The 115343-nt window shown below is 34.9% G+C and carries 97 protein-coding genes and 6 pseudogenes (2 of these 103 cut by a window edge); 53 read left to right on the top strand and 50 right to left on the bottom strand.

Annotated features, from left to right (window positions below):
• Window positions 1-2221: the 5' portion of a PAS domain-containing hybrid sensor histidine kinase/response regulator gene (locus tag LEP1GSC059_RS14235; protein ID WP_020980971.1), read on the bottom strand. Its footprint begins 833 nt before the window's first position; the window shows 2221 of its 3054 coding nt (coding positions 1-2221); its start codon is at window positions 2219-2221; its stop codon lies beyond the left edge, outside the window.
• Window positions 2222-2503: 282 nt separating this feature from the next.
• On the opposite strand from LEP1GSC059_RS14235, the gene LEP1GSC059_RS14230 reads away from it, so the two are divergent.
• Both LEP1GSC059_RS14230 and LEP1GSC059_RS14225 read left to right on the top strand, forming a co-directional pair.
• Window positions 2504-3928 carry a sensor histidine kinase gene (locus tag LEP1GSC059_RS14230; RefSeq protein ID WP_420323979.1) on the top strand — a complete coding sequence of 475 codons (1425 nt, stop codon included), beginning with the start codon at window positions 2504-2506 and terminating at the stop codon, window positions 3926-3928.
• 42 nt (window positions 3929-3970) lie between these two features.
• Window positions 3971-5842, top strand: coding sequence for an ABC-F family ATP-binding cassette domain-containing protein (locus LEP1GSC059_RS14225; RefSeq protein ID WP_020980959.1), 1872 nt, complete (start codon window positions 3971-3973; stop codon window positions 5840-5842).
• A gap of 216 nt (window positions 5843-6058) precedes the next feature.
• Here the strand turns inward: LEP1GSC059_RS14225 and LEP1GSC059_RS14220 are convergent, their stop codons facing one another.
• The 3 genes from LEP1GSC059_RS14220 to LEP1GSC059_RS14210 are packed head-to-tail and all read right to left on the bottom strand — an operon-like array spanning window position 6059 to window position 12141.
• Window positions 6059-7186 (bottom strand): LIC11435 family protein, encoded by a 1128-nt coding sequence (locus LEP1GSC059_RS14220; RefSeq protein WP_017214361.1) that lies wholly within the window; start codon window positions 7184-7186, stop codon window positions 6059-6061.
• On the bottom strand, window positions 7176-9293 hold the full coding sequence (locus LEP1GSC059_RS14215; RefSeq protein ID WP_017214360.1) for a FecR family protein: 2118 nt from the start codon (window positions 9291-9293) through the stop codon (window positions 7176-7178). Before LEP1GSC059_RS14215 ends, LEP1GSC059_RS14220 begins: the two co-directional genes overlap by 11 nt.
• Window positions 9277-12141 (bottom strand): adenylate/guanylate cyclase domain-containing protein, encoded by a 2865-nt coding sequence (locus LEP1GSC059_RS14210; RefSeq protein WP_017214359.1) that lies wholly within the window; start codon window positions 12139-12141, stop codon window positions 9277-9279. The genes LEP1GSC059_RS14215 and LEP1GSC059_RS14210 overlap by 17 nt, the downstream gene beginning before the upstream one ends.
• A gap of 200 nt (window positions 12142-12341) precedes the next feature.
• On the opposite strand from LEP1GSC059_RS14210, the gene LEP1GSC059_RS14205 reads away from it, so the two are divergent.
• The 3 genes from LEP1GSC059_RS14205 (at window position 12342) to LEP1GSC059_RS14195 (ending at window position 16039) form a co-directional block, all read left to right on the top strand.
• Complete coding sequence (locus LEP1GSC059_RS14205; RefSeq protein ID WP_002177540.1) at window positions 12342-12800, top strand: peptidylprolyl isomerase; 459 nt, start codon at window positions 12342-12344, stop codon at window positions 12798-12800.
• A gap of 733 nt (window positions 12801-13533) precedes the next feature.
• The gene (locus LEP1GSC059_RS14200) at window positions 13534-14565 is read left to right on the top strand and encodes a sensor histidine kinase (protein ID WP_020980952.1); all 1032 of its coding nucleotides are present in this window, start codon (window positions 13534-13536) and stop codon (window positions 14563-14565) included.
• Window positions 14566-14587: 22 nt separating this feature from the next.
• Window positions 14588-16039: a sensor histidine kinase gene (locus LEP1GSC059_RS14195; protein ID WP_017214357.1), complete on the top strand. Its 1452-nt coding sequence runs from the start codon at window positions 14588-14590 to the stop codon at window positions 16037-16039.
• Window positions 16040-16384: 345 nt separating this feature from the next.
• On the opposite strand, the gene LEP1GSC059_RS14190 is transcribed toward LEP1GSC059_RS14195, so the two are convergent.
• From LEP1GSC059_RS14190 to LEP1GSC059_RS14180, 3 genes are read right to left on the bottom strand one after another with little or no spacing between them, the layout of a single operon-like run.
• Entirely contained in the window at window positions 16385-16816 is a 432-nt protein-coding gene (locus LEP1GSC059_RS14190; protein WP_002177544.1) for an LIC13259 family plasminogen/vitronectin/complement-binding protein, read from the bottom strand.
• A 14-nt stretch (window positions 16817-16830) separates the two neighbouring features.
• Window positions 16831-17289 (bottom strand): four-helix bundle copper-binding protein, encoded by a 459-nt coding sequence (locus LEP1GSC059_RS14185; protein WP_020980970.1) that lies wholly within the window; start codon window positions 17287-17289, stop codon window positions 16831-16833.
• Between the two features lie 52 nt (window positions 17290-17341).
• The gene (locus tag LEP1GSC059_RS14180) at window positions 17342-17713 is read right to left on the bottom strand and encodes a hypothetical protein (protein ID WP_017214356.1); all 372 of its coding nucleotides are present in this window, start codon (window positions 17711-17713) and stop codon (window positions 17342-17344) included.
• 133 nt (window positions 17714-17846) lie between these two features.
• Between LEP1GSC059_RS14180 and LEP1GSC059_RS14175 the strand changes: the two genes are divergently transcribed.
• Entirely contained in the window at window positions 17847-18839 is a 993-nt protein-coding gene (locus tag LEP1GSC059_RS14175; protein ID WP_002177550.1) for a GGDEF domain-containing response regulator, read from the top strand.
• Between the two features lie 176 nt (window positions 18840-19015).
• Here the strand turns inward: LEP1GSC059_RS14175 and LEP1GSC059_RS14170 are convergent, their stop codons facing one another.
• Window positions 19016-20359 carry a glycerate kinase type-2 family protein gene (locus LEP1GSC059_RS14170; protein WP_017214354.1) on the bottom strand — a complete coding sequence of 448 codons (1344 nt, stop codon included), beginning with the start codon at window positions 20357-20359 and terminating at the stop codon, window positions 19016-19018.
• Window positions 20360-21300: 941 nt separating this feature from the next.
• Here LEP1GSC059_RS14170 and LEP1GSC059_RS14165 point away from each other — a divergent pair.
• The gene (locus tag LEP1GSC059_RS14165; protein WP_002177480.1) at window positions 21301-22188 is read left to right on the top strand and encodes an alpha/beta fold hydrolase; all 888 of its coding nucleotides are present in this window, start codon (window positions 21301-21303) and stop codon (window positions 22186-22188) included.
• A 408-nt stretch (window positions 22189-22596) separates the two neighbouring features.
• The gene (locus tag LEP1GSC059_RS14160; protein WP_002177573.1) at window positions 22597-23049 is read left to right on the top strand and encodes a hypothetical protein; all 453 of its coding nucleotides are present in this window, start codon (window positions 22597-22599) and stop codon (window positions 23047-23049) included.
• A gap of 561 nt (window positions 23050-23610) precedes the next feature.
• Here the strand turns inward: LEP1GSC059_RS14160 and LEP1GSC059_RS14155 are convergent.
• Window positions 23611-24375, bottom strand: a complete 765-nt coding sequence (locus tag LEP1GSC059_RS14155; protein ID WP_002177520.1) for an exodeoxyribonuclease III — start codon at window positions 24373-24375, stop codon at window positions 23611-23613.
• 99 nt (window positions 24376-24474) lie between these two features.
• Here LEP1GSC059_RS14155 and hisD point away from each other — a divergent pair, with 99 nt between their 5' ends.
• From hisD to hisF, 10 genes are read left to right on the top strand one after another with little or no spacing between them, the layout of a single operon-like run.
• Window positions 24475-25758 (top strand): histidinol dehydrogenase, encoded by a 1284-nt coding sequence (hisD, locus tag LEP1GSC059_RS14150; protein ID WP_002177450.1) that lies wholly within the window; start codon window positions 24475-24477, stop codon window positions 25756-25758.
• A 30-nt stretch (window positions 25759-25788) separates the two neighbouring features.
• Window positions 25789-26646, top strand: a complete 858-nt coding sequence (gene panC, locus LEP1GSC059_RS14145; RefSeq protein ID WP_017214352.1) for a pantoate--beta-alanine ligase — start codon at window positions 25789-25791, stop codon at window positions 26644-26646.
• The gene (gene mfd / locus LEP1GSC059_RS14140) at window positions 26643-30194 is read left to right on the top strand and encodes a transcription-repair coupling factor (protein WP_020980969.1); all 3552 of its coding nucleotides are present in this window, start codon (window positions 26643-26645) and stop codon (window positions 30192-30194) included. The genes panC and mfd overlap by 4 nt, the downstream gene beginning before the upstream one ends.
• A gap of 46 nt (window positions 30195-30240) precedes the next feature.
• Complete coding sequence (locus LEP1GSC059_RS14135; RefSeq protein WP_017214351.1) at window positions 30241-30960, top strand: lipoprotein LipL31; 720 nt, start codon at window positions 30241-30243, stop codon at window positions 30958-30960.
• Between the two features lie 6 nt (window positions 30961-30966).
• A complete protein-coding gene (locus LEP1GSC059_RS14130; RefSeq protein WP_020980950.1) occupies window positions 30967-31806 on the top strand; it encodes an undecaprenyl-diphosphate phosphatase in 840 nt (279 codons plus the stop codon).
• Between the two features lie 23 nt (window positions 31807-31829).
• A complete protein-coding gene (locus LEP1GSC059_RS14125) occupies window positions 31830-34805 on the top strand; it encodes an LPS-assembly protein LptD (protein WP_002177537.1) in 2976 nt (991 codons plus the stop codon).
• Window position 34806: 1 nt separating this feature from the next.
• Window positions 34807-36222, top strand: a complete 1416-nt coding sequence (locus LEP1GSC059_RS14120) for an undecaprenyl-phosphate glucose phosphotransferase (protein ID WP_017214350.1) — start codon at window positions 34807-34809, stop codon at window positions 36220-36222.
• Between the two features lie 26 nt (window positions 36223-36248).
• A complete protein-coding gene (gatC, locus tag LEP1GSC059_RS14115) occupies window positions 36249-36539 on the top strand; it encodes an Asp-tRNA(Asn)/Glu-tRNA(Gln) amidotransferase subunit GatC (protein ID WP_002155495.1) in 291 nt (96 codons plus the stop codon).
• Window positions 36536-37999, top strand: a complete 1464-nt coding sequence (gene gatA, locus LEP1GSC059_RS14110) for an Asp-tRNA(Asn)/Glu-tRNA(Gln) amidotransferase subunit GatA (RefSeq protein WP_017214349.1) — start codon at window positions 36536-36538, stop codon at window positions 37997-37999. The genes gatC and gatA overlap by 4 nt, the downstream gene beginning before the upstream one ends.
• Complete coding sequence (gene hisF / locus LEP1GSC059_RS14105) at window positions 37996-38766, top strand: imidazole glycerol phosphate synthase subunit HisF (protein WP_002177568.1); 771 nt, start codon at window positions 37996-37998, stop codon at window positions 38764-38766. The genes gatA and hisF overlap by 4 nt, the downstream gene beginning before the upstream one ends.
• 365 nt (window positions 38767-39131) lie before the next feature.
• Here the strand turns inward: hisF and LEP1GSC059_RS14100 are convergent, their stop codons facing one another.
• From LEP1GSC059_RS14100 to LEP1GSC059_RS14085, 4 genes are all read right to left on the bottom strand, one after another.
• A complete protein-coding gene (locus tag LEP1GSC059_RS14100) occupies window positions 39132-40241 on the bottom strand; it encodes an esterase/lipase family protein (protein ID WP_017214348.1) in 1110 nt (369 codons plus the stop codon).
• A 720-nt stretch (window positions 40242-40961) separates the two neighbouring features.
• Complete coding sequence (locus tag LEP1GSC059_RS14095; protein WP_020980953.1) at window positions 40962-41849, bottom strand: alpha/beta hydrolase; 888 nt, start codon at window positions 41847-41849, stop codon at window positions 40962-40964.
• Between the two features lie 785 nt (window positions 41850-42634).
• Window positions 42635-44134 (bottom strand): di-heme oxidoreductase family protein, encoded by a 1500-nt coding sequence (locus LEP1GSC059_RS14090; RefSeq protein ID WP_036057643.1) that lies wholly within the window; start codon window positions 44132-44134, stop codon window positions 42635-42637.
• A gap of 9 nt (window positions 44135-44143) precedes the next feature.
• Window positions 44144-45661: an RCC1 domain-containing protein gene (locus tag LEP1GSC059_RS14085; protein WP_002177579.1), complete on the bottom strand. Its 1518-nt coding sequence runs from the start codon at window positions 45659-45661 to the stop codon at window positions 44144-44146.
• Between the two features lie 167 nt (window positions 45662-45828).
• Here LEP1GSC059_RS14085 and LEP1GSC059_RS14080 point away from each other — a divergent pair, with 167 nt between their 5' ends.
• From LEP1GSC059_RS14080 to LEP1GSC059_RS14070, 3 genes are all read left to right on the top strand, one after another.
• Window positions 45829-47283, top strand: coding sequence for an NADase-type glycan-binding domain-containing protein (locus LEP1GSC059_RS14080; RefSeq protein ID WP_017214344.1), 1455 nt, complete (start codon window positions 45829-45831; stop codon window positions 47281-47283).
• Between the two features lie 45 nt (window positions 47284-47328).
• A complete protein-coding gene (gene lsa20 / locus LEP1GSC059_RS14075; protein WP_020980981.1) occupies window positions 47329-47922 on the top strand; it encodes an LIC11469 family lipoprotein adhesin Lsa20 in 594 nt (197 codons plus the stop codon).
• A 1130-nt stretch (window positions 47923-49052) separates the two neighbouring features.
• Window positions 49053-49946 carry an IS982 family transposase gene (locus LEP1GSC059_RS14070; RefSeq protein ID WP_017213615.1) on the top strand — a complete coding sequence of 298 codons (894 nt, stop codon included), beginning with the start codon at window positions 49053-49055 and terminating at the stop codon, window positions 49944-49946.
• Window positions 49947-50324: 378 nt separating this feature from the next.
• Here LEP1GSC059_RS14070 and trxB read toward each other — a convergent pair whose 3' ends face one another.
• Entirely contained in the window at window positions 50325-51272 is a 948-nt protein-coding gene (gene trxB / locus LEP1GSC059_RS14065; protein ID WP_017214342.1) for a thioredoxin-disulfide reductase, read from the bottom strand.
• A 927-nt stretch (window positions 51273-52199) separates the two neighbouring features.
• Here trxB and LEP1GSC059_RS14060 point away from each other — a divergent pair.
• Together LEP1GSC059_RS14060 and LEP1GSC059_RS14055 are read left to right on the top strand one after the other, a co-directional pair.
• Window positions 52200-53540 (top strand): LA_2490 family SGNH/GDSL-type esterase, encoded by a 1341-nt coding sequence (locus LEP1GSC059_RS14060; protein WP_020980973.1) that lies wholly within the window; start codon window positions 52200-52202, stop codon window positions 53538-53540.
• Window positions 53530-54966: an MBOAT family O-acyltransferase gene (locus LEP1GSC059_RS14055; protein WP_002177471.1), complete on the top strand. Its 1437-nt coding sequence runs from the start codon at window positions 53530-53532 to the stop codon at window positions 54964-54966. Before LEP1GSC059_RS14060 ends, LEP1GSC059_RS14055 begins: the two co-directional genes overlap by 11 nt.
• Window positions 54967-55012: 46 nt before the next feature.
• On the opposite strand, the gene LEP1GSC059_RS14050 is transcribed toward LEP1GSC059_RS14055, so the two are convergent.
• The 3 genes from LEP1GSC059_RS14050 to LEP1GSC059_RS14035 all read right to left on the bottom strand — a co-directional run bounded on the left by LEP1GSC059_RS14050 (window position 55013) and on the right by LEP1GSC059_RS14035 (window position 57808).
• Window positions 55013-55549: a DUF1564 domain-containing protein gene (locus LEP1GSC059_RS14050; RefSeq protein WP_036057641.1), complete on the bottom strand. Its 537-nt coding sequence runs from the start codon at window positions 55547-55549 to the stop codon at window positions 55013-55015.
• Between the two features lie 234 nt (window positions 55550-55783).
• A complete protein-coding gene (locus LEP1GSC059_RS14045; RefSeq protein ID WP_017214340.1) occupies window positions 55784-56812 on the bottom strand; it encodes an LA_2486 family SGNH/GDSL-type esterase in 1029 nt (342 codons plus the stop codon).
• Between the two features lie 276 nt (window positions 56813-57088).
• On the bottom strand, window positions 57089-57808 hold the full coding sequence (locus LEP1GSC059_RS14035) for a tetratricopeptide repeat protein (protein ID WP_017214338.1): 720 nt from the start codon (window positions 57806-57808) through the stop codon (window positions 57089-57091).
• A 97-nt stretch (window positions 57809-57905) separates the two neighbouring features.
• On the opposite strand from LEP1GSC059_RS14035, the gene xerD reads away from it, so the two are divergent.
• The 4 genes from xerD to LEP1GSC059_RS14015 all read left to right on the top strand — a co-directional run bounded on the left by xerD (window position 57906) and on the right by LEP1GSC059_RS14015 (window position 60427).
• Complete coding sequence (gene xerD, locus LEP1GSC059_RS14030; RefSeq protein ID WP_002177553.1) at window positions 57906-58802, top strand: site-specific tyrosine recombinase XerD; 897 nt, start codon at window positions 57906-57908, stop codon at window positions 58800-58802.
• Between the two features lie 387 nt (window positions 58803-59189).
• Window positions 59190-59618, top strand: coding sequence for an ATP-binding protein (locus tag LEP1GSC059_RS14025; RefSeq protein ID WP_017214337.1), 429 nt, complete (start codon window positions 59190-59192; stop codon window positions 59616-59618).
• A complete protein-coding gene (locus LEP1GSC059_RS14020; protein WP_017214336.1) occupies window positions 59615-60013 on the top strand; it encodes an LA_2478/LA_2722/LA_4182 family protein in 399 nt (132 codons plus the stop codon). The genes LEP1GSC059_RS14025 and LEP1GSC059_RS14020 overlap by 4 nt, the downstream gene beginning before the upstream one ends.
• Before the next feature lie 48 nt (window positions 60014-60061).
• Entirely contained in the window at window positions 60062-60427 is a 366-nt protein-coding gene (locus LEP1GSC059_RS14015; RefSeq protein ID WP_002176135.1) for a TfoX/Sxy family protein, read from the top strand.
• A 309-nt stretch (window positions 60428-60736) separates the two neighbouring features.
• Here LEP1GSC059_RS14015 and LEP1GSC059_RS14010 read toward each other — a convergent pair whose 3' ends face one another.
• The 11 genes from LEP1GSC059_RS14010 to LEP1GSC059_RS13960 form a co-directional block, all read right to left on the bottom strand.
• Entirely contained in the window at window positions 60737-62431 is a 1695-nt protein-coding gene (locus LEP1GSC059_RS14010) for a DUF342 domain-containing protein (RefSeq protein ID WP_002176131.1), read from the bottom strand.
• Window positions 62432-62513: 82 nt separating this feature from the next.
• Window positions 62514-63230 carry a sulfite exporter TauE/SafE family protein gene (locus LEP1GSC059_RS14005; protein WP_017214334.1) on the bottom strand — a complete coding sequence of 239 codons (717 nt, stop codon included), beginning with the start codon at window positions 63228-63230 and terminating at the stop codon, window positions 62514-62516.
• The gene (ccoS, locus tag LEP1GSC059_RS14000; protein ID WP_002176158.1) at window positions 63220-63399 is read right to left on the bottom strand and encodes a cbb3-type cytochrome oxidase assembly protein CcoS; all 180 of its coding nucleotides are present in this window, start codon (window positions 63397-63399) and stop codon (window positions 63220-63222) included. Before ccoS ends, LEP1GSC059_RS14005 begins: the two co-directional genes overlap by 11 nt.
• Entirely contained in the window at window positions 63396-65840 is a 2445-nt protein-coding gene (locus tag LEP1GSC059_RS13995; protein ID WP_036024994.1) for a heavy metal translocating P-type ATPase, read from the bottom strand. Before LEP1GSC059_RS13995 ends, ccoS begins: the two co-directional genes overlap by 4 nt.
• 5 nt (window positions 65841-65845) lie before the next feature.
• On the bottom strand, window positions 65846-66340 hold the full coding sequence (locus tag LEP1GSC059_RS13990) for a FixH family protein (protein WP_036024991.1): 495 nt from the start codon (window positions 66338-66340) through the stop codon (window positions 65846-65848).
• A 10-nt stretch (window positions 66341-66350) separates the two neighbouring features.
• Window positions 66351-67673 (bottom strand): cytochrome c oxidase accessory protein CcoG, encoded by a 1323-nt coding sequence (gene ccoG, locus LEP1GSC059_RS13985; RefSeq protein WP_002176148.1) that lies wholly within the window; start codon window positions 67671-67673, stop codon window positions 66351-66353.
• Between the two features lie 6 nt (window positions 67674-67679).
• Window positions 67680-68213, bottom strand: a complete 534-nt coding sequence (locus tag LEP1GSC059_RS13980; protein WP_002176137.1) for a cbb3-type cytochrome c oxidase N-terminal domain-containing protein — start codon at window positions 68211-68213, stop codon at window positions 67680-67682.
• A 4-nt stretch (window positions 68214-68217) separates the two neighbouring features.
• Window positions 68218-68364 (bottom strand): hypothetical protein, encoded by a 147-nt coding sequence (locus tag LEP1GSC059_RS13975; RefSeq protein WP_002151304.1) that lies wholly within the window; start codon window positions 68362-68364, stop codon window positions 68218-68220.
• Window positions 68365-68372: 8 nt separating this feature from the next.
• Window positions 68373-69062, bottom strand: a complete 690-nt coding sequence (locus LEP1GSC059_RS13970) for a cbb3-type cytochrome c oxidase subunit II (RefSeq protein ID WP_002176127.1) — start codon at window positions 69060-69062, stop codon at window positions 68373-68375.
• Entirely contained in the window at window positions 69059-70495 is a 1437-nt protein-coding gene (gene ccoN / locus LEP1GSC059_RS13965) for a cytochrome-c oxidase, cbb3-type subunit I (protein ID WP_002176175.1), read from the bottom strand. The genes LEP1GSC059_RS13970 and ccoN overlap by 4 nt, the downstream gene beginning before the upstream one ends.
• Window positions 70496-70773: 278 nt before the next feature.
• Window positions 70774-71481, bottom strand: a complete 708-nt coding sequence (locus tag LEP1GSC059_RS13960) for a Crp/Fnr family transcriptional regulator (RefSeq protein ID WP_002176149.1) — start codon at window positions 71479-71481, stop codon at window positions 70774-70776.
• A gap of 150 nt (window positions 71482-71631) precedes the next feature.
• Here LEP1GSC059_RS13960 and LEP1GSC059_RS13955 point away from each other — a divergent pair, with 150 nt between their 5' ends.
• Together LEP1GSC059_RS13955 and LEP1GSC059_RS13950 are read left to right on the top strand one after the other, a co-directional pair.
• Window positions 71632-72228, top strand: a complete 597-nt coding sequence (locus LEP1GSC059_RS13955; RefSeq protein WP_002176159.1) for an LIC_11485 family protein — start codon at window positions 71632-71634, stop codon at window positions 72226-72228.
• Window positions 72225-73220 carry a tetratricopeptide repeat protein gene (locus LEP1GSC059_RS13950; RefSeq protein ID WP_020980967.1) on the top strand — a complete coding sequence of 332 codons (996 nt, stop codon included), beginning with the start codon at window positions 72225-72227 and terminating at the stop codon, window positions 73218-73220. The genes LEP1GSC059_RS13955 and LEP1GSC059_RS13950 overlap by 4 nt, the downstream gene beginning before the upstream one ends.
• 180 nt (window positions 73221-73400) lie before the next feature.
• Here the strand turns inward: LEP1GSC059_RS13950 and LEP1GSC059_RS13945 are convergent, their stop codons facing one another.
• The 3 genes from LEP1GSC059_RS13945 to LEP1GSC059_RS13935 all read right to left on the bottom strand — a co-directional run bounded on the left by LEP1GSC059_RS13945 (window position 73401) and on the right by LEP1GSC059_RS13935 (window position 76706).
• The gene (locus LEP1GSC059_RS13945; protein ID WP_002176136.1) at window positions 73401-73958 is read right to left on the bottom strand and encodes a hypothetical protein; all 558 of its coding nucleotides are present in this window, start codon (window positions 73956-73958) and stop codon (window positions 73401-73403) included.
• Between the two features lie 949 nt (window positions 73959-74907).
• Window positions 74908-75372, bottom strand: coding sequence for a chemotaxis protein CheX (locus LEP1GSC059_RS13940; RefSeq protein WP_001167022.1), 465 nt, complete (start codon window positions 75370-75372; stop codon window positions 74908-74910).
• Window positions 75372-76706: a SurA N-terminal domain-containing protein gene (locus LEP1GSC059_RS13935; protein ID WP_017214328.1), complete on the bottom strand. Its 1335-nt coding sequence runs from the start codon at window positions 76704-76706 to the stop codon at window positions 75372-75374. Before LEP1GSC059_RS13935 ends, LEP1GSC059_RS13940 begins: the two co-directional genes overlap by 1 nt.
• 3 nt (window positions 76707-76709) lie before the next feature.
• On the opposite strand from LEP1GSC059_RS13935, the gene LEP1GSC059_RS13930 reads away from it, so the two are divergent.
• Window positions 76710-77435 carry an LIC_11490 family protein gene (locus LEP1GSC059_RS13930; RefSeq protein ID WP_002176176.1) on the top strand — a complete coding sequence of 242 codons (726 nt, stop codon included), beginning with the start codon at window positions 76710-76712 and terminating at the stop codon, window positions 77433-77435.
• Between the two features lie 287 nt (window positions 77436-77722).
• Here the strand turns inward: LEP1GSC059_RS13930 and lmtA are convergent, their stop codons facing one another.
• The 7 genes from lmtA to LEP1GSC059_RS13895 form a co-directional block, all read right to left on the bottom strand.
• Window positions 77723-78475: a lipid A Kdo2 1-phosphate O-methyltransferase gene (lmtA, locus tag LEP1GSC059_RS13925; RefSeq protein ID WP_002176160.1), complete on the bottom strand. Its 753-nt coding sequence runs from the start codon at window positions 78473-78475 to the stop codon at window positions 77723-77725.
• Window positions 78476-78891: 416 nt separating this feature from the next.
• Window positions 78892-79902 (bottom strand): DUF4340 domain-containing protein, encoded by a 1011-nt coding sequence (locus LEP1GSC059_RS13920; protein ID WP_017214326.1) that lies wholly within the window; start codon window positions 79900-79902, stop codon window positions 78892-78894.
• On the bottom strand, window positions 79899-81605 hold the full coding sequence (locus LEP1GSC059_RS13915; protein ID WP_020980976.1) for a Gldg family protein: 1707 nt from the start codon (window positions 81603-81605) through the stop codon (window positions 79899-79901). Before LEP1GSC059_RS13915 ends, LEP1GSC059_RS13920 begins: the two co-directional genes overlap by 4 nt.
• A complete protein-coding gene (locus LEP1GSC059_RS13910; protein ID WP_020980960.1) occupies window positions 81602-82348 on the bottom strand; it encodes an ABC transporter permease in 747 nt (248 codons plus the stop codon). The genes LEP1GSC059_RS13915 and LEP1GSC059_RS13910 overlap by 4 nt, the downstream gene beginning before the upstream one ends.
• Window positions 82335-83267: an ABC transporter ATP-binding protein gene (locus tag LEP1GSC059_RS13905; RefSeq protein WP_020980962.1), complete on the bottom strand. Its 933-nt coding sequence runs from the start codon at window positions 83265-83267 to the stop codon at window positions 82335-82337. The genes LEP1GSC059_RS13910 and LEP1GSC059_RS13905 overlap by 14 nt, the downstream gene beginning before the upstream one ends.
• Window positions 83268-83326: 59 nt before the next feature.
• Window positions 83327-83623, bottom strand: coding sequence for an STAS domain-containing protein (locus LEP1GSC059_RS13900; protein WP_002176143.1), 297 nt, complete (start codon window positions 83621-83623; stop codon window positions 83327-83329).
• 73 nt (window positions 83624-83696) lie between these two features.
• Complete coding sequence (locus LEP1GSC059_RS13895; RefSeq protein ID WP_017214324.1) at window positions 83697-84476, bottom strand: class I SAM-dependent DNA methyltransferase; 780 nt, start codon at window positions 84474-84476, stop codon at window positions 83697-83699.
• A 244-nt stretch (window positions 84477-84720) separates the two neighbouring features.
• Here LEP1GSC059_RS13895 and LEP1GSC059_RS13890 point away from each other — a divergent pair, with 244 nt between their 5' ends.
• From LEP1GSC059_RS13890 to LEP1GSC059_RS13875, 4 genes are all read left to right on the top strand, one after another.
• Window positions 84721-88128: a SpiroCoCo family coiled-coil protein gene (locus LEP1GSC059_RS13890; protein WP_017214323.1), complete on the top strand. Its 3408-nt coding sequence runs from the start codon at window positions 84721-84723 to the stop codon at window positions 88126-88128.
• A 284-nt stretch (window positions 88129-88412) separates the two neighbouring features.
• Entirely contained in the window at window positions 88413-88607 is a 195-nt protein-coding gene (locus tag LEP1GSC059_RS13885; protein WP_002176128.1) for a hypothetical protein, read from the top strand.
• Window positions 88608-88613: 6 nt separating this feature from the next.
• Window positions 88614-89372: a type I methionyl aminopeptidase gene (gene map, locus LEP1GSC059_RS13880; RefSeq protein ID WP_002176166.1), complete on the top strand. Its 759-nt coding sequence runs from the start codon at window positions 88614-88616 to the stop codon at window positions 89370-89372.
• A gap of 10 nt (window positions 89373-89382) precedes the next feature.
• A complete protein-coding gene (locus LEP1GSC059_RS13875; RefSeq protein ID WP_002176130.1) occupies window positions 89383-90300 on the top strand; it encodes a DUF350 domain-containing protein in 918 nt (305 codons plus the stop codon).
• A gap of 509 nt (window positions 90301-90809) precedes the next feature.
• Here LEP1GSC059_RS13875 and LEP1GSC059_RS13870 read toward each other — a convergent pair.
• Window positions 90810-91247 (bottom strand): LIC_11502 family protein, encoded by a 438-nt coding sequence (locus LEP1GSC059_RS13870; RefSeq protein WP_017214318.1) that lies wholly within the window; start codon window positions 91245-91247, stop codon window positions 90810-90812.
• A gap of 20 nt (window positions 91248-91267) precedes the next feature.
• Here LEP1GSC059_RS13870 and queG point away from each other — a divergent pair, with 20 nt between their 5' ends.
• The 5 genes and pseudogenes from queG (at window position 91268) to LEP1GSC059_RS24550 (ending at window position 96177) form a co-directional block, all read left to right on the top strand.
• Window positions 91268-92206 carry a tRNA epoxyqueuosine(34) reductase QueG gene (gene queG / locus LEP1GSC059_RS13865; RefSeq protein ID WP_020980965.1) on the top strand — a complete coding sequence of 313 codons (939 nt, stop codon included), beginning with the start codon at window positions 91268-91270 and terminating at the stop codon, window positions 92204-92206.
• Between the two features lie 233 nt (window positions 92207-92439).
• Window positions 92440-94029 carry a leucine-rich repeat domain-containing protein gene (locus LEP1GSC059_RS13855; protein ID WP_017214316.1) on the top strand — a complete coding sequence of 530 codons (1590 nt, stop codon included), beginning with the start codon at window positions 92440-92442 and terminating at the stop codon, window positions 94027-94029.
• A gap of 213 nt (window positions 94030-94242) precedes the next feature.
• Window positions 94243-94469 (top strand): annotated as a pseudogene (locus tag LEP1GSC059_RS24345) (hypothetical protein); the annotation flags it as partial.
• A gap of 5 nt (window positions 94470-94474) precedes the next feature.
• A complete protein-coding gene (locus tag LEP1GSC059_RS13850; protein WP_020980985.1) occupies window positions 94475-95443 on the top strand; it encodes an LA_2444/LA_4059 family outer membrane protein in 969 nt (322 codons plus the stop codon).
• Window positions 95444-96042: 599 nt separating this feature from the next.
• Window positions 96043-96177, top strand: coding sequence for a hypothetical protein (locus LEP1GSC059_RS24550; RefSeq protein WP_017214315.1), 135 nt, complete (start codon window positions 96043-96045; stop codon window positions 96175-96177).
• Between the two features lie 336 nt (window positions 96178-96513).
• On the opposite strand, the pseudogene LEP1GSC059_RS24340 reads toward LEP1GSC059_RS24550, so the two are convergent.
• Window positions 96514-96843 (bottom strand): annotated as a pseudogene (locus LEP1GSC059_RS24340) (LIC_13246 family protein).
• A 394-nt stretch (window positions 96844-97237) separates the two neighbouring features.
• Here LEP1GSC059_RS24340 and LEP1GSC059_RS24335 point away from each other — a divergent pair.
• The 4 genes from LEP1GSC059_RS24335 to LEP1GSC059_RS13820 all read left to right on the top strand — a co-directional run bounded on the left by LEP1GSC059_RS24335 (window position 97238) and on the right by LEP1GSC059_RS13820 (window position 100055).
• Window positions 97238-97639: a transposase gene (locus tag LEP1GSC059_RS24335; RefSeq protein WP_081099855.1), complete on the top strand. Its 402-nt coding sequence runs from the start codon at window positions 97238-97240 to the stop codon at window positions 97637-97639.
• Between the two features lie 183 nt (window positions 97640-97822).
• Complete coding sequence (locus LEP1GSC059_RS13830) at window positions 97823-98140, top strand: hypothetical protein (protein WP_017214312.1); 318 nt, start codon at window positions 97823-97825, stop codon at window positions 98138-98140.
• Complete coding sequence (locus tag LEP1GSC059_RS13825) at window positions 98140-99048, top strand: transposase family protein (RefSeq protein WP_002177898.1); 909 nt, start codon at window positions 98140-98142, stop codon at window positions 99046-99048. Before LEP1GSC059_RS13830 ends, LEP1GSC059_RS13825 begins: the two co-directional genes overlap by 1 nt.
• Window positions 99049-99335: 287 nt before the next feature.
• On the top strand, window positions 99336-100055 hold the full coding sequence (locus LEP1GSC059_RS13820) for an HNH endonuclease (RefSeq protein ID WP_017214310.1): 720 nt from the start codon (window positions 99336-99338) through the stop codon (window positions 100053-100055).
• 58 nt (window positions 100056-100113) lie between these two features.
• On the opposite strand, the gene LEP1GSC059_RS13815 is transcribed toward LEP1GSC059_RS13820, so the two are convergent.
• From LEP1GSC059_RS13815 to LEP1GSC059_RS13805, 3 genes are read right to left on the bottom strand one after another with little or no spacing between them, the layout of a single operon-like run.
• Window positions 100114-100767 (bottom strand): hypothetical protein, encoded by a 654-nt coding sequence (locus tag LEP1GSC059_RS13815; RefSeq protein ID WP_017214309.1) that lies wholly within the window; start codon window positions 100765-100767, stop codon window positions 100114-100116.
• Window positions 100727-101053 (bottom strand): HNH endonuclease, encoded by a 327-nt coding sequence (locus LEP1GSC059_RS13810; RefSeq protein WP_017214308.1) that lies wholly within the window; start codon window positions 101051-101053, stop codon window positions 100727-100729. Before LEP1GSC059_RS13810 ends, LEP1GSC059_RS13815 begins: the two co-directional genes overlap by 41 nt.
• On the bottom strand, window positions 101050-102108 hold the full coding sequence (locus tag LEP1GSC059_RS13805) for a transposase (protein ID WP_020980961.1): 1059 nt from the start codon (window positions 102106-102108) through the stop codon (window positions 101050-101052). Before LEP1GSC059_RS13805 ends, LEP1GSC059_RS13810 begins: the two co-directional genes overlap by 4 nt.
• Before the next feature lie 107 nt (window positions 102109-102215).
• Between LEP1GSC059_RS13805 and LEP1GSC059_RS23165 the strand changes: the two are divergent.
• Window positions 102216-102989: pseudogene (locus LEP1GSC059_RS23165) on the top strand (IS5 family transposase).
• Window positions 102990-103004: 15 nt separating this feature from the next.
• On the opposite strand, the pseudogene LEP1GSC059_RS24330 reads toward LEP1GSC059_RS23165, so the two are convergent.
• The 6 genes and pseudogenes from LEP1GSC059_RS24330 to LEP1GSC059_RS13765 all read right to left on the bottom strand — a co-directional run.
• A pseudogene (locus LEP1GSC059_RS24330) lies at window positions 103005-103355 on the bottom strand (transposase); the annotation flags it as partial.
• A 307-nt stretch (window positions 103356-103662) separates the two neighbouring features.
• A complete protein-coding gene (locus LEP1GSC059_RS13785; RefSeq protein ID WP_002176133.1) occupies window positions 103663-103935 on the bottom strand; it encodes a BrnA antitoxin family protein in 273 nt (90 codons plus the stop codon).
• Complete coding sequence (locus LEP1GSC059_RS13780) at window positions 103922-104218, bottom strand: BrnT family toxin (RefSeq protein ID WP_002176140.1); 297 nt, start codon at window positions 104216-104218, stop codon at window positions 103922-103924. The genes LEP1GSC059_RS13785 and LEP1GSC059_RS13780 overlap by 14 nt, the downstream gene beginning before the upstream one ends.
• A 142-nt stretch (window positions 104219-104360) precedes the next feature.
• Entirely contained in the window at window positions 104361-104774 is a 414-nt protein-coding gene (locus LEP1GSC059_RS13775) for a hypothetical protein (RefSeq protein ID WP_002176157.1), read from the bottom strand.
• Window positions 104771-105304, bottom strand: a complete 534-nt coding sequence (locus tag LEP1GSC059_RS13770; RefSeq protein WP_017214307.1) for a hypothetical protein — start codon at window positions 105302-105304, stop codon at window positions 104771-104773. Before LEP1GSC059_RS13770 ends, LEP1GSC059_RS13775 begins: the two co-directional genes overlap by 4 nt.
• 117 nt (window positions 105305-105421) lie before the next feature.
• A complete protein-coding gene (locus LEP1GSC059_RS13765; protein ID WP_420323978.1) occupies window positions 105422-106294 on the bottom strand; it encodes a transposase family protein in 873 nt (290 codons plus the stop codon).
• Between the two features lie 132 nt (window positions 106295-106426).
• Here LEP1GSC059_RS13765 and LEP1GSC059_RS13760 point away from each other — a divergent pair, with 132 nt between their 5' ends.
• The 4 genes and pseudogenes from LEP1GSC059_RS13760 to LEP1GSC059_RS23160 all read left to right on the top strand — a co-directional run bounded on the left by LEP1GSC059_RS13760 (window position 106427) and on the right by LEP1GSC059_RS23160 (window position 110101).
• Window positions 106427-107287 carry a DUF5677 domain-containing protein gene (locus tag LEP1GSC059_RS13760; protein WP_017214304.1) on the top strand — a complete coding sequence of 287 codons (861 nt, stop codon included), beginning with the start codon at window positions 106427-106429 and terminating at the stop codon, window positions 107285-107287.
• A 271-nt stretch (window positions 107288-107558) separates the two neighbouring features.
• Entirely contained in the window at window positions 107559-108371 is an 813-nt protein-coding gene (locus tag LEP1GSC059_RS20860) for a GIY-YIG nuclease family protein (RefSeq protein WP_017214303.1), read from the top strand.
• Between the two features lie 32 nt (window positions 108372-108403).
• Window positions 108404-108693 (top strand): annotated as a pseudogene (locus tag LEP1GSC059_RS24325) (hypothetical protein); the annotation flags it as partial.
• 259 nt (window positions 108694-108952) lie between these two features.
• Window positions 108953-110101 (top strand): annotated as a pseudogene (locus LEP1GSC059_RS23160) (IS3 family transposase).
• Between the two features lie 297 nt (window positions 110102-110398).
• Here the strand turns inward: LEP1GSC059_RS23160 and LEP1GSC059_RS13735 are convergent.
• Window positions 110399-111520, bottom strand: a complete 1122-nt coding sequence (locus tag LEP1GSC059_RS13735; RefSeq protein ID WP_017214300.1) for an XRE family transcriptional regulator — start codon at window positions 111518-111520, stop codon at window positions 110399-110401.
• A 314-nt stretch (window positions 111521-111834) separates the two neighbouring features.
• Between LEP1GSC059_RS13735 and LEP1GSC059_RS13730 the strand changes: the two genes are divergently transcribed.
• From LEP1GSC059_RS13730 to LEP1GSC059_RS13720, 5 genes are all read left to right on the top strand, one after another.
• A complete protein-coding gene (locus tag LEP1GSC059_RS13730) occupies window positions 111835-112245 on the top strand; it encodes a C40 family peptidase (protein ID WP_017214299.1) in 411 nt (136 codons plus the stop codon).
• Window position 112246: 1 nt separating this feature from the next.
• Window positions 112247-112456, top strand: coding sequence for a KTSC domain-containing protein (locus LEP1GSC059_RS22175; RefSeq protein WP_017214298.1), 210 nt, complete (start codon window positions 112247-112249; stop codon window positions 112454-112456).
• A gap of 21 nt (window positions 112457-112477) precedes the next feature.
• Window positions 112478-113332, top strand: a complete 855-nt coding sequence (locus LEP1GSC059_RS24320) for an SAVED domain-containing protein (RefSeq protein WP_017214297.1) — start codon at window positions 112478-112480, stop codon at window positions 113330-113332.
• A 219-nt stretch (window positions 113333-113551) separates the two neighbouring features.
• Complete coding sequence (locus LEP1GSC059_RS24315; protein WP_235592125.1) at window positions 113552-114196, top strand: hypothetical protein; 645 nt, start codon at window positions 113552-113554, stop codon at window positions 114194-114196.
• A 12-nt stretch (window positions 114197-114208) separates the two neighbouring features.
• Window positions 114209-115343, top strand: partial view of a nucleotidyltransferase domain-containing protein gene (locus LEP1GSC059_RS13720; protein WP_017214295.1) — the 5' portion only. Its footprint extends 119 nt past the window's final position; the window shows 1135 of its 1254 coding nt (coding positions 1-1135); the start codon lies at window positions 114209-114211; its stop codon lies off the right edge, out of view.

Raw genomic sequence — 115343 nt, 5'->3', positions numbered from 1 at the left:
TTCCTGCAGGAATTTCGTATTCCAATTTTTCCGTTAAGATGGAAAGTGAAAATTCAGAACCTAAGTTTACTTGACTTTTTACGGTAATTTCTCCTTTCATCAACTCTGCTAGCTTTTTACTGATGGTGAGACCCAATCCTGAACCTCCGTATTTTCTAGTAGTGGAGGAATCTACTTGACTAAACGCTCTGAAAAGAAGTTCTAACTTTTCTTCCGCGATACCGATTCCAGTATCTTTTACATGAAAGATAAGTCTAAGTTTATCATTCGGAAATTTCTCGGCCTCTACACTTAGGTGAATTTTTCCTTTTTCAGTAAACTTAATAGAGTTTCCAATCAGATTGGTTAGTATCTGTCTCAGTCTATACGGATCGGAAATGATCCAATTAGGAACGTTGGAAGAAATTTCGGATTCGACCACAAGACCTTTTTCTTCAGCCATAGGACGAAATAAGCTTACCACTTCATTTGTAAGTTTTTCAGGGGATACAGGTTGTATCTCTAATTTGAGTTGTCCGGATTCGATCCTAGAAAGATCTAAAATGTCGTTTAACAAAATGAGCAAATTTTGTCCGCTCGATTTGATAATGTCTAAGTATTCTCTTTGTTCTGCGTTTAAAAAAGTTCCTTCCAAAAGACTTACGGTTCCGATAACTCCGTTGAGAGGTGTTCTGATCTCGTGACTCATCATTGCTAAAAAATCCGTTTTTGCTTTGGAGGTTGCTTCAGCTATTTCTTTAGCTTGCTTTAGAGAATCTTCATATACTTTTCGTTCCGTAATTTCGTGCCAAACCGAAAGAAAAACTCTTTTTTGATGGATGACGATCGGAATTAAAGTGACTTCTACCGAAAATTCTTCGCCGTTAAAACGTTTATAGATCCATTCGTAGGTATAAGAACCTTTTTCAAGAGCGATAGATTCTAGTTCATTCGTTTTTTCTTTTTTCGTTTCTACCGAAAAATGAATAGGATGTTTTCCTAAAACTAATTTTTTATCTGGACATCGAAGCATTCTCAGGGTCGCGGGGTTACATTCTAAAATTCCAGAAGTATCATACAACACATGAGGTTCGCTTGAACGTTCGAATAAGAGTCTGAATTTTTCTTCTGCTAATTTTTTATCTGTAATGTCTACGGAAATAGCGCTGACTCCGGTAATTTCATATTCAGCGTTTCGTATAGGATGAAAAGAAAGTTCGCTAAAAACAAAAGTTCCGTCTTGATTTGGTCTTTTTCTGGCTATGCTTACTTTTTCGCCTGATAAGGCTCTATCATAAAACTCTTTCCAATATTTTGCGATTTCCGTGGGAAGTTCTTTTTGAAATAAGTTAAAACCGGTAGAAATTTCGGAGTGATAAAAATCCTGCATTACATTTTGGAATTGAGAATTGAATATAAGTAATTTATAATTTTTATCTATAGACCATATCATAGCTTCTGAATTTTCAATGATTGCGTTTAGATTTGCCTCGTGTTCTGCGATGGTTCCCGCTTGTTCTAAAAGAGATTTTCGAGTATTAACTTTTTCTGTAATGTCTTTGATCTGAACCAAAATGATTTTATTTAGATGAGTGGAAATCATCCTACAAGAGGTGTTTCCCCAAAATTTCTTACCTCGAAACGTTTTAAATTCCAAGTCCCAAGAAGGAGTTTCTCCGGACAAGATTTTCTTCTTTCTGGATGTATATTCGGAATGAGTAAAATCCTGAGTCAGTAAGTTTGAAAAAGGAAGATTTAAAATTTCGGATTGGTTTTGGATTTCAAAATACTTACTAGCGGTCTGGTTGATTTCAAGAATCAGATCTTTATCCGGATCTAAAAGTAGGATTGCGTTTGCAGATTTTTGAAAGATCGTAGAACGAAGTTCTGAGTCTTGCTGAAAAATACTTGGTGTTTCTGAAAAATAGGATTCGAAATTTGTAAAAAATAAAAGCAGAATATGATTATTTTCTAAAGATACAATCTTGACTTCTATATCTAAGGATTCTTTTCTTTGAGTGATATAGCCTACTTTTAAAAATGAAGTTTTTTTTATAGGGGATTTGGCTTCCTTCCAAACCGATGTCCAACAATTCGGAATTGCCCAATTCCATTCTGAGGGATGAATTTCCTTTCCTAAATTTGATCCAAATTCCTGAAGTGGTTTATAAAAGTTCCATGTGATTACTTTTCCAGAGGAGTTTAGAATTAGAAAATTGGAGTTAGATGGTAAGGAAGTCATTTTTTTTATTATCGAAAATTATTTATGCTTTAAAAACAGAAACAAGCAAAATAATAGCAAAAGTGTTTCAAAGAAAAGGAATATTCTCAAATGATCGAATGCTAATCAAAAAAAATCATTTTTTTAGAAAATGCTAATCAAAATAGAAATTTTCAATCTTGAAAAAACCATTATTTCTTGAAAGATCGATTTTGACATAAATCTTAGTCTTTTGATAATTTCGGACATTTATCGGGTTTGATTGACTTTCCTTCCAAATTTCTAAGCATGCTCAATTGTAGGATAGAAAACTTGGGTTCCATAGAGCCGATTTCAATTAAGCACTATCAGTTCTTTTTCGATCTTTCTCAGGATGGTTTGGCGATTCATTCCGAAGGAAAAATTCTAAGAGCAAACGATGCATTGATCCGGATGCTTGGTTATGATTCTATCGAAGAAGTGATCGGAAAACCGGTTCTTCAATTTGTTCATCCAAGATCTCAAAGTGTTGTAAAAGAAAGAATTCAGAAAATGAGCCAAGAGGGCACGGTAGTCGAGGCCATCGAAGAAGAATTTATTCGAAAGGACGGTTCCACCTTATTTGTAGAAGTGGCGGCCACTGCTTTTTTTGAAAATGAAGTTCAGTATTTTCAAGTAGTAGTCAAAAATATCAATTTTAGAAAACGAGCTGAACTGGAATTAGAAAGACTTCGTTCTAAACTCAAAATCACTCAGGAAAGACTTCTTGGAGTAATTGAAGGTACAAAGGACGCAATTTGTGCAGTAGATATTCATTTTAGAGTGATCGCTTTTAATTCTTCTTTTGAACTTAGTTTTTGGAAACTCTACGGTAAAAAAATAGAGGAAGGAAATCTGCTTCCAGAACTCATCTTGGATCCTGCGGAAAGGAGTGTGGTCATCGAAAATTGGAGCCGTGCACTTCGAGGAGAAGTATATACTACCGAAAGAGTTATGCAAGGTTTAGTACAGGATTCGGTTATATTCGAAATTAGTTATAGTTCTATTCGAGATTCTTCTCATAACTTGATCGGCGCGACTCAAATCATTCGAGACATTACAGAAAGAAAATATGATGAAGAAAAACTGAAAAAAACTTTAGAAGAAAAAGAAGTGATGTTAAAAGAAATTCATCACAGGGTAAAGAACAATTTACAAGTGGTAGCGAGTCTTTTGAGTTTGCAATCGGAACATTATGGGAACGAAAGGATTTCTCGTATTCTCAAGGAGTGTGAACGTAGAATTCAGTCTATGGCTCTGATTCATAAGGAATTGTATCAATCCGAGAATATTACAAAAATTGATTTTTATGATTATCTAAATACTTTGTTGGTTAGCCTTCTTCATTCTTTTGGAAAAGAAAAAAAAGTAGAGTTTAAAATTTCTTCCAAACCGAATTTTGTTTCTATCGAAACAGCAATTCCATTGGGATTGATCGTCAACGAACTTGCTACTAATTCTTTAAAATACGCTTTTTCTAATGGAAAGGACGGACTGATTTCGGTACATCTTAGATTGGACGTATTGGAATCGGTATTAGAAGTAGAAGACAATGGAATCGGTATGCCGGAAGAATTCGATTTAGACAAATCCGAATCTTTGGGTTTGAAACTTGTGGAAATTCTTGCAAGGCAATTGAGAGGTAAGTTTATTCTTCTTCCTTCCCGAAAAGAAAAAGGAACTAAGTTTCAAGTTGTATTCAAAGGTTAAAAACACTTGTCCTTGTGCTTTGAAATCTGAAGTATTCATCCTATGAATTTAATTTCTGTCGATAAGATTTCCAAAGAGATCGGTTCTAAGGTTTTATTTGATCAAATCAGTTTTGGAATTAACGAAGGGGAAAAAATAGGAATTTTAGGAATCAACGGTTCCGGTAAGACTACCCTTTTGAAAATGCTTGCAGGGATGGAAGTTCCTGATAGCGGACAGATCTTAAGGAATAAAATTCTAAAGATTGCGGTTTTGTCTCAGTCACCTTCCTTCAATCCAAATCATACCATCTTAGAACATATTTTTTCCAGTCAAAGTCCCATTTTGGAAACGATTCGTTCTTACGAGTCAATTTGTGAGCGTTTAGATTTAGGAGACTCGGAAGTTGAAAAAGAATACAATCGTTTGATGCAGGAAATGGACAGACTCGGAGCGTGGGAGCTAGAGTCTTGGTTTCGATCTATTTTAAAGGAATTAGAGATTTTAGACCTGAACGTAAAGATGGGCTCTTTGTCCGGAGGAATGTTTAAAAAAGTAGTTTTGGTTCAAACGCTAATCGAAGAATCCAATCTTCTTGTGTTAGACGAACCGACCAATCATCTGGATGTGGAAACGATTCTTTGGCTTCAAGACTACCTGATTGAAACTAAAAAAGCGATTTTACTTGTCACCCATGATCGTTATTTTTTGGAAGAAGTAACAGATCGTATTTTGGAATTGGAAAACGGAAATCTAAATTCGTTTCCCGGGAATTTCGGGTTTTATCTGGAAAAAAAAGCGGAGGCCGAAGTGATCCGTGAAAAAACGGAACAGAAAGAAAAGCAGTTTCTTAAAAAGGAATTAGAATGGCTTCGCAGACAACCCAAGGCGAGAGGAACTAAACAAAAGGGCAGGACCGACCGGGTCCTCGAGGTGTTAAATCGCAAAAAAGCAGGAAAAGAAATCGTCTTGGATTTTTCCGTTTCCGGTAAAAAACTCGGAAAAAAGATTTTAGAACTAAAAAATCTTAGAAAAGAATATCATAAACCAATTATATATGGTTTTTCTTATACGTTTAAAAATGGAGAACGAATCGGAATTGTCGGACCGAACGGAGTTGGAAAGTCTACTCTTTTGGATATGATCGTAGGCCGGGAAAAACCTGATTCCGGAGACGTAAGTGTAGGAATGAATACACATTTTGGTTATTTCGATCAGATTTCCAAGGAACTTTTGGGTGATATGAGGGTGATCGAATATATCAAAAAGGAATGTGGTGTATCGATCAAAATGAACGACGATCGGGTTTTAAGTGCGGCCGAAATGTTGGAACTATTTCTTTTTGATACTAGATCACAAGGTAGTTATATCAAAAATTTATCTGGCGGAGAAAAAAGAAGACTTTATCTCGTTTCTATTTTGATGACTAATCCTAACTTTTTGATTTTAGACGAGCCGACGAACGATTTAGACATTAAAACACTTTCCGTTTTGGAAGAATTTTTAGCTGAGTTTGACGGTTGTGTCCTTGTAGTTTCTCATGATCGATACTTTATGGACCGAACCGTGGATTATCTTTTCACTTTCCAGGGAGAAGGGATAATAGAAAAATTTCCAGGTAATTATTCTGAATATTTAGAATATACTAATTATCTAAATAAGCAAAAAGAAAAAAAGGAATTGGAAATTAAACCAAGGGAAACAGATACTTCTAAAAATAAAAAGGGAATGAGTTTTCGCCAAAAAAAAGAGCTGGAAACTTTGGAATTGGAAATTACGTCGTTGGAAAAAGAAGAACGTAGTCTTACGGATATTCTACAATCCGGAACCGCAAAACCAGAAGAGTTGGCTGATGTCGGAAATCGTCTAACGAAAATTCATTCCGTTTTGTCTTTGAAATTAGAACACTGGGAAGAACTTCAAAATCTAATTTAACGTGAGTTTGACGTAAGAAAATTTAGATGAGTCTTGCTACACTGGGCTTTCAGTTCCGGTTAATAAATTACATGCAGAAAACATCATGCAATAATCGTCTTTAGTTTTAATAAAACGCGATTTGTGAAGCGATAATAGAAACGAAGCGCTGAGTTTCCCCGCATCGATCCCTTTCACTTTATTTACATAAAATTAGAATATTTTGTTTAACTGAAATTATAGAAAAATTTTTATACCGAATTCAAATGAATTTGGAAAAAAGTTTCCGGAAGGACGTTCCGCTTGAACGGATTCTAACCTTCTGGTTTTAATAAATGGAATTACTTTTCCTTCGGAAGGATACGCTGTAGAATCGGAACTTGAGGATCCGATCAAAGCGGCGTCCAGTACGTTAAGCAGATATAATACCGCTATAATTTCTAAAGAAACATTGAGCTGATTGTAAATTGAAGAGGAATTTGAATAATCGGATTGTCCTTGTATATAATTGTAAGCCGCCAAAGAAATAAGAGTAGGGTCGTTCATCAAAAAGAAAGTTTGGTTCAAGGTTTTACTCTGATTCAAAGCAGATAAACTAGAATTGTATGCCGAAAAACGTTCTGCGGAAAAAGCGATCGCTCCTAAAATTAAAATTGGAAAGACCCAGCGTTTGTATTTTTTATCTTGATTGGATTGTCCCCAACCGGGCAAAACTGAAGATTGAATTGCGGGACCCCATTGAATTCCCGAAGACGTGACTTCATTTTCTTGCCCACTTCGTTTAACAATTTGCGCAAGTTCTTCCTCGGAATCTGCAAGGACCAAAAAACCTTTTTTAGCAGTTTTTTTATTTCTAGGATTTTCTAAAGAAAGTGTATAACTTCCGTTTTTGAGATTTAGATTTTCGATTTTGAGTTTGATTTCTTTAGAACTAACGAATTCAAAATCCGGTTTGATCGTTTCCCCCGAAGGTAAAAGCAGAGTAACGTTCATCGCTTCCGTGAAGTTGTCTCCTGTAACGGTTAAGTAAGATCCTAACTTTTCTTTTAAAAGTTTAGTACTCGAATCTGGATTGATAAACGGCGCCCTGGAAAGAATCACTTCAAAAGAAATCCAATCGGTAAACACAGAAACCCTTCCAAATTTATTGAGAACACCGATCCTATGTTCGTAAACTCCAGGAGGTAAATTCACTTCGAAACGAGTAGATTTCGTTTTTTCTCTAGTGATTCTTCCACCGGAATCTTTGATTTCAACTAAATAACCTCCCGCTTCGGGAACTGGTTTCCATTCTAAAAAGTCTTCTCCAAAAATAGAAAAAGAAATCAAAAATAGTATGAACGATAAAAGAATTTTATTCCACATAAATTTCCTTTGGCGAAAGAACTTCTGGAGGTCGGATCGTTTTATTCAACTTAATTTCGAAATTTCTAAAAACCGGAATCGTAAATTTTTGAACTCCCGTTTTGTCCTTGTATTTGGCGGAAAGCCTCCAAGTAAATTTACCTTCTTCTAATATTCCAAAATCTTTAAACGAGTAAGAGTCTCCTTTAATTTCTTTTTTAAGAATCGATTTGTTTTTTCCCGCTTTTTTTTCTAAAATTTCCAAGATTACCAACTCCGTATTTCCTTCCGTTTCCCAACGGAAATCGATACTTTCCCGATTGGAAATGTCGATGGTTTCTTCGGTTGCAGGACTACTTTGGCTTAAGAAAGGAGTACTGTCAGAAGTTTTGAATTTTTGGGTTTTACTTGATATTAAATTTTCGCCGTTAGAACCTAAGAGAGACACCCTCCAAAAATATTCTCCTACGGAAGGAATCGAAACGGTTCCAAAAGAGGAACGAAAATTTTCACGAGTTACTTCTCCGGAAAATTCAGAATTTTTAGAAACCTCTAATTTATATACTCCTGAAGGTTCCGGTCTCTGCCAACGAAATGTCAATTTATGGTTGGCTGGATGTCCCAATTCTTGTTCATTTGTGGGAAATAAAAGTTCTAAATTTTCTAAAGATTGGACTTTAAATTGTCTTACGGTTGTAAAAATAGGATCCCCTTCTTTGAGTGTTCCTTTGACTCTCCAGAAATACGTCCCTGCGTTCGAGATCGGAGAAGAGATCAAAGAAGAAGAGCCAGTTCTTTTGTTATATAAAACATTTTTAAATTCGGAATCACTTGCGATTTCAAGAGTATATTCTGAAAAATCCGCCGAACCTGACCATACGAATAAATTTCCTTCTTTAGAAAATTTTCGAAGAGAAATTTCTTCCTGATCGGAAGGTTTTTTCAAAACAGGAGGTTCCGGTTTTTCCAACTTTCTTACGTTAAACGAAACCGCATCGGATTGATGCGCTTTTAAATCGGTCAAGGAAGGTTTTGGAGTGACTCTCGCAAAATATTTTCCTTCTTTTGTCTTGTCCCAGCGATAAAGAGTTCCTTGAATTTCTTGATTGATTAGAATTTCCTTAAATTCCTTATCTTTAGCTAATTCAAAAATGTAATTGTTTGTAAAATCCACTGGCGTCCATTGAAAAACTATACTTGGAGCGTTGGATGTAAATTTAAACTCCTCCGATTTTGTCGGAGTAAAAAGAGAAGATTTTAATTCTCCTAATATAATAAGAGAACGAGTTTCACTGTATTCAGGCGCTCCGGTTTCAGGATTGATTGCGGTAACTCTCCAATAGTGTGTTCCTTTTTCCAAAGATCTATTTAAGGAAGTTCCGTTCGATTTGGTGCGGATTATGTTTTTGGAAAAATTAGGAGAATTCGAAATTTCTAATGTATATTCCTTTGCACTTTCCGCCTTGTTCCAGTTAAAGGAAACCGGAAAGGAGTTAGAAGAAGTTTGAAAAAATTTTCTTTCTGTAGGAGAATTTAGGGAAATCGATAAAGAACGAATTTCGGACTTACCGTTTTTAAGTTCAATCGCTTGGTTGTTACTTACGTTTGATTCTTGATTTCCGGATTTGACTTTTGCATTTCCTTTGGAAACTTCAAGATTGAGTGCTTGATCCTCTGTTTTGGAAAGTTTCAGATCTCCTTTTCCAACTTCCACGGTGGTTTCGCCGCTTTTGATCTGAAGCTCGGTACCACTGTCTTTATTTGCGGAAACGGAACCGTAGGCAAAGTCGATTGATAGATTTTTATCCGAAAAGTCTAAAAAGATCATACTTTTTTGATCTAGTTTAATTTCGGTTCCGTCGTTTAGAACCAAAACGGCTTCGGCTCCGTCGTCTGTTCGGACGGTATCCCTGTTTCTGACTTTCATTTCGGTTTCGATTTCTTCCCAAAGAACTTCGGAGTCGTACTTTCTCTGGGCTTTTCTGTTTTTGAAAATGATCTTTCCGATTTCTGGATTGTTACCTTTTTTATGTCCGGAGGTTATATGAAGGTATAATAATATACTAAAAAGTAAAATGAGTCCCGTAAGAACAGTGACTACGTACTTTTCTTCAGTCAAGTATTTCATACTTAACTTCTTTTTCGGAATCCGAACCTTTTTTAGGTGGTTCCCAAATGATTCCTACTCTTTCTCTCACTTCTTCTAAATTTTTAGGACAGTTGGGATCGTCTTTTCTACCTAAAACCGCGTAGATCACTTGCGGTTCTTCTTTTCCTTTTACTTTGATCGATTGCATCTTTTCTACGTTGAAAATTTCCGGGACGTGATCTAAAAGATCTTGTGTGATCAAAATATCCGTTCCGAAAGGTTTGTTCAGGGCTTCCACTCTGGAGGCCAGGTTGACGGCGTCTCCGATCACCGTATATTCCAATCTTTGTTCGGAGCCGATTTGTCCGGCGATGACCGGACCAAAATTAAGACCACAACCAATTTGGATGATTGGTTTTTTTTCGCTACCTCTGCCCCGGTTAAATTTTATGAGAGCCTCTCTCATCATCAAGGCTCCAGTAACCGCGTTTTCGGCGTCTCTATCTGAAGTTTTAGCGGCTCCCCAAGTAGCCATGATTGCGTCTCCGATAAACTTGTCTACGATCCCGTGGGTTTCATTGACGCAGTGGACCATTTCGGTCATGTACTCGTTTAGAAATTCCACAACCTCTTCCGGTTGTAGTTTTTCGGAAATGGAAGTAAAACTTCTAATATCGGAAAAGAAAATGGCGCACATCTTTCTTTCTCCTCCGAGAGTGAGTTCATGTTTTAATACCATTTCGGCGATTTCTTTGTTTACGAATCTTCCTAAAGCGTCTTTTACTTTTTCCCTTTCTTCCAGACCTTTGCTCATGTCCACAAAGTAATCAGTAAGAAGACCTACTTCATCGTTTGTGATGGAACTAATTTTAATTTTAAAATTACCTTGTGCGATTTCAGTCGTGGCTCGTAATAAATTTAACACCGGTTTGGTGATCGTTTTTGCAAAAAAGAATACGATGATAAGCGCTAAACATAGAGCGATCCCCATGATCAGAAGATTTGTTTTTTGAATCTTATAGACCGCTTCAAAGGCCTTGTTTTCTGGAACGATAGAAACTACCGCTGCTCCCCCGAAACCCAACTTCTGATAGGAGCCGAACCAGGCATTACCGTCCTTATCTTTGTATTCAATCTGTTTGGTATTCTCGGAACTTTTGACCATGGATTCTACAATCGGAAGATTCATAAAATTTGTATTCGATTGTAAAAGTTTCGGATCTGAATGAGCAATTAGATCTCCTTCTCCGTTGACCAGAAAAATTTCGGAAATATCTTGTTTTTGAAATGCGTTTAGGAATTTCTCCAATCGAAGAACCAAAACTAAAACCTTAGAATTGGAACCGGAAGAAGGAATAGCGATGGCAAGGATTGGTTCTTTAAACTCAGCACTTAGATTTTCCATTCTTCCGCCAGTAAGAACTGATTTTTGAATGAGCCCAGGTCTGTTTCCCACGAGGTCTGAAATTTCTTTTGTAGAGACCTTGAGTTCGCTTAAATAAGGTTCGTTGAAGAACTCATTGACCACAGACGGAATGTTTCCTTCCATTTGGAAGAGACCCGCATAGATAAAGTCGGGATCGTTTTGAAAAAAAATATCCGCAAATGAAATTCCATCTTTGCCTTGAACCAAAGCTCCTACCATTTGTTTGCCATTGGTGAGAATTTCTTTGATATCGGTTTTAATTTTTAATCCTAGAATATTCACTAAATTTAAATTGTTTTGAAGAACCCTGACTTCGGAATCGTCTCGAAATGCAGAAGATGCGAAAAAAATGATCGTGGAGACCGTAAACGTCATCAAAACGGAAATGACCGCCATCAATTTGATCTGAAGCGGAAACTTTGATTTTACTTGGGAAGTAGAAAGTTCTTGGACAGTAGCAGGTTTCGTTTTTGTTTCGTCTAACGTGTTTTTATCAACTTTAGAAGAAGTAGGTCCTATATTTGAAATCGATTCCGTTTGTGATTTTAATTGAATTTCCTCTGCAGATTTGTGAGCCGATTCAATCGGAGGTGAAACGTTTTCAGAGGTTTGTGCATTTTCAGAAAAAGTTTCTGTTTCTGTTGTAGGAAGTTCTGGTTTAGATTCGGAAGATACATGATTTGATTCCGAAGAATTTTCGTTTGAGGTAGTTGTTGGTTCTCCGGAAACCGAAAACTCTTTTAGTTTTTGATTATTTTCTAAATGATCGATTTCAATTGCGTCGATAGGAAAGGATTGAAAAGAGGAGATGGTCTTTTTTCTTTCTTCTTCCGAATATGGAACTGCTTTGATTTGGGTTAGGTTTTCTGCCCCGGGTTCGTATTTAATTTTATATTTTAGAGCGGAAGAACGTTTATTTTCCCGAGTGATATGAACCGATACGGAAAATTCACCGGGTGGAATTTCTGGGATAGAATGAGTAGATTTGTGTTTAGAAATGTATTTTCGAAATGAGGTTTGGTCTGGCTCTGAGTAAGAATATCCGAAATGAGAAATTTGATTTTGTAATTCTGAATCGCTTAGGGAAGGGGAACTTGCCAGTAAAAGTTTAGAAAGAAGTAAAGGAAATCTAGTCTCACAATCGGGTGCGATTAAAAATAGTATATTTCCTCTTTTTAAGAATTTTTGAATTTGTAAAAAAGAACTGTAAACAGAGTCGTTTGTTTCTGGACCAGGTGGTATGAGTAAGGAAAATACATTTACAGAAGTAGGAATCGAGTCGAGTGTATTGGAGTCGAGTGTATTGGAGTCGAGTGTACTGGAGACAAAACAAATCGTTCCGATTTCTTTTTTGGAGATTTCTTCGGGAAGGTCCTTTAGAAAGTTTGTATGGGAATCGGAAATAAAAATGAGGGCTCCAGATGTTCCAAAGGGAATATAACGACGATGAATTTCTAACATAAATGAAGACTCTTAAGATCCAGAAAAAAATGTTTCCTTCGAGAGGAATATTCTATTTTGTTTTCGGAAGTTCTTTAAAATAGTATAATTACTTAATTCCTACGTTTTTGCTCGTTTTTCGTAAGAAATCGCTTTCTACCTTAGTGTAGTATCGGAAAGTGGAAATAAATTCTTAAAATAGAGGAGTAAAGAAGAAGAGAATGTCGACTGCAATATTTAAAACAAATTTTGGAAACTTTTCGGTTTATTTGGATGAGGAAAAGGCTCCCATTACTGCGGGGAATTTTATCAAATTGGCCAAAGATGGATTTTACAATGGTCTTACATTCCATAGAGTTATTAAAAATTTTATGATTCAGGGTGGTTGTCCTATTGGAAATGGAACGGGCGGGCCTGGTTATAAAATCCAAGACGAATTTCATAAGGATTTGAAGAACGAAAAATTTACTCTTTCGATGGCAAATGCAGGACCGAATACGGGTGGATCTCAGTTTTTTATCAATGTAAGAGATAATTTTTATTTAGATAATAAACACGCTGTCTTTGGAAGGGTTGTGGAAGGAATGGATATCGTAGAAACGATTTCAGAAACGGAAACAGGATTTCAAGACAAGCCTACAAAATCGGTGATTATAGAAACAGTTACGGTTTCTCCTTAAACTTTGATCTTCACTGAATTGTTCTTTGAGGGACCATAGAAAGTTGTTTTAGAATTCTGTTTTTAAAATGGTATGAGTTCCCACATTTTTAGGTTTTACGAATTACTTGGTAAGAGTATTTCAAAACTAGCCTTAAACGGTTGGTTTGTCTTAATTGGGGATACTTTAGATTAATGCGAATTTGGTGTAAGAAAACTAGATATAATTTTCTAAATGTATGAGTTCCAACATTTTATTTTCACGGAAAAATCAGATTTTATAAAATAAATCTCTTGTATCGAATTTGTCGTAAGATTGGATCAGTGATAGTGAATTTGTATAAAATCCAATTTCTGCATAAAATCACCGTTTTGCGGTTGTTATTCAATAAAAATTTATTTTATAGGGCTCTTAAATACGTAAGAATTTTTGAAATTCAAACGTATCATTTTGTCATGGACTTTTAATAACAAAAACACATTGGAATGGGACAAAAACATCCGCCGAAAATTAAAAGTAAGCGAGTTATAGAATAGAGAAAATTAAAGGAATATAAATTCGAAAAAAAGAATATTCTGAAATTCGTAAAAAAATAAAACCAAGATTGACATTTTTATTGAGATAACTACTTTTTTTACGATAATAAAAGTAGGCCAAAAAATCTAGATCAGCACTTATTCTACTAAAATTTAAAGAGTTCGTTTTTGAGAATCTTATATGAGACTTTTTCAAGGTATACCAGGGATCATTGGAAATGATTGAATGCCAGATTTTGTCTCATTTAAGGGCCCCAGTCGCCATTTTAGACCATGATTTGCGTATTATAAGTTGCAATTCCTCTTTTGTAAAAGTTTGCTTTCCTTCTGAAACTCAGGAGTTAATAAATCAAAGATTAGATCAGATACTATCCTTTCAAAATTCATCTTTATTCAAAAGATTTAAGAATTGTGAATTCAATCGAACAATCTTTTTTGAAGAACAGCTTTTAAATTCTTTTAAAGAAAAAGTAGATTTCCAAGGTTCTATGACTAAACAAAAATCCGAGGAAAGTGAGTTTCTTTTTTTGGAAATTTCAGATTTAAAAATTAAAACGAAAGAAATGGAAATTGCGGCTATTGTTTCCAGGATGTATCATGATTTACAAGAACCAATACGAAATCAGAATACTTTTTTAAATCTTTTATACGAAAAATATTCAAACTCTTTGAATGAAAAAGGTAAAGAGTTTTTGTGGTTTAGTATCCAATCTTCCCAACGCCTTTGGGAGCGGATAAACGCTTTGCTTTTATTTTTAAAAATCGAAAAAGAAAGAAATATATTTAAAACTGTTTCCCTTCAAAAGATTTTAGAGGAAAGTATTACATTACTTCATGAAAATCTAATCAAGGCTGATCTACACGTTGAGGTCAAAGGAGAGTTTCCGGATATTTTAGGAAATGGATCTCTTCTCAAAGAACTTTTTTTAAACTTAATTACAAATTCTATCCGGTTCAGAAATAAAAACACGGCGTGTAAAGTTTGTATTGCTTACGATTTAAAGCCTCAGTTTCACCTAATTCAAGTTATAGATAACGGAATCGGTGTTAATCAATTGGAAGAAAATTATTTTATAGATTTATTCAAAACGTTTCACTCATCGGAAGAACTTTCCGGATCTGGAACAGGACTTTTTTTTTGCAAAAGGATTGTTGAACTTCACGGAGGAGACCTGGAAATACAAACCGATCGTACTTCCGGTTTCGGAGTAATCATACGTTTTCCTCGAGAATTTATTTTAGAACAATGAATAGGTAGAGAGTTTCATTCTTATGTTTAAAGATACTTTTTCAGTTCTTTTGATCGAAGATTCGAACGCGGATTACAGATTGATTCAGGAATATCTGGGTGAATCTCAAAGTCCTTCTTTTCGGATTAGCCGTGGTGCCGATTTTTCCGCTGGGCTAAGTCTTATCACCAATGAAAGTCCCGATTTAGTGATGTTAGATCTTTCCCTTCCAGATCGAACTGGTTTGGAAGCGTTATCCGAAATTAAAAGAAGATTTCCTCAAATTCCTGTTATTATTTGTAGCGGAGCTGAAGACAAAGAAATTACCGTAAACGCTCTTCAGATCGGAGCACAGGACTACGTTTATAAGGGTAAGTTTGATTCTTATTCCTTGAGTCGTTCTCTCATTTTTGCTTATGAAAGAAATCGTTTAGCTTTGGAACTTGAAAAGAAAAGTGTTTTTGAACAAGAAAGCGAAGAAAGATACCGTTTGTTTTTTCAATACAATCCTCACCCGGCTTTTTTATTTGAACACGACTCTTTAGAAATTTTAGAAATAAACCGAGCAGTTATTGAAAAATACGGTTACGAAGAGAAGGATTTGATTGGGAAGTCGATTTTACAGATTTTTGAATCGTCTGATTTCGATAAGGTAAAACAGGAAATTATTTTCTTTCAATTTGGAGCTAATCAAGCTTCCTCATTTGTCCACAAAAAAAAGGGCGGAGAAAAATTAATCGCGGATACTACGGTTTATAAGTTCCACTATCAAAATCAAATTTTAAATTTGGCGGTTGTCACAGATATTACCGAGATGATTCGAAATAGAGAATCGATTTTGGCCACTCTTGCGGAAAAAGACGCTTTGATTCAGGAAATTCATCATAGGGTCAAAAACAACATGCAAATTATGGTTTCGCTTTTAAATCTACAAGCGGATAATGCCATGTCTAGGAATTTAACTGCAAAAGAACTTTATAATTTACTCAAGGATACGGAAAGTAGGGTTTTTTCTATGTCCTTGGTTCATAACGAACTTTATAAATCCAATGATCTTTCTCATGTGGATTTTCATAGTTATTTAAATATGCTTTTGGAAAATCTTTGGAATTTATACGGAGTGGGTTTAAAAATTAAACATATGATAGAGGCCCAAGGTTTGGTCTTAAGTATGAACATAGCAATTTCACTTGGACTTATTGTTTGTGAGTTGGTCACAAATGCGATCAAACATGCGTTTCCAGATGGTTGTGAAGGACTTTTAAAGATTATCGCTCGCCGCGAACTGGGAAATACGATCGTGATCATTGAAGACAATGGAAAAGGAATTCCGAAAGAAATGATAAATAAAAACCATGAAACTCTTGGATTACAACTTGTTAATATTCTTACGAAACAGATTCAAGGGAAATTACATCTTGAGGTTTTAGATCGGGGAACTAAATTTGAAATTCGATTTCCAGAACAAAAAGGAGCTGTTGAAAAAAAACTATAAATTTCGGAATAGTTATCAATTTGTAAGAGTTTTGTATTTTCGTAAAACTATTGTTAAATTAAGCACCATTTTTATACGACTTGATAATAATAACACGGGCCAATTTTAGAAATTTCTATAAAACCCAAAAAGAATAACCATCCAATCCAATTTTTGCATAATTACGGCCTTTACAAAAATGGAAAAACTATTTTATAGAGATTCCTAATTTTTAGTACTATAAATTTTTGTTTTAATTCTAAGTAACACAAATTGACGAATCAATTGTTAGTTCGTTTCAAAATTTAGATCCCGAACCTCAGTTGAGATCGCGGGATCTAAAAGTTTTTTAAAAACGGTTCTCGTTTATATTTTTTTTCCGCAATCTTTCATAGTAGGATCATAAGGATTTTGGACCTTATCTCCGGAAGCGATCCATTTCTTTTTTACCATGGGACAATAGAATACGTGAAATCCTGCAGATTTATCTTTTTGAATGTATTCTTTAAGTGCTTCTGAAAGTTCGGAATAGGCATCTAGTTTGGTTTTTTCATCCGATGCGTTTTTGAGTTTTTTCGCCGCTTTGAGAGCAGGAGAAAGAGAAGAATCTCTAGCCGTTTCCTGTTGTAATGAGGCGATCAGCGGTTCCACGATTACTTCTTGCCCATTAAAAAAAGATTGGTGGATCCGATTTAACTCAGACAAAATTGCGGGTCTTGTGGGAAGGATAGATTTTGCCTCCGACAAACCTACTAAAATAAAACCAAAAAAGTAGAATATTATAATTTTCTGTTTCATTCTGTTTCTCCTGTTTATGCTATTTTTTTTAGTTCTGAAATACATTCTTGACAACTGTCCGCGCAGTTTTTGCAGACCTCATGATGAGATTCGTGAACTCTACATTCTTTTTCGCAAACCTCGCAAGCCTTGATACAGATTGAGGCTACTTCTTTTGCAAAAGTAGACTGAGAAGATCCTAAACTTACGAATGCTTTGCAAAGAGCTAAAGTATCTTTTACCGTTTTCAGACAGTCTGCAAGCATCGTATCTCCCGTTGCTAGATTTTCTTCGCAATGGGAAAGACAGATTTCGGAGTTTAACGCGCATTTGGATGCCGCGTCTAGAATTTTTTTATCTATCTTTTGATATAATTTTTTTTCGATTTTTTTTGAGGATTTGTGATCCGATCCTTTTGCCAAAAGTGAACCTGCTCCGGATGCAAATGCAATTAGAGCTGCGGATTGTGCGAGTAATTCTTTTCTAGTTAACATATAATATTCCTTAATTTTAAAGTTGTAAAATGATTTTAGAAGAGAATTTGTATCAGATCAATAATCTGATGGAAGAAATGGATTGACTGACGAACTTTTGCGCGTTTAAATTTGAATTTTTACCCGTCTTTGAAAAATGAAAAATCAAAGATGCAAAATGAAAAGGGTTCTGAAAAACTGTAAGAACAGAGAAATAATTTCTGTACAATTCTGGAGCTTTAGAATGTTCCGCAGAAAAGAGTAAATTACAAGAAGAACAAGTAGGAGAGGTTTGGTCATCCGTTTTTTGGGATGGATGACAATTAGTTTCAATTGTCTGGTTGAACGCGGGACAAGAATTTCCGGAAAGCATCACTGTAAAACAAATTAAAGCAGAGGTCAAACCGATCATACCTAAAAAGGCTGTGCAACGTTTTGCTTTCATCTTATTTTTTAGACTTAAGAAATCAAAGGATCAGGCAAGAAGTTTTTAAAAAATCGTTTGATATTAAAGGGACTTTTATATTCCTTCTTAGTCTGGTGCTGCCCGTTGTAAAAAACCGAGGAGAAAATTCGAGATGGATTCCATTCTTATTTTAGACGATGCACAGGAAAACTGTATGTTGATGCAGGGTATCCTGAGAAAGTCGGGATACAAGAATACTTATACGAGCCAGTCACCCGAGGAGGTCATCGGTTGGTTAAATTTACAAAACCAAGAACCTCCTCAAAAAGAATGTTCTTTGATTCTTTTGGATATTCTACTTCCAGGAATTACAGGACTTGAAATTCTTAAATTGATTCGTGAAAAGAAAGAATTAAAAGATATTCCTGTCATTATGATCACGGCTCTGAAAGAATCGGAAGTTTTGCAAAAAGCGTTCGATTCCGGTGCAATTGATTATGTAGTAAAACCGTTTGATGCGATTGAACTTTTAGCGCGGGTTCGTTCGGCTCTTAGACTTTTTGAAGAAATGACTCGAAGAAAGGAGAGAGAAAAGGAGTTGGAAAAACTGACTGATCAACTTCAAGAAGTGAACGCCTATCTAGTCGCCATTTCAAGGACGGATTCTTTGACGGGACTTTACAATCGTAGATACTTTGATGAGATTTTATCTACGGAATGGAAACGTTGTTGGAGAACTGGAGCAGGTATTGCTCTTATTATGTTGGATATAGATCATTTTAAACTTTATAACGATACTTATGGTCATCAGGGTGGTGATCAATGTTTGAAACAGGTATCTTCTGCAATTCGAGATTGTGCAAGAAGAGCGGGGGATGTAGCGGCGAGATACGGCGGCGAAGAATTTGCGGTTGTGCTACCTGAAACAACCGAGTCGAATGCGGTTGTTGTAAGTCGGAATATTTTGGAAAACGTAGAAAATTTGGCAATACCACATGCCGCGTCTAAAACTGCTTCGATCGTAACTGTTAGTATAGGTATGGCTACCTTAAGTCCAAGTCCTGAAAATTCCATCACGGAGTTAATCGAACGCGCTGACAAGGCTCTCTATTTAGCAAAAGAGGAAGGAAGAAACTGTCTCAGGTTTTATCCTCAAAGCGATTGATTTTTTTTCATTTAGCTGTAGATTTATTTTTAAGTTAAGGTTTTTTTTAAATTTTAAAAAAATTGAATATACAGAGTTTATTATTTTATTTTTTACAAAAGATTTTTTTCATTGAAAAATATTCTGCTTCGAGAGCCCAGGAGTCAGAAATTCTACGATTGAGTAGGAAAAATTTTTTAAAACTTAGTAATCAATAAAAATTGAATATCATTTACGTTGGTTCCAGTAGCGCCCGTAAAAACCAAAGAATTGACTCGATTTAAAACTTCGTAGGAATTATGCGTTTTAAGAGCCAGGTTGGCGTCGTTGGTCCTATAAATTTTTTTCCAAGTGGTTCCGTCTACGATCGCCCCCGCTGCGTCGGTGGGACCGTCGCTTCCATCCGTTGCGAGAGAAAATAAAGTGATTCTTTGGCAACCGGAGATTCGTTTGGAAAAAGAGAGTGCTAATTCTTGATTTCTTCCTCCTTTGCCAGAACCATCATGAGTCACCGTAGTTTCTCCTCCGCAAAGAATTAAGAGGGGAAAATTTTTATTTTTCAGATTCTCCTTTGCAATTTCTCCTAAAAAGAAACCAGCTTCTTTTGCTTCGCAATTCAAAGAAGAGGTCAGTAATAGAACTGGAATATTCAAATTTATACATTCTTTTTGAACGGCGTCGAGCGCTTGGGTTATGTTTCCGATACAATGAACGGAATTTCTGTTGGGATCGATCTTGTATTCTACTGAAAAAATTTTGGATTTGGTTTTTTGATTTGAATTTTTTACAAATCGTTCCGTTTTTTTGTTTAGAACGGCTTCAAACTTAGGATCTAAGAGTAAATCATATTGTTTGAATATTCTTAAAATAGAATCTTTTTCGATTTTAGAAGGAATTGTGGGTCCAGAAGCTACTTTAGAAAGGTCGTCTCCAATTACGTCCGATAGGACTAAAGTGATCGATTTTGAAGGAAGAATGTTTGTAAGTAACCCTCCTCCTTTGAGAGAAGATAAAAGTGTTCTTATGGAATTGATTTCTTGGATATCTGCTCCGCAGGAAAGAAGTTTAGAGTTCCAGGCGACTATATCTTCCAAATTGAGACCGGGCTCGGGAATTTCCATTAAAGAGGAACCACCTCCGGAAAGAAGTACTAAAACGGTGTCGTCTTCTTGTAAATTAGAGCAGAGTTCTATGATTTTTTTTCCACCAAGTATGCTGTTTGTATCTGGAATTGGATGACCCGCTTCTAAAATTTCCAAAGGTGGAAATTTTTTTCCAGAAGTATATCCGTATTTTGTGAGAATGATTCCTCCGAAAATCTGAGATTGTAGGATTTCATAAGCGACACTAGCCATTTCTTCTGCCGCCTTTCCTACAGAAAGTAGTAGAATTCTTCCTTTTGGTTTTTGTTCTAATAAAAACTTACGAACGGAAGGTCCGGGCAAAGAGTTTCGGATCGCAATTCCACCTAAATGAAATAAGATCGATTGAGCAGAATGAATATCTACTTTTTCGCCATTTAAAAAAGAAAGATGTGGCATTGGATTCCAAAAACAAATGATCCTTTGAAAAAAGAAACGTTTTTAGTTAGAGTTTTATCAAAGTTGGACGTGTTATCTTATGGATTTTAGAAAGTTGTTTTATTCAGTATTATCTAACTAACGTGAGTTCAACGTAAGAAAACTGGGCGAATCCGGCTGCCAGCTCTACTCAATAAATTGTATACAGGAACGTTATACGACTTATCGTCATAGATTTCAATTTAGAACGCGATCCATAGAGAGCGTTCTGCTGAGTTTAACGCGATCTGTCGAGCGACTCATAGGAAGTGATGTATTGAGTTTCCAGAAGCGAGACGCTGAGTTCGAGAGAACGTTCTGCTTTAGTTCCCCACATCGATCCCTTTCGCGTTAATATACTTATAGAGTGCTCAAAATTCTGCTTCTAAATGGAAATTTATGTAAAAGTTTATACTACTTCTATTATTCCATCCTATCAGCTGAATACCATAAATTTTTATTACAAAGTCCTGTTCGGGCGTAAAATACTGGGTACTTCATTATAATAGTTCTAAATATTATATAGAAATTAGAGTTGTTTAAAAATTCCATAGTGGCGATTAACAAAACTGCTTTAATCTACCGTTTCTATAAAACAAAAACAGATGGAGATTCATTTTTCAGCAACTCTATTCGTAAAAATATTTTATCTCATAGTGAATTGTTTTTATCAAATTTAAAAATGAAATACTAATTTTTATATAAGATTTTCGTTTCTTAAATCTAATTCAAAATTCATTTTATAGAAATTCTTATAATTTATTTTGACAATAGATTTTAAAACTTCAATGTAGTCCCTCACGAAACGCTTTTTGAAAGACAGGCTGCATCATAAGTCGTAGAGAATTTCACTTATAGGCGATGATTTTTCCTGCAAATCAAGGCGACCTATTATGTAGTTTTCAATAATAACGGGAGTTTTCATGTCAGAAATCAAAACCTCTTTTTTAAAGAATGGAGAAAGAGAATATAAATATTTAAGTTTAGGAAATGGGAGAAAACTTATTTTTTTCTTTCACGGGTTTCCAGATGACGCCGGTTCTATGAAAGAACTGATGGAAATCTTTTCTAAAAAAGATTTTACTTGTATTGCTCCTTTTATGAGGGGATATTCTCCCGGTTCCAACTCTACGACCGTCAGTATCGCTGAACTGGCAGGGGATTTAAAATTTATCGTGGAATCTTTGAAGTCCACGTATAATCCAGAAACCACCGTGGTGTTGGGTCATGATTGGGGAGCTATTGCATCTTATGCGTTTTCCAATCTTTCACCTGGAACGATAGATACGTTAGTTGCACTTTCTGTTCCTCCTATTCCAACGTATTTAAAGAATTTACTCGTTTATCCTTCTCAAATCGTTCGAAGTTGGTATGTTTTATTCTTTCAAATTAGGGCGGGAATTCCGGAAGCTGCATTGTTAAAAAACGATCTTTTGCGTAGGCTTTGGGAAGATTGGAGTCCTGGTTGGAAAATTCCTGAAGAACGTTTTAGAGAGGTTTTTGAAAATCTAAAGGTTCACGAAAATTTAATCACCGCGCTTGGTTATTATAGAGGTTTATTAACTCCTGGGAATTTGGCTCTTTGGAATTCAAGTAGAGAATTGGTATTTCATAAAATTTCTGTTCCAACTTTAGTGCTTGCTGGAGAAAAAGACGAATGTATTTCCACTTCCGTATACAAAGGTCTTGAATCAGAATTTTATTCTAGGATTTCTTTCCAGGTAATCGATAAAGCGGGACATTTTTTGCATTTGGAAACACCAGAACGAGTTGCAAAAGAAATATTTCGTTTTATTAAATTAGAAATTTAGTATATATTAAATATTTTTTTTATTATATAGATATTTGTAGAATCTTTTTTAGAAGAAGTTTTTTGAACAAAATTTGAATTGTTTTTTGTTACGAGCGGTAGTTCCCACAATTTTTAAAATCGACAGAAGTCTTTTATTTAAAAGTGGTAGTTCCTACATTTCCTAAAGTCGATATAAGTTCTTTGTTTAAAGTGGTAGTTCCCGCAATTTCTTAAATGGAAACCATTTTCAAGAAAAGCGATAAGTTCAAAAATCGAAGATAAATTGAAAAAAACAAAGAATCGAATTGTTTGAATAAATGCTAAACCTAAGTTTAGCAAAGTATTTTGTTGTTGCATTGCACAACGAAATATGAGAAAATTTAATGAGACAGAATTCTATTCTTTTCTCTTTAAAAGTGGGTGCACAATGCTCGAAAAAATAATCGAAGATTTCAAAGATTCAGTTAAGGAATCCGTAAAATCAGTTCGCATTCCTTTAGAAGTTCACAGTAAAACCGGAAATTATTCAGCAGAAATTGGCGGTTGGGAAGGAACTTCCATGAGTCTGAATTTAGAACGTTTTAATTTGGATTCAGTAGGTGAGGCCGCCACTCTGGAAGTAAAAATTCCTTTTTGGAAAGATCCGATATTACTTCATGGAACTATCACCGAAAAAAAAATAGTTCGTTCTAAATCTCAAAATAGAATGACAGATAATGTGCTTTTATTTGAATCTGATGCAATTGGGTTGGTTAAAAAATTCTTACCTAAATTTCCGTTAGATCTGAAAGAATGGAAACTTTTAGAATTTTCAAAAAAGGCGATTTCACCTGATCACTTTTCTAAAAATCTTAGAATGTGGGAATTCATTAGAGTCTAATCATAAAAAGGCGTGTTAAAAAGTTAGAACCGCCTAACAAGTTAGCAACGCTACATTTTATTAAAATTTTTTTTTTGAGGAACCCAAGAATATAGATTTTGATCTATCAAAATTTAAAAACCTAATTCGTTTCTAAAAAATAGACGTATGATTTGGGTTATACTTCGAGCAAATAGAAAGTTGCTGTCAGGCTCCCCATTTCGATTAAGCTTATTGCAAATTACTAAAGCATGTTATTTTATTATAAAATAATAATAAATTGACATATTGAGGAGCCCATGGAAGTAAGGCGCTTTAGTTGTGCTTTGATCCTTTACGCAATTGACTTTCCTGCGGGAACTGCTTAGCGTGTGTTTAGAGTAAAAAATCCATGATTCATTTTTCTGAAAAAAGTTGGGATTCGAGATTTACAGATCGATTCCTAAAATGTAGGAACTACTACAAACTACGGTTTTACAAACAAATTTTAAAATTGTAGGAACTCATACTTTTAGAAAATTCTTTTTTATTTTCTTACGTCCAAGTTTACGTTAAATAGGAAAAAAAGTTTATCATAAACTTCTAAAGTTTAATTTCAAACTCAAGAGGGGCGTGATCAGAAAGGGGCTTATCTCTATAAATCGAATGGTTTTTTATGTTTTTCTTAAGTTCTTCTGTTACAAAAAAATAATCGATTCTCCAACCCTTATTTTTGGCCCTGGCTCCCGAGCGAAACGTCCACCAAGAATATTCTTGTTTGTCCGGATGTAGATATCGAAATGTATCTACCCAACCCTTGTTTAAAAATCCGGATAACCATTCTCTTTCTTCGGGTAAAAATCCACTGTTCTTTGCGTTTCCTTTTGGATCGTGAATGTCTTGAGGGGTGTGAGCAATGTTTACGTCACCACATACGATGATGTTTGATTGTTTTTTTCTTCTTTTAGAGGATTCTTTTTGAAATAGATCCAGAAACTTCATCTTTGCCGCTTGGCGTACATCTCCCGTGGTCCCAGAGGGAAAATATAAATTCCAAAGCGCGAAGTTAGAATATTCTAAATAGATGCTTCTTCCTTCTTTGTCAAAAAATGGATCACCGATTCCAATTGTGATTTTTTCCGGGGGTTTTTTATAAAGAATAGCGACTCCGCTGTATCCTTTTTTTTCGGCGCTGTGGAAAATCGGAGTATAACCTCCTTCTTCCCAGAGAGAGGTAGAAACCTGGTCTTGATTTGCCTTCGTTTCTTGAAAACAGATAAAATCCGGTTTTGTGTTCCGAATATAATCAGCCAGTCCTTTTTCCAAGGAAGAACGAATTCCGTTGCAGTTGAGTGAGATAAATTTCATAAGCAGAGTGTAAGTTGAAGGAATTCCCTCTATAAGCAATTGTTTTTTGAATAAATTTCAGATGCAAGATTCGTTCTTTTGGAAATTCTGGTTTCTTAGATGGCGATACAAATTTTGAAAGTCGGTTTAAAGGATCACTCTGTTTTAGATCCTGTTTTAAAACGTGCCAGAGAAGACCTAAGTTCCACTCTGGCTCTCGTAAAGCCGATCGTAGAAGACGTAAAAAATAAAGGGGACTCTGCACTTCGAGAATACACTCAAAAGTTTGACGAGATTGTCCCTCCTAAATCCTTTGTTTTGGAAATTTCTAAACTGAATCCGAAAATCGATTCTAAACTCAAAACCGCTTTGATAAAAGCCGCAAGAAATATACGTAACTTTCATAAAATTCAAATTCCAGAAAATAAAGAAATTATAATACACGGAAATAAACTTGGAATCCTTCATACTCCGGTTGAGTCTGTTTCCGTTTATGCTCCGGGCGGAAAAGCATTGTACCCTTCCACGATTCTAATGGGAGTCATTCCTGCAAAACTCGCCGGAGTAAAAAATATACAAATTGTGACCCCTCCTAGAAAAGGAGCTCTACCAGGAGGTCTGATTGCTGCTGCTAAAATCGCCGGGGCTGATAGAATTGTTTTGGCGGGAGGTGCACAGGGAATTGCAGCGGTTTCTTATGGAACGGAGAGTATTCCTTCTTCGGAGTTTGTGGTCGGTCCTGGAAATAAGTTTGTGACCGCTGCAAAAGTATATTTAAGCGGGCAAGGTGTGATCGGAATCGATAGTCCAGCAGGTCCCAGTGAGGTCTTGATCATAGCGGACGATTCTGCAAATCCTATGTGGGTCGCTGCAGATCTTTTGTCTCAAGCAGAACACGGAGAAGATTCAGTTGCGATCCTTTGTACGAATTCTCTATCTCTTGCTCAAAAAGTAAAGGAAGAAGTAGAAAAAGCTCTTGTGGAAAGACCCAAGCGGGAAGAGATAAAACGTATGTCCATTGAAGATCATGGAAGAATATTTGTTTTTTCTAATTTAGAAGAATGTTTTGTATTTTCAAATCTATTTGCCCCCGAACATCTAGAGATTCAAACCAGAAGTTTTAAAAAAGATCTAAAAAAAATAAAACATGCAGGTTCTGTCTTTTTAGGTAATTATTCTCCGGTTGCAATGGGTGATTATATCAGTGGAACCAATCATATACTTCCAACCGCAGGAGCCGCTAGGATTTACTCTTCTTTAGGAGTTTCTACGTTTTTGAAACGTGTTACTTGGCAGGAAGTTTCTAAAAAGTCCATTCAAAATCTGTATCCACACGTTAAGGTGCTTTCCGAATTCGAGGGTCTTGACGAAGAACACGGGCATTCAGTGAAAATCAGACGGTAAAAAATTAGAACTTAAGTATATTGAAATATTATGATTGTATGTAAAACCCCTGAAGAAGTTTTGGACCAAGTTCGTTTATGGAAAACTCAAGGAAAGAAAATCGGTTTTGTTCCTACGATGGGTTATTTGCACGAGGGTCACGCCTATTTGTTTGAAAAATGTTTGTCTAAAGCGGATAAAATCGTGGTTTCTATTTTTGTAAATCCCGCTCAGTTCAACGATCCGGAAGATTACGCCAAATATCCGGTCAATACGGAAGGAGATTTGAAACTTTGTGAATCTAAAAAAGTAGATCTTGTTTTTTTACCGGACAAAGAAACTATATACCCTGATGGAATTCCGGATATTGCATTAAGAATTCCTAATTTAATGAAAAACTTATGTGCCATTTCTAGACCAGGACATTTTGAAGGAGTACTTCTTGTAATTTCTAGACTCTTTCACTTTGTACAACCTGATTTTGCTTTTTTCGGAAAAAAAGATTATCAGCAATATCTACTGATCCGAGAGTTTTGTAAAACCTTGGCGTTTCCAATAGAAGTGATCGGCTGTGAAACCGTTCGTTCTCCCCAGGGTTTGGCTCTTAGTTCCAGAAATTCCCGTCTGAATGAAACAGAAAAAGAAGAATCTATTCTGATTTATAGATCTCTCAAACTAGGAGAAAATCAAATTCTTTCCGGAATCAAAGATCCGGTTTTGGTCAAAGAGATTATGAAGGACGTTTTAGATTCTTCTTCTAAAATTCGTTTGGATTATTTAGAGATTTTGAATGCAAATACTCTTGATCCTTTGGAAGTTTTAGAAGGAGAAATTTTACTGGCCATCGCAATTTTTATAGGCCCGGTGCGTTTGATAGACAATCTTACTTTGAGTTTTCCTATTTTATGAAAGATCTTTTGAACATGATCGGTGAGGAAATTTTTTCAAAGTTTGAATCTTCTCCTAAAAAGAAAAATTCTACTTCAAAAGTAAAATCTTCGTTTGTGGATTCTTTGGCTTCAAAAGCTCAATCGAATTTTACTCTAAAAGCGAATGCCTCGGAAAAAAATCTTTCTGTAAACACTGAGGTTGTAGGTTCGGTATATTCGGTTACTACTGGAAGTCATTCTATATTAGCTTCTTCTTTATTTCAAAAATTGAATAAAACAATTTTAGTCGTTTCCGAAAACAATACATCAGCTGAATTTTTATTTAGAGAGACTTTGAGTTTTCTTCCCGCTAATGATCTGGTTTATTTGCCCGGCCAGGAAGTTCTTCCCTACGAATACATACGTTATCCTGCCGAGATGAAACAGGAAAGAATTAAGGCCATTGCGAAAATACTGAGTGGGGAACCCTCTTTGATATTTACTTCCGTTTCCGGTTTTTTAAAAACTCTTCCCCCAATGCAAACGATGCAGGGAAGAGCGATCGTTTTAGAAAAAGGAAAAGAAATCGATTTAGAATCTCTTCTGATTCAATTGATCGATCTAGGTTATAAAAGGGTACAGGTTTGTGAAACTTTCGGAGAGTTTAGCTTAAAGGGTGGAATTTTGGATATTTTTTCTTCGTATTCCACGGAGCCTGTAAGGATCGATCTTTTTGGAGAAGAGATAGAATCGATTCGCACTTTTGATCCGGACAGCCAGAGATCTATGGTTGATCTCAATCAGGCAGTCCTTCTTCCCGCGGATGAATATATTCTTTCTGAAGAACAAAAAAAAGAATATCAGAATCTTCTAAAGTCTTCTGATTCCTCTTTGCACCTTCCTGAAGTTCCGGAAGGTAATTACGGAATTTATTACGAAGAACTTGTGCCTTTAGTTAGAGAAAATCATGGAATTCTTTCTTACTTTTCGGAACCTCCGGTTCTTATTTTTCCTTCTGCAAATTCTGTAAAAGAAAGATTACTTCACTTGGAAAAAGAATATGTTTCTCTTTTTGAAAAACGTTCCAGAGAAGTTCTATGTGCTTCCCCTGAAAAACTTTTGTCCTTTGGGGAAGAGTTTAAGGTTCTTTCTGAGTCGATAGGCCTTTCTTTTGTGGGGCTTCCTCCCAGAAACGAAAACGATCTGATTTCTTTTTTAAAAGAAGCTCCTTCGTTTAAAGGTAAAATTCGAGAAGTCAGAGAAAAAATTTCCGAACTGAGGACAAAAGGAGGTTGGAAGATCGTTTTGACTTCTTCTTTTGAAGCCCAGACTAAAAGGTTACAAGGGCTTTTTGAAAAGGAAGGTGTGATTTTGTTAAACGAAGATTCTACAGAACCTCTTCCGTTTCATTTGGAAAATCACAAATCGGATGCGTTTTTAGTTTTATCCGAACTGAGAAACGGATTTATATTCGAAAATCAGAAAATTCTAATTCTTTCTGAAAATGACATTTTTGGAAGGGAATATAAACGTAAAACACGTTTTAAAAAACAAAGCAGCAAAGCGCTTCAAAGTTTTATCGATCTAAAAGAGGGAGACTACGTAGTTCATATTCATCACGGCGTAGGTAAGTTTTTAAAAATCGAAAGAACCAGCGCGAATGGTAAAGAAAGAGATTTTCTCAAACTGGAATATTCGGGCGGAGACACTTTGTTTGTTCCTTTGGATCAGATTTCTTTGGTTCAACGTTATATCGGTGGAACCGAGTCCCCTCGTTTGGATAGTTTGGGAAAAAGCACTTGGAAAAAAACGAAAGACCGTGTTCAAAAAACTGTAGAGGCATTGGCGGAAGATTTGGTCCAGATGTATTCCAACAGACTCAAACTACAAGGATATGCGTTTCCTCCGGACACGATTTATCAAGAGGAATTTGAAGCTGAGTTTGAATACGAGGAAACTCCGGATCAGATAGAAGCGATCGAGGCGGTAAAAAAAGATTTAGAATCTCCTAGGCCGATGGATCGTCTTGTGTGTGGAGATGTTGGTTACGGAAAAACGGAAGTGGCGATTCGTGCGGCATTTAAGGTGGCGATGGCGGGTAGGCAGATTATGATGTTAGCTCCTACTACAATTTTAGCATTACAACATTATAATACATTTAAGAATCGTTTCGAAAATTATCCTGTTCGAGTTGAACTCGTGTCTCGTTTTAAAACTCCTGCAGAAATTAGAGATATATTGGCCGATTTTTCTGCCGGTAAAGTGGATATGGTGGTAGGAACTCATGCCATTCTTTCCTCTAAATTAAAACCTAAAAATTTGGGACTTTTAGTCATAGATGAAGAACAAAGATTTGGTGTTAATCATAAAGAAGCCATTAAGAAGTTTAAGAATTTAGTAGATGTTCTTACTTTGACCGCAACTCCGATTCCAAGAACTCTTCACATGGCTCTGACTGGGATCAGAGAACTTTCTATTATCGCTACTCCACCTAAGAACCGTCAGTCGGTCGAAACTTATGTTTTAGAAGAGGAAGACGATTTGATTGCGGACGCAATTAGAAACGAGGTTCAAAGAGACGGTCAGGTTTTTTATCTTTATAATCGAGTGGAGACGATCGATCAGGAAACCAGTTATCTGAATGAACTTGTTCCGGAAGTTTCCATTGGAATTTTACACGGTCAAATGACGGAAGACGAAATAGAAGAAACTCTGTTGGATTTTTACAATCGTAAATACGACATTCTAGTTACTACCACGATCATAGAATCCGGAATCGATATGCCTAATGTAAATACACTTTTTGTTAAACGGGCGGATCTTTTTGGTCTTTCTCAGTTGTATCAAATCCGAGGTAGAGTTGGTAGAAGTGATCGGAAAGCGTTCGCTTATATGTTGTTGCCGAAAGATAGGGTCGTAACCGAACAGGCAGAAAAAAGACTCAATACGATCTTCGAATATCAGGAATTAGGTTCTGGTTTTAAAGTAGCAATGCGTGATTTAGAAATCAGAGGGGCTGGTAATTTACTCGGAAAGGAACAATCCGGGGACATCATGGAAGTTGGATTTGATCTCTATGTTCGTATGCTCGAAGACGCGATCGCTAGAATTAAAGGAGAGGAAATCGTAGTCGAAGTTAGAACTTCTGTTACTTTGAATACTAACTTCTTTATTCCGGAAACATATATTTCTGATACAAGACAAAAGATAGAATTTTATAAAAAGTTTGAAGGTGCAAGAGACTTAGATGAGATTGAGGAAATTTATTCTGAAATGTTGGATCGTTTTGGAGAACCTCCGGAAGATGCAAAAACGTTTATACTTTTAGAAAAGATCAGAACTCTTGCATCTAGTTTAGGTTTTGAATCCGTAACAGAAATGAAAGATGAAATTAAAATGAAGTCAGGTTCTTATTTTAAAGGGGATCATACTAAAATCATTCAGCTAATCTCTGCTAGAACAGGACTGACTCTCAATCCTAGAGAGCCGAATGTATTGATTTTTCAGACCGGAAAAAAGTTGGAAAAAGAAAAGCTAGACACTTTAATCTTTCTTCTTTCGGAAATGCTACCTTCTAAAAAAGTATAGACGATCCAGATGCGAATCCTATCTTTGCAACAGGAACTTTAGTCCGATGAAAAAAAACATTATTCTCATTTTTATTTTGACCGCTTTCTTTGCGGGTTGTGGAGATAATTCCGAAGTGATTGAAACCTTGGACGGTAACAAGATCACTGTGAACAGTTTTGAAGATACTTATAATGTAGCCATTGATGCGATGAGCCGAGTTCAAAATATAGAAAAAGAAAATCTTCTCGAATTTATTTCTAAAGACATAGCAGAAGTTCCAGAACAAATGAAGGCTCTGAATTATCAGTTTCAAAAGAAAAATTTTTACGATCAATACAGAGACATGATGATCACTACGATCGCAGCTGAAAAAGACGGTTTTACAAAACGAGATGACATTAAAAAAATTCTAAAGTTTCAGGAAATGCAGATCGTTTCACAACTTTATGTAATGCATCTTGTAGAAAGTAAGATTAAAATTTCTGAAGAAGAGGCGATGGAAGAATGTCAGAAACTTCGTTCTAAGGAACCTCAAATCAGTTCTCTTCCTATCGATCGTTGTATTCTTTTTGCAAGAGCGAAGTTAAAAAAAGATAAGTCTCAGGAAATTCTTCCAAAGGTTTTAGAAAGAATCAAAGAACAGGTTGCTATCAAACACAATGATAAGTTTGATTTAGACGCTTTCTTAAAGAAAAAAGTAGGTGTTGAGGCGGATAAAAAAGAATCTTCATCTGCAACAGGAACTGCCCCTAAAACGGAAACCCCGAAAACAACCGGGCAGTAATTTCAATTGAATCCGTATCTGAACGCCTTTCTGAGAAGTATCATTGAGGCGATCACAGAATTTTTACCGGTGTCTTCCACAGGGCATCTTTTTTTATTCAGTTCTTTCTTTCCTTTTTATGAAGAGAATTTCGAATTTGATGACCTTTTTGATATATTCATTCAGAGCGGAGCTATCCTTTCGGTTTTATTTTTGTATCGAGAAAAATTCAGATCACAGATCGTTTCTTCTTTCCGATACATTTTAAAACAGAATTCAGATTCAGAAGGATTTAACTTTTTGATTCAAATTGGGATGGGAGCTGTTCCAATTTTAATCGCCGGTTTTGTGGCGAAGAAATTTTTAGATACGATCAAAACAAGCCCGGATCTTTTAGACATTCTTTCGGGGGCTTGGATTTTTGGAGGAGTTCTCATTCTAATCGCGGAATGGTACTTTCATAAAAAACAAGAAAACGTAGAAAAAAAACCGATCAATTTTAAGGATTCTATTTTGATCGGAATATTTCAATGTATGGCTCTTGTACCAGGAATGTCCAGATCGGCTGCTACGATCATTACAGCCCGTTTTTTAGGAAAGGATACAAAAAGTAGCGCCGAGTTTTCTTTCTTTCTCGCCGTGCCGGTTCTTCTTGCAGCAGGAATTTATAAATTAATTAAGTACCGATCCATTTTAAACGGACATACGATACCAGTATTGATATTTGGTTTTTTAGTTTCGTTTCTTCTTTGTACTTTAGTGATTCGTTGGTTTTTACGTTATCTACAGAAACATTCTTTTAGTGTTTTCGGAGTTTATAGAATCTTATTGGGGGTCGGAGTTCTCGTTCTCACTAAGTTGATTTGATGAGGAGAACAATCTGACACGGTATGCCTCTCCGTCTGATTCTGATTTTATCTTTACTACTGATCAAGATTCCTATCTTTGCTCAGTCTACGGATGAACAGACTCTTCGTTTACTTACGGGTGGGGCTGGATCGGATTCCTCTAACGATGATAAAAAGTTATCCATACTCAGAGCTAAAAATCGTCTTCTCGGTAAATCTATAGATACACTTCCAGACAGAGAAGTAGACGATCTTTTGCTTTCTTTAGGACTCACTCGAGACGGTTCTCTTTTTACTAGAAGAAAACGTCTCCGCGCTGCTCTGGAAGAACCTCTTCCGGTTGCTGTTGATCCAATGCTCCAACTTCCACAAACTAAAAAAGCGCTTCCTATTTCTATTGAAAACGCTTCTGAAGGAGAACTTCTTCAAGTGGATAAAAATAAGTCTGGGGTTTTAGTTCTTCGTGGTAGGGTTCGTTTAAAACTTCGCTCTGGTTCTTTAGAAGCGGAAACGATTACAGTGGACAGTGAAAGACAGGAAATTTACGCGGAAGGTGGGATTGTCTATAAGGACGGTAGGGCGATTGTAGAAGGGGACAAGTTTATCTACGATTTTCGTTTAGAAAAAGGAGTGGTCTATAAAACGAAAGGTACTTTTTCTCCGGCTCATTTTATTGGAGAAAAACTCAAAAAATTAGATGATAAACGTTATGCGTTAGAGATGGGTTATTTTACGATTTGTAACGCTGAAAAACCTCATTATTCTTTTAAAGTAAATAAACTTTATATTTATGAAGATAAGACTGTAATGGCGACTAACGTTCGTTATCAAGTTGGTGGTACGACTGTTCTTTGGTTGCCATTTTTATACAATAGTAATTTAGGAAACGGATGGATCGCACAAGCAGGTAAGAACAACACGCAGGGATTGTTTTTGCAAACTTCGTATCAATGGTCTACAATTCCTACTTTTCCATTGGCTCCTATGGGTTATAAATTTAGAGCGGATTTTTACGAAAAAACGGGGCAGGCGTTTCATGTGGAAATGTGGAATCAAAGCCCGGCTTTAAATTATCTAATTGATATAGCCTACGCCAATCATAGAAGGTATCAAACCACTACCGCCTACGAGGATCGTTTTCATAACTTCGGAGTAGGTACTACCGCGGTTACAAATCAAGTGGATCGAGGCGCGCTTTATTCGGCGGATCCGAACGCTCCTCTTAGAAATATTGGACCGGACGTAGAACCTTGGTGGAAGGGTAGAATACTTTTAAATTCTAAAATGAACAATACGGAAAAAGACGTTACCCGAAACATCAGTTTGCAGTACGAAAATTATACGGACAGGCTTTTTGATTACGAATACGGAAACCGTTATGAACCCGCAAATACATTACAATCTCTTTATACTGCTAGAAATGTCCGTATGGGTTTTATCCGGAACACCTTGGAATGGAAATTGGATTATACGGAAAACAGAGGCGATCTTTCTATCAACATAGGAATGAAACGGAATCTTCTCTATTATATATTAAATCCTGCAGATAAGTCCGGATATTTTCCTACGGTCGATACAATACCTACTACTACTATTCGAAATTCTTCCGAAATAGGAAGGATTCCTTATTTCAATTCAGCAGTTTATTGGGACGTTTTTCTAAATAATACAATATTAAGATATTATGGGGCTCCGGTTCGAGAAAATCTGAAAATTCCTACTCTGGACGGTTCTTTTCAAGATCCTTGGGGAAATTATAAAGAGAACGTATTTAGGACTCAGTATTTTACCCAAGGTGAATCTGGGCTTAGGACCACTCTCAATTTTGGAAGTTATTTGACCTTTACTCCGAATGCTTTTTTCGGAGCTAAAAAACAATCTGCAAATGTTAGAAACAATACCGCGGTGACAGGTGTTACGGATAACGCGTTTACTTCTTTAGAAAGATATCTTGCAAGAGAATCTTACGAATATCTAAGAACTTCTTCCAATTTGAGATTTGGAGTTCCGCTTTTATTTTTTAATACTACTTATCGAAAAACCGAAATTTATAAACCAGAATTACAAGATCCTATTTTAGGTAAAACCAGACAACACGAACTGGAGCTTTCTTTGGAAAGTTACGCTTTAGAAAATTTTGAAATATCCATCCGAACCATAAGAGACTTAAGAACTTTTTCTGACGAGTACAAACCTCAACCTACCAATGCAGAAAGATGGTACTTTACGGTCGCTCGATTTTCTGGATATTTTGACTTTTTGGACGGACTACGACCTAAACGAGTTTCCTTATTGGAAAGAAAAAGAAGTTTTTATTCTGGTCTGTTTCTAAATAACGATTATGTACATCATAATCCAAAAGCAAAACCACTTTACAATAGTTTAACGGCTTCTTACAAGATGGGAGGTTTTACACTTCCTCTGGTGCGTCTGATTCGTGAACTGGAATTAGGTGGAACTTGGTATCACGTTTACAATAGTCCAATTTTAGATGGTTATAGAGTATTCGTAAAAGCGAATGTAGATTTTACTCGGTATTTAGGAATTGAAGCGGAACTGGATTCTAGAGTTAGTCAACCTTGGAGATATACAAATCAGGTTGGTAATACATACGATACTTTCTATTACGGAAATGATCCTACCATGTCCGTTGCCACGATTAATTTAGATCGAACTTCTCTTCAAAAAGATCTGTTAGACGGAACCGGAGTAAATGGAAACGGTGCAAGACAAAACACGGCTCTGAACATCAATCGATTTATGGGAACGATCAAATATAATCTTCATACCGCAAACTTTAGGTTGGGGTATAGTATGGATCTTCGTTCGGTTCCTGGAGGAAGAACGGACGGACTTGTTTCCTTTTACGATCAATCTGTATTTTTCTCGATTTCGATTACGGATTTTACTTTGGGGCAACAAGATTCTTCGGAGTTGACCAGAGTTCGTTTGTTTAGATTCCGAAAACGTCCTTTCCAAGCAGGGGACAGCACTGGAATTTCTTCGGAGAACCCTTGATATGTTAAAGGAAAGAAGTCAAACATTCAAACTGGTATTTACGATATTAGATTTTTCAAATGCTTTATTTAGCGGCGTTTTAGCGTTTGTTTTTAGGTTTTATTTTTTAGACGAAAATGGAATAGATCGACGTTACGTAGATATTGAAAGTTATATATTCCTTTTCTTTTTATTAGCTTTTTTTCAAGTGATTGTGTTTATTGCGATCGATCTTTATCACCCAAGAAGAGGTCTTTCTTTTATAGACGAATTTTTAACGATTATAAGTGGAGTATTTCTCAATCTTGTATTAGTACTTGCAGTTTTATTTTTCTTTAGAGGAGACTTAGGAAGCGAACGGTTTTCCAGATATGTGGTACTTGCTTTTGCAACGATCAACATCTTGACCTCGAGTATTCTTCATTATACTGCTAGAATCGTTTTGCGTATTCTTCGTAAAAAGGGATATAATTTAAGAAGTGTTTTAGTGATAGGTGTTTCTGAAACTTCAAAACGTTTTAACGACGCAGTCATCAAACACGGAATATACGGTTATAAGATTTTAGGATTTGTTCAAACAAAAAGTGCAAAACCAGTTAGCAAAGAAATGAAATTGATCGGTAAGATCGAAAAGATCTCGTACATTTTAGAAAAAGAAAGACCCGATTTAGTGGTTTATACTTTGGAACCTTCGGAAGGAGATTATTTAAAAGAGGTATTGGACGCATGCGACCACGAAGGAATTGATCTTAAGATCGTTCCCGGTTTTCAGGAGTTTATTAAAGCTCGTGGAAGAGTAGAAGAAATGGAAGGTCTTCCGGTAATTTCGATCCGAAACATTCCGATCCGATTGGGATATAATAAATTCATAAAACGAATTTTTGATCTAATCTTTTCTATTTCTTTCATTTTATTTTTTTCTCCGTTTTATTTATTGATGGCATTACTCGTAAAACTAACTTCTTCCGGTCCAGTGTTTTATTATCAGGAAAGAGTAGGATTGGATAATAAAAAATTTAAGATGATTAAATTTAGAACGATGGTAGTTCAAGCCAAAAACCAATCCGAAACTACTTGGACGGTTCAAAACGATCCTAGGGTTACAAGTGTTGGAAAAATTCTACGTAAACTTTCTTTGGATGAAACGCCTCAGTTTTTTAACGTTTTATTTGGGGATATGTCGGTCGTTGGACCCAGACCGGAACGTCCTCATTTTGTAGAGAAGTTTAAAAACGATCATAAACATTATATGAGAAGGCATGCGGTTAAAGCGGGGATTACCGGGCTCGCACAAGTCAAAGGTTTGAGAGGAGATACTTCGATCGAAGATAGAATCGCTGCGGATATTTATTACATTGAAAACTGGTCTCTTTGGTTAGATTTGAAAATTATTCTACTGACTCCTTTTAAAGGAATCATGGACAAAAACGCATACTAAAACACTCTTGCCGCAAGGGGAGAATCATGAACATCAACGAAGATTCTTTGCAAAAAATCGCCGAACTCTCTCGTTTAAAAATCCGTCCCGAAGAGAAACAGGCTGCTCTTCAAGACTTTAACAAGATTTTGGAATATGTGGATCAGATAAAAGGTCTGGACGTAAGTTCAATCAAGGACGAGGAAATTTATCTACATCATGAAAATGCAATTCGTCCCGATTTGGCTGGTAAACATCTTTCGCGCGAAGAGATAGAGGCATTTGCGCCTTCTTTTCAAAACGGATATTTCGTGGTTCCTAAGGTGATAGAAACATGAACGAAATATTAAAAAAACCTTATGTAGAATTGAAAAATTTACTAAATTCCCGAAAAATATCTTCCACAGAACTTGTAAGCGCTTGTATCAATCGGATTCGAGAAGTAGATGGTTCTGTAAAAGCGTTTCTTTCTTTAGATGAAAAAAAAATACTAAGCGCCGCAGAAGAAAGTGACAAACGTAGGAAAGAAGGAAAACAACTTTCGGAATTTGATGGAATGCCCGTTGCGATTAAAGACAATATATGTATTCGAGATACGATCACTTCTTGTTCTTCCAAAATATTAGAAAATTATAAATCTCCGTTTCATGCAACTGCTGTGGAAAAACTTTTGGAAAAAGGTTTTATATTATTTCCAAGAACCAATATGGACGAGTTTGCAATGGGAAGTTCTACAGAAAATTCCGCTTTTCAGACTACTCGAAATCCGTTTGACTTGGAAAGAATTCCGGGAGGTTCCAGCGGAGGTTCTGCTGCTGCGGTTGCCGCTTCTATGGTTCCATTGGCACTTGGATCGGATACGGGAGGATCGGTTCGTCAACCAGCTTCTCTTTGTGGGCTCTATGGACTTAAACCCACATACGGAACCGTTTCTCGTTATGGACTTGTCGCTTACGCTTCTAGTTTAGATCAGATCGGGCCTTTTTCTAGAGAACTACAAGGTTGTATAGATTTATATTCTGTGATTTCTGGAAAGGATGTAAAAGATTCTACTTCTATCAATCGTTCCGAATTTTCGGCTTCGGATGTTCTGTCTCGAGATTTCAAAGGATTGAAAATAGGGGTTATCAAAATGACTTCAGAAATTCAATCCGAAGTAGTAAAATCATATGATAAAGTTCTAAATCAATTGAAAGAAAAAGGAGCCACGTTAGTCGATCTTGATTTTTCGAAATTTGGTTTTGCAATTCCAATTTATTATATCATAGCGACTGCGGAATGTTCTTCTAATCTTTCCCGCTTTGACGGGATTCGTTTTGGGTCGAGAAAAGATAAAACTGGAAAACTAGAAGATCTTTTTGTAGATTCTAGAACGGAGGGATTTGGACCGGAAGTAAAAAGGAGAATTCTTTTGGGAACTTTCTCTTTGTCTGCAGGTTATTATGACGCTTATTATGGAACTGCACAAAAGGCAAGGGCTTTGATCCGTAGGGAATACGAGTCTTTCTTTTCAAAAGTAGATTGTATATTACAACCTACTTCTCCTACAACTGCATTTAAAATCGGTGAAAAAACAAAAGATCCAATTCAGATGTATAAGGCTGATATTTGGACTACAAGTGTAAATCTTGCCGGGCTTCCTGCTATGAGTGTGCCGATGGGAATAGATCAAAAAGGACTTCCGATTGGTTTACAAATCACTGCTTCTCATTTCCAAGAAAAAAAACTTTTTGAAATTGCATTAGCACTTTCTACATTACAAGGTATGAATATTCAATTTCCGGAAAAAATTGGATGAGTAATCTTACTGCCAGAGTGATTCCCTGTCTGGATATTAAAGACGGGCGCGTAGTTAAGGGAGTAAACTTTGTAAATTTAGTGGATGCTGGAGATCCAGTGGAATCTGCGGCGATCTATGAGGAAAATTTAGCCGATGAACTTTGTTTTTTGGATATAACCGCTTCTTCGGATAGAAGAGAGATATTACTTGATCTTGTGGAAAGAATCGCCGAAAAGATTTTCATTCCTTTTACAGTAGGAGGAGGAATTAGAACCGTAGATGATGTAAAAGCTGTTTTAGAAAAAGGAGCAGACAAGGTATCCATTAATACCGCGGCTTTTCAAAATTCTAAGTTACTAACGTATTCTTCCGAAGTTTACGGATCTCAGTGTATCGTTTGTGCAATAGACGTAAAATATGAAAAAGAAAGAGATAGATACGAAGTTTTTTTACACGGAGGAAGAACTGCAACCGGAAGAGAGGCTTTGGATTGGGCACAGGAAGCCTCTGAAAAAGGCGCTGGAGAAATTTTACTTACGTCTATGGATCGAGATGGAACTAGAAATGGGTTTGATATCCATCTTCTAAAAAATTTTTCGTCGTCTCTAGAAATTCCAATCATCGCATCTGGAGGGGCCGGAAATCCGGAGCATATGGTAGAAGCCATTTTACGCGGGAAAGCGGATGCAGTACTTGCCGCTTCTATTTTTCATTTTGGAGAATATTCCATTCGTGAAACTAAAAAGGCTATGGAAGAGATGGGCATTTCGGTTCGTTTGGATTGAAATAATATTTATTTATAGATATTGAACACAACTTTCTATTTTTAAAATTTGATAATTTTTGTTTTTTGCTACCCGGTATTATTTTACAAAACATAAGTAAAATTTAATTTACTCATATACTTTGAATTCGCTAGAATGCACTTCATAAAACCAAAGCGTCTGTTTCAAAGATACATTCACACTATTTTTTATTACTCGGACGTATAAATAAAATATTTGGGTTAAATTGTTTCAATAATTTGAATGTTTAGGTCCTGTCTAAAATGCCACATGCGTTATTTTTTAAGTATTGCTATTTCTTCCTAAATTCGGTCGTTAATAACTTGGTACTATTTTCATTCGTCCGAGTAGTAAGTTTATTTATACTATAATGTGTTGATGATATTTATCACTTCCTCAAAATACATGTTTCTAGAAACGATACTTGGGTGACTGCTAAACGAAAGTTGGTAATGGTCTAGGTCTTTTTTAAATTGTCTTTCGGGTGGAAGTTTGGAAGACATTTTACCACTGGTAGAAGTAACCATTCCATCGTTTTTATTTGCAAAACTAGGTTCTTCGTCTTTTAAAATATCACAACCGATGATAAAGACGGCCCCAGAACCTGGATGATCCTTACACTTAGACATTTCACCGTAAAACGCGGTAACTTTTGAATCTTTAGAAGATTCTCTTAAAAGTCTTTCTAAGTAGGCATTAGAAGCGCCTGGAATGATTTCATTTTCAGGAACCTGATACGGTGTGCCTAACGCGTTTGTATAAGCAAGGTCTTTTCCGCCTGCGGTTCCGGTCACAAATCCGATTAGTTTACCTAACGATCCTAAATCTTTCCTGTAACTAGGGGATGCAAACGGAGAACCTAAGTAAGGGGTTCCAAGACTTACAATAAAACCAATAACATCGTTTGTGTTGTTAACGTGATAAAGAGCGGATCTAGCAACAAGACCACCCATGGAATGAGCTAATAGAATTACCTTATCGTCAGAAGTAAAAACTGAATTCAGTTTATCGATTAGTCTTCTACCGTTATGTTCTATGTAATCCGAAGTGCGATACGTAAAAGTATAAAATTCATAATTGGTCTGAGCCTCAAAAAGATTTTGAGAATACATTTCCAGAGCGTCGTCCCAGATTTTTCTAATATTCGCAACTTTTTTAGCCTTGGTAGTCGGAAGTTCGAAATTTCTTTCTTCAGGGTCCCAGCCGTGAATCAAAACGATTTTTGGTTTATTGACTTTTAAATTAGGAGTGGCGATTACGAATTGATCTAATATAAAATCGCTTTTGGAAACAATAAAAGAAATAGGGGTGAATTTATAGAGTTCGTGATTGAATTCGTCCCAAAAGGGAAACCCAAGATTTTTTAAAATATCTTCTACGTTATTTGTATTTTCTGCTTTTGGCTTGCAGTAGAAAAATTGTAAAATACAAAGAAGGAATATAAAAATTTTAGAAATAATTTGAATCAATTTCATATTATTGATAAACGAATATGAATAAATATGTGCAAGTGAAAATTTAAAATCTCTCTTTTTATTTAAGAGATATCATATACTTAAGTATATTATTTTAATATCATATATTACTTTAGTTATGTTATTGTGCTAAGATAATTTAAGATTTATTTTTATATAAAAATAGAACTGAACGTTTCTATTTCTAATAATTTTTGTAGTATTTCTATGACTGGAAAATGTATTTCAATTACTTTCCGAGAAAAACTGAGAATGGCGCGGCTTTACCGTTTATTATAGATAGAATACCGTGAATTTTATTGTAAAAGCCCGTTTGAATGTAAAATTATATAACGTGAATTCGGTATAACCAATACGAAAGTAATTATTATGTTTGAGTTTCCAAATTATGTAGAAGTCATAAGCAATCCCACATTAGAAGTATTTCGGATCAAAAATGCAAATTTTCAAGTGTTTCTACAAAAGTAGGTCTTGGTACTTGCAAAAAGTATAATTTTCTGATAAAAAAGAATTTCCGAATCTTTGCGACTGACTGGCAGGAAGCAATGCGGTTGAGTCTTCTCAAAAATTGAAGGCGAACCTTTTCATGGAAGATTTGTCGTAGATTTGATTTATCTTCAGATCCAAATAATTATGAGGAGTTGGTTATGATAGAAAATGTTTTATTGAGTTAGAAAACTCAGCGAATGCCTCTCTATGAATCGGCATTCAGGAAGTAGATTAAGTTTTTTGCTTTTTAGATTTATTTTTTAATTTTGCAGACTTTTGTTTCGTACTATTCTTTTTTTTGGAAACGAATGTTTTCTTTTTTTCTAAATGAATTTTCGAGTCACTAAGATAAGTATGGATTCTTTCTGCTACTTTTTCCCAACCTTCGTCTAACATAAGATTATGCCCCATTCCTTGAAAAATATCCATTTCCGACTGATACGTGTTAGCCGTTCTTTTCACTTCCCAAGGAACAAAAAATCTGTCTTTTTCTCCTCCGAGTACAAGAGGTGAGGTTTGTATCTGATCTGATTTTGGAAGACAAAAAAACAACATATCTAGAAATGCGAGAAAGGATTCGTCCTGGGTTTTAGAAACGTATTGAATCGCTTTTTGTTTGTCGAGAGATTCTGAAAAAAATAATTCACGACCTAGTTTTGTATCTTCTACGATTGGAAATAAGGAAAGTGTGAGTAGAACTTTCAAAAAACGGATCGGATGACGGAACAACAATTCAAGAGTGATTCTAAAAACCCCATGTGGAGGTACACTTGCAAGAAGAACTGCTTTGGAAATATGATTTTTTTCTAATATTTTTTGAACGATAAGTCCTCCCATAGAATGCCCGATTAAAATAGGAAATTGAGGTAACTTTTTTATAACTTCTTCTACGTCTTGAACATAATTACGGATCGAATTCCATCTAAATTTTCCGTTTTGATTTGGGCTTTTACCATGCCCTCTTAAATCCATCGTATAAACATCGTAACCCGCCTTTTGAAAGTAGGGAACGAAATTTTCTTCCCAACACCAAGAATCGTGCCAAGCTCCGTGAATGAAAAGAAGGGGAGAATGTATTTTATTTTTTTTTAACGCTGTAAATTGTTTGAAGTGGATCATCTTGAAATTGAATTCTTAAATAATCGCAGATTTTTTCGAGAAATTTTCTTTTTTTCGAAAGATTTTATTTTATGTTTTTGAAAAAAGTACGTGAGTTTTTTATGATTTACGAAAAGGATGTTCTCTAAAAATTTTTTCTTTTTTTAACCAATCTTTTAATATTTAAGTTTTTTTAATATAGTTGTTGGGAAATCCGATAGTACAAACTAACAAAACTACTTCAATCGACCCTTTCTATAAAAATAGAAACAGATAGAAAGTTAATTTTTCAACAATTCTAATGTAAATATTTACGCTTTAATTTAAGGTGTGAAGTATTTAAAAACAATTTAATCTGATAAGAAGTCAGTTTGGCGCTAAAGTTCACAACTATTAAAATAAAAAGATTGATTGGAGTTATATACTAAATGCCTAAAATTTTATCTCTTTATAATTGTCGCCAAACGGCGATTTTATGTAAAAAATTGATTAGGTGATAATTTTTTTAGATTTTATAGAGGTCTTCTTTTATTAAAAAATTCAAATTTTTGTGGCAGTTCCTACAAATTAAGTCGCATTACGAATTTTTAACGTGATTAGAGATCGTGGTAGTTCCCACGTTTTTAAAAAATATCAGAATAATTTTGTTTTCAGAGTTTTATCGTAAAATTTTAAATTGCAGTAGTTCCCACAAATTAAGTCGCATTACGAATTGTTAACGTGATTAGAATTTGCAGTAGTTCCTACATTGAATAATTTTAGGACAAAACTCTTTATAAAACTCAAATTTTTACGCCAAACTCCCGTTAAAGTGACTTCAAAAAATTGAGAAGATGTGCTCTATCTCTAACATCTAATTTGAGAATAAAATTTTTACTAGACTCCGCCTCTCCACCGTGCCACAGGATAGCCTCCATCAGATTTCTTGCCCTTCCATCGTGAAGGTATCTAGAATGATCATTCACTTTTTCGAATAAACCGATTCCCCAAAGAGGAGGAGTTCTCCATTCTCTACCGTTTGCTTCTTCGTCCGGTCTGTTATCTGCAAGACCGTCTCCCATATCGTGCAACAAAAGATCCGTATAAGGTCGGATGGTTTGATAAGAAAGTTCCGGAAAATTTTCGTTAGGCCCAGTTTGAATTTTAGGAAGATGGCAATTTTTACATCCCGCTTGAAAAAAAAATTTCTTTCCTAATAGAACGCTTGCGTTATCCGCTTTTCGTCTGGCGGGAACCGCAATCAGTTTTAAATAGTTTGAGATTGCTGTGATTCTATTTTGAGACACCTCAGGAGAACCGCCGTTTCTGGAAGCCAGACATTCTACTTGAAAGTTCGTGCAATTTTCCGTTCGAAACATGGGAGTGGTAATTCCAAGGTCACCCAAGAAGGCGGCGGAACTTTGTCTCACCAAATCAGTGTTATTTGCTTTCCAACCGAATCTTCCCAGTGTTTGACCAATTCCGTTTAAGTTCAATATGTAGTTTGGTTTACCTGAAATTCCGTTCCCGTCCTTGTCTTCAGGGTCTGCCGCAGCAAGAATTGTACTTTCGGGAATTGTTTCTAAAAGTCCTAATCCTATCACCTGTGGAGGAATTCTAACGGAAGTTCTTACATCGTTTGCAAAAGGACCATACCCTAAATTTGAAAATTCTAATATAGGAGAACGTAATGTATATTTTGTACCGTCTTCAAACTTGCCCGTGATTTCCTGATAATTCAGTCTTACATCTCCTTCTTTGGGAACATCGCGAACAGAATTGGGCTGAAATTGGCCTCCGTATCTTGGTTCAGGATTATGAGAGTAATTTCCTACGCTGAGTCGGACGAGACTAAAGGTTAAATTTTCCCCTTCTTCTTCGAGCGCACGACCGTTTCCCGCGTGGCAGTTCAAACAAGAGTTGGTATGAAAAAAAGGCCCCAGTCCGTCTCTATCTGGAATAGCGGCAGAAAAACCAGGAGTCCAAGGGACTTCAAAGACCGTTTGCCCCACTGTGTATTCGGAAATAGAATGTAAGGAAACGTTTTTCGAAAATTGTCGAAATGCGGATTCTCCAAATTCGAAACTGGTCATTTTGAGTCCTCCCTGAAATTCTTCTCCTGCTTCATATCCCCAGTCATCGGATAGGGAAAGGATTGCAATCAACGAAATTGCAATTTTACAATCGTTAGAGGAACAAAATTTCTTTTTTGAAGTACAATTTAGCGAAGACAAAAAAGTAAAAAGCAAAACGATCAAAAAAAACTGATTCGGCTTACCTTCTAAAAAAATAGAAATTGATGAAAAAAAACGGAAATTCATTTTGATTTTTGAATATTATGGAAGATTGATTAATACAGGATTGGGTGCGCCCCAATTATTTTGTAAATCGTTTCTTCCTAAAGAACCTCTAAAGTTCCAACCCCAACCATAAATTTCTCCGTTTCCAAGAAGTGCGAAGTTATGAGTAGCGCCGCAACCAAAATGAACTACGTTATCAATACCTACCACCGCTTTGTTTGGTTCATAAACTTTTGGCGTATTTGATTCTCCAAGAGCAAGGCTTGCCATATTACCGTTTGCTCCCCAACCTTTTACTTCTCCGTTTTTTAAAATCGCAAAACTTTGAGTTCCACCAGCCCAAATAGATTCTGCATCTTGAATATTCAAAACTTGTGTTGGGATTGGAGTAGGTAAAGGATTTCCATTTCCTCCGATCCCTAATTGGCCGCTTGCGTTTAGACCCCAGGAATAAATTTTTCCGTCCGATGTCAAAGCGAGTATATGATCTCTTCCGTTTGCAATTTGTTTGATTTTGGAAAGCCCTTCAACTTTTAAGGGAGTCGATTGAATCGTGTTAGCTGGAGAAGTAATTCCATTACCTAAATTTCCGTATTGATTTCTACCCCAAACATAAACTTCCCCATTTTCAGTAAGAGCGGCAGAATGTTCCGAGCCTGCAATTATTTGAATTACATTTCTAAGTTGAGCGACATTAACCGGGATAGAAGAAAAGGAATTGCGATCTAAATTGTTTGCTCCATTACCCAATTGACCTACATTATTTTGACCGAATGCAACTACGGTTCCATCTGATTTGAGAACCAACGCATGATTAAAACCATAAGCTCCCATTACGGCGTTGTCAATTCCATTGATCTCCGTAGGGGGTTGTCTGTTTCCGGGGTCGCTTGCTTTGGCTGGGTCCGTGTTGTTGTTTCCAATTCCTAGTTGTCCTTTCGAGTTAGCTCCCCAGGTATAAACTCTTCCATTTTTAGAGATTGCCATTGAGTTGTTTTGATTGAAGTGAATGCTGAAAATATCTTGGATCAAATCTACTTTTACAATCCTATCATTGATATTGTCTCCAGTAGAAATGCCGGTCCCGAGTTGGCCGAAGTTATTTCTACCTACTGTATAAAGTTCTCCGTTTATTAAAAAACCGGAATGTCCTCCGCCTGCGCTCAGTTTGGTGCCAAAGTAAAAATGGATTTCTTGAGAGAGAATAAAACCGTTTGATTTTTTGAAACGAACTTGGATTGTATTGTCTCCGTTTTTAGGTTTAAAGGTAGGGGATGTTTGGGGAGAAGATGGAGTAGATTGAAATTTAAATAATTTATTTCCTTCATGAAAAATTTCAAATTCTCCGTCCGAGTTCGCTTGAACTGTTGTTTCTAATTGATAGACAGTAAGGATTTCTCCTTCTCGGGGAGAAAGAATCTGGAAAGAAATTTCATTTTGGGATCCGGATGTCTGACCAAGTATGGCCAAAAGTAAGGGAGTAAGATCTATTTTAGATTGAGAATTACAATGTACTACACAAGCAAGTAGAATGAATGCAATTTTTTGTTTCACGATTTCTCCATTTAAAAATAATAATGAGAATGATTTTTATTCTCATTATCAATAAAAATAAAGGTATCGTGAACGTCAAGAATTCCTGCTATTATCTCACTCATTGAATTTGACAGAGCATATTTTAGGAAAAAAATCGTAAAAATTCCATTGGGGAGTGCACTTAAGTGATTCATAAAATCCGTTTTTTGTTCTTAATTTCGATTCTATCTTTGATTCTTCAAAATTGTAAAAAAGAACTTAGCGTTTCTATGGCAACGTCAACTTCCTTAAGTGATAAACTTGTGTTCGCCGCTCTCAACGGAGAAAATTGGAAACCGGAAGATGGGGCAGAATTTGTAAAACTTCACTTTTATCCAGATGAAGGTTTTCAGTTAAAGAAAGTGGAAATAGATTCTTGTAAGTCTGAATTTAACGACGCAGTAACGGTTTACATCAATTTTGATGAAATGAGTGCAGCGGCCGATCTTTCCGTAAAAAAAGCTACTGTGAATTTTGAAAAGGCAGTATTTGCTAGATCCGTAACAATTAATTTTAGAAAGAACAAAGAACTTTGTATTGGAGAGGTTCGCTTTTACGATGAAAAAGATAAACAGATTTCTTTAAAACTTCCTAAAATTGTAGAAGGTTCTGTTATTGCTTCGGAAACCGCAAGTCCGGTTCAGTCTTACGATGTAATGAACCTTTTTGATTCTCGTTATGAATATGCTTGGGCTTCCGATAAAAAAGGAAAAGGAGTTACTCTCGATTTTAAATTTAAAGAAACTCAGAAGTTCAATAAAATCAAAATTTGGAACGGGTATCAAAGATCGGATCAACATTGTTATTCGAACGGTAGACTAAAATCCGCTACGTTAACCGGAGAAGATGGTTATAGTCAAAAAATTCAACTTCAGGATATTCTTGGTCCTCAAGAAATCATATTAGAAAAACCGTATAAAGGAAATTCTTTACGTTTAACCGTAGACGATATTTACGCTGGAAAGATGTACAAAGGTTTGGTACTGAGTGAAATTCGTTTTGGAAAAGATAACGATTGGGTTTTAATCGATCCTATTAAAAGGTCTCAAAGTATTGCTCAGTCGAATCATCTTCAATTTACCTCTTCTAATTTGAATGAGATTTTAAATCGAGGATTAAGAGGTATTGAAATTTCAGATTATCCAGCGGAAATGCAAAGTACGGAAGTAATCTCTTCTTCGGAGAATTTGGATGAACAGGGAAACGTCAGGACGGACTCAACTTGGTCTTTAAGAATGAGATCAGACGGTTCTTTTTTTATGGAAGGGAATACGAGTGATCAAAGTGGGGAATTGCGTAAAACGAGTAAGTTTTATGCAATTGGAAACTATGAGATCAAAAAGTCTTCAGCGGATTCTCTGGAATTGAGAGTATTTGGGTATATGCGAAAATACTCATCTACTTTTATGGAGAAGTATTCGGACATGGATTGTAATGGTTGTGGTAGAGATTGTAATATGGGAAATCAAGATCCAGATAAAAAGGAAGTTATTTTTCAAGACTTCATTACAATTAAAAAATGGAACGGAAACGTTTATATCCAAAATACAAGTTCGAGTCGTAAACTGGATTTTCAGATCTTAGAGATGAATCTTGAGTAAATTTCCAAAGTAATTTTTCATTCTAAAATTTTAGGTCATTTTCAATTGAAGAAATTAATTTATAAAATTCTAATTTTGACTTTTTTTTTATATCTACTTGGTTGTAAAAAGGAAATTTCTAATTCTGAAAATTTGGAACCAATTTCTTTTGATCCAAATCGACAGATTCAAGTTCAAATTCTTTGGGAGAAAAAAAATTTTCCTTTAGATATGGAAATTTATGAGGGGGCTTCTCAAAGACCCGTGGATTTATGGGCCACTGGAAGTGTTAAGGATTTATCGGAGGCTCCGGTTTCTTCTAAAATAGAAGGATCTGAATTTTATCTAAAACCTGGTTCTAAAAAAAGATTTGTATTGGTTGTTAGAAACACAACCAAAGAAGATTTTTATTTTTTTGCGGCCCCTCATTCTATGACGCCCGCGGAAGGTTCTTTGGGTTTTAAGTTTAAATGTCTTTGTGTTAATCACGCTTTTTATATCCCTTCTAACGAAATTTGGTATAGAGTAGTTGAATTAAGAACTGGAACGGAGACTTTAGGTAAAGAATTAAAAATTTCTCATACACTTGTGGGAATGGATGAAGATAGAATCCGTCTTTATCAAAAAGGAATAGGAAGTAGTGTGGTTGGTGAGGATTGATCAATTAGCTCTAGAGGAAATATGAGATATTGTAAAAATGGATTTTTGAAAGTGTTATTTTGATCTAAAAAATTGCTATCGTTCTATAGATTTAAATACTTTATAATTATCCAAAGCTATCTCAAAAATATCTTAGAATAATCAGAATCGGTACTTTAAACAAAGAACTTGTTCCAAAACCTAAACACCGATAGGTGTTTGCTGAGTTACTTCGAGCGACCATAGAAGCGAGACGCTGAGTTTTCACCAATCCATAGAGAGGTGTTTGCTGAGTTTCATAAAATGTGGGAACTATTACGAAAATTTAACGAGATTCGGACTAATCTAAAATTCACAAATTGTCAAATGCGACTTAATTTGTAGGAACTACTAAATTTAATTAAAAATTTCTAAAGAATGATCGGGTAAAATCCTTTGAAGTTTTGAGACAAACTCAAAAATAAAGTATTTTTGAAAAAGCGTGAAGTAATTCTCAGACCGAAAGGAGCAATTTTTACAAAAGGATGTTCCTGAGATACACTTATGAAAATTGATAGTATCTTGCACAAAAATTTGAACTCGATCTTAAATTCATACTGATAAAATCGAAAGAAATTTTTTGCAACTGATTGCAAGAATTTTATAACCAGACTTTACTATTCTGGTGTACGAAAATAGTTCCAGAAAATGAATGAACGATTTTATAAAAACTCAGAAGTTCTTAAAAGATTATATCTAACTTGAAATCATTCACTTGTTTGCGCGAAATCCTACATTTTAAGTTTTGAAACAAACTCAGAATAGTATTATTTTGATGCGTGAGAGTCGTAAATTTGTAAAAATTTTTTAGAGTTTCTAAATTTGAAAGTCGAACTTCGTTTTAGAAAATCGTTTTTACTGATCCCTATAAAGTTGAATATCGTGAATTTTAATCGTAAAACACTGTTTCAATGTAAAATATTGGAAATTCTATGTTATGGTTCTGGCTAAACTACGTTTCAATTTTGGGGGTATAAAAAAAATAAAAAAGTAAGTCCTGTAAAATCTAATTTAACGTGAGTTCGGCGTAAGGTGGGAAAAAAGAGAAAGATCTTGTACTCAAAAGCGCCAGATCCATATTGAACCAAACTTTCAGCAAAAAGGAGTTCAATATGGATCTGACATCAATATTTTGTGCAATAGACGATTATTGTACACAACAAAAAATAAATTGGAACGGGAAAATATTGAGTCCCGTGGCAGGAAAAAGAAATCGTAAATTTCAGCTCAGCCTGAGTGAGGTAGCAACAATCGTAGTTTATTTTCATCTTTCTCATTATAGAGAATTTAAAAATTTTTATTTGATAGAAATAAAAAAGAATCTGAAATCCGAATTCCCAAAAGCGGTAAGTTACAATCGTTTCGTTGAACTGATGCCTAACGTGTTAGCTGTTATAGCTTCCTTTCTATCCAACACTTGTATGGGAAAATGTTCCGGAATATCGTTCATTGATTCTACAATTCTCAAAGTATGCGACAACAGAAGAATCCATTCTCATAAAGTATTTAAAAACATTGCACAACGAGGGAAATCAAGCACAGGCTGGTTTTACGGCTTTAAATTACATTTAATCGTAAATGATCAAGGTGAAATATTATCATTTATGGTCACTCCTGGAAACGTCGACGACAGAAACTCGAAAGTGATTTTCCCACTTGTTAAAAAGATTTACGATAAACTTTTCGGAGATAGAGGATACATCAGTCAATCTCTATTTGAAAGTCTTTATGAAAAGGGAATTCAACTCATTACAAAACTTAAAAAGAATATGAAAAATAAATTAATGCCCTTGGTTGATAAAATTCTTCTAAGAAAAAGAGCTATCATTGAATCGGTTAACGATGAACTTAAAAATATCTGCCAAATTCAACATACTATACATCGGAGTTTTTGCAATTGGGCTGTTAATCTTTTAAGTGGTTTAGTTGCATTTTCATTCTTTCCAAAAAAACCGTCTTTGAATTTGAGATCTAAAGACAATTTACAACTTTTAATCTCTCCTTAGACCGAATTCACGTTAAATTAACATGAGTTAGACGTAAGTAAATGAGAAAGAATTTTCTAAAAGTATGAGTTCCTACATTTTAGATTTGTTCGTAAAATCGTCATTTCCCACAATTTTACAGAAAAATTTAAGTTTTGTATGAGTTCATACACTTGAATAAGACAGATTCAATTATTATAAACTTCTATTTTTGAAATTGCGGTAGTTTCCACATTTTAAGAATCAATCTGTAAAGCTCAGATTCCGACTTTTTTCAGAAAAACGAATTAGGATCGAACTTACGTTTCGTTGCATTGAGTTTTTATTTGCCAAGATTTTCCTTACGCCGAATCCACTTTAAAATGAGAATATTGATTATTTTAGAATATTCTAAAACTTTTATTCTTCTCTAGACTCTAACCAGCGTTCTGCGTCTAAGGCAGCCATACAACCGGAGCCCGCAGCAGAAACTGCTTGGCGATAAATTTTGTCTTGAACGTCCCCCGCTGCAAATACTCCTTCTATGTTCGTTTTGGTGGAACCGGGAACTGTTTTGATATAACCGCTTTCATCCAAATTCAAAATTCCTTGGAAAATATCCGTATTAGGTTTGTGTCCGATTGCATAAAAAAGTCCGCCGACTGAAAGCTCCTTTTTTTGGCCGTTTATTGTGTCTTCTAAAGTTAGAGAGGTAAGATTTTTACCGTCGCCTTTGGCTTCCTTCACTTGAGAATTCCAAATGATTTCGATTTTAGGATGAGTAGTCGCTCTTTTCTGCATAATTTTGGAAGCGCGTAATGAATCTCTTCTATGTAATAAATACACTTTCGATGCGAACTTGGTTAGGTGAGAAGCTTCTTCTACTGCAGAATCTCCACCTCCTACAACTGCAAGTTCCTTATTTCTATAAATTGGAAGGGCTCCGTCACAAACCGCACAGGCAGAAATTCCTCTTTGCCAATAGGTGTCTTCGCCGATCACGTTCATTCTTTTGGCGGTGGCTCCAGTGGCTATGATGACTGCATGTGCTTCGATCAGCTCATCGTCTGACCAGAGTTTAAACGGTTTGGAAGAAAAATCTACTTTAGTGATGGTTTGAGTTAGGATCTTGGTCCCATATTTAATCGATTGTTCCCGAAAAAGTTGAGTCAATTTGGTTCCATCGATTCCTTCTGGAAAACCTGGAAAGTTTTCCACTTCAGTAGTAGTAGTAAGTTGACCTCCTGCGGCAATTCCACCCGCCATAAACCCTTCATACATAACCGGGTTTAAATTGGCTCTGGCGGCGTAGATCGCTGCAGTATGTCCGGCTGGTCCGGAACCTATGATGACTATTTTATGGGCCATTGTTTCCTCGAATTAGAATGGTTCTAAATTTGATCTATTTTTAGACTCTTTTGTTGTAAAGCAGATCCTTTTTTAGTGTGAGAATTTTGAAAGTTTTTCTCTGTTTAAAAGTGGGAACTCATACAGATTCATCATCTACTTAACGTGAGTTTGGTGTAAGGAAATTAGAAAGTGTTAGTTTTATTTTAGAATAAAACCAATTACTATCTGAACTTCTGAAAGTTTTACTAGAGTGTTGAAAAATGAATCGCCATCTGTTTCATGGAAACGGTTCTTAAAGAAGTTTTGTTAATTTGAACTATGGAATTTTTCAACAACTCTGCTGTACAGTCTTACTTTGTAATAGTTCCCACAGATTTTGTCAGATTATGGATTTTTAAACATTCGTTTTTTGTGATTGGTATGAGTTCTTACATTTAAGATTTGTTCGTAAAATCGTCAAGTGTGGTAGTTCCCACACTTGAATGCGACAGATTCAATTGTTATAAACTTCTGTTTTTTAAATCGTGGTAGTTCCCACATTTTAAGGATACATCTGCAAAGTTCAGATTCCAACTTTTTTCAGAAAAATGAATTATGACCAAACTTACGTTATTTTGAGATTGGTTCATTTTACAACAACTGACTAGAATGGAGAAACTTGTAGTGCTGCTCGGACAGTTTTAAAATTCGTTTTTTTCTTACTCCTGAAAATACGGCCTTATTTTTAAAATAGAAGATGCCCAAATTTTAAATCATTGGTCAAAAAGAATGAATGTTTAAAAAAATAAATGCCTTTCTGATTCCCCTGAAAATGTAGGAACTACTACTTTTTTCTCCATTTTTTTTAAGTTCCAGTCCAGTTACAAATTGTGATTTTTTTAAAGCCGTAATTTGCAACTAATTCGCTTGCCATGAAAGCCTTATGTTTCAATCTTTCCTCTATCCATGAAAGGATTCTTCTACTGGGCAGGACGAGCCCTTGTATTTTTCATCCTCGTTTTGGTTGGAACGGAAATTTTTCTCAGCGTACTTAAAAGTCCTTCTCTTCAATTTTATAGAGATCAAAAACTTCTCCATCGATACAACCCGGTTTATTATGTAGACCTTGCGCCGAACAAAGACATATTCATTCGTCATTTTGCTGGTAAATGGGAAGGTAGATTTAGAACCAACTCTCTTGGAATGAGAGGTTTAGAAGAACCCGATTCTACAAAACCTCAATTGGCTTGTTTAGGAGACAGTCTTGTAATGGGCTTTGGTGTTTCCGACGAGGATACTTTTTGCCATCAATTGAACGGTATCGAATTGAAAGGTGGGGCCAGACAAACTTTAAATTTGGCCGTAGACGCCTATGGGTCGTTAGGTGCGCTTAGAAGGTTACAAGACATGGCCCCTAAGTTAAAAAATTTAAAAGAAGTTCTGTTTTTCGTTTCTGGAAATGACTTCACTCTTCCGGAAGAACTTAGGGCTAAAGGAATGTTATCGGATGACGAGATTGATGAAATTCGAAATCGAGATCCGAACTTTAACCGAAATTTTAGGATTCAGTTTGAGCTTTCTCGCGCTTCTTATACTTTTCAAGCTTTGAAACTTGCGTTTGAACAATTGAAAGTTCAATACAGTTTTACTCTGTTTCGTTTGAAATCAGAATGGAATTCCACTGGACTTTCCTCAACATCAACTACGGAACAGACTCCCGCAAAGTATATGAAAGATTCCTTTTTTAGAACTCCGGAAAAAACGTGCGATTCAAATTTACAAGAAACATTCAAAAAAAGGAATGTAATTGAGATTCCAAATCCGGAAATCATGAGTAAAGAAGAATATAAAAGAAAGTTTTGTCCGGAGCCGATTCCGGATTATTTTTCTTGTCAGGAAAAAGAACCTCGTTTGAATTCTTTGGAACCTCTTCCTGAAATTACAAGGAAAGCTTATGATGAAATGGTGGAATATACTAGGTCCAATGGAATTCGACTCGTTATCGTACTCATGCCAATTCAAATAGAAGAAATTTTTTGTAGAAACCGAGGATTGTACCATCCTTTGGAAAACTATGCACTTCGCGCGACGGCTTATTTTGAAAAAAAAGGAATCCCTGTACTAAAACTAAAAAAAGAAACTTCCGAAATGTGTGGAGAAATCATCGAAGCCCCGGGAGGAAAGAAATTTTCTGGAATCAGAGACTATTTTATTCCGGAAGACGGGCATTTGACCGTGTCTGGAAACAGATGGGCAAAACGAGCCTTGGAAAAACAACTCAAGGAATTGGAAAAAAATGCTTTTTAATTCGGTTCAATATCTTGTTTTTGCTCCATTCGTAATTTTTCTATATTTTAAACTCCCCTCAAAATTTCAAAGATATTGGCTTTTAGCTGCGAGTTTGTATTTTTATGCTATATTCAAAATTCCTTTTGTTCTTCTTTTGGTCTACTCGATCGTTTTGACATATTGTGCAGTCAAATGGATGGAGTCGGTGCATTCTAAATTTATAAAATTATTATTTTTGAATGTAGCAGTTTGGGGGAATTTACTTCTTCTTTACATGTTCAAATATTTGGATTTTTCCATCCATGCTTGGAATTCATTTACAAACTCTAATCCCTGTGATCCTTCTTACGTTTCTTCCACTGGCGCGATACTTCCGATGGGAATCTCGTTTTTTACTTTGCAGGCGATCTCTTATGCGGTGGACGTTTATCGAGGAACCGTTCCACAGGCAAAAAACCTTTTTCAGTTTGGACTTTTTCTTTCTTTTTTTCCACAACTTGTGGCTGGGCCTATCATTCGTGCTCAAGATATGCTCCATCAATTTTTGGAAAGTTATACTTTTAAAAAAGAAAACTTACTTCCTGGAATCAGACAACTTTCTTGGGGACTTTATAAAAAAACTTTTGTTGCCGATCCGATTTCCATTGCAATAGATCCGATATTTTCCAATCCGGGAGCCTACAATTCTATCTCCTTGGTGATGGCTGCGTTTTTATTTTCTTTTCAGATTTATTGTGATTTTTCGGGTTATTCGGACGTTGCTATTGGTACCGGAAGAATTTTGGGATATTCTATACCGGAAAATTTTACGAGACCTTTTTTATCTCAAACTGTAACTGAGCTCTGGAGAAGGTGGCATATTTCTTTTTCTTCTTGGCTTAGGGATTACATCTACATCTCGTTAGGTGGTAATCGGGTTAGTGTCTTTCGCGCTTATTTTAATGTATTTATTACTACGTTTGTAAGTGGTATTTGGCACGGAGCGGATTGGAATTTTATCATTTGGGGTGCTTGTCACGCTTTGGTGATGGTTTTGGAAAGGTTTATTTTTTCTTTTTCTATCTTAAAACAAACTTGGGATAAAATTCCAGAATGGATTAAATACGCGTATTCGTTTTTGATTTTTTCTTTTTCTATGTTTTTTTTCCGTGCTAAGCCGTCTCCGGAATACGGTTATCATTCTAGTTTGGAGCTTGCTTTTGCGATCGTAAAAAGAAGTTTTTCTTGGGAAAACGGTCAAACGATTCAAGTTCCTTTTGCGGTTGTGTTAGCCGTAGTATTTTTATTTAGTGCGGATTATTTACAGGAAAAGAAACAAGTTTGGATGGAAGGAGTTCAAAATAAACCTTGGGTCGTTTATCCTTTGGCGGGTATGATGATTTTAGTCGGTTTTATTCTCTATAGTGTAACTGTTAGCCAACCTTTTCTTTACTTTCAGTTTTAAGTTTTCTGAATCTATTATTTTGTTTAGAATTTTTTAAAAGTTTGTTTTAAGAATCGAACCGGTGTTGATGATCTAAAACGTTAAAGTAATTTTCGGGATCACATTTTAAGATCCTTGAAATTTGGTTGTTGAGTAGGTCTAGGTTCAGGATATAACTGTAATTTCTGTGAAATGTGGGAGCTCCTTCATTCATCGTATTCACGATAGAATCCCCAACTCCGATCCTATCCAACCATAAAAGATAATTAAAAAGAAAACAACGGGAAACACCATGGGATTGAGAAAGTGCACCTAACAAAGCCCAGTTTCCGGTGCTCATCCGAACATTAATTTTTTTCAACTTTTTTCTACCAGGGCTATTTTGATACATCGTTTTCCCCGCTTTTTTTCCCAAACGATTGATTGAGGTTAAGTATTTGCCGTATATTTTCAAAAGTTGCGGAATTTTTTTAGGAAGGTTTTTTCTCTCCTTTTCAGGATATAATAGAAGTGTATCTTCTGGAATCAGAAGAGTAACAACTGTTTGGCCTTCTTGAAGAGTGGATTGGATCTTATGATCCGAATTCAATAGTAGTATGCCCATAACAGAAACGGTTCTAAGATAGATTCAAAAAGAACGTTTTTTAGATAAAAAACGAAAAAATAAAATAAATAGTTAAGATTTTTTTAAGTATGAGTTCCTACATTTCCAGAATTGATCTATAAAATCTAGATACGTATGAGTTCCCACAGTTTTTACGGAGAACTTTACATTATATAAAAATAAGACATACATTTTATTTTAGCACTTTTACGCAGTGCTAAAATAAAATGTTCATTAAAACTTTGAAATGACTGATTCTAAAATCTTATCTGCGATGAGTTTGGCTGCGGTAGAATTCGGATGGCCGTCATTGGGAAGATAAAAGTTCGTTTTATTTTGATCAAATTCCCGAATAAAATCAGGCCTTATATCCAAGACAGGAAAACCATTTTGATCTGCGATCTGGGCTACTTGATCTAACAAAGGTGTAGAAGTAAGAGGGGTTAAGGAATGTGAACCGTTCGGGTATAAAACTACGGTCAAAGAAATATTCAATTTTTTGCATGTATCAAAAAAAGTTTTCATTTCGAAAAAAGAAGGATGATCTTGTGGATAATCCGAAAGAGTTTCTGGAATGATTTCAGGACCTTTTTTACGAATATTTTCAAGTTTTCTATTTTCGTTTTTGATTTTAAAAAAGTTATAAAGGGCGCTATATCTGGATAAAAAAATCGAACTACGAAAAAACCATCTACTAGATAATGAATTTTTTAAGTAAAAATCCCTGTACACGTCTTGTAGATCCGAAGGATGATAAATCCAAAAAATTGCCTTAGGCAAAATACAATGATTCCGATTCGGTCCTTTACAAATTAGTTTTCTTTCCATTCTTCTTTGAATCCCACCTGTGCCAAGAGAGTCAACGCCTAGGTTTCGAACTTGAACCCCGAACCGTTGGAGAGTCTCCTGCATTTTCCAAGCAATCGTGTCAGAATCGTTGAGACCAAAACCATAAGCGATCGAATCTCCCATCAGCCAAACTTCTGGATTTCTACCTGGAATTATTTTTTCTTCCGAAACAATTCTTTCTCCTTGTTCGTTTACTCGAACTCGAAAAGTAAATCCGGCGGGGTGGGGAAGAATTGTGTCCGAATTAGGGCAAAGTAGAATTTCCGGAATTTCCCATTCTTCGATACAATGAACTTGTTTGTCTCTGAGTTTATAAACCAGACCCGTAGGAGGAAATATTCTCGTGAGCAATTCACCTAACAAAATGCAGGTGATAAAAAGAAAAACGATTTTACTGATAGAAAAAAAATTCATACAAAAGAATAAATACAGACGAGAGATTTGTGAGAAAGTGTTTTTGGCTTAAAAACGAACAAAAAATTAAATTTTAAAAATAAAACATTCTTACTTTGTAAAACTAAAAAGGAAAAAATTTTAAAGAGATTCATAAGATGTAAGATTTGTGGATACAATTTTTGTAAATAGGAGTTTTGTAAAAAGATATATGAATTTAACGAGAATAACAATTTAAGATAATTATAATTTACTAAAATTATTTTAGAGAAAGAGTCTTTTTCTGTGGATAAAATTTTAAAATTCATTGCCATTGGTTAAAAAACTTTTGGTTGATAGAAAAACATAGGATTCGGTTTGAATTGTTTTATGATCAAAATGAAATTGTTCCGAACTTTGGGAAATGCTATAAAGTGAAAGTTCACATTTTAAAAATAGCCTTCTTGCAGGTGGAAGAAAGGCGGGAATTTCACTGGTTTTAAATCGATTGAATTGAGATTGATTTTTCTTTTTATCTAAAAGGCAGTCTCTAAGAAAAATTGCATAATTTTCTATTTCTTTATCTTTCGATTTGGAAAATTTTTCTAAAATTCGTTTGGTTTTATCTCTATCTTTTTCTTGTAAATGAATTTCAAGAAGATAGAGTAAAAGGGAGGAATCGCCTGGAAGAGAAGATTCTGCTCGTTCCAAATAGAATGCAGCGGAATTGAGAGCGACTCCACTATCCGCTAAGATCATTCCGAGAGTTCGATTTGCTTCTAAATGGGTTGGATTTTTTTTCAAAATCGTCTCGTAAAGACGCATTGCTTCCGCGATGTTTCCTTTGGAAATGGAATCTCTTGCCTCCCAAATCATTTCTTCATCGGAGGAGCAGAAAACAAAAAATAACAACAGGAAAAAAGAGAAGGAAACGTATCGGATATTTAGTCTCATAAATACAGAAGTTTTTATTCTCATCCGTAGAAAAAAAGAAAACCGGAACTGAATTTGTCCGGGGTTTCGATTAGAATTTTCCAATAAACCCTTTAGGCAACATAAAAAAGTTTAATTCTCCTGAGGGGAAACGTCCGAAGGATTTAGTACTTGTTAAACATTTCAGACGGGACTAAAAGCAGTGACATCTTCACATAACAACCTACTTCAAAATTTTCAAGAATATCTTTCGGTAGAAAAGGGACTCAGCGACAATTCGATATATTCTTACGGATACGATTTGAACAAGTTCAAAAACTTTTTAGAAAAAGAACATATAGATTTCTTAAAAGTTCAAGCGGACGATATTATGCGATTTTTGAACGAGGAAAAAGATCGTAAGATCAGCTCTAAAACGATCGCAAGAGAAGTGGTCGCGATTCGACAGTTTTATAAGTTTTTAAAGGACGAGAAAAAACTAGATACTAACCCGACTGAAAAAATAGAAACTCCCGAAGTGATGAGGAGCATTCCCGATTATCTCACTCAGGATGAAATTGAAGAATTATTTGAAAGTATCAAAGAGGATAATCTCTATGAACTAAGAGACAAATGTATTTTCGAATTACTTTATTCTTCGGGCCTAAGAATTTCAGAGGCTTGTAATTTAAGATTAAACGACATGGATTTAGAAGGAATGACATTGACGGTCGAAGGAAAAGGAGGACGTCAAAGACTAGTTCCTTTTGGAGAAAAGTCCTTAGACATTCTAAATCGTTATCTGAAACAGAGTCGTCCTTTTATTCTCAAATCTAGAAACTGCGAATATTTGTTCGTTTCTAAAAAAGGTTCTTACATCAATCGCAAATCCGTTTGGAGACTTCTCAATCATTATATCAAAAGAACCTCTATCTTAAAGAAAGTGACTCCGCATACGCTCAGACATTCTTTTGCGACTCATTTATTGGAAAATCACGCGGATCTAAAATCAGTTCAAGAGCTGTTGGGGCATATCGATATTGCGACTACCCAGATATATACTCATATGGCCAATAAAACTCTGAGAGAAGTTCATAAGAAATTTCATCCTAGAGGATAAATAGTTGTGCTTAAGTTTAAAAAGAAATGATAGGTAAGAGTTTAAAAAACATTCTTAATATTTTAGAGAATCAATTTGGATTCTATATTTAGAAAAACTTAAATACTTGCAAATTTTTATAAATAGAAACTTTTTTTACAAAAATTTGATGGATAAAAATTTCTAGATCGACTATTTACAACGTTTAAATTTTGTTTATCGTTGTAAATTCATTTGATCGTCACTAAATAGATCGTTCTTAAAATATTTTAAACTTTTGTTTTAGAAGAGTTAATTGATTGAACTAAATTTATTTTTTATAATAATCTTTGATAGATCGTATGGCGACAGAATTTTTACGGAGTATAACAAAATAATAGTTTGCTTTATTACAAAAATTGAATTAAAATGGATTCCGAAAAAAAGAAAAGTTTAGATAATCTGTTTCGGTTACAGATCCCTTCTCATCCACGTTATTTGTCTATTGTTAGAAGTTTGGTCTATAATTTGGCGTTTGAGAACGGATTTACAGCGAGTGATTCTGCAGATCTAAAACTCGCAGTAGGAGAATGTCTTCTCAATGTTATCAAACATTCTTATGAAGGTAAAAAAAATTTACCTATTTTTTTGGAAATCAGTCTTTTTGATAATCGTATAGAAATTAGAATTCGGGATTTAGGAAGTCAGAAAAATCTTTCCGAAATGAGAGGATATGAACCAAGTGATTATCGGGAGGAAGGTATCGGTCTTTATCTTGTAAAAAAACTTACGGATCATTTTTACTTAGATCAATCCTTGCCGGAAGGAAATAGACTGATTCTTACAAAATTAAAATGAATATTTTATCTAAAATCATAGTACTGTTTTTTATTTTCGTTTCGATTTTTACCTGTAGAAAAGGTCCTTCCATTTCTAAAGAGGACGTTCAAAAACTCAGTAAGGATTATTTCATCAGACTTTGTACCAAAACTGCTGAGTGTGCCAGTCGTTATCTAGAAACCTTACCTGTTTCGGAAAAACCTTCCGAGAACTCGGCTTATTCCGTAGAGCAATGTATGGAAGAACAAAAAGATCAGAACATTCTTCCAGATGAGTATGAAAAGGTCACGGACGCTCAGATTGCCAAAGTGAAAGTTTGTATGGAAGATCTTTTGAAAGTGCCTTGCGAAGAAATGGAAGGTGGAGGAATTCTTTCTTGTCAAGAATTGTTTCAGTCTTCTAAGGACGAATAATGTATTGTATCAAGCTTTTAGAATACTAAATAAATAGTAGGATTTAAAATGGCTTCGGATTTAAGTTTTGTAGATTTTATCGTGGATCAAGTGAAAGATGCAGGTCAAATTATATCTAAAAAAATGTTCGGAGAATATGCAATTTATTGCAATGGTAAAGTTGTAGCTCTTATTTGCGATAATCGTCTTTTTATAAAACCCACAGAAGTTGGTAGAAAATGGATTGGAAACGTTCAAGAAGAACCAGCGTATCCAGGAGCAAAACCAAGTTTTTTGATTTTAGATCGATTAGAAGACAAAAAATGGATCAGTCATTTAGTTAAAATTACGGCTCAAGAGTTGCCGGAACCAAAAATTAAACCTAAGAAAAAAAACGTATCGTCACAGAAAAAATTAAAAATTAATAAAAAGTAAGTTTTGCATTATACGTAACTTAAAAGGTTTAAATCATTTCGGATGTTATTTGAAATGTTTCTTAGGATAGAGTTGTTGAAAAATTCGATAGTTCAGATTAACAAAATTGCTTTAATCTATCGTGTTCATGAAATAAAAACTGATGGAGAATTAATTTTTCAACAACTCTAATGAAGTTTAAACTCTTTTTAAGAACGAGTATAGTAAAGTAATTAGAAAAAAAGATTAATAATTAACTGATCTCTATAAAGTTAACACTTTAAATTTTTATTATATAGATCTAACTATTGCAGATGATAATAACGTTGACTAATTTTCTTCTTGCAGAATTCCCAGACGTTTTGGTTTTACCTTTGTAATCTGAGGGTTTCCATCATTTCCTAAAAATACAAAAGACGGCCCTGGAATTTCTTTTAGACGTACTTTAAAATTTTTTCCTTTACCTGGATAAATGTCCACACCTGGAAAAATCTCTTGTTCCACTTCGACATACGAATCTTTATCTGGTTCAAATCCCATAATCATAGATTGTTCCTGTCCAAGTAAGTTATTTAGGATTCCTGAATATTTTTGTTTAATTGCGGAAAGTTTGGGAAGGCTTTCTTTTTCTTCGGTTGTAAGTTGTCTTCTCTGAGAATCCTCATTTAATTTTACCAGACTCTGTTCCACTTTTTTAAGTATTTCTTTATTTTTCTGAATTTCTAAACGTAGTTTTTCTAAGTCTTCTAAAAGTTCCGGGCGAATTCCAACGGATATGGAAGTTTTAGTTTCTGCAATTGCGCCTAACTTTGCACAGACGATGGACTTACCTGCAACACAACTTCCACCTATCAATTCTCCTCTACCTCCTCGTATTACAACTGATTCTCCCGCAATCAGTTCCGAGTGCATGGATGCTTCTTCGATAAAAATAGTATTTTTTGCGATCAGTTTTCCCTGTTCTACAAAACGTGTATAAATGTCAGCTCCCGATTCGATAAGCCCGCCGTTTCTTCCCATAAAACCTCCGGATAAAACTACGTCACCTCCCGCTTTGAGAAAAACTTTTCCGACTGATTTTTTGACTATAATTGATCCTTCTGTTTCTAAAGTAAAACCATCTGCGATCGAACCTTCTACAATGATGGTTCCTGGAAAGTTAACGTTTCCAGTGGAAAAATCCACATTTTCTAAATGACAGATTTCATCGACCCGGATCGTTCCTTGACGATCTAGGATTGGTCTTCCATTGATCAAAGAATGTATTGAGATTCCATCAGAAGAGAGTCTAACGTTAGCACCTAATTTCCATTCGGCTTCTTTTCCAGAATCGTATGGAAGAATTTCTCCTAGAACGTTTTTGCCTTCCTTACCTGGAAGAGGGGATATTTTTTCTGCAAGTTTTTGATCCTTTGCAACACTTTGTATAATTTGAATATTCTTAAAATCTACTCTTCCGTATTCGTCTTCTTCCAAATTAGGAGCTACTGGATGAATGAATAAAACTCGTATGTCTCCATTTTTTCCTGGAACCGGTGGTTCTCCTTCTGCAATTAGAATTTTTTTTCCGTATTCAGGTTCTTCGGAAAGTAAATCTAAGACTTCCTTTCGAATTCCAAATTTAATTCCTCTTTCTCTGATCGATTCTTGGATTTGTTCAGAGTTTAGAATTTTTCCACCGTATTTAGGAGGATAGAAAATTAGAAACGATTTCATTCGATCTTCGGAAATTTCTATTTCTATTCTGGAACTTTCCGGTTTACCCGGCCATTTTCCAATGAGATGAGTCCGTCCGTCCGATTTACTTGCAATTTCTTTAATAGATATAGGGGAACTTTCGGTAATTTGAAAAAGTTCGATTCTTCTTAAAATTTCTTTGGCATCTACCGGCTTTCCTTTTTTTCCTGCTGAAAAAACGGAAAGATAAGCTAGGCCATCTTCATTTTCAATTTTAAAAAATCCGTTTTCGTTTTCTTCTAGATCTTTTAAGAGAGAATCTGTAAAATTCTTAAGAGAATCGCTCATTCGGGGTTTCAGTGTAGAAATTATTGTACTTTTTACAATCGAAATCTATCTAAAAAACTTAAGTGTTTGGAAAGAATTTTCGTTAGTGATGATGCGAATTCCATCTTATTTTTTGAAAATCATGTTGAGTATGATTCATTCTGAAAAAAATCATCGAAATTCCTAAAAATATGATAATGATTCCTCCTAATTGTATGACGTTTGGCGGAAGTCGTAAAAGTATTCTTTTAAATCCGATTCCAAAAATAAAAAGTGCTGGAAACGTTCCTAAGAAAAATGCGGACATTACGATCGAACCATATCCTATGTTTCCTGTCGCAAGTGCTAAGCTGAAAGCCGGATATAAAACGGCACAAGGAAGTAAGCCTGTTACGATTCCAAAAGTCAAAGATGTAATGGCAAGTTTTTCGCCTTTTCTGATGGAAACAAATAGAGGAGACACAAAGTGATTTAGAATTTTCTGATATAATCCTGAACGTTCCGGACTCACGTTGTGAAAAAGTCGGAATCCGAAAGCAAGTATAAAAATTCCAGAAAACACAGCCGCAAATTCTTGAAGTGCAAAAATACTACCCGCAAAATTTAGTCCGGAGCCTAAAAATCCTAAAATTGCACCTAAAATAGAATAAGATATGAATCTTCCCAGATTGTACAATAGATTCATTTTAAATTTTCCTTTTTCTCCGACGATGTTTAACGTTCCTGCAAAAGGCCCGCACATTCCGATGCAATGTAGAGAACTAGTAATTCCATGCAAAAAGGCCACTGAGATCGTGGTTATAATAAGTTCAGTCTGCATGAAGTTCCCCCTTTTTTGGACCTTCGGATTCATCTTCATCGAAAAGCATTCTGTACTTCGGGCCTTCAATATCATCATACTGTCCAGATTTTAAGGACCATAGGAATGTAGCTAGGGCGCCTAATGCGATCAACATCGCCAGAGGGATTGTGAGATACAGTGCATTCATGGTTTTATTCTCCATTGTAAAGATATGGAATTAAAAACTACCGAAAGAGAGCTGAGGGTCATAAAACCGGCACAAATAACCGGTAGCATAAAACCGAACGAGGCCAGAGGCAACATAAAGGAATTATAAATTAAGGATATTAGGATATTTTGAAATATTATTGTTTTTGTTTTTTTTGAGATTGAAATCGCAGATAAAAGTGAATCTAGTTTGTTTGAAAGTAATACTATATCGGATTTGTCTATGGAAAGATCGGAGGCGATTCCCATTGAAATTCCCAAATCTGCGACTGCTAAACACGCCGAATCATTAATTCCATCTCCTACCATTACTACGGTTTCTCCTAACGACTGTCTTTCCTGAATCACTTTCAACTTTTCTTCTGGTTTGAGTTCATAATGAAAATGGTCGATGTTTAGAAAGGAAGCTACGGATTCTACATTGGATTTGGAATCTCCAGAGAGAATTCCTATAAATCGGATTTTAGATTTTAGTTTTTGAATTGTGGATTGTGTTTCAGGACGAATTGCGTCTTCTAAAGAAAAGCTCGCTAAAAGATTTCCGTCCATTCCGAGATGAATTTTACTGTCTATTGCCTCTTGATCATTCGTGACAAAACTTCGATTTCCAATTCGATACTTATACTTTCCATCTAACGTAATTGCTTCGATTCCGTTTCCAGGGATTTCTTGAATTCTTTTCCAATTCATTGAGATTGGGGATTCTTTTTCCTGTTTCATTTTTTTTTCGATTTCTTTTTTTAAACTAACTGCAAGAGGATGAGTAGAACTAGATTCCATCGTCAATAAAATTGAGTAGAGACGGAGTCTATCTGTAGGATTGAAAATCCGTTCTTCTTTGATCGATAATTTTCCTAGGGTCAAGGTACCAGTTTTATCGAAATAGATTCTATCCGCGCGACTTAAAATTTCTATCGAATTCGGATGTTTGACTAAGATTCCTTTTTTGCTATGTAACAAATTACTGGTGACATATGCCGTCGGAACGGCAAGTCCTAGTGCGCAAGGGCAGGCTACGATCAAAACGCTGATCGTGTTTAAGATCGCTGATTCCCAAGAATGATAATAAAAACCGAATATAATAAAAGTTAAAATCGCTATTCCTAGAACAATTTGAATAAAATAAGTTGAAATTTTGTCAGTTACTCTTTGGATTTTCGGTTTAGATTGGATTGAATTTTCGATCCATAGAGAGATTCTAGCAAGTGTACTATTTCTTGCTGTAGCGGTTGTTAGGATGGAAACGTTGGAACCTAGACAAGTAGAGCCGGATAGAATGAAATCTCCTTTTTCGTGGGAAACTGGTTTAGATTCTCCGGTTAGAAAGGATTCGTCGAAATGAGCCTTCTCCGATTCTAAAACTCCATCCACAGGAACACGGTTTCCGTTTTTGAGTAGAACGGTATCTCCTTTTTCGATTTTATCTGAAGATACTAAAATTTGTTTTTCATCTTGTATAATGGTATATTCTTCCGGAAATACTGACAGAAGTTCTCCTATTTTTCTTCCTGCTTTCAATCGGATTTCTGATTCTAAAAACTTTCCGATCAATACAAAAAAATAAATCGTACAAACAGAATCGAAGTAAACTTCTCCTTTATCAGCTAACGTCACGTAGACGCTGTAAAAATATGCTAGAGAAACTCCTAAAAAGAGTAAAGCGTCCATAGACAATATTCTTCTTTTCATGGATTCGAGTGTTCCCTTATAAAAAGGATAGCCGGAATATAGATAAACTGGGGTCGAAAAAAACCAAGATACGTAGTGAAACAGACGTTTGAACTCCATTTCTATTCCGGAAAAATAACCTGCATAGAGACTTATACTAAATAACATTATGTTTCCCCATGCAAATCCGGCGACTGCCATTCTAAAAAATAAATCCTTGGAAAAAGAAACGACTTTGGTTTCCGCTTTAAAAGGAGAATACAACGAGGGTTCATAACCTATTTTTCTGATTAAGTGAAATATTTCGTTCAGACTGATTTGATTTCTATCATATAATAGTTTCATTCTACCGGTGGCAAAATTAATTCTTGTTTTCAAAACGCCTTTTTGTTCGGAAAGTGCCTTTTCATTTAACCATACACAAGCGAAACAATGTATTTTCCCGATCGTAATTAGTGTTTCACAGATTTTGTTTTCACTTTGAATTACATATTCATGATATATTGAATCCGTTTCTAAGTTTTCTTGGTCAGAAGATTTTATATAGGATACAGGCTCCAAAATTTCAGATCCTCTTAAATCGTAGAATCGAGTGAGCCCGTTTTCTACGAGTAGGACGGCTAAAGATTTACATCCGATACAACAAAACGGTTTATCTTCTTCGTTCAATTTTCCGTAGATTATTTCTTTTTCTGTCATGATTGGGGTGTTACAATGATAGCAGATTTTTTGTTGTGCTGTGATTGAACGCATAGAATTTATTGAATATTCAAATATATTGTTTTTTTTAAAATTTTTCCGGAAATTTCACCTTTGATATTCAGTGCCCATTTGCCAGTTCCTGAAAATTCCAAAACTCCAAAATACGTTCCACTCGTTTTTGGATCTTCTTTTAAAATGAAGTTTCGGTTCCATAGATCCGTAGCCGGCCGTTCTATTTCTATTTTAAGTTTTGCTCCTGTGATGGGAACTTTGGATTTTAAAAATCTAACTTCGATGGAATTTCTGCCTGTTTTTAAATTCGGGTTTTGGGTAAACAGGATACTTTCGTATGAATATCCTTCTTCGATCATTTTCTTTTGTTCGAGAATTGATTTTTCGTAGTTTAATCCTTTTTCATAATATTCTTTTTCTATGAGTCCAGTATCACCAGAGTTTGCGTATCGAATCGTAACTATCGTAGCGCCGATTAGCGCTATGAATGCGATCCAAATCCAAAAGAATGCGAGTTTCATACTTTTATGTAGCGCCATGAATTTTACTTTAGTTTTTGATCGGAAATCGAAACGGAATTTTTTTTATAAGTTGATAATTTGGATTTTTTGAATCCTCGATTTTCAAAGTGATTTGATGGACCATTTGAGAGCGATCTTGGGTTTTAGTCTCCAAAATGATTCTATAATTTTGTGTATGATTTGCTTCTATCGAAATAGAAGGAATTGTAGTTCCTCCTAAAAGAATTTGTACTGGAGAAACAAGAGTGCTTGCTTTTACGAAAACGTTTAAGGATCTGTTTTCAAACGTCATGTTTGAAAGTTGTATATCATAAAAATTTCTAACACCACCACCTGGTATTTCCATTGGTTGTATGATACGATCCGGGAGTATATTTGCGTAAATCGGAACTCTGTTATAGAGTAGAATGGAAGAAACGACTAAGGTACAAAGAAGTAGAAACCCATAAATTAGACTTCTGGGACGAACCCAATTTACTTTTGCTCCAGGATGATTTGCCTGATTTTCGGACATATATCCGATTAGAGTTTTTTTACCTTCTTTGCTCATGGTTTTTGTGCAAGCGTCTACACATTTACCACAAGCTATACAGCCCACATTGACTCCTTCTCTAATATCAATTCCGGTTGGGCAAACCACCAAACACAGATTACACGCAGTACAATCTCCAATTTGGGTTCCGGCTTTTCTTCTAGGTTCTCCTCTTTTAAAGTCGTAAGTTACGTTAACGGAGTTCGAATCCATCAGTACGGTCTGGAATCTTGCATAAGGGCATATGTATTTACAGAATTGTTCTCTGACAAATGCCATATCAAGATACAAAGTTGTGGTAAAAAAAAGCGTAAAATAGATCCACGTCGGAGGGGTGATCGAAAGAGAAAAGAAACGGATGTCATCTATCATTTCGTATGGGTCGGCGAAATAGGAAATCCAAGCCAGAGCTCCGATCAAACTCAGAATAATCCATAGTATATGTACAAAAATCGTTCCTATAATAGACGCGTCTTTTTTGCCATACTTGGAACCTAAAATCGTTCTTCCTATAAAATCGAAAAGATCCGTGAACACCGTTTGAGGGCAAGCCCATCCGCACCAGACTCTTCCGATTAGAGTAGTAAAAAAGAAAAGTGATAATCCCATTCCGATCAAAAAGAGATGAAGATAAAATCCTTCGTGGGGGGTAAATATATTTCCAAGTAGGTAGAATTTTCTTTCTGGAATATCTAACCGAATCAAAGGATGCCCATTCCAATGTAACCAAGGAAGAAAAACGTAGAATGGAATTAAAATCATTTCCACAAAATATCTTGCGGATCGGATTTTACCGGAAATTTGTCTTGAGATGACCATAGAAAATTAACGAGATGCTTTGAGGCTTGAGTTTTGAGACGCAATCCAAGCCATTACTTCGTAAACTTTTTCGGAACCTAAAGAATTTTCGTGTGGTGGCATAGGACCTCTGCCCAGTTTCGTTTTATCGATTGCAATTCCTTTCATTATACTTTCATAAACTTCTAAATCGGTGGAGCCGTGTATCCATTCTTTATCCATTAAACTCGGTCCTACAAGACCTTGTCCAGTAGGGCCGTGGCAAGCTGCACAGATCGTCTTAAATGTTTTTTCTCCTTCTGAAATTGAGTTTGGATTATTTCGAAGAGGGTTAATTCCGTCTTTTGCAGTAATCAAAGCTACATGAGGAAACTTGGTTTCGTGTTCTTTCACTTCCAGTTCATAAGCTACGTCTTGTTTCCAATTGGAAAACTTATGAAAATAAATTGCATAAAGGACCGAGAAAAGAATTGTAATCACAAAAATCCATTTCCACCAAGGGGGTAGAGGATTGTTTTCTTGTCTGATACCGTCGAAGTCTTTATTGGAGTCATGAGTCATCGGATTAATCCTCCTCGAGCATTCTAAATTTTGGCTCTTCCATTTGTGCCTTACGTTTACGGTTATAAACGTAAGAGGCGATCAGAATGATTGCAATTACGAGGATTGGAAGTCTTGCAAACTTATAGATTTGAATTAGTTCTAATTCCATAAAGTTCCTCATTGAATGGATTTGGAAAGATTGGCAGTATCCTTTCCAAGTTTAAGTAAATATGCGATGAGTGCGTCCCCTTCTGTTTTTCCTTCTAATTCTTTTATCGCTGAAGTATAATCAGCTTCCGTATAAGGAACTCCTACTTTAGAAAGTCCTTTCATGTGATTTACGATTTTTTCAGAATTTAATTTAGAATCTTTATCGAATAACCACGGATAGGCGGGCATCACAGATCCTGGAGAAGTATATCTGGGATCGATCAAGTGGGTTTTATGCCAAGTATAAGAAGGTTGTATCTGAGATTCATGAGCGAGATCCGGTCCTGTTCGTTTAGAGCCCCAGAGGAAGGGATGATCATATATAAATTCTCCCGCTTTCGAATATCCGTCTCTTCCATAGGACTTAGAGGGATCGAAACGATCTACTTCCCATTTAAAAGGACGAATCATCTGTGTATGGCAATTATTACAACCTTCCTTTTGGTATATATCCCTTCCGGCTAATTCCAAAGCTGAAAAAGGAGTTACTCCTTGGATTGGAACTGCGGTTTTTGAAATAAAAAAAGGAGGAATCAATTCGAAAATTCCTCCGATTAAAACAGCAATCGTAGTATAAACCGTAAATTTGACTCCTTGTTTTTCCCATTTGTCTGTAAAACCGGAAAACCAAGTCAGAAATAAATCAAAAAGCTTCATACATTACTTTCTCCTTCTTTTACTCTTAGATCGATTTCTTGAAAGCCAGAGCCTGAGTTTTGGATCGTTTTAATGACGTTATAAATCATTACAAATACTCCGCTCAGATAAAGGACACCTGCAATTCCACGAGCAAGTCGAAACGGTTTTAAAACTTCGGTGATTTGAATCCAGTTAGGATATTGAAGAAAACCTTTTGAGTTGATAGCTCTCCACATAGAACCTTCCGTAATTCCTGAAACCCACATTGAAACAATGTACAGAAAAATTCCTAGAGTGGATAACCAGAAGTGTAAGTTCGCTAATTTTTCCGAATGAAGATTTGTGTTCCACATTCTTGGAACTAGATAGTAAATTGCTGCAAAAGACATCATTCCCACCCAACCTAAGGTTCCGGAATGAACGTGTCCTACGATCCAATCCGTGTTATGACCGAGAGCGCTGATGGATCGAATTGAAAGAAGAGGCCCTTCGAATGTAGACATACCGTAAAAAGTAATACCAACAAGCATCATCTTTAGGATGGCATCTGTTTTGATCTTTTCTTTGGCTTGTGTTAACGTTAAGAAACCGTTTAACATTCCTCCCCAAGAAGGCATCCAAAGCATAATGGAAAAAGCCATTCCTGTGGTTTGAAGCCATTCTGGAAGTGGAGTGTTAAGTAAGTGATGTGGACCCGCCCAGATATAAATGAAAATTAAAGACCAAAAGTGGATGATAGATAATCTATGGCTATAGATTGGTTGTTTTATATGTTTTGGAAAGTAGTAATACATCAATCCCAAGAATGGGGTCGTTAATACGAACGCGACTGCGTTGTGACCGTACCACCACTGAATGTTTGCGTCATAAACTCCTGAGAAAATCGAATAAGATTTAGAAAAACTTACGGGTATTGAAAGATTATTGACTATAAAAAGAATGGGAATCGTGACAAAAGAAGCGATGTAAAACCAGATGGCCGCGTAGAGTTGTTTTTCTTCTCTTGTAAAGATGGTCGCAAGAAAATTTATCAAAAAGATCGAAAACCAAACTACAATTAGAAGATCTAAAGGCCATTCCAATTCTGCGTATTCCTTAGATTGGTTGAGTCCGAGTGGAAGTGTAATTGCAGCTAGGGCGATCGTCAAATTGTATAAACCGAAATGAATTTTCGCGAGAAGGTCGCTCCAAATCCTAACTCGACAAAGCCTTTGAATTAAATGATAAGCGGTTGCAAATATGATGCTTAATGCAAAACCAAAAATTGCAGCGTTCGTGTGTAAGGGTCTGATTCTTCCGAAAGTAAAATAACGAGTGAAATTTAACTCTGGATAAACCATTTGAAATGCGGCTAAAACACCCACCGACATAGAAGCCACTCCCCAAACTAAAGCCGAGATGATGAATCCTTTTACGATGAAGTCGTTGTATTTGGAATTCGTTTGACTCATGAGATTTGTTCTCCTGATTCTTTGAGTTCTGAAAGATAAAAATTAAAATATATACAATATTTTAGTAAATTTGAATATTCTTTTTTTTACTTATAATGAATTTATTTAGTATGTATGTAAAATAGATTTTGGAAATAAATAATTTTTTATTTAATTTTATTTTTTGTAAACAGAATAAAAATCAAAGTCAAAAAACTTTATTAAGTTGTATAAAAAAAAGGATTTTAAATGTAGTTTTATTTTGCGGGAATGAATGAGATTGTAACTCAAAATTAAAATCAATGATATGTCGTAGTTTTTATTCCTGAAATTTCTTTCAAAGCGTCTACGTTTAAAAACCCAATTCGATTTTTACGTATTTTAATCCATTTTCTATGTTTGAAATCGGAAAGCGCCCGCACTAAAGTTTCGGTAGAAGTTCCTACCATTGAGGCCATAATCTCTCTTGTGAGATTGAGTTCTATTTCGGATTTATCCGAAGAGGTCGTTCTAAAAGAAATGAGAAGTTCAGCAATTTTACCGTGAACTTGTTTTGTTCCTAAAGTAAGGGTCTGATCTTCTAACTGCTTCCATTCGGTTGCCATTTGTTTTAAAATTTCCATTTGAAAATTTGAATCTTCTTCCATCAGTTCATTCAAAACTTCTTTCGAGATGAAACATGCTTCAACGTTTTCTATGGCTTCTACATTTTGAACAAAAGTTTTTCCTGCTAAAAGATCCCTAAATCCTACCCACTCTCCGGGTCTTCGAATTGAAAAAGTTTGTTCTTTGCCAGAGGAAGAATTTCTAAATATACGAACACATCCAGATTTGATAAAATAGAATCCGTTTGTTTTAGTTCCTTCTTGGATGAGTAGTTCGTTTTTACGAAAGAGTCTGAATTTTTTAGTGGAGTTGATTTTTTCGAGGGTATCTAAAGATATACATTTAAATTTATCCCGGTTGGGACAAAAATAACAATCTGGAATTTCGTTTTCAATCCCCATCGGTTTTAATTTTAGAGACAGGGTTTCGTCTCTAAAAGATGGGACGATAAATTCAGGGTTAAAAAAACGGATCTAGAATTTTCTATCAGTGGTTAGAATTAGAAAATGACCGAAACTAAAAATATACGATGGATTCAGGGAGACTAAACAATGGATTTGAATATAAAAGATAAATTTCAGTCTGGATTTTCCTCGATCGACAATCTGTCCCGTAATCTTCCACCTCAGGTTCAGAAGACTCTTTTATATACTGGAATTTCATTAGCTGTTTTAGGAATTGCGCTGGCTGCGCTCATAGGAATTCAAAGAGGAAAAGAAGGAGCCGCGTTTGACGATCAAGCAAAGGAATTGGATCGTAAGACTTTGTTTTTAGAGGATCTAGAAAGAAATTATAATCGTAAACGTAGATCTATTCGTTATAGTGATCCGGATTTATCACTTACGGGAGAATCATCTTCTAATCTGGAAATTGATCGTTATGAAAGGGAAAAACCTAAGGATAGACTTTTACCTGAGTTAAATAATCCTGAAGGAAAAGATCCATTGAGAGATGGAAGAAGAGAAGGGGTAGGGACACCAAAATTGCCTACGGAATCGGATGTACTTCCGATACAAGATAGAGAAAGAAGTACAAATCGAAATCTAGATGATCCAGGAACGATTTCTCCGGAACGTGGTAATCAAGATCGTCCTACTTTGATGAAACCTCCTAAAAATAATTCTAAAGATACTTTTGAACCTAGATGAAAGTTTGGACTGATTTGATCCTACCGTTTTTTTTGTTTGTGGTTTTAACTAGTGGCGCCCTCTTTGCCGACATGTCTTTGCCATTTCCAGAAATTTCGGAAAATACAAAAGATTGGATTTCAGAGAATCCTTCTGAAGTTACAAGTTCGAACGAAATAAAACCAAAAGAAAATTCTACTCAAGGACCTTCCAATCAAAATACGCAGGTAGACGGACAAAAGACGACTAACGTTTCATCAACAGAATCTTCTTCACAAGATTCTGTTTCTATAAATTCTAATTTAGAAAAACAGTCTACTGAGACTTCTTCTAAATTAGAAACTAAGACGATTCTTCCAAATTCCGAAAAAACGAGTTTAAAAAAGAAAAAAGATAAAAAGAAAGAAGATCCGTCCGAGAGCGGATATAAAAAAGGACTTTTGCGTTTGAGAGAAAATCAGAGAACTCACGCAAAAAGTGAATTCAATCAATCTTCCGGACAAGGGAAATCCGCAAATGCTTCTAAGTTGGAAGACGCAAGATTAACCGCGGAAAGTTCAAACGATGCGGGTGCGATTACAGAGCAAATCGATTCGGAAGATGGAAAGTGGAAGGCGGTATTTGAGGTAGCGCGTGCCTTAAGAGGCAATGGAAAAATTTTGGAAGCGGAAACTCAATATCTTAAAATTATAACCGAGGCTCCCGAAAACTTTCAATCAATCTCTCTTTTTTCTTTGGGAGAAATGCTTTCATCTACGGAGCGAAAAGATTCTGCAAGAAGGTATCTTTTACAACTGGTGAAACTTCTTCGTAAAAAACCTGAACTAGATCCTAAAAAGGATCAGTTGGAAAAAGTGGTAACTTTGATTGCTAGAATTTACGGAGATCAAGGAAAGTATGAAGAAGCGGAGAATTGGGCAAAAACGTATTTAAACCGATTGAATCCGGATGCTTCCGAAGATTCTCCCTTTGTAAAAGAATTGAGAGGGATTTTAAAACGAAGATATTATTAAGAATTTTTCTTACTCATCTCTACAAAATAGGGTATCATTCATTTTGAGTCCAATCTCCGTTTTGAAGCAGAATTTTGGACACCCGGTTGTATAGTTCTTGAGTAAAATCCTAAAAGAATCAAAATTTTAAAGAAGCTGATCGTTTCTAAAAAATTATATTAAAATAGGTGAATTTCGTATTCAGAGATAGGAATAAATCGATGCCTCAACAAAACTAGATTCTATCTTTCCAGTCCATATATTGTATTGTTTAGTATAAGGCTCTTCTTTAATTTCATAAATACATTTGATTTTAACTCTATCGTTTTTAAATTTTAATTCCTTAAGTTTTGGCCAAGTTTTTATGTCAAGGTTTACGTTTAGTATTATGAATTCATTCGGTTTGATGCTCCAAAAGTCTGGAAAGTTTTTGAACCATTCTTTTCCTTCTTTGTATATATTTATGTTTTCTTGATCGGTTTGTATTTGAAAAGATAAATTATCATAACCCCAACTATTCCAGTCCTTCCAAATACGAATTTCTTTATTGGAGACGTTTTTTACTAAAACATGAAATATGATTTTATCGCTCGAGTCGTAGATAAATAGACTTTTTTCTTTATCGTTTCCAGGGATTACGATTGAAACTTCTAACGATCTTTGATCGGTTTTAAAACATTCTAATAGAAAGATTCCTAAACTGATTAAGATAAATGGACACCAAAATACTCTAGTTATTTTTAAAAAATTTTGTATCATAAAAAAGGCCTTGTTGAGTTTACAAAAAAGAAACCCTTACTACTAATCACTTAATAATAGAATTGTCTAATGTTTTTTACACTCAAACAGTCTGTTGTTATAAAGATCTTAGATATTTTATTGACGTGGGCTCGTCGTAAGAAAATGGAAAAGAATTTTCTAAAAGTATGAGTTCCTACAATTTTAGAATTTATTTGTAAAATCATGATTTGTGGTAGTTCCCACATTTTAGGAATCGATTTATAAGGTTTAGAACCAGTTTTTTTTAAAAAATGAATCATAATCAAACTCACGTTATTCTATAGTTATCAGTTGGTTTGATTTATAAAATATCCTAATTTTCTAAAATTAGGAGAATCCAAGCAAAATTTCAGAGTTGCATCTAAAAAAGTAGGAACTATTACAAATCCAGATTATACAGTTGATTTTGAAAATATGGGAATTACCACAAATCTAAATTTTGTAATAAAACTTGCAAACTGAGCGCTCTTCGATCGTTCGTAAAAATAAAGTGTAGGAACTACATCAGTAATTTTAATAATAAAAAATTTGTTTATGAGACTTAAAATGTAGGAACTCATACTTTTAGAAAAATTTATCGTGTATCAAATTCGCCCTAACTACGTTTGGGCTTGAAATCTATAAAACAAAAACATCCTCATTGTATATCTAAATTTTCTTATATAAGACTTCGAAAGTAAGTTCTAAAAATTTTACACATATTTCGTGGTAGGTGTAATCTGAGTTTTGAATGGACAAGACAATTTACGGTGCATCCCAAAATCTCACTAAAGTTGTTGAAAAATTTCATAGTCCAATAAACAAAACTGCTTCAATTGGCTGTTTCCAAAAACAGAAGTAGATAAAGAATTAGTCTTTCCACAACTCTACTGTACTTAATTAGAAAGATCAAGTTGCAAAAAACTGTTGTAGCTTTGGACAGTTTTTCTTATGTAAGAGAAACGTTTACGTCTAATTTTCCGAATTTGGAAAATAAACTGATTCCCAAAGAAGGTTTTCTAGGAATTTTCAAAGTTTCACTTTTAGAATCTACTATATTCGGTGCGGTGATTTCTATCGATTGACCGGAACTTGCAAAAATGTTCATTGCATTACCGGTGGTCATATTTGCAATTTCACCTAAAATGTCTTTATATTCGTTTTTGATTTCCTGTTCGCTCATCCCAGGCATCAAAACTCCAGCAATTTTATAAGCGGCGTCGTAGTTGAGACCATAGACCACTTCTCCGTTGAATGTTCCAATCACTCCGATCACAATGGAAAGTTCCAGATTGGTTTCCGGGTTATCTTTGATTCCTATCTTGCCACGGATCAAATCGGTTTTCAGAACGTCTCTAAAAACGATCGTAGCCGCTTCTAAAAATGGGTTTACCAATTCTGCCCGAATTTGCATTATTCTTCTGCCTTTTGACCGATCCTTCGTTCAATCGGATATTTTTCCTGAAGCGCCTGATTGATTTCCATAACAAACCCGTTCATTAGGTTTGGATTGTCTTTCAAATTGGACCCTTGGGAATTATTGATCTTAGACGAATTGATTTCCAAGGAAGCAAATTCTACAAAAACATTTTTTTCGGATTCTCTGTAAGGGCCCCCGACTTTTTTAGAACCAAAGGCAACGGTTGTCAAATCTTTAAGGAATTGAGTGTTACTTCCGAGCCGGATATTTTGATTTCCTGATTTTAATTCCCATAGATCCAAAAGGGACTGGTCTTTCAATTCTTGAATATTGGCGCCTAACAAAGACGCAATTTTAGAGAGTCCGTCCGGCTCTTGTTGGATGGTTTTAAGTCTATCTTTCCATTCTTCTTGGGATTTAGAACGTATTTCGAGAAGTAGTTTGCTCTTGAGGAAATTTTTTCTTTCTTCAAAAGAAATTTCTTTTCCTTCTGTGTTTTTAGGTAGTTTTCCTTCTTTCTTTTCGTTTTCGTATTTGGCTCGCAAAATTTCTTCGGAAATAGGAGCTTCTTTTTCTGCGAGTTTAGAAAGTTGATCATCCGTATAAGACACGATCCTAAGTCGAAATCGGGTAGAAGTGGACTCTTTTTGAACTGCAATTTCTCCATCGGTCTTTTTTAAATCTGAATTAAGAAGAGCGTCGTAGATAACACTTGCGTTTTTACGATCGATTCTATATTGCATCGGAGCGGAATTTAAAATTTGTTTGTAGATGGCTTCTGGTTTACGCACTTCATCGTCCGAATATCCGGCCCCATTTACGGATTCTCTATAAATCCTACGAGCTTCATCGGAAAGTTCTTCTCGAATTCCAGTTTCGGAAACGGAAAATCCTGTCGCTTTTGCAATTTGTTCGGTCACTACTAAACTGCGGATCGTCTGAAATGCACAGGATTGAAGAGTAGAGGGGTCCTCTGCAAGAGAAGGTGCTATGTTTCTATATTGAAAATAACATTCTCTTTTAGCGGCTTGGTAATAATCTATCGGGATGGAATAGTCCCCGATTTTACCAGCGTCTACATTGGATTTACCGGAAATTACGTCAAAAAAGCTCTTTTCGGCGTCTCCGGGTAGAAAGGTGATGATCAAACCACCTACAAGTATAAAAAGAAAAAAACCGACCACAGCGCGGATGATCTTGTCTTTGAGTGAAACGTTTTCTAATTCCATGATTGTATCAATAAACTGAAAGGGTTTGTGAAGGAATATTTCTGTAAAGGAGAAAAGTGAGAAAAACGCTTCAGAAACCGGTCTGATCGACAGATACATAAAATGATGCTCTTGATCGCGATCACACTCGTTTTAGTTGGACTTCTTTGTTTTATTTATGTTTCTTTAAATCCTAGTTCGGATCGAGAGAAGTTGGGCTTTAAGTCAAAGGGAAATTATCAGAACGAACCTGGACGTAGGGGAGCAGAGATTCTGGCTGCTTCAAAAAAAACTCCTAGTTGGGAACAGATCGAAAAACAAAAACATTTGGAAAACTTATTTGTAGAAGGAAGAAGGATCCCAAAAAAGAACCAAGTTTTAGAATCTTCTCCGCCTGAATCTACTTATGAAGAAGAAGAAAAATTTTCTCATTCCGGAATTGAAGTTTTAGAAGAACCCGTTCCTAAAGAAAGAGAACAAAAACTCCAAGAGGAAGAAATTAGAGAAGTTCGTTTTGAAATCGAAGGGATTTTATATTTAGATCAAAATCGAGAATTTCCGTTTGAAAAACTTGCGGATAAAAAAGAAAATTTAACTCCCGATAAATGGAAAGGTTTAAAACGAATCGGTCCGGGTAAGTTGAACGAGAGTAGGGACTCTTTTTCTTTTGAAGCCCTAAATAGTAGTTATAAGTATTCATTTTCCGAAATTGAAAAGATTCTTTTTTTTGACGAGGGAATCGTTTTGATTCCTTCTAAAACGAATTATCCGGTTCCATTATTTTTTACAAAAGAAACGAGTCATTTGAAATCTTATTTGGAAAATTCTTCTCGAACATTTTCAACTTAGAGATTTCTTTTTAACTTTAAGAAAAAAAACCATAAATATTTTATAAAAATAAAATATTATACTTTTTGAAATTTTGAGATAATTTCTAAATCATTACAAGTCATTTCAAAATACTTGATCTTTGCTTAACGTGAGTTCGACATGATCAATCTGAAAACGATTATTATGCTGAATTCTCGGAGTGATTATAGAAACTCAAACGAATCTTTACTATTAAAGTAATTTCGGCTAAAAGAAACTAAGTTTGTTTGGTTTTCTATTCTGAAAATGTCATTCAATAGATTGTTTTAGCGACCATCTACATGTAAAAGTTTTGTAGTTTTTACGATAATTCTTACCAAGACGTAAAAGATGAGACCACCGCCGAATAGAATGATTTGAGGAAGACGAATCGCTTCCATAAAATTACTGACTGGTTCGTTAAAGTAAACAGACACTAAATCAAAAACGCTGAAAATAACTAAAATTCCGAAAAGACTCGGATATTCCCTTTTAATTACATTTCGAATCGAAAAAGAAAGGACAGGTTTTTTATAACCACTGAATTTAGGAATAAACGCAGGCACTGTATTTGCCCAAGAAAGATAAGCCTCTCCGAATTTCTTACGCAGGAATTGTTCTTCTGCAAACATAATTCTTTCGTAATATACCCAGAAAAAAAGAACAAATACGGATGCGATTAAAAAATTTTTTAAAAATAAAACGGCACCTAAATACATTAAAAAGTTTCCAACATACAAAGGATGACGAATGAGAGAATAAATTCCTTCTTGGTTGACTAAGTCTGCAACTTGTTCTTTTGTATTTCTTCCCGAAGTCCTTGCGGGCGCATAACCAATTACAAAACTACGTATCGAAAGTCCCAAAAGGCTAATCGCAAAACAGAAAGATTGATAGTATAAATGATAGATGTAAGAATTCCCAGGAAATTGATAGAATGGTAAAAGTCCGAGGCAAAGAACTAAGATGACTCCTGGGACATAGGATCTCCAGCGAAATAGAAAATTTCCTTGAGATTCAAATTCTTCGATCAAAGCCATACTTTTATCCTAATTTTTAGTTTTCTTATGAAATAAAATGGAAGGCCCTTAGGATGTCAATAGAGAATCCGTTAAGTTGAACGAACTTACTACTTATAAAATTTTGTGCGCTACAAACGATTTTAAAAAAACTGAGAGATTCAAATTGTTTTTTCAATTGAAAAGGTGAGCTATGGTTCTTTGAGTTTAAACAATCGATTTTGATAGATTTTTGAAATTGAAACTCTAAAAAATATTCTTGAAATGGAATATAAATTTTACAAAACTTCGCTTAAAAAATTCAACGTATCTTTTCCTAAAACGTGTATAACTTGAATGTCTATCAATAATGTTCTGAAGTTGTAATACAACTTCGTTTATAGTATGTGTAATTTTTGATTCTTTTTATATTCAATTGATTTAAATTTAAAAAGAATTTAAATTGGATCCGATTCTTCTATAAAAAAGTTTTTATTCTCGGAAGTTTCTCGAAATTCCCGTAAAAATTCTGGATTTATCACGTATAAAATCGAATCCGAATCCGATCTAAATATAGGTTCATTATGAATCGTATTTCCAATCCATTCCAAAACTAAAAAAGAATTTTGATCCGAACGAAAACGTACTTCGATTCTAAAACGTTTATTGGGATTTAAAGGAATAATTTTTTCTTCGAACGGTTTTTTTAAAATCCTTTCCGCTTTTAATGAAAAAATTTTATGTACAACTTCGGAACAATCTTGGCCCGGACAAAAATAAAAAACGGAGGAAAGTGGTTTCCAAATTCCGTTTTCGGTTCGTTCTGTTTTGAACGTCATATTTTTGTTCTGTGAATTATAGATTAGAATAGTATGAATTTCTTGTGTATCTATATTTTCAGGAAATAAAAAATTGGAAAGGAAGAAGTTTTCGTTTCCGCGTCCTAAAATTGAATTTAAATTTTCTTCTACAATCCAGATTTCTCCAGTGTTCGGTTCTTTTACAAAGGTTCCGTTTTTAGAAATTCCTATGTCTAATTTTCCGATTTCTCCGGATTCGGTTTGAATTTCTAATTTTAGTTCTTCTCCGTTGAAACCGAATTTTTTAGAATCGATGGCTGATGAAATTTTAGTGAACTTTCTGATTCTTAAGATTGTATTTAAAAAAGAAAAAGTTTTTTCTAAATCAGGTCTTGTTTCGATTTCTCGAATTTGTACAGACCAGTTTCCTTTGTTTTTTTTGAGAATCGTCTCGTGTTCTTTTCTGCCGATTTGAATCCTATCGATTTCGTTTCTTTTAAAAGGAAAAAATGGATCTGCGTTAGAGTATGTTCTTTGAAAAAATTTGAAAGGATCAGAGTTAAGAACATAGATAGAACATAAAACCAAATTTGTCAGAATCAGGCTCAAGGCAGTTTCTTTTTTTATAAAGTTATAAATTGTAGTAAAAATTTTTTCCAAAAATTTCATGATAAAAAGTTTTTGTTTTGTGTAGAGTTTCTACGGTAAATCCTTAAAAAGGTATAAAGCCCCAAAAGAGCGGGGATTCCGATAATATTCAGAAAATTAAATATGTTTTTTTCGGTTTCAGAAAATGGATTAAGTTTTAAAAAAGCAGATTTTTTTCCTCGGATTTGCATTAAATCCGTATCACCTTCGAATATATTGAAAGAATTTAATAAAAATGGAATATTTGATTCTTGATATATCTTTCTTGTCTCTGGAAGGGTTAAAAGATCTGATACTAAATAAGGGGATCCAATTACAAGAATTTTAGTGGTTTTACCTTCTAAGGTTTGTTTAAGAAAAGAATTCGATTTTTTTAATGTTTTTGGAACGGAATTAAAACGAGACTTGAAACTTCCTTCCAACGTAGCGCCCAAAGTGATTTTTTTACCTCCGCTTCGAATTGGATTTGCAAGGATTTGTTTTTCACCGATTGCCACCACTGAGGACCGGATCTCCGCTTTTTCGGAAGAGGAAAGAACCGTTTCCATTTTTACCTTAGGTTGTTTATCCGGAAAAAGTGTTATGCTAGAAATCCAAGGTAGAAGTAAATTTTGAAACGGACTTGTGAACTGACTCACTTCGCTTAACATTTGGTCAGAACTTCCGGCAAGAATCCAAGGAGGATAGGCGTATTTTCCTATTACCCCCGGTTCTACTTCCATCAAAGAGCCTATGGGAAGAGAATGATTTGGATCTAAGACTAGATCCGTATTCACTCTAAATCCGTAATATTCGAAAATACTATTTTGTTCTTCGATATAAGAGGTAGGTTTGGCAATGCCGGGACTAATTGAGTCCATTCCGATTCCGTTTTCTCGGTTTGAAGGGGCTAAGCGGAAGTCCATGGACTTAAAAAGAAGAATTAAATTTCCCCCTCGCATTAAAAATTGATCTAATCTATAAGAAGATATTTCGGATAACGTTCCTCCTCCAATCCAAAGAAGAGTATTAATTGAATTTGGGATTTCTTCTTCCTCAATACGAATTTCCGGAACGATTCCGTATTCTTCTTTTAATATTTGATCGGTAAAAATTCCGATCGTATCTTTTCCGTTTTCAAAACCAGAGAATACGGTGGATAAACTTTCCGGAAGTGATAGAATTCCGATTTTTACGTCTTCTGGTTTACGAATCATTTTTTTGAGAGTTGTTAGAATTTGATATTCTATTTCTTCTGCGTAAAATGCAAATGGAATCGTTTTCTTTTCGGTTTCTAAAGTTAAGGTCATTCCAAAAAAAACTTGTCTGATTTGAGAGGCGCCCCTTTCTTGTTTTTCTAAAATCTGCGGTGTGATTCCGGCCTCGATCGCTTTTTTTTCTATTTCTGCGGATTCGCTAGGATCATGAAAACGTAATATAACATTTTGTTTACCCGAAGAAGCAATTTCGCTTAATAATTCTTTGGTTAGATCTAGACGCACCTTGTATTCCCCGGGAATTTTAGAAGAATAATAAGCGTCTATATAAAGCGGAGAATGTAGATTTCGAAATATCTTTCGAGAACTTTCGCTGATTTCGAAACGGCCAGATCGGGAAAGATCTTTTTTACAATCCAATTTAGATACGATTAAGTTCAAAAATAAAAATATAAAAAAAGTCTGAGAGAGTAGGAACCAGGGGTTGGAATTAAAACGGATCAGTAAAGTTCTGATTTTAAAGATCATCTCTTAGACCTTAGTATTAGAATATTTATATATATAAATAAAAGAATAAAGCTGAGAAAAAAGAAAATCTCTCTTCCATCCAAGATTCCGAGACGAAACGGTTCAAAATGTTTGGAAAGAGAAAAAAAAGAAATTTGACCAGTTCCTAAAAATTGAAGCAAAGGTCTATATCCCAATAAAAAAAAGAAAAGGCAAAGAATAAGTCCTAATAGATAAGAACTGATCTGGTCCTTGGTCAAAGAAGATACAAAACTTCCCAAAACAAGATTGGCACCGCCTAAAAGAAAAATTCCTAAGTAACCTGCAAACGTGATTCCTAGATCCAAATCCCCTAAATAAAAAATCGTGGCGGGAATTAAAAAAGTAAATGAAAGAACAAATCCTAAAAAACTCCAAGCCGCTAAAAATTTTCCCAATACCAATTCTACGTCTTTCAAAGGAAGGGAGAAAAGAATTTCTAAAGTTCCGGAGCGTTCTTCTTCGGACCAAAGACCCATAGAAAGGGCGGGGATAAAAATTACGTATAAAATCGGAATCAAAAAAAAATACGTTTCCATACTTGCCGATTTAAAGTCCCAGAAAGAACCTTCTCCTAATCCGAAAAAAAACAGGAACGAGGTCAAAAATAAAAAAAACGAAGCAAAAATTGATCCGACAGGAGAATTAAAATAAATTGAAAATTCTTTCGAAAATACGGTTTGAATATTCAAAAAGAATGTTTTACTAAATTTAAAAAGTTTCATTTTGATTGTTTTTTGTTAAAGATTTAAAAACGGATTCTAATGAATTTTTTTCCGGACCTATAGATCGGATGGGAAAATTTGCGTTTTTTAAAATTTGAAAGATTTCTTCCGAGGACGATTTTTGGGATTGGATTCTAAATTCTAAAAAAGAATTCTCCGTTCTTCCGGTAGTTTCTATCTCGTAATCCGTAAGTGAAAAAAAACTTTTAAAAGTATCCGGATCCGTTTTTGCTAACACCAAACAAGGTCTATTCTGATAAATAGAAACTAAAGAATGATCGGAAATCAATTTTCCTTCGTATAAAATGAGAACGTGATCGCATAGTTCTTCTACTTCTTGTAGGATGTGCGAAGAAAAAAGAATCGTTTTCGTTTTTCCTAATGTACGAACTAGTTTTTTTAATTCCACAATTTGAATCGGGTCCAAGCCGGAACTGGGTTCGTCCAAAAAAATATATTCAGGATCTTGAATGAGACTCCCGGCCAGAGCAACTCTTTGACGAAACCCTTTCGAAAGAAAACCGATCGGACTATATAGAACCGCTTCCAATTGCAAAATTGAGGAAACAAAATCGATTTTTTCTTTTAGATTTTTTTTTAAAATTCCTTTTGCCTTCCCTAAAAAGGAAAGATATTCAAAAACTGTAAGATTCCAATAAATAGGAGAGGATTCGGAAAGATAACCGATTTTTTTTTGGATTTCGATTTTGTTTTCAGAAAAATCAAAACCGTCGTATTGTATCTTTCCTTTGTCCGGATGTAGAGAGCCGGTTAACAATCTTAAGGTGGTAGTTTTACCCGCGCCGTTGGGTCCAAGTAAACCGGTGATTCTTCCTTTTGGAATTTCGAAATTAAGATTGGAAATTGCGTTTTTGTTCGCAAAGGATTTTGAAAGTTGGCTGACTGAAATTGTTCCCATCGGGATTTGTCATAGGTTTCTAAAAGTTTACAAAATGAAGCAATCTTTTTTCAAAAACTTTAAAGTCCTAATTTATCATCCACTTTGAATTTTTTCAAAACTTCTAAAAGATCCGGATTTAAATCTTTGATTTTCATTTTTACTCCGTAGTGATCCATTCTGTTTTTTACAGTGAGTAGTTTTGCGATTCCGCTAGAAGTTATTTTTTTAACCGCTTCTAAAAGAAACTCCGCGTCTAAAATTGCACCTTTAGATGCGCTTTGAGTTACCTCGTCGAAAATTTTATCATAGCCATCGATTACAACGGTATCGATCGTTATCTTTGCGAACTTTCCATCAATTTTGAATTTTGACATATGGTTTTTCTAGAATTTTTTTACTTTGAAATGAAAACTCTATTCCCTTTTGTTAGATTTTGACGTGAGTGTCTTAAAACTTATGTTTATGAAGTCGATTTCGTAAATTGATTTCTGAAATTCCAGACAGATAATTTACAAGAGAAGCGTCTTCTTCAATAATCCAATCTTTATAATCGGAACCTTCTTCTAAAAGTATAAGTCCACATTCTAAAAGTAGATTTTGAACCGTATCCCTTGGGAAATATGTATGTCTATGGGTTTCCGAAAATTCTTCTTTGGATTTTTTATGAAAGAAGGTGAGTGTGGATTCTAAAACGTTTGAAGTTTTTAGAAATCGATTTTTCCATTCGATTCTATAATTTCCGGTTCTCTCTATGAATTTATGTCCGTCGAAATGATTTTTAAAATTATATAGACTACTCAGATCAAAAAAGAAAAGCCCTTTGGGTTTTAAGTGGGTCCGTACTTTAGAAAAAACTTTTTTTAAATCTGTTTCGTCTTTTAAGTAATTGAGAGTGTCGTGTGTGGAAAGTATGAGGTCGAATTTTTTTCCCTTTAGGTCTAAATCGAGTAAGTCGGAACAAATCCATTCTCCGGAAATCTCTTTTTTTTTAGCGATTGCAAGCATTTCTTCACTTATATCAATTCCGGTAAAGAATGTGTTTTTTGGAAATTCTTCCCAAAGTCTACAGGTTCCACATCCCAGATCTAAAACCGTTTTTGGTAGAATTTTTTCTGAATGGTTTCCATAAGAAGAGAGTATAAATTCCGACCAACGTTTGTAATCTACCTCTTTCATCACTGTGTCATAAACCGACGAAAAACCGGAATAGGGCTTTTTTTTAAACATAATTTAATTTTTTCTTGCTCTTTTTGCGATCTTTCGAATAGTCAATCGTAATTTGATGAGACATAATGTTTTTGGAGACTTTGTAACTCAAGGAATGTGCTTTTTTTTAAAACATCCGAACTTTGAAGTTGGGATGATTACATAAAATTTATGTTTTAAAATCTTTCCTATTTCATGGAAGGAAAAAAGTTTCCTGAGTTTTTTCAAAACAACGAGTTCTTCTTATATAGGTAAATAAAATTCAATGGGAATAGAGTTACTCCTGCCGTTTATAGCCAGTGTAGGAATTACAATCCTTCTTCGAAGGCTAGATAAATCCAACTATAAACTCAGTCAGATCAAACGTTTTACCGGAAAAGTTCAAGAAGAATTAAACGGTATTGCGCTCGAAAAGATTGGTTCCGTAAAAGACGCTGGAATTGATCTAGAAATTAGTCTCAAACAAACTCGTAAACTTGCAAATGAAGTACATTCTCTTAACGAAGAATCCAGACAATTGTTGGAATCTATCAAAACCAATCGGGACTTTTTAGATTCGGTTGCGCGTGATCTCAAAGAAGTTGTACAACTTTCTTCCGAGATCAGAGAAGAATCCAACGCGATTCAACAAGGACTTCTTAGAATGGAGTCTGGCAAAAAAGAAATCCAACTTTTAGATCAGAAAATTTTGGATCTACGGTCTGAAGCAGAGGCGATTTTAGAAGTTTTTTCCGATAAAGTAAACCTTCGTTCCGACGAACTATTACAATCTCTCGCTTCTAAAATCGTAGAGTTAGAAGAGTTATTGGAAATTAAAAACGATAAGATCGATCAAGGTTTAAATTCCATCGCTGTAAATTATAAAGAAGGTCTGGAAGCACATTCTAATTCTCTAATGCGTGAATCCGTTGGTAGAGTAGAGCAGCTTCGCTCAGAAATAACTTCTCTTTTTGAAACCATTCGAAATAAAGAAGAAGACTGGGATCTTAGATCGGAAAAATTACAAACCGTATTTTTAACCGTAAGCGATAAATTGGAACGTTTGGATTTGCGTATCGAGGAAAAATCAGAAGCCGCAGATCGTAAACTAGAGGAAATGGCTAAACTGGCCGAAAAATCCTCTCAGGAAAAATTAGATCGAATTTTAGAACAAGTAACTCATTCCAAGGAAGCGTTTATCAACGGTGTTAAGTTGGAAGTGGATTCTATTCGTAGAGAAATAGAAGGGATGAGTTTAGAAACCATGACTCGTAGAGACGAAATTCTCAACGAAACAAGACGTCAGGCGGAATCGATTAACGAATCGATTCAATTTTTCCAAGAAAAATATTTAGAAGCTGAAAACAAACTTCTTCGTCAGGCGGATGCACGTAAGTCTGAATTGTTACGTCAGATCGATACATTTGAAGAAGAGTTTAACCGTATCAGTAGTAATCTTAGAAACGACGCAGACGTTTTGAAAAAAGAAATTCTATTGGGTTTTAAGGAATTTCATTCTACTCTAGAAATGGCAAAAGAAGACGCCAAAGAAAAAACAATTCAAGGAATTGTTTCTCTCAAAGACGAATTCGATTTAGAACTTTCTAAACTTCATTCCGAACGTTCGGCTCTGATCCGACAAGACTTGGAGGTTGTGCGTCAATCCATCGAAACACTAGATAAACAAATTTCTACTCGGATTAAAGACGTGGATTCTTATCTTGGAGATCTTCAAGCCGCGATGGAGTCCAGCGCAGGTGATTTGATGGCACAAGTGGAAGAAAAAGTAGATCTTCTTTCTGGAACCGTGGACGAAGAAGTTCGTAAAATCGATCAAAGATTTGAAAATTTAAGTCGTTATTGGGAAGAGGAACTTGGAAATATTCGATTAAACGCACAGGATCAAATGGGTCGTCTTCAGGAAAAATTAGGAGACGTTCATATAGAAGGTAAAGAACTTTTAGAAGAATTTAAAAATGAATATTCGATTCAAAAAGATAAAATCGAAGAATTTGTTTCTCGTTATAAATCTAATTTTCAAAAGGAAGGGGATTTAGTTTCCGATCGTCTTGGAGAATCTCTGCGTCATATTAAAGAAGAAGGAAACGAAATTTTACAGACTCTTCGAGTAGAGTTTTCTGGAACTATCGATAAGATGGAACAGATCGTTAAAAAGAACGAAAAGGTTTTAGAGATTCACGCCGAAAAAATTAAAAACAACGTAGAATCTAATCTTGAAAATTCAAGTAAAGACGCCGAACGTGTGTTAGATCGTTTGAGAGATTCCGCAGAAGCGTTTTTTGAAAAACAAGAGGAAAAAATCAGTCGTTTAAATGAAACCATAGACTCTAAAATTTCTAAACAACTCACTTCTTTAATGGACAAAGGTCAACTACAACTGGGCCAGCTGGAAGATAGAATTAGTAAATATATTTTAGATGTAAAAAAGAACTTAGAAGAGTCTCTTAAAAATTCCCGTAAAGATAACGACGATCAGATGAAAGGTTTTCAACAACAACTTCAAAATCAGTTGTATGATATGGAAGCCGCCGCTAAGGAAATTCTTCGTTCGGGTAAAGAAGAGTTTGACGTTTCGATGGTTGAATATAAAGAACTTCAAATCAATCTGAAACGAGATCTGGAAGAAATCCGTAACTCAAAACAGAATCTCATTTCTGAAATCCAAGAAGAATCCGAAAACTTACGTTCTTCCGTAGAAGAAATTACCGATAAGATGGATGAATTCGGAGAAAAGATGGAACTCTTTCAAAAAGCCAGCGAGATAGTGGAACGAACTGATGTTTATATTCAAACGATGGAAGAGTTACTTTCTAGAGCCGACGAACAGACTCCGTTGTTAAGCGAACTCGGTCAAAAATTAAACGAATTACAAAATTTAAAATATTCTCTCGTTCAAGAAACCGAAGATCTCAAACTTAAATTGGATTCTTTTCATTCTATCAAAGAATCTTCGGATTTATTACGATCCGATTTTGAGGAACTTCAAAGAAAGTCTTCTGAATGGCAGGATACGTTTACAAAACTTTTAGAAGCGGGTGAAAAGGCCCTGGAAATGGAAGAAACTTTCGGAGATATTTCTGCCAGACTGGAAACCTTAGAGTCTGTTAGAGAAGAAGTGAAGGTGCTTTTTGAAGAAACGGAAGTTCATAAAGAATCTGCTAAAGGTATTACAAATAAACTTTATTCTATTCAAAACGACGTTGAAATTTTAGAAGCGAGAGAAAAGGAAATTGCAGAAACTGTTCGTAAAACAGATGATCGAATCGAATCCTTGTTCCGCAAAAAAGAAGAGATCCGTTCTGTAGAGGCTAAGTTTGAAAAGATAGAAGATCTGATGGTGGATCTTTCGGAAAGGCATAAACAAATTTCCACCTTACAACATCGTATGGAAGATTTAAAGAACGGTGCTATGGTCGTTAAGGATGATTTGGAAGGACTTTTAGGAGAAGCGGACGATAAGTTTGAAAAACTTTCCGGTTTTTTAGATGCGGTTTCTAATTCGGGTAAACCAAAAGATTCTTCTAAGGATCATCTGATCCAAAGAAAGAAGGCTACCGTACTCAATTTGTATCATAACTTTCAATGGCCCGCTGAAACGATTGCGGAAAAATTAAATTTAGAGACCGGTCTTGTGAATACGATTTTACAAAGTGAGTCTATTAAAAAGAAATGAAATATTTCTTGACGGCTCTTAACGCGAGTTCTATGTCTCATTTTATTTTGAATTGGATCCAAGTGATTGGATTTGAATCTGCTTTTAAAGTTATGGTATCATTTTTTTTAAAACAAAGGTAAGGTCGCGAAGGGGAAAGTTCTAAAAGATTGTTCTTTTCCGGGTTTCTAGAGAGAATGCAAACTGAGATCAAAACGGAACAAAAACAAACTGGACGACCATGAACCGGAGCAATATTGAAGATGGCACAAAAGAAGAAAACTAAGACAGAGAGGAAGAACTCAATGGCTGGAAAGAATGTCGAAAGGGAAACCCTGATCGTAACAAGTAAAGTAAAGGCTTATATCAAGTCTAAAGGATTTATGACTTCCGGAGATGCGATTGACGGTTTGAATGATAAAATTCATCAACTGATCGACGATGCGGTGAAACGTACTGAATCCAATAAAAGAAGTACTGTTCGTCCGACAGATTTCTAATTCGATTTGATCTTTATTAAAAACAAGAGCGAAATCGAAAAAATGAGAGCGGCTGGGAAACTGGCCGCTAGGCTTTTGGATTATATTTCCTCTTACGTTCAACCGGGTGTTTCTACTTTGCAGTTGAACGATCTCTGCGAGGAGTTTACTAAAAAGCACGGGGCAAGATCCGCCCCGCTCGGTTATAAAGGATTTCCTAAATCGATTTGTACTTCCGTAAATCAAGTTGTATGTCATGGAATTCCTAAAGCTAATGAAGTCTTAAAAGAAGGTGACATTATTAACATAGATGTAACTCCTATCTTGGATGGTTATCATGGGGATTCATCTCGTACGTTTATCGTAGGAGGTAATACAAGTCCTGAGGTTAAAACTTTAGTTCAGGATACGGAGAAAGCGATGTTTATCGGGATCGAACAAGTACGACCTGGAAATCGTGTTCACGATATTGCAAACGCGATTGATGATTTTCTCACTCCAAAGGGATATGGAATTGTAAGAGATTTAATGGGGCATGGGATTGGAAGAGGTTTTCATGAGGACCCTCAAATTCCTCATTTTCGTCAGAATCGTAAACTCGCCAAACTAGAACCTGGAATGGTTTTTACTGTTGAACCGATGGTGAATCTGGGAACCTGGCAGGTAAATTTTTCCAAAGAAGATCATTGGACCGTGACTACAAAGGACGGTAAATGGTCCGCTCAATTTGAACATACAGTTCTAGTTACCGAAAAAGGCTATGAAATTTTAACCGTATCCGATTAATCTGTCGTTCATGGAAATGATACTTGGTTATCTGAGTGTTTTGGGTAGAGACGCAGTATTTTTTTTAATCAGTTTTATTCTATTTTATATCGGTAAAAAAATCAAAGACTGGATCGAACCCGGAGATCTTGATCAGGAAATCGTAGTTAAAAATAATACTGCGGTATCAACCGGTTTGTCTGGTTATTATCTGGGCCTTACTCTGATTCTGCTTGTAATTCTATCTTCTCCCGGTACGGATTTTCTTTCGGATTGTTTTCAGGTTTTATACTATGGGGTTCTCGGGATATTTTTACTCAATCTATCCTATTATATCAATGATAAGTTGATCTTTCGAAGTTTGGATTTTAATGAACTCGTTTATTCCGGAAGAAATGTAGCCGTTGGAGCCGTAGTATTTGGAAGTAGTCTTGCGTCTTCGATTATCATAGCGGCTTCACTGAGTGGAGAAAATTCTGGAATTGCGTTTTCGATTTGGAAAGATTCTGGTCTTTTAGAACCCGTTCAAAAACTTTTAGATGGGACCTTATTAGGAATTGTATTCTTTATCGTAGGTCAAATAGCGCTCATTGTATTTACACTTGCGTACCGAAAGATTGTACCTTATTCCTTAGATTCGGAATTGAAAGAAAAAGAAAATTTAGCTTCCGGAATTTCTTATAGCGGTGCGTTAGTCGCTCTTGGAATCATCATTGCGAGAGCGCTTCACAAAGATATAGTGTCGATGGAAAATACTCTTTTTCAGGTCTTTTTAGATTTTATACTTGGACTACTCGTTATACCTGCGGTCAGACTTTTGACAGACGCTGTCATATTACCCGGAAGCACTTTGAAGGAAGAAATCAGCAGAGATCAAAACGTAGGAGTTGGAATTTTAGAGGCGGTTGTACTGATCAGTTTTGCCGGAATTTTATTTTACGCAGTATAAAATTTATTTTTAAGACTTTGGTCTAAAATTTAAAATAAAAATCGTAGTATAATCAAAATGTGAAAGTTTTAAGTTTCTCTTAAAAAATTATTTCAAAGTATATAATATTTTTATAAAATTCTTTTTTGTTATACACTATATACTAGAAATATAAAAAAAGTAGCGCTCCATCGGATTTTTTGAATGAAATTATCGTTTTGTGATTATCTCAAAAATGTGGGGACTTATACGGAAATTATAATAGAGTTTTTGAAAAATTCCATAGTGGCGATTAACAAAACTGCTTTAGTCGACCATTTCCATAAAACAGAAATAGATAGAGAATTAATTTTTCAACAACTCTAATGTCAAAAAGTCGTAAATCATGCAATACGACGGTTTCTGTAGGAACTAACACTTTTTGTTGGAAATTCAAAGAGATTGATCATAATATTTGGGGCGGAATTTTTATAAAGACACGTTCGAGTGCTGAACGGTTAAAACATGTTAAAAGAAACAATTAGAGAATTTTAATATAGTTCCTTGGATGTATAGAGTTTCCATTCTAAGTGATATACTTTACGGATTCCATAATCAAAGACATTTTTAAGAATTTCGATTTTATCCTCGTTTGAAATTGGATTGAATTCTGTATTTAAAATTTCGGAACCGATTTCTGCAAAAATAGGTTTATGATTTACGTGAAATGGTTTTAAATCTCTTTCTTCAAAACCTTTGAGTGCGCCTAAGACGGAGGCAAAGATGATTTGTTTGGAAAATTTATGCTTATTTTTAAGACTTCGTTCTGAAGAATTTAAAGTTTCAAATTGTATGCTCGCTGACGATAGAGTAAGACGAGCTGCTGTTATGAAGTCTGAGCGAGAAATAGAAATTGGATAGTTTGCAAAGATTGTTATGTCCTTGCCTTTGGTTGTAAAATTGGAATTTTCTGATAATTCTTTTTGCATATTCAATTTATATTCACTTTATGATTGAAAGTAAAGAAATAATTTCCGAATTCAAAACTCTGATTGAAGGATCTGGTTTTGATCTTTATGGGATTTGTGAGGCCAAAATTCCGGAAGAAGACAGAGAAAATATTCTTTTATGGGTAAAGGAAGGTAATCACGGAAAGATGGAGTGGTATCCTAAGAATATGAATCTTCGTTTAGATTTTAAGAATTTAGGTTTTGATCCGCAGTCCGTAATTGTACTTGGAATAATTTATAAGGATCCGGAATACGAAGAAGTCCAAAAAGGAATGTCGTTTCGATTTTCTAAATATGCGATTGGCGAAGATTACCATAGGGTGTTAAAAAGACATGCAAAATCTATAATACAAGCTTTTAAAAAAAAATATCCCAATCATCATTTTCGTCAAGGTGTGGATTCTTTGCCGGTTCCTGAAAAAGTTTTAGCTAGGCTTGCAGGGCTTGGGTGGAATGGAAAAAACACGAATTTGATTCATCCAGAAATTGGATCTTTCTTTTTTATAACCGTAATACTTACTGATTTACCGATTTATACAGTTCGGGTTCAGGTCAAAGATCGTTGCGGAACTTGTACTGCGTGTATAGACGCGTGTCCAACCGGGGCATTAAAACCTTATCAAATAGACGCTGGAAAATGTATTTCTCATCATACTTTAGAAGATTCATCCGAAGAAATTCCGGATACATACGGATGGCTTGCGGGTTGTGATATATGTCAAGACGTGTGTCCTTGGAATCGAGTAAAAGCGTTTAAAAAAGGAGTTCAAACTAGATTAGAAGAATTTAAAGTTCGATCTTATTTAAAGGAAAATCCGGAATCAATTTTAACTCTAAACGAAGAGGAATTTCAAAAAACTTTTTCAGATTCCGCCATATCCAGAATGAATTTTAAAATGTATCAAAGAAATGTAAATAAGATAAAAAAGAAAATCTAAAAACTGTAATGTAATATTTATCTTGGAAATAAATTACTTTTTTTGAACGTTAGACTGACTTTAATTGAATAGAATGAAAAATTTCTAGATTTGTAACCAAGACAAAAATTTTTGTGATCTTCTTTTCAAAAACACGCTGAAATTCAAAAAGAGCTTTTAAATTGAATGACGTTTTTATTTTATTGAGAAACTTGTCTTCCAATTCAAATAAAAGCCCAATCAGGAAAACCTTTATGAAATTTCGCATAACACTGATTCATTTACGAAAATTTTTCCTCTTTTTTTTGATTTTCATTTCTTCTTTTTCTTTTATGCAAGCGGAAGAAGTAGAACAAGAAAGGTATACGGATTTAACAAAAGCGCTCCAAAATCCTTTGGATGTTCTTGTTTTGGATTTGAGTGGAGAAGAACTTACAACACTTCCTAAGGAAATCGGACAATTGAAGAATTTGCGAGAGTTGAGCTTGAAATGGAATCGACTCACAACGGTTCCGAAAGAAATTGAACAACTGAAGAATTTGCAATCGTTGAATTTGAGTGGTAATCAACTCGCAATACTTCCTAAGGAAATAGTAGAACTTCAGAATTTGCAAGCATTGTATTTGCGTGATAATCAACTCGTAACTCTTCCTAATGAAATCGGGCGACTACGGAATTTACAATCGTTGGATTTGTATAAAAATAAACTTACTACACTTCCTAAGGAAATCGGGCAACTACGGAATTTACAAGAGTTGAATTTAAAATGGAACCAACTCGTAACACTTCCCAAAGGAATAGGGCGACTACAAAATTTGCAAACGTTGGATTTGAATAAAAACCGTCTCACTATTCTTCCTAGAGAATTCGGGCAGCTACAGAGTTTACAAAAATTGAATTTGGTAAATAACCGACTGACAACACTTCCTTCTGAAATCGAACGATTACAGAATTTACAAGAGTTGGATTTGCTAATGAATCCTCTTTCATTCAAAGAAAGAAAAAAAATTCAAAAGTTGTTTCTCAATTGTAATCTTGATTTGAGAGAGGTAGCCAAGGATAGTGTTTATCGTAATTTAAATTTGGCTCAGGAAGAACCTTTAAAAGTTTTTGAATTAAGCCTTGAATACAAAGATTTTTCTCAATTGTTTCCAAAGGAAATTTTGAAATTCCGAAATTTACGGAGTTTGCATTTATATGATTGTGGATTTCCAATTCTTCCGAAAGAAATCGGTCGACTTAAAAATTTAAAGTATTTAGCTTTAGGCTTAAATGGTCTTAAAAACCTTCCCTCTGAAATCGGTCAACTTAGGAATTTAGAGGCTTTGAATTTGGAAGCAAATGTATTGGAAAGACTTCCTAAAGAAATTGGAAAACTGCGGAATTTACAGAAGTTAAGTTTACTTCAAAACGAATTGAAAATATTTCCGAAAGAAATTGGAAAACTACAAAATTTGCAATGGCTGGATTTAAGTGCTAACAAACTCATAACTCTTCCTAAGGAAATTGAACAACTGAAAAATTTACAATGGTTGAATTTGCGTGCTAACCGACTTACAACTCTTCCTAAAGAAATCGGACAATTGAAAAACTTACAAAAGTTGGATTTAAGTGCTAACGAACTCATAGCTCTTCCTAAGGAAATTGGACAACTGAAGAATTTACAAGAGTTAAATTTGAGTGATAACCAACTCACAACTCTTCCACAAGAAATCGGACAACTGGAAAATTTGCGAGAGTTGGATTTAAGTAATAATCAACTTTCATCCGAAGAAAAAGAAAGGATTCGAAAACTTCTTCTAAAATGTAAAATTGATTTTGAAGATCTCTTTATCAAGCAATAGAACGTTCTGATTTAAATTGAAGAACTTTTGACTTTTTAAATCGAAGAGAATTCAATTTCTCTTTTTAGGTTTTAATTGATGAGTTCAGATTCAATTTATATAAAAAGCGAACCTACTTAATTCAATGAAAAAAATCTACAGAATTATGTTCGTTTTTTAGTATGAATTTCAACTATGAATTCAGCACAAACTGATTTACGAAAGATATTCTTCTTTCCTGTTGTTCCTTTACTCTTATTCAAGCAAATAAAATTGAACATATAGGGAGACTTAACAAAGATATTTCAAAATTCGTTCAATATTCTCGCTCTAAATTGCGTGGGTTAAGGTTTACACTTTTTCTAAAGAAATTTAAAAACTACAGAATTTACAAAAGTTCGATTTGTTTTAAAGTTCATAATATATTATCATATAGAGATATGAAAATAAGTGAGAGGTAAAAACGATGTTTAAAAAAGTTTTGTGCTTTTCGATTTGGAAAAAAAGGTTTAAGATTTATACTTTCTTAATATTTTATATATTCTTTTTGAATTCTGTTTTGTCTCAAACCCAAGAGGATAAAAAAAACACGTTTGAATTATTGATCAAACGTCAGACGTATCGATGGACTCCGTATGATTATACTTCTTATACAGAACGTTCCATTTTAGAAACAACGATCAAAACGGATTCAATCAAAGAAAATCAGAAAGTTCTAATACCTCTCGTATTTAGATATGATCAATTAGAGAAAAAATTTAGAATAGAAATTTCTGCTTATGAAATTGAATTGGTAAATCCGAATACGAATGTTGTTCAATTTGGTTCTTTGGGATTCGATGCTCGCAGACAGTATTTTAATCCTATGTTAAGATCCGAAGCAGAATTTAATTATTATAAAATTATAAACTTACATCCAAATTGGGATTTTTTTACGGGCGCAGGGATTAGAAATATTAACAAATATAAATACGGATATTTTTTGAGAGAAGGAGTGTATGAGGAATACTTTTATACCTATGGTCCACAAATTGTTTTCAGAACTGATTTTAGGCCGATAGAAAATTTATATTTTAGTTTAGCTGCGGATTTTTTTTATACGGAAGGGAATCGATTTTATAAACAAAAAACTCTAACTCCAGATTGGATGGTGGTTTCGTTTGGAGGCGCAGGAGCAAAGGGAATTTATAGAGGATATGAAATTGATTTTTCTATAAGTTATAGAATATTCGAAAAATTTAAAATATATTTGGGTTATAATTATATATATTCTTTCTTTAGTTACTACGGATTTCAGCAGACAAATTTAAATTTCCAAACAAATTCAAACGATCCGTTTACAAAAGAGCAAACTCCAGCGATAACACATCCGAGTCGATCTGGAAATCATGATATTCTTCAGGGAGTTTATTTAGGGATTTCAGTCTGCTTTTAAAGTTGCTCTAATTGAACAATATTAAAGTTATTGAAGAGTTTCATAGTAACGATCAATAAAACTACTTCAATCAACCGCTTCTATAAAACAGAAATAAATTGAGAATTCATTTTTCAATAACTCTATTGAATTTTTTGTTGTATTCAAAGGTTAAATAAAAAAGTCCTCAGGTTTTGTGTTGAAACAGACTTTGTGATAAGAATTTACGATACTTGATTTTATAGGTAGCAGCAATTTTTTTGACTATAAATATTTTTTAAATATAAAATCTATTATATAGATATCAGTATTGATCTGTAATTTTATAAAACTATTATAAACTAGATTTTTAATATTTTAATGATGTAGGTTGGAATGGTGGTTTTGTGCAGGATTGCTTAAAGGTATATCATAGTTCTTCGGTTATGCGATATGGGTTTGGTTAAGGATTCGTGGAAAAGTTGGAATGAGAGATGAATCATTTTGTAATTTTATAAATGAGTAAATGTTTATATTGATATATATATAATTGAATGTTATAATTTATTGTTTTTTTTAAAATTTTATGATATTTTTATATTCTGTTTTTTATATTGAATTAATTTAAACGAGATAAAAATATGAAACATAAAGCATCGCGTGAGGATGTCGCCCCAAGTAGAAATGTGTATCGTTTGATCATTGCAGATTATAATGCTGAAATTGCACTTTGTGAATTAATTGATAATGCTATTGATATATGGAAGATCTCTTAAAATTTTTGACGTAGGCTTTACAAAAGGAAAAATCGGAGTTCCATTTCGTTAGCACGTGCCATTATAGAAATTAGCGGGCCAGTTATGTTAATGCCATGGAATAGTAGTAAGAGTGGAATTGAAATTGTTCCTGTTAACGAGAAATAACATAATAGAAATTATTAAACACTATGTATCAGCCTCACGATCACTTTTTCCTCAAGAAGAAGTTGTAATTAAGCCGTATACCCAAGGAAACTTAAAAGTAAAAAAATAGATTCGGTTTCAGAAATTGTTAGTTCAAAATTACACCCATTTCTAAAGCAGAAAAAAAGTGTCCAATAAAACGTTACTAGGTTAAGTTACATCACCCTCTTTTTCGAAGACATCCCGAGCTTCTTTTATTCCATCAATAAACACGAAGTCTCCTCTGCGAACTTTAGTTTTTTCTAATATTTCCGCATGAATCCGAAATACATGTTTATCTTCAGTCTTCTTTACGTAAATTTAGCATTCCTCCGCTTTCAGTAGGTCTCTCTTGAAGTCCTGGGGAGGGCCTTTTGTTGTTTCGGACCTAAGTATAAATGCTTGAAACTTTTCAATAGCACTTAGAATGCTCTTGAATTGCGTTACACCTTCTGGATTTAACTCTTTCTAATCTTCTTTATTGTCCTTCGATTTTCCCATTACGGATCTTTCATTTTCTGTTATGGGAAAGTTTACGACGAAAAAACTTGAGTGGTACAAACTAAGATTGAATCGAGAATGGAATGCATTCATAGAATGCAACTTGGAGTTATGAAAATTGCGGATGAATAGAATTCCCAATCTATTTTATAGGAAAAGTTTCTTCAATAGCTTATGAATGTTGAAAAAATTAAAAGCTCGAAATCGCCGTATATTTTTACCTACCTCATTTCTCAAAACGCAAACGAGAAAAAGTTTCATTTATTTTTTTAAAAAAATCTTTCGAAATCTTGAATGATCAAAAAGTAGAATTCGAATTTTCAATTCGATTATTTACTATTTAAGAACTTTGTTTTCAGTCTGAAAAAAATATCAAAAAAAGCAGAACTTTTTCCTGGGTTCATTTTGTGAAAAAGAAAAAAGAAACCAACCTCTTTCCAACGATTCAAAAATTCTTAATAAACATTTATCGAAAGTTCGTTCGAGAGTAGAGCACGTCTTTGCAGATATTAAATCCTTTGGTGGAAAAAGTATTCTATGTCGAGGCTTGGCAAGAGCAGAGTTGCAGATGTTTCTAAGCAACTTTGTTTACAATGTTCGTCGATTTGCTAAAAACCTAATGACTTCTTTCGAAGAATGGGGAAAAAATAGAGGGTCAAAATTAATTGGATTGGCGACTCGGAGAGCAAAAGACTTTTATTTAGCGTTAGGGTATGAAGAATCTACACTTATTCTTCAGAAAATTGTTATAAAAACAAATATAAATTTCGCATGTCGCCTATCTCGGAAATATTAGGCGACATTCTCCCAGGGCTTAGAGCGGGCGGGGTCGAGCGCGTTTTCTTAGTATTTGGAAGATTCGATTTTATTTAAATTGATGGATTTCCAGAATTTTATGATATTCGGTTATTTTTATGTGTTTATACGACAGCTGATGATTTAGAGTTAGGCGAAAGACCAAATAAATTATGGTGATCTTATGATAATAGAAATTAAATACCCAGTGAAAATAAATTACAATCCTGAGAGCGATAAGCCTAGTCGAGTTTTCGCATCATTAGGTAAAACAATTGATACGTTTTATAAATTAGATACCATTCTTGCGAACAGTGTTGGTGATAAAATACAAGTTAAACAAATTTTGGATCATATTGAGTTGGGATCGATCACAACTTGGCTTAAAAGCATGATTGAAATTCCAGAGGATGATTCTTTAAAAGCAAAAAAGTACAATAGAGTTGTTGAAAAATTGGTAAAATTCTTGTACCGATATCTGAAGATACAACTCTATGTGTAATGATATCGAAAGAAAAAGTTTTAAAGAATCTTAGAATGTCGCAAGCCTTGCTTGGTGTCTCCCATCAAGAATTCAAAACACTCTGCGTACCCTTTGGCCTTGCGTATTTATCTTTGAAAGAAGAAATAAAACATAATTTTACCAAAGGTAGAAAATCAATCTTACAGGATATAGAAGAGAATTTATTTTTTATTCTTTTTTATCTAAAAACTTATCCGACCTACGACGTCTTGGGAGCGGTATTTAAAATGGATAGGACTACTGCTTGTAAGTTGGTAAAGCTTTTGGCGGAAGTTTTATTTCTTTCACTTGGTTCAATGAATACTCTTCCCGCAAATGAAATTTCCGATCTCAAAAAAAAGTTGAAGAAGTTAAAAAAACTGAAGTATGTAATCATAGATGGAACAGAAAGGCCCATCAGAAGGCCAACAGGTAAGGATTTACAAAAAGAATTCTACTCTGGAAAAAAGAAAAGACATACGATTAAAAACTTAATTTTGACAAATAAAGATAAAGCAATCTTATTCTTATCGAACACGATATCTGGTAAAACGCACGATCTTAAAGTTGCGGAGAATACGATGATTACTTCTGCGATTCCTAAAGATGTGGTATGTATCCTTGACTCCGGTTTTGAAGGAATTGAAAAGACATCAAAAAAAGTGAATATTATCAAACCGAAAAAGAAACCTAAGAAAAGAGAACTTACCGCTACACAAAAAGCAAAGAATACAAGAATTAGTAAAAAAAGGATTTTCGTAGAAAATGCTTTTGCCGGTATTAAAAGATTTAGAATTACATCGGATGTCATTAGATGTTTTAGAAAAGACTTTAAACATCTCGTTTTTGTTTTAGCCGCAGGGCTTTGGAACCTTCATTTATTTTTTAATAAACGTTTTAATTACTAATTTTTCAACAACTCTAATATATTGAAATCTGAAAATCTCTAAATTACGTTAATTCATTTATTGTTCTTGAATTTACTATTCGTTTTAATTAAAATTTTAAATTGTAATTTCAACAGCTCAAAAATATGTATTTATACTCTAATTTGCAAAATTAAGTAAAAGTGATCTTGAATGCGAAAGAGTATTTCGGCACTACTTACTAGTATATTCTACTTCAACGTTTGCAGCATTTAAGGAGTAATTTCTTTTCAGTCTTTTTAAATTATTGACCCAAGAGAGCTGATATAATGGATATTTATAAAGAAATTTCCGTAAAACTCAATCACAATCCAATTCTAAAAAGCAAAGTATATTTCGGCATGTTTATCGGCCTTGATGAAAATGAAGAAATATTTTATGAAACGGCAACTCAGTGGTGTGGGCTACAAATCATTGAAGGAAAAGAAATAGAACTTCGCAAGCCTCGACCGATCGTTACAAAAGCGTATAAAGAATTCTTTAAGTCGAATGTCTCAATTATTAATTCTCAAGAAGATTTTTCATTGTATCTTCTTATTGGCGGACATGCAGCAATCGTTTCCGGGTTATACTTCGATATATTTGGTGAATCTTCGGCTGGCCTTCCTGTTACACCATTCCGCCACTCTTGGGGTGGATTCACTGTAGTTGAAGCTCCGAAGGATGCAATCAAACGTAAACCGTCACCGAAACTTAGAATGCAAGTTCTCAATCGAGACCATCGGCGATGTAAAATTTGTGGACGCTCTCCAGAAGAGAATATCGATATTGAGTTGCACGTACACCATATCAAACCGTGGTCAATGGGCGGTCTAACTGTCAAAAATAACCTGATAACCTTGTGCAAAGTTTGTCATGACGGTCTTGATCCGCATTTTGATCAAACTCTCTACGACCTGACTAAAACAAAACTAAAAACGAAAGAAAAGGTTAAGAAATATCGACATCATATCGCCTCAGAACTTAAAGATTCATATGGTATCCGATAATTAATGATAAACCGAGTGTTTTTACTCTATAACACATTTACCCTGAAATTCAAAAAGCTTATGACTCACCAAACCGATTGAAGCGTATTTGATTTTCCTCAATGCATTCCTCCCATGGGTCTACACTCAATCTTCGGAGCCTTGCCCTATTAAATCGAAAGCACAAATCCCAATCCGAAAATTCTCTTTCGGGAAAGTCGTAATCAGTTCGCAACATCCTAAGGTAATTCCGACGAGCGGCTTGGACCCAAGTCTTTGGTAAAGACTCTTCGAATTCATTTTTCAAGTCCCGAGCATAACAATTGATCCGATTACATTCCAGATGAATCTTTCGTAATTCGATAGGATTTACCGGATGGAATTCTTCTTGTTTATTCGCGTAGTTATTTAGCAAATCGGCTACCAAGTGAATTCGCTTTTGAGGGCTTGCGTTGACGGCTACTTTATTGATTAAACTCGAAGCATAAATGGCTTTGTATTTCCAATAAGAGTTTTGCTTTCTTAGTTTAAACTTAAACTGGGTAATATAAGTTAAAAGAGCCTTACAAGCATTCTCCGCTGCTTTGCCCCAGGAAATCCAGACTGATTCATTTCGATTTTCCCGAAGAAAGAATTGATGTTTCCGATTTAGATTCTGGGCTAAAGATTGTGCAAGCCATCTGGGAAAGGCCTTACTTTCCTCTTCCAGAATTTCGTCCGATTCTATATCCATACTGATTCCCTTTATATTTGATAATGTCTGCTGAAATATGAACGATTTCTTCCTCAGTATAATAGCGTTTTAACTTCGAAAGTGGCGAGATGATCAAACAAGTATTCTTAAACTCATGTTCCCCACCTTTACGTAAAGGAACAATATGCTCAACAAGAGTATCCACAGGGTAGAGTTCTCTACCCGTAAGGTAACATATTCCCTTTTGCTGACTCAAGAGTTTATAAAAATGCTCGGATCGGAATCGAAATAGCTTTTTGAGGATCCAGTTCTTTACCTTCTTCATTGAACCCTCTCTAAGGAAGATTTACTATTTTGTTCTTTGAAGTTCGTATAGAGAAGAAATGGAAGAGATTTGGTGTTTCTTTTAATTTCGAAATCGATTCTGCGATCATACCAGGCTTGATTGATTCTTTTCTTTTGAATCAACTTGAGCTTCAACCATTTCCGAAGAATAATCATCGCTGAGAGCTTATGTATTCGTAAAGTCGAACAAATATCGGTTACAGAATGATACCTACCTTTTACGTTTTTTTCGGAGATCAGATTCCAAATCTTAGAAGCAGTCTTTTGATGATTCAGTTCTTTCTTTCGTTGAATATAAGTTCCTTTTCCTCCGGTCCAAAACTCGTTATGAGCCTTCATTTCTTTTGTTAGCAAAGAAGAGCCGCTCTTAAAGGAAGTAGGTGAATTCAGTAAAGAAAAGGATGTTTCGAAAATATCTTGGTTTTTAGCAAGACCCGAATCTGCATTAAACTCAAAGCTTTGTATGAAAGAATTTAACCAATTTTCAGAACTCAAGCAGTTCTTTTTCAGACCAAATCCCTTCGCGTCGATCCCAACCGTCGGACCTTTAGGTCCCTCGGTCTCGACACGAACAGATCCCCACCTCACCCCTCTTCGTTGACCAGCACCTTCACCATCATCTGCAACATTTCTAACAGCACGAGCATCATCACCCCCAGCAAGCACATCAGCATTCTCACAAATCACATCCAAACCAAACACATGAGCATTCTTTAAAAAACTAAACTCATTCAAGTATCGAGTAGAGTTCTCAGGACGTATGTAACAGTAAGCAGCAAAAGCAGATTTTAGGAGTCGGTGATTTCCCTCCGCCGTTTGCGAATTTACGCCCCCGCGACTCCAACGATTCCTTGCCCATCTGTAACGAGCATCTTTAGAACGTGCTGAGTGATTCACACTTCGGTGATTTTTGTAAATTCCCCAGAGCCACGGATACCCTTGATCTGTAAACACAGGAGTTCGTAAAGGAAGATGATCCTTGATAATTGGTCCAAGGGTGTTTGCCTTTTGATTGGATACAGAAGTAAAGAACACCGGACCACCTTTGATAGCGATCGTATGAACTAAAAGCCGGTCTCAAAATTGTTTGTAGAGAGAAAGGGTAATAATATCAATGTGAAATGGACAAATATTATTCAGAGATACCGGATGCACTTTGGAAACAAATAGCCCCATTAATCCCGAAAGAAAAGGTAAATCTGAAAGGAGGTCGCAATCGAGTACCAACACGAGTAGTAATGTCAGGTATCATCTATCGAATGAAAACAGGCTGTCAGTGGCGTGCCATTCCGAATGAGTTTGGATCAGGCCAAACTTGTCACAGAAGATTTCAAGAATGGGAACGAGCAGGAGTATTCAAAAAGATTTATAAATCTATTTTAAAATATTATGATGTAAAGAATCAAATAGCATGGGACTGGGCTTCGATGGATTCGGCAATGGTTAAAGCTCCCAAAGGGGGAGCTTAACTGGGAAAAACCCTACAGACCGTGCCAAATTAGGTGTTAAACGGCATATTCTTACAGATGGAAATGGAATTCCTTTGGCAATTACATTGACTGGAGCTAACGTTCATGACAAACACGGTGTAAAAGATACGTTGAATTCAATCCTAATATTTTCCGGAAAAAGAAGAAAGAAGCCAAAACATATTTGTTTAGATAAAGGTTATGATTTCAAAGATATAGAAGTTTTAATCAAAAGAAGAAACATTCAATCTCATATTCGGAAAAAAGGTGAAAAGCCTCTCATCGGTAAATATAAAGGAAAACCTAGACGTTGTCGTTGAAAGAACTAACAGTTGGCACAATCGATTCAGGGCTATCCTAATTCGTTGGGAAAGAAAATCTGAAAATTATCTTGCATCTCTTTATCTCGCAAGCTCTATCATTGCTTTTAACTTTTTTGATAGGTAGTTTTGAGACCGGCTCTAAGGTTCCAACTTGCTTTCCACCCAATTTATCCGATAAGTAAATCGATGATGTAGATCCGCTGTGGCGATATCTCTTCCTACCTTGGTTGGCTCTTTCACTCGCGGAATACAAAACAACTATATCTGCACAGACGTAAGGTTTGTCCTTCATTGCCTCAGTTACGTCTGCTTCTTCATCAGCAGGCAAAGAGAAATCTTTGAACTCACGATCTAAAGCATCGAAGGTAAGTCTCTTGTATTTAAGATTTTGTTCCGAAGCAAAGCATTGAAATCTCTTCTTTAAGAGTGCTGCAGCTTTGTAAGAGATCTTCAGTCGTTTACTAATTTCTGTTGAGGTTAGAACCTTAGGGAGCTTATCGATTTTCGAAACTTAAAAGCAGTAAAAGAATTGCTCCGGAGCATAAGTCAGAATTGGGATGTCCCCGGAAAATTTAGAACCGCAGAACAAAATAATCTTCTATCTGACTAAATCGAAAGGTATTACAAGGAACATGCGTATCGGGCAAGTTTTATTTTGGAAAGACTCCGATATATGCTTTTCTTTCGATGCTAAGACGTTATCTAAAAATAAATACCTCGATAACTTGCAATTTTCGTAATAAATAGGAACGAAGTGTCTGATCTAATCTTGACTATTACAGCTTAGATACCCTACACTATCTTTTAAGTTCTTCTTCCACTTTATCTGAAAGTAAAAGCTTTATTAATGATTGATATGGAATGTCTTTCTTATTCGCCATAACTTTTAATCTATCAATTAGCGCTTCAGGTAATCTAAGTGAAATCATTTTTGTCGTAGGCTTTAAATTTGGAAAAGATACTTTTTTAGCCTTAGAATAATCGATATAGTCCGCAGAATCATTCTTGGACCAAAAATCAATTTCACCCTTCTCTGATTTCAAATGAGGTATTTTTTTACGAGCTTTCATAGATCTTTCTTTCCCGCGGAGTCATTTCACGTACTGAGATAGGCCGGATCTTGTCTTTGCGAATTGTTATTACAGCGAATAACTTTCTCCCTGAATTCGTAATTCCTAAAACAATATACCGATCTTTGCCTGAATGGTAATCATCTGTCACTACAAGTAAAGGATCATTAAAAAAGATTTCCTCTATTTCACCAGGTTTTACTTTATGTTTTTTCCAATTCTTTTCAATATTCCCTAAATCCCAGTCAAAACCTGTAATTTGACTTAAATCTGGTAATTCCATTTGTATATTTCTAAGATATACAATCTGAATTTAATTTCAAGTAAAAATTAATCCTTTAGTAAAGTCTTTTCTTTCGATTTCTTTTATAATGACTTAAAAATCTAACACAAATTTCAAATTTATCTTTTGACCTAGCTCTAATTTAGTCTTCTTCCAAATACATTTGTCCAATTGAACCCACAATAAAGTAAATTATAATCGCGACAAAAAATAAGATCCATTGAAAAATATAAAGATTCGAATTATATTTATTTGATAAAGAAATCATCAAGATCACTGCAGAAGGAAGGAAACCCAAAACGATAATTAATGTTAGGATCAAAGAAATAAATTGCCAGCTAAGTTTTTTACTAGTTTTTGCGATGCCGGATACAAATCTAACTAAGGTTTGTCCAAAGAATACTATATTTGCATAACCAATATCTGGTGACCTGAAAAACTCATGAATATCGCCTTCGTTAGCCTTTACTAAAAAGTATATAATCAAAGGTGCAATGATGAAAAAAATATCAGATATAATTATATATTTTGCATTAAATTCATGATTAAATTTCATAATGGTAAATTAGTCTGAAGCTCGCCAGAAGAATTTTCCAACTTTAAAACTTTCACAATTTCATGTTTCGTTGTAACTAATTTTCCATTTTTATCCAAGCCGAGTTCAGTTCTTAAAATTACTAAAAGTGAATCCCCGGTTGTTAATCTAATTTCTCGATTGTGGAGCATTTGCATCCATTCTTCATCGACAATTTTTGCTTCGACCCTTCGATTGCCTACTCGAAAGTCCCACTTAGATTCTCCTAAAAAATCGGCTTTCTTAATAATTAATTTTTCCTTTGCATTAGTCTTACTTTTAGAGTGAACAAGAGATTCCTGCACTTGAATAAGATCGATAACCTTTCCTTTAGGCATCATTATTTTTTGAGATCGTTCTCCGATTTGAACTTCGTCAGTTTCATTCAATAAGGAAAAAGATTTGGATAAATCATCGAAAACCTCTGCAACGCGCAGAGCCTCGGGAGAATTCCAAGTAAATTCGTTCAATATCCCAGTTTCTTCAGCAATTTGCCGGACTTCTTGTTCCACTCTCTGATATGTTTCAGCTGACTCTAAATCATAATCACCCTCGTATTTCGAAAGTATTTGATTTCTACTTTTATCAAAATATTCTTTTACCTTCTTTTCATTAGAGTTGTTGAAAAATTAGTAATTAAAACGTTTATTAAAAAATAAATGAAGGTTCCAAAGCCCTGCGGCTAAAACAAAAACGAGATGTTTAAAGTCTTTTCTAAAACATCTAATGACATCCGATGTAATTCTAAATCTTTTAATACCGGCAAAAGCATTTTCTACGAAAATCCTTTTTTTACTAATTCTTGTATTCTTTGCTTTTTGTGTAGCGGTAAGTTCTCTTTTCTTAGGTTTCTTTTTCGGTTTGATAATATTCACTTTTTTTGATGTCTTTTCAATTCCTTCAAAACCGGAGTCAAGGATACATACCACATCTTTAGGAATCGCAGAAGTAATCATCGTATTCTCCGCAACTTTAAGATCGTGCGTTTTACCAGATATCGTGTTCGATAAGAATAAGATTGCTTTATCTTTATTTGTCAAAATTAAGTTTTTAATCGTATGTCTTTTCTTTTTTCCAGAGTAGAATTCTTTTTGTAAATCCTTACCTGTTGGCCTTCTGATGGGCCTTTCTGTTCCATCTATGATTACATACTTCAGTTTTTTTAACTTCTTCAACTTTTTTTTGAGATCGGAAATTTCATTTGCGGGAAGAGTATTCATTGAACCAAGTGAAAGAAATAAAACTTCCGCCAAAAGCTTTACCAACTTACAAGCAGTAGTCCTATCCATTTTAAATACCGCTCCCAAGACGTCGTAGGTCGGATAAGTTTTTAGATAAAAAAGAATAAAAAATAAATTCTCTTCTATATCCTGTAAGATTGATTTTCTACCTTTGGTAAAATTATGTTTTATTTCTTCTTTCAAAGATAAATACGCAAGGCCAAAGGGTACGCAGAGTGTTTTGAATTCTTGATGGGAGACACCAAGCAAGGCTTGCGACATTCTAAGATTCTTTAAAACTTTTTCTTTCGATATCATTACACATAGAGTTGTATCTTCAGGTATCGGTACAAGAATTTTACCAATTTTTCAACAACTCTATTGTAGGATAGTATCGTACAAAAGGATGTTTTAATGGATGAAGTTTATAATAAAATTAATCAAGTTCACGAAACGTATTTGTCGCACAAAAAGGATTTAGATACCTTAGCTCGAATCAGTTTAGATTTGGTTAAAATGAATTATTCTTTTCGAGGTGATAGAAAATATTTATTTAAAAATGGTGTTATGGAGGTTACTTCTAAGTATATACTCAACGCAATATGCGAGTTTAATTCACAAATTATTATCGCTTTAGAAGGTTCACATTACAGTTCAGCGGAGGCATTGTCAAGGATATCGATTGAGCATTCTGTAAATCTCAGGTATATCTTAAATTGTGAAAAGAATGATAGGGCAAAATCACTATTAAAGCATTATCTGTTTGAAACGAAGGCAAAGGCTGTAAAATGGAAGAATGATTCAATTAGGCTCAATCGTCCGGAGGCTGTTCCTCACGCGGATAAAAAAATATCTTTATTTGATGATTATATTGAAAGTAATCCCGATATAGTCTCTGATAAGGTTGCTGAGTGGCCCGATGCTAAATCTCGATTCCGGGATATTGGAGAGGAATATTATTATCACATTGTATATGCTTCTGCTTCAAATTCAGTTCATACTTTATCCGAGGATATATTTAATATACTTCTCTTTCGCTCTTACCCTTTGGAAATTAAAAAACGGCTTCTTGAAAACGTATATTACCAAAAGATGTCGTTTGCCTTCTATTTATCGATATTCTCATTGATATACTCCTGCGCTTCGTTTGTTTCTGTTTTGACATATTTAGAGAATACGGATCTTCGTCAACAAGTAGAGGGGTACATTGAGGAATTACGGATTATCCTCGAAAGGCATGAGCAAGATGAGTTGGAAATTAAGGAGCCAATTTAAAATTTCTTAGTGTCGGTAACTAATTATAGAATATGAAATTCTTAACTTCGTATATTAAAATTCAAGCCTGTCCTACTTGTAAGCATTGGTATGGCATTAAGACAAAGAAACGATTTATAAGAGAGGAAAATTACTGGCTATTTAGGATTGTTTGTAATTGGTGCAGATTGAAAACGGAAGAATCTGGAATTATAGATTAAGTAAAGTTTTGTTGGAAGGAAATACAGTCTGAAAGTATTGGCGAAGGCGTGAATGATGAACGGTAACAAAAATGATTAGTAAATTAAAGTTGGTGGTAAGTTTTTTATCTCGCAAAATAAATAAAGAAAAAGCAATAAAATTAAAGCGTTCCGACATAATTAAAATTCTGACAAGTATCAAGAATAGAGGAGGGGATTATTATTCGAAAGCATTCAATGTTGAAATGCCTTTGGACGACCAGGTTTTTGTATTTGAATATTATGCGGAAACTGGTATAGACATTGTGCCAGAGTGGTTTTTAATTAATACGTTTCTTCATCTGGTTTATATCAATTTTCGGGGCGGGGCGTTTAATATAGAAAATGTATTAATCAATGAGTTTGATTCGTTTCTTAAAAACGAAGAGCTACCTATGATTGAAAAGATACTCAATGGAGACGGTGCATGGGATTTTGATCAGCTTATTGATGAATATGGACTACCAAAAAAATATTGTTGGTTGGTGTATGATATTTTTTTGGAATTAAGTGGAGAAAATCGTACTAAAGTTGTTCATCAGATATATAAAAAAAATGCGGAAAGCCGACGCCTTAAATCTAAAAATCAGGAATTGATGGCTGAGGGTTTTATCTATATCATTTCAGATGATAGGCATTATAAAATTGGAATTACTAAAGATGTTGAAGCAAGGTTTCAAAACCTGCAAACATCTACGTCAAGTCAGCTTAAAATTATATATTCGGAAAAGTTAAAAAATTACCGCTCTTTAGAGAAAAAGATTCATAAAAAGTTTGCGCATAAAAGGATAAAAGGCGAATGGTTCGATCTTGTTGATGAGGATGTAATTGCTATTAAAACTTTGATTGGTAGTGCGAAATCTTGATTTGAATTTTATCAAGAAAAATGCTATCTAAAAATGTGCTAGAATTACGAAAAATTCATATAGAATTTATTCGGATAAATTATTGTGTCCGCGATATCATTGGAAATTTAGAGAGTCTTTGATGAAGACTTGGGTCCAAGCCGCTCGTCGAAATTATCTTAGGACGTTGCAAACTGATTACGATATTCCTGAGCGTGAATTTTCTGATTAGGATTTGTGCTTTCGATTTAATAGGGCGAAGCTCCGAAGATTGAGTGTAAATCCTTGGGAGGATTGTATTGAGAGGAATTTAACGAGGTTGGAACGGACAAAGTTTATATGAAGGAGATTATTGAAAATATCGGAAGACTTAGTTTAACTTTTATTTTGGTGTCGAAGTTTCGAATAGTATAAACTAATTAAACAAATATAAAATTTTCTGTGAATAGGTTACTAATATGGAATGCAATTCAATTTGAAAATTTTATTCGATGCTTTAGGAAAACTTGAAGTCCTAATGCTTTAAAAAAAGGAATTTAAGAATAACCTAGTTACGTAAAAACGGACACCTTTTTCTCAGCAAATAGAGGTAAAGATGAAAAATGAATAAAAAAGGAAAATACTCTCCGGAGTTTAAAGAACAAGCAGTAAAGCGAACGCTTTCAGGATCGTTTACGATAAAAGAAGTCGCCGAGTCATTGGGAATCAGTTATTTTGTGTTACGACAATGGAAGAACAGAAAACTTGAAGAAGTCGGAACAACAAAATCCACCAACGGATAAGCAGTTAAAAGAGATCGAAGAACTGAAAAAACTACGGAAGGAAAATCAGAAACTCAAGGAAGAGAACGCTATCCTAAAAAAGTTTGCAGCCATGCTTTCGAGAGAACAAAATCCCGATTGATGTTCATGGAAACTCATCGATTTGAGTTTCCGATTCGAAGCATGGCTAACGTCTTAGGAGTATCTCGTTCAGGATACTATCAATTTCTGAAACGAAGCAAAAACGAATTAGAAAAATATAATCCCGAACTTGTAGAGTTCATTAGGGAAACGTGGTTAACAAATCGCAAGAATTACGGTTTGGTTCGGTTGCTTCGGGAAGTGAAAAAAGTGTATTCAATTTACGGAGCAAGAACGGTTCGAAAAGTGATGAAACTTTGTGAAATTCGTGGAAAACAAGAGAAGCGCTTTCGGATTGCCACAACAAATTCTAATCATGGGAATCAGGTTGCTCCAGACTTAGTCAGGCGGAATTTCAAAGCGAACAAGAAGAATCGAATCTGGGTTTCAGATATTACTTTTTTGAGATCCTCCTTAGGTTGGATTTATCTTTGTGTAATATTAGACCTTTATTCTCGGAAAGTAGTAGGTTGGTCGATTTCGAATGCTAATGATTCCAAATTAGTCTGCAATGCTCTTTCCAAAGCGATCGAATTGAGAAATCCTCCCAAGGGTTTGATTTTTCATTCTGACCGAGGATCCAATTATTGTTCGAACGAAACTCGAAAATATTTGCTCGTCAACAAAATTCGCAGGAGCAATAGTAGAAGGGGAAATTGTTGGGACAACGCGGTCGCCGAGTCCTTCTTTGGTTCTCTGAAAAGAGAAATGGAATATGATTACTTTTATAGAATTCAAGAAGCGGAAGAATTACTTTTTGATCATATAGAAGTTTATTATAATAGGCAGAGATCTCATTCATACTTAGACTTTGTGAGTCCTGCAGAATTTGAAGAAAATGCTGCGTAAAAAATGTGTCCAATTAACCGTGACTAGGCTAATTTAAGAATGTTAAGAAGTGATTTTAAGGTTTCAGAGCGAGAGTTTACGGATTGGGATTTATGTTTTAGGAATAATAAAGCCAAGTTTTATAGATTAGAAAAGATACCATGGATTGTTTGGTCTGAAAATAATCAGAGACGAATTCAGTATTCTAAAGTCAGAGAAGATTCTTCGATGATTAACGACGATTAGGGAAATATGGTTTTATACCGACGTAGTTCATCGATCGTATTTTTTATAGTAATGTTTATAAGGGCTCGAAGCCTATTTGATACTAATATCTGAAAAATTTATTTTAGGAGCTTTGAAGAACTCCGAATCTATGCCCAATAAATCAACGATCGTATTATCGTCATAAGCTAATTCATCAAAAATATCCTGTATATATTGATGCTTATCGTTTTTTAACATAGTTAAGGCTCTTTTAAAAAGCGTTGGGTTTTCTACCGAATACTCGTCATCGAGAGGTTCTTTTTTGCGATAAGGTGCGAATCCGCGAAAAAAATAATTTTTCTGTGAAGCGGAAATTAGGCCAAGCGAATATGCTCTCATTACCATTGCCTGGATCGATACGTTCCATCTTTTTTTTAATTCAATTAGATATTTAATATCTAAGCTTAAAAATTCTTTTCGAAATGTATCATGGGGAAGTAGGAAAGCTGAGCCAAAGTCGAAAGCTTGTTTTTCAATTAAAGCATGAATTATTGGATTTTCAAGGTCTTCTAAATTTAATCTACTGTGTAAAATCAAATGGCCTAATTCATGAGCAGCATCTAATCTTGAACGAAAATAAGTAGTTTCCACGTTTCCAAGAATTACAAACGCATCTTGATCAATTATAATAGAGAAGGCGTCAAGTTGCTTATCAAAGTTAAATCTTGAAACAAAGACGCCCTTATTTTCTAATAAATTGACCATATTATCAATAGGGCCGACGCCGAGATCCCAATGCTTTCTCAGAGCATTCGCATATTCTTCTAACTGATGATTTTTTAAACCGTAGACGTCCGCAGGGATGTTAAAATTTGGTAAATCAAGTGAAGGAAAATTAATATAGTTCTTTAATGTGTAAGTAGCTTCCGCAAACCAAAGAGCTTTTATTTTGACTATTTCTCTTGCAGACTTTGTGGCTGTCGGCAGCTTTCTAAAATTTGGTACTCCAATCTGACTTTCTAAAAATGGTCTTTCTTTCGAAAAATATTGTGGCGGTAATTCGAGAAATTTAATCAATTCATGGATTCGATTTTGATTTGGTTGAGAATTATCAGATTCATATTGTGATACAGCTTGTTTTGTTATCTTTAAATAATCGGCAATATCGGATAACGTTAAATTCTTTATTTCACGCGCTTCTTTGAGGCGAAATCCAAGAAATTTCCTTTTCATAGTTTTTATTCTACCCTGATTGATTAAGTCTTCAATGGAATTTAATGCGACATTGAATGCAATAATTTCAAAATAATTTTTTGGTCATGATTCAAGCATCCAATTCGAAGATTACTATTATTTTCTTACGTTTTTGGGCCTTACCGAATTATTTAAAGAATTGATACTTGTTCTCAAAATTCTATTAGAATTATCGGGAGAATGGTAAATTCTAAAGCAAAAAAATATAAAAAAGTAAAGTAATACACGAAAAAATTGCTTGATTATCAAGTAAATTTCAGTATACTCCTTAAGAAGTCATAGGGTAGCCCAAAATGGAAGATCTCAAATATAAGTTTCAGCAAACTCGAATCTCAGGTTACGTTTTAAAGCGTTCAAAAGGATATTTTATTACCCACACTGGGATTTTTATCGGTGCAGATGAATCTGGTACTCTTTGGGTCGCTGAAAGTCAAATTTCAGATGGAGTTAGATTCATCACTTTAGAAGATTTTTGCCAAGGCCAAAAATTTACCGCCGAAGCTCCGTCTTTGCCGCAAACCGAGGTTGTAAATCGAGCGATTTCTAAAATCGGTATTCCCTATAATCCTTTCTACTCTAATTGTCAGCACTTTACAAATTGGGCCGCTCACAATAAAGTCGAGTCACCTGATTTACAATTTCTTTGTGCTCTGTCTTTAATTGGTTTAGCTTTAGTTCTCAAAAATAATCAAAGGAAATATTAACATGAATCGAACCTATGTTAGTTCAAGTGATCTACGGTCTGTCGGATATGATCCATATACTTCAACTTTAGAAATTGAGTTTAAAGGCAGTGAAGTCTACCAGTATGCGGGGGTTCCACAAAGCGTTTACCAAAGCTTACTTAGCGCAGGTTCGCATGGAAAATTCTTTCATCAGAACATTAAAGATCGGTTTTCTTACCGTAAAGTTTGATAGGTAAATGTTGACGTGACATTGGATAAACTTATATTAATAGATGGAAGGCTCGTTACGATTGATAAGGAGCATGTTCTTCGTGAATTTCAAAACTCTGATCCATTTTTTGAAACGCACTTTATTGAAGCTGATCAAGTCTCTCTTGAAAATTGGGAATCGATGGATTGGGGTAAAGAAAATCAAATATTGCTGGAAGCAGGAAGGCAAATTAAAGAAAAAATAAAAGGGGGGCGTGAAACTGAAATTCATTATTTTGGATTAACTTCAATACCATCCGCTTTTTATCTTGGGTCCCAATTTGCTTCAAACCTACATCAAATAAAAGTATATAATAGAAATCACGAAACCAAAAAATGGGGGATTCAAAATTTAGATTCTTTCCCTCAATTTAAAGTAGAAGGTCTTCCTATAGAAAAGTTTCCGATATCCGGAGATGTTGTTTTGATAATTGAAACATCCTATGAGATCAATAGGAAAGAAATTGAAAAGTTATTTCCGAATGCTTTAAGGACAATTTCAATTAGCTTAACCCAAATGGATCCTGATGGTTTATCATCTATCAATTCAAATGAATTACTTTCGCAACATTTTCTTACAGCGTTGAATACTATAAATGAATTTATTCCAAAATGCGAGACTATACATTTTTTTGCATCTATTCCTTGCGGTACAAGTTTCCTTTTGGGGTCAAAATGGAGTCCAACAGTTCATTGTAAAATACAGACTTATCATTATACGAAAAATAATAAGTACCTTTTTCAACCGGCAATTTGCTTCGAAGAATCGGAGCAAAGAATTGAAAAGAATGATGACGAGGCCAAATTAATTTTAGAACTAAAGAGTCAGTTTGCAATTGATTGTGAAGATCGGTAATTTCCATTTTTAAAGTCAATCAGAGAGAAGGAGTGGAATATTCTGCGTGACGTTAGTCCAGAAGTAGCATTACCAATTAAGAATAAATTTACCAAAAAAATTTCGGAGATTAATTCAAGTCATATTGCTGCTTATAAATACGATACTCAGAATGTTGACAATGCATTTTATAATGAAAGTAAGAGGCAGTGGCAAATTCCAGAGAATTTGCTATTAGGATTGATTCGTCTAAAGCATCCAGCAAATGAAATTTTGAGAGGGATGAGACTATTTTTATTTCATGAGCTATTTCATATATCTCAACAAATGGCTGTCCCCTTATCCGACGGTATTAGCCAATTTCCAGAAGTAATTGCAGCAGTAGATCGAGATGCGGATTTGTTTGCATTGATAGCTGAATGCGAATACACAAGCATTCATTTTGCAAGTAATGTTAAAGATTATCCATCTTTTCTTACCTCTTTAATGGAAATTTCGATCAATTCTATTTGGTCCTTCCTATCAACTTCTTCATCTAATCGTATCGAACGAAGAAGGTTTGAACGTATTCTTTCTTCTTTTGCATTATTGAATTTAATAACTAAATCATCAGAAAATTTAACTGATTATCTTAGGCTATTTATTACAAGCGCTATTGTAAATGTAAAAGGTCCGCGCCAATACTTGAGAAATGATAGAGTTATATTTGATCTCAATTTCCCTGCGGATGACATTTTTATTGCTGTCTATCATAATTATGAACTTCAGTGGTTTTCAAGTAATCATAATACAACAGGTTCTGATCTGGTTAAATATCTTAAACTTAAGGAATTTGAAAAGTTTAAAGAAACAATAAATAGAATTTTTTCAACAATGAAATACTAATAAAGGAAAAGAATGATGTTGGATGAAATGAAAGAAAAATACAATCAACTATTGGAAAATATTTCGAATAGTCTTGATATTTCCCCAAGCAAATATAAGCAAGCACTAGATAGATTTGATTCTGTTTCACGCTGGTTTCAAAATTCTCAAAATCAACCTTTACTTTTTAAGTTAAGAATTTATATGCAGGGTTCCTTTCGTTTAGGGACTGTTGTTCGTCCGCTGAAAAATCAGGAAGAATCGGATTATGATATAGATCTGGTTTGTGAAGTTCAATCTATTAAGAATTCGACAACGCCATACGATTTGAAAATGGCAATAAAAGACCGTTTGGATGAAAGTGAGACGTATTCAAAACTACTGGACGATGAAGGAAAGAGATGCTGGACATTGAATTATGCAGAGCAGGACGGAATCGGTTTTCATATGGATATTCTGCCCGCCACTTTTGAAGCAGAAAGCAAGAAGGAAACAATTCGTTCTCTTGGAGTTCCAAATGAAATTGCGAATTTAGCAATTGCGATTACTGATAAGAAAAATAGTGAATATAATTGGTTGTCAAGTAATCCGGATGGTTATGCAGAATGGTTTTCATCTGTGAATAGAAAAGCGTTTGAAATATTAGCACCGGTTCAAAGAAAAACTTTGCTAAAGGAGAATGATTTAATTTTTAATTCCGATTCAGACATTCCCAATGCATTGATCAAAACACCGTTACAAAGGGCAATTCAGATACTTAAACGACACAGGGATCAAAGATTTGCTAAGAGTGAGTTCGAATCGGATAAACCGATTTCAATAATAATAACGACTCTTTCTGCGTTATCTTATAACGGTGAAATGGACACTTATGCAGCTTTAAAATCAATAATCGATAATCTTAGATTTTATTCACGACTCATGTCTCGATCTTTAAATGAAGAGCATTATTTAGATAAGAAACTCATTCAAAAAAATCCTAATGGTATATGGACAATTTTAAATCCTGTAAATCCTGAGGAAAATTTTGCCGATCGTTGGCATGAAAATGATGATAGAAAAGCGAAAGCATTTTTTCAATGGATTACGTGGGTTGGTGAGGATCTTTTAGAGATTCTGAATCAATCTAATAACATGCAAAGATTGACGGAATCATTAAATGTGTCCT

Origin of the sequence: Leptospira noguchii serovar Panama str. CZ214, assembly GCF_000306255.2 — a bacterium.
GTDB classification, from domain to species: domain Bacteria; phylum Spirochaetota; class Leptospiria; order Leptospirales; family Leptospiraceae; genus Leptospira; species Leptospira noguchii.
This window is presented reverse-complemented; position numbering and strand designations above follow the sequence as displayed.

Excerpts from the sequence above, each read along its gene's own strand:
- LEP1GSC059_RS13885 (WP_002176128.1), top strand. The coding sequence starts at position 88,413 with ATGGCTGGAAAGAATGTCGAAAGGGAAACCCTGATCGTAACAAGTAAA.
- panC (WP_017214352.1), top strand. The coding sequence starts at position 25,789 with ATGATTGTATGTAAAACCCCTGAAGAAGTTTTGGACCAAGTTCGTTTA.
- LEP1GSC059_RS13785 (WP_002176133.1), bottom strand. The coding sequence starts at position 103,935 with ATGAAAGCTCGTAAAAAAATACCTCATTTGAAATCAGAGAAGGGTGAA.
- LEP1GSC059_RS14185 (WP_020980970.1), bottom strand. The coding sequence starts at position 17,289 with ATGTTAACTAGAAAAGAATTACTCGCACAATCCGCAGCTCTAATTGCA.
- LEP1GSC059_RS13820 (WP_017214310.1), top strand. The coding sequence starts at position 99,336 with ATGGATATTTATAAAGAAATTTCCGTAAAACTCAATCACAATCCAATT.
- LEP1GSC059_RS14180 (WP_017214356.1), bottom strand. The coding sequence starts at position 17,713 with ATGAAAGCAAAACGTTGCACAGCCTTTTTAGGTATGATCGGTTTGACC.
- LEP1GSC059_RS13875 (WP_002176130.1), top strand. The coding sequence starts at position 89,383 with ATGGAAATGATACTTGGTTATCTGAGTGTTTTGGGTAGAGACGCAGTA.
- LEP1GSC059_RS24550 (WP_017214315.1), top strand. The coding sequence starts at position 96,043 with ATGAAACATAAAGCATCGCGTGAGGATGTCGCCCCAAGTAGAAATGTG.
- LEP1GSC059_RS13990 (WP_036024991.1), bottom strand. The coding sequence starts at position 66,340 with ATGGCGCTACATAAAAGTATGAAACTCGCATTCTTTTGGATTTGGATC.
- hisF (WP_002177568.1), top strand. The coding sequence starts at position 37,996 with ATGAGTAATCTTACTGCCAGAGTGATTCCCTGTCTGGATATTAAAGAC.
- LEP1GSC059_RS13915 (WP_020980976.1), bottom strand. The coding sequence starts at position 81,605 with ATGATCTTTAAAATCAGAACTTTACTGATCCGTTTTAATTCCAACCCC.
- LEP1GSC059_RS14015 (WP_002176135.1), top strand. The coding sequence starts at position 60,062 with ATGGCTTCGGATTTAAGTTTTGTAGATTTTATCGTGGATCAAGTGAAA.
- LEP1GSC059_RS13735 (WP_017214300.1), bottom strand. The coding sequence starts at position 111,520 with ATGAAAAGGAAATTTCTTGGATTTCGCCTCAAAGAAGCGCGTGAAATA.
- LEP1GSC059_RS14125 (WP_002177537.1), top strand. The coding sequence starts at position 31,830 with ATGCCTCTCCGTCTGATTCTGATTTTATCTTTACTACTGATCAAGATT.
- LEP1GSC059_RS13730 (WP_017214299.1), top strand. The coding sequence starts at position 111,835 with ATGGAAGATCTCAAATATAAGTTTCAGCAAACTCGAATCTCAGGTTAC.
- LEP1GSC059_RS13940 (WP_001167022.1), bottom strand. The coding sequence starts at position 75,372 with ATGCAAATTCGGGCAGAATTGGTAAACCCATTTTTAGAAGCGGCTACG.
- LEP1GSC059_RS14135 (WP_017214351.1), top strand. The coding sequence starts at position 30,241 with ATGAAAAAAAACATTATTCTCATTTTTATTTTGACCGCTTTCTTTGCG.
- LEP1GSC059_RS14175 (WP_002177550.1), top strand. The coding sequence starts at position 17,847 with ATGGATTCCATTCTTATTTTAGACGATGCACAGGAAAACTGTATGTTG.
- LEP1GSC059_RS14215 (WP_017214360.1), bottom strand. The coding sequence starts at position 9,293 with ATGAAATACTTGACTGAAGAAAAGTACGTAGTCACTGTTCTTACGGGA.
- LEP1GSC059_RS14165 (WP_002177480.1), top strand. The coding sequence starts at position 21,301 with ATGTCAGAAATCAAAACCTCTTTTTTAAAGAATGGAGAAAGAGAATAT.
- LEP1GSC059_RS20860 (WP_017214303.1), top strand. The coding sequence starts at position 107,559 with ATGATTAGTAAATTAAAGTTGGTGGTAAGTTTTTTATCTCGCAAAATA.
- gatC (WP_002155495.1), top strand. The coding sequence starts at position 36,249 with ATGAACATCAACGAAGATTCTTTGCAAAAAATCGCCGAACTCTCTCGT.
- ccoG (WP_002176148.1), bottom strand. The coding sequence starts at position 67,673 with ATGGTCATCTCAAGACAAATTTCCGGTAAAATCCGATCCGCAAGATAT.
- LEP1GSC059_RS13825 (WP_002177898.1), top strand. The coding sequence starts at position 98,140 with ATGATATCGAAAGAAAAAGTTTTAAAGAATCTTAGAATGTCGCAAGCC.
- LEP1GSC059_RS13980 (WP_002176137.1), bottom strand. The coding sequence starts at position 68,213 with ATGACTCATGACTCCAATAAAGACTTCGACGGTATCAGACAAGAAAAC.
- LEP1GSC059_RS14020 (WP_017214336.1), top strand. The coding sequence starts at position 59,615 with ATGAATATTTTATCTAAAATCATAGTACTGTTTTTTATTTTCGTTTCG.
- LEP1GSC059_RS13955 (WP_002176159.1), top strand. The coding sequence starts at position 71,632 with ATGGATTTGAATATAAAAGATAAATTTCAGTCTGGATTTTCCTCGATC.
- LEP1GSC059_RS14055 (WP_002177471.1), top strand. The coding sequence starts at position 53,530 with ATGCTTTTTAATTCGGTTCAATATCTTGTTTTTGCTCCATTCGTAATT.
- LEP1GSC059_RS13960 (WP_002176149.1), bottom strand. The coding sequence starts at position 71,481 with ATGGGGATTGAAAACGAAATTCCAGATTGTTATTTTTGTCCCAACCGG.
- hisD (WP_002177450.1), top strand. The coding sequence starts at position 24,475 with ATGGCGATACAAATTTTGAAAGTCGGTTTAAAGGATCACTCTGTTTTA.
- LEP1GSC059_RS14225 (WP_020980959.1), top strand. The coding sequence starts at position 3,971 with ATGAATTTAATTTCTGTCGATAAGATTTCCAAAGAGATCGGTTCTAAG.
- LEP1GSC059_RS14120 (WP_017214350.1), top strand. The coding sequence starts at position 34,807 with ATGTTAAAGGAAAGAAGTCAAACATTCAAACTGGTATTTACGATATTA.
- LEP1GSC059_RS13910 (WP_020980960.1), bottom strand. The coding sequence starts at position 82,348 with ATGAAACTTTTTAAATTTAGTAAAACATTCTTTTTGAATATTCAAACC.
- LEP1GSC059_RS14045 (WP_017214340.1), bottom strand. The coding sequence starts at position 56,812 with ATGAATTTTTTTTCTATCAGTAAAATCGTTTTTCTTTTTATCACCTGC.
- LEP1GSC059_RS13855 (WP_017214316.1), top strand. The coding sequence starts at position 92,440 with ATGAAATTTCGCATAACACTGATTCATTTACGAAAATTTTTCCTCTTT.
- LEP1GSC059_RS14205 (WP_002177540.1), top strand. The coding sequence starts at position 12,342 with ATGTCGACTGCAATATTTAAAACAAATTTTGGAAACTTTTCGGTTTAT.
- LEP1GSC059_RS14010 (WP_002176131.1), bottom strand. The coding sequence starts at position 62,431 with ATGAGCGATTCTCTTAAGAATTTTACAGATTCTCTCTTAAAAGATCTA.
- LEP1GSC059_RS13775 (WP_002176157.1), bottom strand. The coding sequence starts at position 104,774 with ATGAAATTTAATCATGAATTTAATGCAAAATATATAATTATATCTGAT.
- LEP1GSC059_RS13815 (WP_017214309.1), bottom strand. The coding sequence starts at position 100,767 with ATGGATATAGAATCGGACGAAATTCTGGAAGAGGAAAGTAAGGCCTTT.
- LEP1GSC059_RS14195 (WP_017214357.1), top strand. The coding sequence starts at position 14,588 with ATGTTTAAAGATACTTTTTCAGTTCTTTTGATCGAAGATTCGAACGCG.
- gatA (WP_017214349.1), top strand. The coding sequence starts at position 36,536 with ATGAACGAAATATTAAAAAAACCTTATGTAGAATTGAAAAATTTACTA.
- ccoN (WP_002176175.1), bottom strand. The coding sequence starts at position 70,495 with ATGAGTCAAACGAATTCCAAATACAACGACTTCATCGTAAAAGGATTC.
- LEP1GSC059_RS14170 (WP_017214354.1), bottom strand. The coding sequence starts at position 20,359 with ATGCCACATCTTTCTTTTTTAAATGGCGAAAAAGTAGATATTCATTCT.
- LEP1GSC059_RS13905 (WP_020980962.1), bottom strand. The coding sequence starts at position 83,267 with ATGGGAACAATTTCAGTCAGCCAACTTTCAAAATCCTTTGCGAACAAA.
- LEP1GSC059_RS13930 (WP_002176176.1), top strand. The coding sequence starts at position 76,710 with ATGATGCTCTTGATCGCGATCACACTCGTTTTAGTTGGACTTCTTTGT.
- LEP1GSC059_RS14190 (WP_002177544.1), bottom strand. The coding sequence starts at position 16,816 with ATGAAACAGAAAATTATAATATTCTACTTTTTTGGTTTTATTTTAGTA.
- LEP1GSC059_RS13900 (WP_002176143.1), bottom strand. The coding sequence starts at position 83,623 with ATGTCAAAATTCAAAATTGATGGAAAGTTCGCAAAGATAACGATCGAT.
- LEP1GSC059_RS14160 (WP_002177573.1), top strand. The coding sequence starts at position 22,597 with ATGCTCGAAAAAATAATCGAAGATTTCAAAGATTCAGTTAAGGAATCC.
- LEP1GSC059_RS14005 (WP_017214334.1), bottom strand. The coding sequence starts at position 63,230 with ATGCAGACTGAACTTATTATAACCACGATCTCAGTGGCCTTTTTGCAT.
- trxB (WP_017214342.1), bottom strand. The coding sequence starts at position 51,272 with ATGGCCCATAAAATAGTCATCATAGGTTCCGGACCAGCCGGACATACT.
- LEP1GSC059_RS14200 (WP_020980952.1), top strand. The coding sequence starts at position 13,534 with ATGATTGAATGCCAGATTTTGTCTCATTTAAGGGCCCCAGTCGCCATT.
- LEP1GSC059_RS13850 (WP_020980985.1), top strand. The coding sequence starts at position 94,475 with ATGTTTAAAAAAGTTTTGTGCTTTTCGATTTGGAAAAAAAGGTTTAAG.
- LEP1GSC059_RS13870 (WP_017214318.1), bottom strand. The coding sequence starts at position 91,247 with ATGCAAAAAGAATTATCAGAAAATTCCAATTTTACAACCAAAGGCAAG.
- LEP1GSC059_RS13810 (WP_017214308.1), bottom strand. The coding sequence starts at position 101,053 with ATGAAGAAGGTAAAGAACTGGATCCTCAAAAAGCTATTTCGATTCCGA.
- LEP1GSC059_RS13995 (WP_036024994.1), bottom strand. The coding sequence starts at position 65,840 with ATGCGTTCAATCACAGCACAACAAAAAATCTGCTATCATTGTAACACC.
- LEP1GSC059_RS14210 (WP_017214359.1), bottom strand. The coding sequence starts at position 12,141 with ATGTTAGAAATTCATCGTCGTTATATTCCCTTTGGAACATCTGGAGCC.
- lmtA (WP_002176160.1), bottom strand. The coding sequence starts at position 78,475 with ATGGCTTTGATCGAAGAATTTGAATCTCAAGGAAATTTTCTATTTCGC.
- LEP1GSC059_RS14060 (WP_020980973.1), top strand. The coding sequence starts at position 52,200 with ATGAAAGGATTCTTCTACTGGGCAGGACGAGCCCTTGTATTTTTCATC.
- LEP1GSC059_RS14100 (WP_017214348.1), bottom strand. The coding sequence starts at position 40,241 with ATGAAATTGATTCAAATTATTTCTAAAATTTTTATATTCCTTCTTTGT.
- queG (WP_020980965.1), top strand. The coding sequence starts at position 91,268 with ATGATTGAAAGTAAAGAAATAATTTCCGAATTCAAAACTCTGATTGAA.
- LEP1GSC059_RS13970 (WP_002176127.1), bottom strand. The coding sequence starts at position 69,062 with ATGAAGCTTTTTGATTTATTTCTGACTTGGTTTTCCGGTTTTACAGAC.
- LEP1GSC059_RS13780 (WP_002176140.1), bottom strand. The coding sequence starts at position 104,218 with ATGGAATTACCAGATTTAAGTCAAATTACAGGTTTTGACTGGGATTTA.
- mfd (WP_020980969.1), top strand. The coding sequence starts at position 26,643 with ATGAAAGATCTTTTGAACATGATCGGTGAGGAAATTTTTTCAAAGTTT.
- LEP1GSC059_RS13945 (WP_002176136.1), bottom strand. The coding sequence starts at position 73,958 with ATGATACAAAATTTTTTAAAAATAACTAGAGTATTTTGGTGTCCATTT.
- LEP1GSC059_RS13920 (WP_017214326.1), bottom strand. The coding sequence starts at position 79,902 with ATGAAATTTTTGGAAAAAATTTTTACTACAATTTATAACTTTATAAAA.
- LEP1GSC059_RS13895 (WP_017214324.1), bottom strand. The coding sequence starts at position 84,476 with ATGTTTAAAAAAAAGCCCTATTCCGGTTTTTCGTCGGTTTATGACACA.
- LEP1GSC059_RS13975 (WP_002151304.1), bottom strand. The coding sequence starts at position 68,364 with ATGGAATTAGAACTAATTCAAATCTATAAGTTTGCAAGACTTCCAATC.
- LEP1GSC059_RS14095 (WP_020980953.1), bottom strand. The coding sequence starts at position 41,849 with ATGATCCACTTCAAACAATTTACAGCGTTAAAAAAAAATAAAATACAT.
- LEP1GSC059_RS13760 (WP_017214304.1), top strand. The coding sequence starts at position 106,427 with ATGGATGAAGTTTATAATAAAATTAATCAAGTTCACGAAACGTATTTG.
- LEP1GSC059_RS22175 (WP_017214298.1), top strand. The coding sequence starts at position 112,247 with ATGAATCGAACCTATGTTAGTTCAAGTGATCTACGGTCTGTCGGATAT.
- LEP1GSC059_RS13890 (WP_017214323.1), top strand. The coding sequence starts at position 84,721 with ATGGGAATAGAGTTACTCCTGCCGTTTATAGCCAGTGTAGGAATTACA.
- LEP1GSC059_RS14155 (WP_002177520.1), bottom strand. The coding sequence starts at position 24,375 with ATGAAATTTATCTCACTCAACTGCAACGGAATTCGTTCTTCCTTGGAA.
- LEP1GSC059_RS14050 (WP_036057641.1), bottom strand. The coding sequence starts at position 55,549 with ATGGGCATACTACTATTGAATTCGGATCATAAGATCCAATCCACTCTT.
- LEP1GSC059_RS14070 (WP_017213615.1), top strand. The coding sequence starts at position 49,053 with ATGGATCTGACATCAATATTTTGTGCAATAGACGATTATTGTACACAA.
- ccoS (WP_002176158.1), bottom strand. The coding sequence starts at position 63,399 with ATGAATGCACTGTATCTCACAATCCCTCTGGCGATGTTGATCGCATTA.
- LEP1GSC059_RS13830 (WP_017214312.1), top strand. The coding sequence starts at position 97,823 with ATGATAATAGAAATTAAATACCCAGTGAAAATAAATTACAATCCTGAG.
- LEP1GSC059_RS14220 (WP_017214361.1), bottom strand. The coding sequence starts at position 7,186 with ATGTGGAATAAAATTCTTTTATCGTTCATACTATTTTTGATTTCTTTT.
- LEP1GSC059_RS14025 (WP_017214337.1), top strand. The coding sequence starts at position 59,190 with ATGGATTCCGAAAAAAAGAAAAGTTTAGATAATCTGTTTCGGTTACAG.
- LEP1GSC059_RS13950 (WP_020980967.1), top strand. The coding sequence starts at position 72,225 with ATGAAAGTTTGGACTGATTTGATCCTACCGTTTTTTTTGTTTGTGGTT.
- LEP1GSC059_RS13935 (WP_017214328.1), bottom strand. The coding sequence starts at position 76,706 with ATGTATCTGTCGATCAGACCGGTTTCTGAAGCGTTTTTCTCACTTTTC.
- LEP1GSC059_RS13765 (WP_420323978.1), bottom strand. The coding sequence starts at position 106,294 with ATGTCGCAAGCCTTGCTTGGTGTCTCCCATCAAGAATTCAAAACACTC.